Source organism: Pseudomonas sp. B21-036, from assembly GCF_024748925.1.
Classification (GTDB): Bacteria; Pseudomonadota; Gammaproteobacteria; order Pseudomonadales; family Pseudomonadaceae; genus Aquipseudomonas; species Aquipseudomonas palmensis.
In genome coordinates, this window is the sequence record NZ_CP087178.1 from 3,918,721 (window position 1) to 4,033,493 (window position 114,773).

Annotated in this window: 97 protein-coding genes, 8 tRNA genes and 1 pseudogene (2 of these 106 only partly in view); 26 read left to right on the forward strand and 80 right to left on the reverse strand. The window is 64.4% G+C overall.

Features of this window, described 5'->3' with window-relative positions; all coding sequences use genetic code 11:
• The 10 genes from LOY33_RS17610 to LOY33_RS17655 form a co-directional block, all read left to right on the forward strand.
• Positions 1-658, forward strand: partial view of an MFS transporter gene (locus LOY33_RS17610; protein ID WP_258659454.1) — the end only. Its footprint begins 671 nt before the window's first position; only the last 658 of its 1,329 coding nucleotides appear in the window; its start codon lies beyond the left edge, outside the window; the stop codon is at positions 656-658.
• Between the two features lie 147 nt (positions 659-805).
• Complete coding sequence (locus LOY33_RS17615; protein WP_043864622.1) at positions 806-1,765, forward strand: MoxR family ATPase; 960 nt, start codon at positions 806-808, stop codon at positions 1,763-1,765.
• A gap of 4 nt (positions 1,766-1,769) precedes the next feature.
• Positions 1,770-2,714, forward strand: coding sequence for a DUF58 domain-containing protein (locus LOY33_RS17620; protein ID WP_054916213.1), 945 nt, complete (start codon positions 1,770-1,772; stop codon positions 2,712-2,714).
• Entirely contained in the window at positions 2,711-3,205 is a 495-nt protein-coding gene (locus tag LOY33_RS17625) for a DUF4381 domain-containing protein (RefSeq protein WP_043864624.1), read from the forward strand. The genes LOY33_RS17620 and LOY33_RS17625 overlap by 4 nt, the downstream gene beginning before the upstream one ends.
• Positions 3,198-4,274, forward strand: a complete 1,077-nt coding sequence (locus tag LOY33_RS17630) for a VWA domain-containing protein (RefSeq protein ID WP_054916214.1) — start codon at positions 3,198-3,200, stop codon at positions 4,272-4,274. Before LOY33_RS17625 ends, LOY33_RS17630 begins: the two co-directional genes overlap by 8 nt.
• Complete coding sequence (locus tag LOY33_RS17635) at positions 4,271-5,989, forward strand: VWA domain-containing protein (protein WP_258659455.1); 1,719 nt, start codon at positions 4,271-4,273, stop codon at positions 5,987-5,989. Before LOY33_RS17630 ends, LOY33_RS17635 begins: the two co-directional genes overlap by 4 nt.
• Positions 5,986-7,608, forward strand: a complete 1,623-nt coding sequence (locus LOY33_RS17640; RefSeq protein ID WP_258659456.1) for a BatD family protein — start codon at positions 5,986-5,988, stop codon at positions 7,606-7,608. The genes LOY33_RS17635 and LOY33_RS17640 overlap by 4 nt, the downstream gene beginning before the upstream one ends.
• 92 nt (positions 7,609-7,700) lie before the next feature.
• Entirely contained in the window at positions 7,701-8,942 is a 1,242-nt protein-coding gene (locus tag LOY33_RS17645; protein ID WP_258659457.1) for an exonuclease SbcCD subunit D C-terminal domain-containing protein, read from the forward strand.
• Complete coding sequence (locus tag LOY33_RS17650; RefSeq protein ID WP_258659458.1) at positions 8,939-12,586, forward strand: AAA family ATPase; 3,648 nt, start codon at positions 8,939-8,941, stop codon at positions 12,584-12,586. Before LOY33_RS17645 ends, LOY33_RS17650 begins: the two co-directional genes overlap by 4 nt.
• The gene (locus tag LOY33_RS17655) at positions 12,583-13,176 is read left to right on the forward strand and encodes a glutathione S-transferase (protein WP_078479575.1); all 594 of its coding nucleotides are present in this window, start codon (positions 12,583-12,585) and stop codon (positions 13,174-13,176) included. The genes LOY33_RS17650 and LOY33_RS17655 overlap by 4 nt, the downstream gene beginning before the upstream one ends.
• Positions 13,177-13,224: 48 nt before the next feature.
• On the opposite strand, the gene LOY33_RS17660 is transcribed toward LOY33_RS17655, so the two are convergent.
• The 11 genes from LOY33_RS17660 to LOY33_RS17710 all read right to left on the reverse strand — a co-directional run bounded on the left by LOY33_RS17660 (position 13,225) and on the right by LOY33_RS17710 (position 25,177).
• Entirely contained in the window at positions 13,225-13,404 is a 180-nt protein-coding gene (locus LOY33_RS17660) for a hypothetical protein (protein WP_043864631.1), read from the reverse strand.
• A gap of 121 nt (positions 13,405-13,525) precedes the next feature.
• A complete protein-coding gene (locus tag LOY33_RS17665) occupies positions 13,526-14,644 on the reverse strand; it encodes a lactonase family protein (RefSeq protein WP_258659459.1) in 1,119 nt (372 codons plus the stop codon).
• Positions 14,610-14,900 carry a DUF5629 family protein gene (locus LOY33_RS17670; RefSeq protein ID WP_058541348.1) on the reverse strand — a complete coding sequence of 97 codons (291 nt, stop codon included), beginning with the start codon at positions 14,898-14,900 and terminating at the stop codon, positions 14,610-14,612. The genes LOY33_RS17665 and LOY33_RS17670 overlap by 35 nt, the downstream gene beginning before the upstream one ends.
• 132 nt (positions 14,901-15,032) lie before the next feature.
• A complete protein-coding gene (locus tag LOY33_RS17675) occupies positions 15,033-17,429 on the reverse strand; it encodes an RND family transporter (protein WP_043864634.1) in 2,397 nt (798 codons plus the stop codon).
• On the reverse strand, positions 17,426-18,433 hold the full coding sequence (locus LOY33_RS17680) for a YCF48-related protein (protein ID WP_229590342.1): 1,008 nt from the start codon (positions 18,431-18,433) through the stop codon (positions 17,426-17,428). Before LOY33_RS17680 ends, LOY33_RS17675 begins: the two co-directional genes overlap by 4 nt.
• 241 nt (positions 18,434-18,674) lie before the next feature.
• Positions 18,675-21,332: an aminopeptidase N gene (pepN, locus tag LOY33_RS17685; protein WP_054916680.1), complete on the reverse strand. Its 2,658-nt coding sequence runs from the start codon at positions 21,330-21,332 to the stop codon at positions 18,675-18,677.
• Between the two features lie 12 nt (positions 21,333-21,344).
• Positions 21,345-22,175 (reverse strand): DUF2797 domain-containing protein, encoded by an 831-nt coding sequence (locus LOY33_RS17690; protein WP_043864637.1) that lies wholly within the window; start codon positions 22,173-22,175, stop codon positions 21,345-21,347.
• Positions 22,172-22,432 carry a YeaC family protein gene (locus tag LOY33_RS17695; protein ID WP_054916681.1) on the reverse strand — a complete coding sequence of 87 codons (261 nt, stop codon included), beginning with the start codon at positions 22,430-22,432 and terminating at the stop codon, positions 22,172-22,174. The genes LOY33_RS17690 and LOY33_RS17695 overlap by 4 nt, the downstream gene beginning before the upstream one ends.
• Before the next feature lie 14 nt (positions 22,433-22,446).
• On the reverse strand, positions 22,447-23,319 hold the full coding sequence (locus tag LOY33_RS17700) for a rhomboid family intramembrane serine protease (protein WP_100633146.1): 873 nt from the start codon (positions 23,317-23,319) through the stop codon (positions 22,447-22,449).
• Complete coding sequence (locus LOY33_RS17705) at positions 23,316-24,290, reverse strand: metallophosphoesterase (protein WP_173925093.1); 975 nt, start codon at positions 24,288-24,290, stop codon at positions 23,316-23,318. The genes LOY33_RS17700 and LOY33_RS17705 overlap by 4 nt, the downstream gene beginning before the upstream one ends.
• A complete protein-coding gene (locus tag LOY33_RS17710; protein ID WP_043864641.1) occupies positions 24,287-25,177 on the reverse strand; it encodes an NAD(+) kinase in 891 nt (296 codons plus the stop codon). Before LOY33_RS17710 ends, LOY33_RS17705 begins: the two co-directional genes overlap by 4 nt.
• 134 nt (positions 25,178-25,311) lie before the next feature.
• On the opposite strand from LOY33_RS17710, the gene LOY33_RS17715 reads away from it, so the two are divergent.
• The 3 genes from LOY33_RS17715 (at position 25,312) to cybB (ending at position 27,921) form a co-directional block, all read left to right on the forward strand.
• Positions 25,312-26,256, forward strand: coding sequence for a DUF1853 family protein (locus LOY33_RS17715; protein WP_043864665.1), 945 nt, complete (start codon positions 25,312-25,314; stop codon positions 26,254-26,256).
• A gap of 136 nt (positions 26,257-26,392) precedes the next feature.
• Positions 26,393-27,256 carry a hypothetical protein gene (locus LOY33_RS17720; RefSeq protein ID WP_088514253.1) on the forward strand — a complete coding sequence of 288 codons (864 nt, stop codon included), beginning with the start codon at positions 26,393-26,395 and terminating at the stop codon, positions 27,254-27,256.
• Between the two features lie 113 nt (positions 27,257-27,369).
• Positions 27,370-27,921, forward strand: a complete 552-nt coding sequence (gene cybB / locus LOY33_RS17725) for a cytochrome b561 (RefSeq protein WP_058541353.1) — start codon at positions 27,370-27,372, stop codon at positions 27,919-27,921.
• On the opposite strand, the gene LOY33_RS17730 is transcribed toward cybB, so the two are convergent.
• The 9 genes from LOY33_RS17730 to LOY33_RS17770 all read right to left on the reverse strand — a co-directional run bounded on the left by LOY33_RS17730 (position 27,922) and on the right by LOY33_RS17770 (position 42,756).
• A complete protein-coding gene (locus tag LOY33_RS17730) occupies positions 27,922-28,818 on the reverse strand; it encodes a 1-aminocyclopropane-1-carboxylate deaminase/D-cysteine desulfhydrase (protein ID WP_054916685.1) in 897 nt (298 codons plus the stop codon). It abuts the gene before it with no gap.
• A gap of 57 nt (positions 28,819-28,875) precedes the next feature.
• Positions 28,876-30,912 (reverse strand): NADPH-dependent 2,4-dienoyl-CoA reductase, encoded by a 2,037-nt coding sequence (locus tag LOY33_RS17735; protein WP_258659460.1) that lies wholly within the window; start codon positions 30,910-30,912, stop codon positions 28,876-28,878.
• Between the two features lie 165 nt (positions 30,913-31,077).
• Positions 31,078-31,578 carry a DUF2199 domain-containing protein gene (locus LOY33_RS17740; RefSeq protein ID WP_116055079.1) on the reverse strand — a complete coding sequence of 167 codons (501 nt, stop codon included), beginning with the start codon at positions 31,576-31,578 and terminating at the stop codon, positions 31,078-31,080.
• Positions 31,579-31,642: 64 nt separating this feature from the next.
• Positions 31,643-32,416, reverse strand: coding sequence for an alpha/beta fold hydrolase (locus LOY33_RS17745; RefSeq protein ID WP_116055081.1), 774 nt, complete (start codon positions 32,414-32,416; stop codon positions 31,643-31,645).
• Positions 32,417-32,527: 111 nt separating this feature from the next.
• On the reverse strand, positions 32,528-32,818 hold the full coding sequence (locus LOY33_RS17750) for a hypothetical protein (protein WP_058541357.1): 291 nt from the start codon (positions 32,816-32,818) through the stop codon (positions 32,528-32,530).
• Positions 32,819-34,129: 1,311 nt separating this feature from the next.
• Positions 34,130-34,429: a hypothetical protein gene (locus LOY33_RS17755; RefSeq protein WP_146095030.1), complete on the reverse strand. Its 300-nt coding sequence runs from the start codon at positions 34,427-34,429 to the stop codon at positions 34,130-34,132.
• 7 nt (positions 34,430-34,436) lie between these two features.
• Positions 34,437-39,200, reverse strand: coding sequence for an RHS repeat-associated core domain-containing protein (locus tag LOY33_RS17760; RefSeq protein ID WP_258659461.1), 4,764 nt, complete (start codon positions 39,198-39,200; stop codon positions 34,437-34,439).
• On the reverse strand, positions 39,197-42,154 hold the full coding sequence (locus tag LOY33_RS17765; RefSeq protein WP_258659462.1) for a type VI secretion system tip protein VgrG: 2,958 nt from the start codon (positions 42,152-42,154) through the stop codon (positions 39,197-39,199). Before LOY33_RS17765 ends, LOY33_RS17760 begins: the two co-directional genes overlap by 4 nt.
• A gap of 83 nt (positions 42,155-42,237) precedes the next feature.
• Positions 42,238-42,756, reverse strand: a complete 519-nt coding sequence (locus tag LOY33_RS17770) for an Hcp family type VI secretion system effector (protein ID WP_043859617.1) — start codon at positions 42,754-42,756, stop codon at positions 42,238-42,240.
• A gap of 468 nt (positions 42,757-43,224) precedes the next feature.
• Here LOY33_RS17770 and LOY33_RS17775 point away from each other — a divergent pair, with 468 nt between their 5' ends.
• Positions 43,225-43,605 carry a RidA family protein gene (locus LOY33_RS17775; RefSeq protein WP_043862834.1) on the forward strand — a complete coding sequence of 127 codons (381 nt, stop codon included), beginning with the start codon at positions 43,225-43,227 and terminating at the stop codon, positions 43,603-43,605.
• A 25-nt stretch (positions 43,606-43,630) separates the two neighbouring features.
• Here the strand turns inward: LOY33_RS17775 and LOY33_RS17780 are convergent, their stop codons facing one another.
• Together LOY33_RS17780 and LOY33_RS17785 are read right to left on the reverse strand one after the other, a co-directional pair.
• The gene (locus tag LOY33_RS17780; protein WP_258659463.1) at positions 43,631-44,683 is read right to left on the reverse strand and encodes a hypothetical protein; all 1,053 of its coding nucleotides are present in this window, start codon (positions 44,681-44,683) and stop codon (positions 43,631-43,633) included.
• A 16-nt stretch (positions 44,684-44,699) separates the two neighbouring features.
• The gene (locus LOY33_RS17785; RefSeq protein ID WP_258659464.1) at positions 44,700-45,836 is read right to left on the reverse strand and encodes a hypothetical protein; all 1,137 of its coding nucleotides are present in this window, start codon (positions 45,834-45,836) and stop codon (positions 44,700-44,702) included.
• A 188-nt stretch (positions 45,837-46,024) separates the two neighbouring features.
• Here LOY33_RS17785 and LOY33_RS17790 point away from each other — a divergent pair, with 188 nt between their 5' ends.
• Both LOY33_RS17790 and LOY33_RS17795 read left to right on the forward strand, forming a co-directional pair.
• Positions 46,025-47,146, forward strand: coding sequence for a carbon-nitrogen hydrolase family protein (locus LOY33_RS17790; protein ID WP_078479725.1), 1,122 nt, complete (start codon positions 46,025-46,027; stop codon positions 47,144-47,146).
• A gap of 3 nt (positions 47,147-47,149) precedes the next feature.
• Complete coding sequence (locus tag LOY33_RS17795) at positions 47,150-48,190, forward strand: AraC family transcriptional regulator (protein ID WP_043862838.1); 1,041 nt, start codon at positions 47,150-47,152, stop codon at positions 48,188-48,190.
• A gap of 287 nt (positions 48,191-48,477) precedes the next feature.
• On the opposite strand, the gene LOY33_RS17800 is transcribed toward LOY33_RS17795, so the two are convergent.
• Positions 48,478-49,356, reverse strand: a complete 879-nt coding sequence (locus LOY33_RS17800; protein ID WP_258659465.1) for a DUF2242 domain-containing protein — start codon at positions 49,354-49,356, stop codon at positions 48,478-48,480.
• Positions 49,357-49,719: 363 nt separating this feature from the next.
• Here LOY33_RS17800 and LOY33_RS26130 point away from each other — a divergent pair.
• A pseudogene (locus tag LOY33_RS26130) lies at positions 49,720-50,679 on the forward strand (methyl-accepting chemotaxis protein); the annotation flags it as partial.
• A 15-nt stretch (positions 50,680-50,694) separates the two neighbouring features.
• On the forward strand, positions 50,695-51,537 hold the full coding sequence (locus tag LOY33_RS26135; RefSeq protein ID WP_408980707.1) for a methyl-accepting chemotaxis protein: 843 nt from the start codon (positions 50,695-50,697) through the stop codon (positions 51,535-51,537).
• Positions 51,538-51,695: 158 nt separating this feature from the next.
• Here LOY33_RS26135 and LOY33_RS17810 read toward each other — a convergent pair.
• The 19 genes from LOY33_RS17810 to leuC all read right to left on the reverse strand — a co-directional run bounded on the left by LOY33_RS17810 (position 51,696) and on the right by leuC (position 70,651).
• Positions 51,696-51,772: transfer RNA gene (locus tag LOY33_RS17810), tRNA-Asp, on the reverse strand.
• A gap of 95 nt (positions 51,773-51,867) precedes the next feature.
• A tRNA-Asp gene (locus tag LOY33_RS17815) sits at positions 51,868-51,944 on the reverse strand.
• Positions 51,945-52,021: 77 nt separating this feature from the next.
• Positions 52,022-52,097 (reverse strand) — tRNA-Val (locus tag LOY33_RS17820).
• Positions 52,098-52,278: 181 nt separating this feature from the next.
• Complete coding sequence (locus LOY33_RS17825; RefSeq protein ID WP_167400232.1) at positions 52,279-53,037, reverse strand: SDR family oxidoreductase; 759 nt, start codon at positions 53,035-53,037, stop codon at positions 52,279-52,281.
• Positions 53,038-53,048: 11 nt separating this feature from the next.
• Positions 53,049-54,260, reverse strand: a complete 1,212-nt coding sequence (locus LOY33_RS17830; protein ID WP_043862841.1) for an O-succinylhomoserine sulfhydrylase — start codon at positions 54,258-54,260, stop codon at positions 53,049-53,051.
• A 16-nt stretch (positions 54,261-54,276) separates the two neighbouring features.
• Complete coding sequence (gene purF / locus LOY33_RS17835) at positions 54,277-55,782, reverse strand: amidophosphoribosyltransferase (RefSeq protein ID WP_043862842.1); 1,506 nt, start codon at positions 55,780-55,782, stop codon at positions 54,277-54,279.
• A gap of 41 nt (positions 55,783-55,823) precedes the next feature.
• Complete coding sequence (locus LOY33_RS17840) at positions 55,824-56,378, reverse strand: CvpA family protein (RefSeq protein ID WP_043862843.1); 555 nt, start codon at positions 56,376-56,378, stop codon at positions 55,824-55,826.
• Between the two features lie 100 nt (positions 56,379-56,478).
• On the reverse strand, positions 56,479-57,123 hold the full coding sequence (locus LOY33_RS17845; RefSeq protein WP_043862844.1) for an SPOR domain-containing protein: 645 nt from the start codon (positions 57,121-57,123) through the stop codon (positions 56,479-56,481).
• Positions 57,107-58,414, reverse strand: coding sequence for a bifunctional tetrahydrofolate synthase/dihydrofolate synthase (gene folC / locus LOY33_RS17850; RefSeq protein WP_213606041.1), 1,308 nt, complete (start codon positions 58,412-58,414; stop codon positions 57,107-57,109). The genes LOY33_RS17845 and folC overlap by 17 nt, the downstream gene beginning before the upstream one ends.
• Positions 58,411-59,331, reverse strand: a complete 921-nt coding sequence (gene accD, locus LOY33_RS17855) for an acetyl-CoA carboxylase, carboxyltransferase subunit beta (protein ID WP_043862846.1) — start codon at positions 59,329-59,331, stop codon at positions 58,411-58,413. Before accD ends, folC begins: the two co-directional genes overlap by 4 nt.
• Before the next feature lie 283 nt (positions 59,332-59,614).
• Positions 59,615-60,235 (reverse strand): phosphoribosylanthranilate isomerase, encoded by a 621-nt coding sequence (locus LOY33_RS17860; RefSeq protein WP_054916652.1) that lies wholly within the window; start codon positions 60,233-60,235, stop codon positions 59,615-59,617.
• Positions 60,236-60,273: 38 nt separating this feature from the next.
• Positions 60,274-61,119 (reverse strand): tRNA pseudouridine(38-40) synthase TruA, encoded by an 846-nt coding sequence (gene truA / locus LOY33_RS17865; RefSeq protein ID WP_054916657.1) that lies wholly within the window; start codon positions 61,117-61,119, stop codon positions 60,274-60,276.
• 119 nt (positions 61,120-61,238) lie between these two features.
• Positions 61,239-64,115 carry a FimV/HubP family polar landmark protein gene (locus tag LOY33_RS17870; RefSeq protein WP_258659467.1) on the reverse strand — a complete coding sequence of 959 codons (2,877 nt, stop codon included), beginning with the start codon at positions 64,113-64,115 and terminating at the stop codon, positions 61,239-61,241.
• A gap of 175 nt (positions 64,116-64,290) precedes the next feature.
• Positions 64,291-65,301 (reverse strand): aspartate-semialdehyde dehydrogenase, encoded by a 1,011-nt coding sequence (locus LOY33_RS17875; RefSeq protein ID WP_043862849.1) that lies wholly within the window; start codon positions 65,299-65,301, stop codon positions 64,291-64,293.
• 148 nt (positions 65,302-65,449) lie between these two features.
• Positions 65,450-66,562 carry an aspartate-semialdehyde dehydrogenase gene (gene asd, locus LOY33_RS17880; protein WP_043862850.1) on the reverse strand — a complete coding sequence of 371 codons (1,113 nt, stop codon included), beginning with the start codon at positions 66,560-66,562 and terminating at the stop codon, positions 65,450-65,452.
• A 64-nt stretch (positions 66,563-66,626) separates the two neighbouring features.
• Positions 66,627-67,709, reverse strand: a complete 1,083-nt coding sequence (gene leuB, locus LOY33_RS17885) for a 3-isopropylmalate dehydrogenase (RefSeq protein WP_043862851.1) — start codon at positions 67,707-67,709, stop codon at positions 66,627-66,629.
• Positions 67,710-67,764: 55 nt separating this feature from the next.
• Positions 67,765-68,532 carry a class I SAM-dependent methyltransferase gene (locus LOY33_RS17890; protein ID WP_043862852.1) on the reverse strand — a complete coding sequence of 256 codons (768 nt, stop codon included), beginning with the start codon at positions 68,530-68,532 and terminating at the stop codon, positions 67,765-67,767.
• A 44-nt stretch (positions 68,533-68,576) separates the two neighbouring features.
• A complete protein-coding gene (gene leuD, locus LOY33_RS17895) occupies positions 68,577-69,221 on the reverse strand; it encodes a 3-isopropylmalate dehydratase small subunit (protein ID WP_258659468.1) in 645 nt (214 codons plus the stop codon).
• Positions 69,218-70,651: a 3-isopropylmalate dehydratase large subunit gene (gene leuC, locus LOY33_RS17900; RefSeq protein ID WP_043862854.1), complete on the reverse strand. Its 1,434-nt coding sequence runs from the start codon at positions 70,649-70,651 to the stop codon at positions 69,218-69,220. The genes leuD and leuC overlap by 4 nt, the downstream gene beginning before the upstream one ends.
• Positions 70,652-70,793: 142 nt before the next feature.
• Here leuC and LOY33_RS17905 point away from each other — a divergent pair, with 142 nt between their 5' ends.
• Together LOY33_RS17905 and LOY33_RS17910 are read left to right on the forward strand one after the other, a co-directional pair.
• Entirely contained in the window at positions 70,794-71,672 is an 879-nt protein-coding gene (locus LOY33_RS17905) for a LysR family transcriptional regulator (protein ID WP_043862855.1), read from the forward strand.
• A gap of 62 nt (positions 71,673-71,734) precedes the next feature.
• Positions 71,735-75,031, forward strand: coding sequence for a PAS domain S-box protein (locus LOY33_RS17910; protein ID WP_043862856.1), 3,297 nt, complete (start codon positions 71,735-71,737; stop codon positions 75,029-75,031).
• A 108-nt stretch (positions 75,032-75,139) separates the two neighbouring features.
• Here the strand turns inward: LOY33_RS17910 and LOY33_RS17915 are convergent, their stop codons facing one another.
• The 10 genes from LOY33_RS17915 to gltX form a co-directional block, all read right to left on the reverse strand.
• Positions 75,140-75,583 (reverse strand): Hsp20 family protein, encoded by a 444-nt coding sequence (locus LOY33_RS17915; RefSeq protein ID WP_043862857.1) that lies wholly within the window; start codon positions 75,581-75,583, stop codon positions 75,140-75,142.
• 115 nt (positions 75,584-75,698) lie between these two features.
• Positions 75,699-76,658 (reverse strand): tRNA-dihydrouridine synthase, encoded by a 960-nt coding sequence (locus tag LOY33_RS17920; RefSeq protein WP_054916655.1) that lies wholly within the window; start codon positions 76,656-76,658, stop codon positions 75,699-75,701.
• Positions 76,659-76,707: 49 nt separating this feature from the next.
• Entirely contained in the window at positions 76,708-77,145 is a 438-nt protein-coding gene (locus tag LOY33_RS17925) for a thioesterase family protein (protein ID WP_258659469.1), read from the reverse strand.
• 44 nt (positions 77,146-77,189) lie between these two features.
• Positions 77,190-78,023, reverse strand: coding sequence for an alpha/beta fold hydrolase (locus LOY33_RS17930; RefSeq protein ID WP_254996273.1), 834 nt, complete (start codon positions 78,021-78,023; stop codon positions 77,190-77,192).
• A 14-nt stretch (positions 78,024-78,037) separates the two neighbouring features.
• On the reverse strand, positions 78,038-78,577 hold the full coding sequence (locus tag LOY33_RS17935; RefSeq protein WP_078479730.1) for a TetR/AcrR family transcriptional regulator: 540 nt from the start codon (positions 78,575-78,577) through the stop codon (positions 78,038-78,040).
• A 161-nt stretch (positions 78,578-78,738) separates the two neighbouring features.
• Positions 78,739-78,814: transfer RNA gene (locus LOY33_RS17940), tRNA-Glu, on the reverse strand.
• 44 nt (positions 78,815-78,858) lie between these two features.
• A tRNA-Ala gene (locus tag LOY33_RS17945) sits at positions 78,859-78,934 on the reverse strand.
• A gap of 53 nt (positions 78,935-78,987) precedes the next feature.
• Positions 78,988-79,063 (reverse strand) — tRNA-Glu (locus tag LOY33_RS17950).
• Positions 79,064-79,141: 78 nt separating this feature from the next.
• Positions 79,142-79,217 (reverse strand) — tRNA-Ala (locus LOY33_RS17955).
• A gap of 297 nt (positions 79,218-79,514) precedes the next feature.
• The gene (gene gltX, locus LOY33_RS17960) at positions 79,515-80,996 is read right to left on the reverse strand and encodes a glutamate--tRNA ligase (RefSeq protein ID WP_043862862.1); all 1,482 of its coding nucleotides are present in this window, start codon (positions 80,994-80,996) and stop codon (positions 79,515-79,517) included.
• 143 nt (positions 80,997-81,139) lie between these two features.
• Between gltX and LOY33_RS17965 the strand changes: the two genes are divergently transcribed.
• Entirely contained in the window at positions 81,140-82,180 is a 1,041-nt protein-coding gene (locus tag LOY33_RS17965; RefSeq protein ID WP_043862863.1) for an HlyD family secretion protein, read from the forward strand.
• Between the two features lie 49 nt (positions 82,181-82,229).
• Complete coding sequence (locus LOY33_RS17970; protein WP_258662905.1) at positions 82,230-83,720, forward strand: MDR family MFS transporter; 1,491 nt, start codon at positions 82,230-82,232, stop codon at positions 83,718-83,720.
• Between the two features lie 103 nt (positions 83,721-83,823).
• On the opposite strand, the gene uvrB is transcribed toward LOY33_RS17970, so the two are convergent.
• Positions 83,824-85,839 carry an excinuclease ABC subunit UvrB gene (uvrB, locus tag LOY33_RS17975; protein WP_043862865.1) on the reverse strand — a complete coding sequence of 672 codons (2,016 nt, stop codon included), beginning with the start codon at positions 85,837-85,839 and terminating at the stop codon, positions 83,824-83,826.
• Between the two features lie 294 nt (positions 85,840-86,133).
• Between uvrB and LOY33_RS17980 the strand changes: the two genes are divergently transcribed.
• Together LOY33_RS17980 and LOY33_RS17985 are read left to right on the forward strand one after the other, a co-directional pair.
• Complete coding sequence (locus tag LOY33_RS17980) at positions 86,134-87,330, forward strand: amino acid aminotransferase (protein WP_078479732.1); 1,197 nt, start codon at positions 86,134-86,136, stop codon at positions 87,328-87,330.
• Positions 87,331-87,391: 61 nt separating this feature from the next.
• Positions 87,392-87,467: transfer RNA gene (locus LOY33_RS17985), tRNA-Asn, on the forward strand.
• 124 nt (positions 87,468-87,591) lie between these two features.
• Here the strand turns inward: LOY33_RS17985 and LOY33_RS17990 are convergent.
• From LOY33_RS17990 to LOY33_RS18065, 16 genes are all read right to left on the reverse strand, one after another.
• A complete protein-coding gene (locus LOY33_RS17990; RefSeq protein ID WP_258659470.1) occupies positions 87,592-88,152 on the reverse strand; it encodes a DUF1285 domain-containing protein in 561 nt (186 codons plus the stop codon).
• A gap of 10 nt (positions 88,153-88,162) precedes the next feature.
• Positions 88,163-88,765, reverse strand: a complete 603-nt coding sequence (locus LOY33_RS17995) for a DUF4823 domain-containing protein (RefSeq protein ID WP_043862868.1) — start codon at positions 88,763-88,765, stop codon at positions 88,163-88,165.
• 78 nt (positions 88,766-88,843) lie between these two features.
• Positions 88,844-89,812 carry a GTP 3',8-cyclase MoaA gene (locus LOY33_RS18000; RefSeq protein WP_043862869.1) on the reverse strand — a complete coding sequence of 323 codons (969 nt, stop codon included), beginning with the start codon at positions 89,810-89,812 and terminating at the stop codon, positions 88,844-88,846.
• 105 nt (positions 89,813-89,917) lie between these two features.
• The gene (locus tag LOY33_RS18005) at positions 89,918-90,556 is read right to left on the reverse strand and encodes a TetR/AcrR family transcriptional regulator (RefSeq protein WP_054915804.1); all 639 of its coding nucleotides are present in this window, start codon (positions 90,554-90,556) and stop codon (positions 89,918-89,920) included.
• Between the two features lie 435 nt (positions 90,557-90,991).
• Positions 90,992-91,780: a TatD family hydrolase gene (locus LOY33_RS18010; RefSeq protein WP_054915805.1), complete on the reverse strand. Its 789-nt coding sequence runs from the start codon at positions 91,778-91,780 to the stop codon at positions 90,992-90,994.
• 43 nt (positions 91,781-91,823) lie between these two features.
• Positions 91,824-92,810 (reverse strand): DNA polymerase III subunit delta', encoded by a 987-nt coding sequence (locus tag LOY33_RS18015; RefSeq protein ID WP_058541076.1) that lies wholly within the window; start codon positions 92,808-92,810, stop codon positions 91,824-91,826.
• Positions 92,803-93,435 carry a dTMP kinase gene (tmk, locus tag LOY33_RS18020; RefSeq protein ID WP_054915807.1) on the reverse strand — a complete coding sequence of 211 codons (633 nt, stop codon included), beginning with the start codon at positions 93,433-93,435 and terminating at the stop codon, positions 92,803-92,805. Before tmk ends, LOY33_RS18015 begins: the two co-directional genes overlap by 8 nt.
• Positions 93,436-93,454: 19 nt before the next feature.
• Positions 93,455-94,606 (reverse strand): endolytic transglycosylase MltG, encoded by a 1,152-nt coding sequence (mltG, locus tag LOY33_RS18025; protein WP_258659471.1) that lies wholly within the window; start codon positions 94,604-94,606, stop codon positions 93,455-93,457.
• Between the two features lie 3 nt (positions 94,607-94,609).
• Complete coding sequence (pabC, locus tag LOY33_RS18030) at positions 94,610-95,425, reverse strand: aminodeoxychorismate lyase (RefSeq protein ID WP_058541074.1); 816 nt, start codon at positions 95,423-95,425, stop codon at positions 94,610-94,612.
• A complete protein-coding gene (gene fabF / locus LOY33_RS18035) occupies positions 95,425-96,669 on the reverse strand; it encodes a beta-ketoacyl-ACP synthase II (protein ID WP_258659472.1) in 1,245 nt (414 codons plus the stop codon). Before fabF ends, pabC begins: the two co-directional genes overlap by 1 nt.
• 104 nt (positions 96,670-96,773) lie before the next feature.
• Entirely contained in the window at positions 96,774-97,010 is a 237-nt protein-coding gene (acpP, locus tag LOY33_RS18040; RefSeq protein ID WP_003175607.1) for an acyl carrier protein, read from the reverse strand.
• A 195-nt stretch (positions 97,011-97,205) separates the two neighbouring features.
• The gene (gene fabG, locus LOY33_RS18045; RefSeq protein WP_043862877.1) at positions 97,206-97,946 is read right to left on the reverse strand and encodes a 3-oxoacyl-ACP reductase FabG; all 741 of its coding nucleotides are present in this window, start codon (positions 97,944-97,946) and stop codon (positions 97,206-97,208) included.
• 16 nt (positions 97,947-97,962) lie between these two features.
• Entirely contained in the window at positions 97,963-98,901 is a 939-nt protein-coding gene (fabD, locus tag LOY33_RS18050; protein WP_100634427.1) for an ACP S-malonyltransferase, read from the reverse strand.
• A 126-nt stretch (positions 98,902-99,027) separates the two neighbouring features.
• Positions 99,028-100,035 (reverse strand): phosphate acyltransferase PlsX, encoded by a 1,008-nt coding sequence (gene plsX / locus LOY33_RS18055; protein ID WP_408980659.1) that lies wholly within the window; start codon positions 100,033-100,035, stop codon positions 99,028-99,030.
• Between the two features lie 3 nt (positions 100,036-100,038).
• Positions 100,039-100,221, reverse strand: coding sequence for a 50S ribosomal protein L32 (rpmF, locus tag LOY33_RS18060; protein ID WP_010223221.1), 183 nt, complete (start codon positions 100,219-100,221; stop codon positions 100,039-100,041).
• Positions 100,222-100,234: 13 nt separating this feature from the next.
• The gene (locus LOY33_RS18065; protein ID WP_054915811.1) at positions 100,235-100,762 is read right to left on the reverse strand and encodes a YceD family protein; all 528 of its coding nucleotides are present in this window, start codon (positions 100,760-100,762) and stop codon (positions 100,235-100,237) included.
• 95 nt (positions 100,763-100,857) lie between these two features.
• Here LOY33_RS18065 and LOY33_RS18070 point away from each other — a divergent pair, with 95 nt between their 5' ends.
• Positions 100,858-101,436 carry a nucleoside triphosphate pyrophosphatase gene (locus tag LOY33_RS18070; protein ID WP_043862881.1) on the forward strand — a complete coding sequence of 193 codons (579 nt, stop codon included), beginning with the start codon at positions 100,858-100,860 and terminating at the stop codon, positions 101,434-101,436.
• 63 nt (positions 101,437-101,499) lie between these two features.
• Here LOY33_RS18070 and sppA read toward each other — a convergent pair whose 3' ends face one another.
• The 3 genes from sppA to rluC are packed head-to-tail and all read right to left on the reverse strand — an operon-like array spanning position 101,500 to position 104,113.
• Positions 101,500-102,483 carry a signal peptide peptidase SppA gene (gene sppA / locus LOY33_RS18075; protein ID WP_058541100.1) on the reverse strand — a complete coding sequence of 328 codons (984 nt, stop codon included), beginning with the start codon at positions 102,481-102,483 and terminating at the stop codon, positions 101,500-101,502.
• Between the two features lie 6 nt (positions 102,484-102,489).
• Positions 102,490-103,167: an HAD-IA family hydrolase gene (locus LOY33_RS18080; RefSeq protein WP_054915813.1), complete on the reverse strand. Its 678-nt coding sequence runs from the start codon at positions 103,165-103,167 to the stop codon at positions 102,490-102,492.
• A complete protein-coding gene (gene rluC / locus LOY33_RS18085) occupies positions 103,157-104,113 on the reverse strand; it encodes a 23S rRNA pseudouridine(955/2504/2580) synthase RluC (RefSeq protein ID WP_088514322.1) in 957 nt (318 codons plus the stop codon). Before rluC ends, LOY33_RS18080 begins: the two co-directional genes overlap by 11 nt.
• Positions 104,114-104,856: 743 nt before the next feature.
• On the opposite strand from rluC, the gene rne reads away from it, so the two are divergent.
• Entirely contained in the window at positions 104,857-108,108 is a 3,252-nt protein-coding gene (rne, locus tag LOY33_RS18090) for a ribonuclease E (RefSeq protein ID WP_258659474.1), read from the forward strand.
• Between the two features lie 127 nt (positions 108,109-108,235).
• On the opposite strand, the gene murB is transcribed toward rne, so the two are convergent.
• From murB to LOY33_RS18130, 8 genes are all read right to left on the reverse strand, one after another.
• Positions 108,236-109,255: a UDP-N-acetylmuramate dehydrogenase gene (gene murB / locus LOY33_RS18095; protein WP_100634421.1), complete on the reverse strand. Its 1,020-nt coding sequence runs from the start codon at positions 109,253-109,255 to the stop codon at positions 108,236-108,238.
• Entirely contained in the window at positions 109,252-109,716 is a 465-nt protein-coding gene (locus LOY33_RS18100) for a low molecular weight protein-tyrosine-phosphatase (RefSeq protein ID WP_116055114.1), read from the reverse strand. Before LOY33_RS18100 ends, murB begins: the two co-directional genes overlap by 4 nt.
• A complete protein-coding gene (gene kdsB / locus LOY33_RS18105; RefSeq protein WP_043862888.1) occupies positions 109,716-110,480 on the reverse strand; it encodes a 3-deoxy-manno-octulosonate cytidylyltransferase in 765 nt (254 codons plus the stop codon). Before kdsB ends, LOY33_RS18100 begins: the two co-directional genes overlap by 1 nt.
• On the reverse strand, positions 110,477-110,662 hold the full coding sequence (locus tag LOY33_RS18110; protein ID WP_003247142.1) for a Trm112 family protein: 186 nt from the start codon (positions 110,660-110,662) through the stop codon (positions 110,477-110,479). The genes kdsB and LOY33_RS18110 overlap by 4 nt, the downstream gene beginning before the upstream one ends.
• A 37-nt stretch (positions 110,663-110,699) precedes the next feature.
• The gene (lpxK, locus tag LOY33_RS18115) at positions 110,700-111,710 is read right to left on the reverse strand and encodes a tetraacyldisaccharide 4'-kinase (RefSeq protein ID WP_258659475.1); all 1,011 of its coding nucleotides are present in this window, start codon (positions 111,708-111,710) and stop codon (positions 110,700-110,702) included.
• Entirely contained in the window at positions 111,710-112,141 is a 432-nt protein-coding gene (locus tag LOY33_RS18120; RefSeq protein ID WP_078479738.1) for a biopolymer transporter ExbD, read from the reverse strand. Before LOY33_RS18120 ends, lpxK begins: the two co-directional genes overlap by 1 nt.
• Complete coding sequence (locus LOY33_RS18125) at positions 112,138-112,773, reverse strand: MotA/TolQ/ExbB proton channel family protein (RefSeq protein ID WP_162484877.1); 636 nt, start codon at positions 112,771-112,773, stop codon at positions 112,138-112,140. Before LOY33_RS18125 ends, LOY33_RS18120 begins: the two co-directional genes overlap by 4 nt.
• Positions 112,774-112,835: 62 nt before the next feature.
• Positions 112,836-114,773: the 3' portion of a DNA internalization-related competence protein ComEC/Rec2 gene (locus LOY33_RS18130; protein ID WP_258659476.1), read on the reverse strand. The gene runs 285 nt beyond the window's last position; only the last 1,938 of its 2,223 coding nucleotides appear in the window; its start codon lies beyond the right edge, outside the window; its stop codon occupies positions 112,836-112,838.

Consider the following 114,773-nt stretch of genomic DNA (forward strand, 5'->3'; position numbering starts at 1 on the left):
GTTCGCCGAACTCGAGCAGGCGCCGAAAAAAGCCAAGGTGTCGCCGCTCAAGGCGCTGTTCAAGAACGACCTCAAGGGCCTGGCCGTGGTGTTCTTCGTGGCCATCGGCTACAACGCCCTGAGCTATATCTTCAAGACCTTCTCGCTGGCCTACCTGACCCAGTTCAAGGGTGTGGAGGCCCACGTGACCTCGCTGTCGGTGACCATTGCCAGCCTGGTGGCGATCGTGGCGGTGCCATGCTTCGGCTGGTTGTGCGACAAATGGAGCAGCAAGGCCGTGCTGATCATGGGCGGTCTGTTCTCGGTACTGTTCGCGTACCCGTTCATGGCCCTGCTCAACACCGCCGAGCCGCTGATGATCTACATCGCCATCGCCATTGGTACCGGCCTGCTGGCGCCGATGATGTTCGCCCCGCAGGGTTCGTTCCTCAGCCGCCAGTTCCCCACGGCCACGCGCTCTTCGGGCTTTGGCACCGGGCGCGAGATCGGCACCGCGGTGGCCGGTGGCCTGGCGCCACTGGGCGGCCTGGCACTGGTGGCCAGCTCGCCGACCCATTCGACCGACGGCGTGGTGGCGATCCTGGCGATTGCCGCAGTGTTCGTGGTGGTGTTCGCCCTGTGTGACCAGGGGCGCAAGCACTCCAGCTTCAAGAACTGACCCGCGATGGCGGCACCGATGATTTGTGATCTGCGCTCAAATTTACCCACCCACCATTAGTCGCCGCCCCCCCGGATGGATTAAAGTATCAGCCCCTGCCCGGGCGTTGTTGCCCTCCCCCCGGGCGCACGCCCAGGAACCGTCCCGATGGAACATCGTGAAGCGCTCATCGCGCTGCGCACCTTTCTCTCCACCCAGATTCTTGGCCAGGAAAAACTGGTCGAGCGCCTGCTCATCGTGCTGCTCGCCGATGGTCATATGCTGGTGGAGGGTGCGCCGGGCCTGGCCAAGACCAAGGCCATCAAGGAACTCGCCGAAGGCGTCGAGGCGCAGTTCCACCGCATCCAGTTCACCCCCGACCTGCTGCCCGCCGACATCACCGGCACCGAAATCTATCGCCCTGAAACCGGCAGCTTCGTGTTCCAGCAGGGTCCGATCTTCCACAACCTGGTGCTGGCCGACGAAATCAACCGCGCCCCGGCCAAGGTCCAGTCGGCCCTGCTCGAGGCCATGGCCGAGCGCCAGGTCAGCGTGGGGCGCAGCACCTACGAGCTGTCGCCCCTGTTCCTGGTGATGGCCACGCAGAACCCCATCGAGCAGGAAGGCACCTACCCGCTGCCCGAAGCCCAGCTCGACCGTTTCCTGATGCACGTGAAAATCGGCTTTCCCGATGCCGCCGTGGAGCGGCGCATCCTGCAGCAGGCGCGCGGCGAGGCGCTCAACGGCGAAACCAAGCCCGAACGCCGGGTCAGCCAGCAGGCGATCTTCGCCGCACGCAAGGAGATCCTCGGCCTGTACATGGCCGACGCAGTGGAGGAGTACCTGGTGCAACTGGTGATGGCCACCCGCACCGGTGCCAAGTACGACGCCGAACTCGGCGACTGGATCGCCTACGGCGCCAGCCCGCGCGGCTCCATTGCCCTGGACCGCTGCGCACGCGCCCACGCCTGGCTGGCCGGACGCGACTTCGTCAGCCCCGAAGACATCCAGGCGGTGCTGTTCGACGTGCTGCGCCACCGCATCATTCTTTCGTTCGAGGCCGAAGCGGCCGGTATCGACCAGGACCGGGTGATCCAGCGCATCCTCGACGTCGTCGCCGTGGCCTGAAGCCATGCCTCTTTCAGCGCAGGCCGAGCCCGGCATCCGCATCGGCCTTTCCGAGCTGATCGAGATGCGTCATCGCGTGCGCGAGGTGCAGCTGTTCTCCGCCCCTGGGCAACGCAGCCCGCTGGTGGGCCTGCATCACTCGCGCCTGCGCGGGCGCGGCGTGGACTTCGACCAGGTGCGCGTTTACCAGGCCGGCGACGATGTGCGCAACATCGACTGGCGAGTCACCGCCCGCACCCAGGAACCCCACACCAAGCTGTTCCACGAAGAGCGCGAGCGGCCTATCTTCATTTTGGTCGAACAGAGCCGACGCCTGTTCTTCGGCTCCGGGCTGATGTTCAAGTCGGTACTTGCCGCCCAGGCCGCCGCCCTGATCGGCTGGGCCGCGCTGGGCCACAACGACCGCATCGGCGGCCTGGTGTTCGGCGATAACGAGCACTATGAAATCAAGCCACGGCGCAGCAAGCAGAGCCTGCTGCAACTGCTCAACCGCCTGGCGCGGGTCAACCAGTCGCTGCACACCGAGGCCCAGCCCCAGGGCGACAACCTCAACATCGCCCTGCGCCGCGCCCGCGAAGTGCTGCGCCCGGGCAGCCTGGCCATCGTGATCTGCGACGAACGCGCGCTCACCCCCGGGGTGGAGCAACAGATGAGCCTGCTGGCGCGCCACTGCGACCTGCTGCTGCTGCCGGTGTCCGACCCACTCGACCACGCCCTGCCCGCCGCCGGCTTGTTGCGCTTTGCCCAGCGCGGCGCACAGCTGGAGCTCGATACCCTGGATGCCAACCTGCGCAAGAGCTATCGCCAGCAGAGCGAGGCACGCATCGAACGCTGGGAACTGCTGGCCCAGAAACTGCGCGTGGTGCTGATGCCCTTGAGCACCCAGAGCGAAATGATCGAGCAACTGCGCGAATACCTCGACCCGCAACGCTCGGGTAAAAGCCGATGAACCCACTGGACGCACTGCAACCGCTGATCGCCCCCGCCCCCATCGGCGCGTGGCCGCCCGCGCCGGGCTGGTGGGTGCTGCTGGCATTGCTGCCCGTGCTCGCCTGGGGCCTGTGGCGGCTGCGTCACTGGCGCCCGCGCAAGGCCCCGCTGCCACGCGCCGAACAACCGCTGGAACCGATCCGCATCGCCGCCCTGGCAGAGCTGGCGGCGCTGCCCAAGCCCTACGACGGCGCACCGGCCGGTGCCTGGCTGCAGCAGATCAACGCCCTGCTCAAACGCCTGTGCCGCAACCACTACCCCGACAGCCACAGTCACACCCTCAACGGGCGCAAGTGGTTGGCGTTTCTCGACAACCGCTGCCCGGCCGCCGGCCTGACCCGCTGGATGGTACTGGTGGAAGGCGCCTACAAGCCCGAGTGCCGGCTTGACGACAAGGCCATCGCCGGGCTCAACCAGGCGGTCGACACCTGGATTCGCAAACATGTTTGAACTGGCCTGGCCGTGGGTCTTCGCGCTGTTGCCGCTGCCGTGGCTGGCCCGTCTGCTGCTGCCGGCCGCCGACAGCGGCGAACCGGTGCTCAAGGTGAGCTTTCTGGACGAACTCGAAGGCCTGGCCGGGCGTCGCGCGCGGCTCAACCTGCCGACCTGGCGCCAGCAGGCGCCGTTCGTGCTGGTGTGGCTGCTGTTGCTGTGCGCCGCCGCGCGCCCGCAATGGCTGGGCGAGCCGCTGCCGGTGGCCGCCAGTGGGCGCGACCTGCTGGTGGCGGTGGATGTATCCGGCTCGATGGACTTCCCCGACATGCGCTGGGACGACGAGGACGTCAGCCGCCTGACCCTGGTCAAGCAACTGATGGGCGACTTTCTGCAAGCGCGTGAAGGCGACCGCGTGGGGCTCATCCTGTTCGGCAGCCAGGCCTACCTGCAGGCCCCGCTGACGTTCGACCGACGCACCGTGCGCAGCTTTCTCGACGAGGCGCAGATCGGTATCGCCGGCAAGAACACCGCCATTGGCGATGCCATCGGCCTGGCGGTCAAGCGCCTGCGCATGCGCCCTGCGCAAAGCCGCGTGCTGATTCTGCTGACCGATGGCGCCAACAACGGCGGGCAGATCCATCCGCTGACCGCCGCGCGCCTGGCCGCCCAGGAAAGCATCAGGATCTACACCATCGGCATCGGCGCCGACCCGGACGAAACCGGCACCGCCGGCATGCTCGGGCTCAACCCGAGCCTGGACCTGGACGAAGCCTCGCTCAGGGAGATCGCCGAGGTCACCCACGGCGCCTACTTCCGCGCCCGCGACGGCAACGAACTCAACGCCATCGGCCAGACCCTCGACCGCCTCGAGCCGGTAGCCCAGCAACCGACCCAGGCGCGTACCGCGCATGCCCTGTACAGCTGGCCGCTGGCCCTGGCGCTGGGCCTGAGCGTACTGCTGGTGGTGCGCGATCGCTGGCCCGACAATCTGCTGCAACGCCTGCTGCGCCGGCCGCACTTTCTGCAGCCGCACCCCGAATGGCGCGAGCGCCTCAAGCGCCTGCGCCTGCGGAGGCGTCGATGATCGAGCTCTGGCCCCAATGGTTGCGCCCGGCCTGGCTGTTGCTGCTGCCGCTGCTCGGCTGGCTGCTGTGGAAGCTGTGGCACCGGCAAAAGCGCGCCGGACGCTGGCAGATGATCCTGCCCGCGGCGTTCCATGCCGTGCTGCTGGGCGGCGGCAATGGCCGCGACAGCAAGCTGCCGTGGATCGCCCTCGGCCTGGCCTGGCTGCTGGCCGTGCTGGCCCTGGTCGGCCCCAGCTGGGAGCGCCTGGAAGAGACCCGCCAGCGCGCCGCCGACCCGCTGGTGGTCATGCTCGAACTGACCCCGCAGATGCTCGCCGACGACACCCCGCCCAACCGCCTGCAGCAGGCCAGGCGCAAGCTGCTCGACCTGCTCGAACACCGCCGCGACAGCCAGACCGCGATCATCGTGTATGCCGGCAGCGCACACACCCTGGTGCCGCTGTCCGACGACCTGGCCACCAGCCGCAACCTGCTCGACGCCCTGGACCCCGCCATCATGCCGCAACCTGGTCAGCGCGCCGACCTGGCGGTACGCAAGGCGCTGGCACTGCTGGCCCAGGGCGCGCTGGGCCAGGGGCGCCTGCTGCTGATCGGCTCCTCGCTCAGCCCGCAGGAACGTCAGGGCATCACCCAGGCACTGGGGCGTCATGGTCCCAAGCTGCTGATGCTGGGCGTGGGCACCCCCGAAGGCGCGCCGGTCAGGCAGACCAACGGCGAATACCTCAAGGACGCGGACGGGGCAATCCTGGTTCCGCGCCTGGACAGCGCCGAGCTCAAGGCCTTCATCAACAGTACCGGCGGGCGTTACCGCAAGGCGCGCATCGACGACCTCGACCTGCGCGGCCTGGGCCTGTTCGACAATCCCCAGGCGCTGCGCGCCGACGGCCAGACCCTGCAACTGGACAGCTGGGCCGACCAGGGCTACTGGCTGCTGATCCCGCTACTGCTGCTGGCCGCGTGCGCTGGCCGGCGTGGCTGGCTGTTCTGCCTGCCGCTGCTGCTCGGCCTGCTGCCGCAACCGAGCTACGCCTTCACCTTCAACGACCTGTGGCTGCGTCCCGACCAGCAGGGCCAGCGCCTGCTCGAACAGCAGCGTCCGGCCGAGGCCGCCCGCCACTTCGAAGACCCGCAATGGAAAGGCATGGCGCTGTACCAGGCTGGCGACTATGCTGGCGCCGCCCGTGAATTCGCACGGGCCAGCAGCGCCAGTGCCCATTACAATCGCGGCAATGCCCTGGCCCGCAGCGGCGAACTGGAGGCGGCCGTGGATGCCTGGGAGCAGGCCCTGGAGCTGGAGCCCGAGCTGGAAGCGGCCCAGGCCAACAAGGACCTGGTAGAGCAAATGCTGCGCCGCCAGCCCGAACAGCCCCAGCAACCGCCGGCCACCGAAGACCCGCCTCAGGGCCGGCCCGACCTGCCGACCGATTCGGCCAGCAACGGCCAGCAATCGAACAGCAGCGACAGCAGCCAGGGCGATGCCAAGGCCGGCGCCGGCGAAGACACCGCCACCGCGCCAGAGCACGCGCACAACGCCAGCGAGCCGCCGGACGAAGACACCACCCGGCCACCGCAGCGCCCCGTCGACAGCAGCCTGGATGCCGAGCAGCGCCAGGCCCTGGAACAATGGCTGCGCCAGATCCCGGACAACCCGTCCGAGCTGTTGCGCCGCAAGTTCTGGTACGAACAGCAACTGCATCAGGAAAGCCCCAAATGATCCGCGTCTGCGCCCTGGTTTTCAGCTTCTTGTTCGCCCTGCAGGTGCAGGCGGCGACGCTGCTCGCCAGCGTCGACCGCAGCCGCCTGATCGCGGGCGAAACCCTGGAGCTGACCCTGGAAATCGAAGACGTGACCCAGTTCGGCAAGCCCGACCTGACCCCGCTGCAGGCCGACTTCGAAGTGCGCGACACGCGCCAGGTCAACAGCCTCAAGAGCCTCGACGGCCAGACCCAGGCCAATACCCGCTGGATCATCACCCTGCGCCCGCGCCAGAGCGGCACGGTCCAGGTGCCGGTGCTGCACCTGGGCGAGGCGCAGAGCCAGCCGGTGACGTTGCAGGTACTGCCGGCCGAGGCGTCCAGCGACATCAGCCAGGCGCCGGTGAGCATCGATGCCAGCCTGGACGCAGACAGCGTGTACGTGCAGGCCCAGGCCGTACTGACCCTGCGCATCTACCACTCGGTGTCGCTTTACGATGACAGCAGCCTCAGCCCGCTGGTGATCGCCAATGCCCGGGTCGAACCGCTGGGCGAGTCGCGCACCTATGAAAAACTGATCAACGGCGTGCGCTTTGGCGTGATCGAGATGCGCTACGCGATCTTCCCCCAGCAAAGCGGCGCACTGAGCATACCCGCCCTGACCTTCAGCGCCACCAGCGCCGACGAGCCGGCCCAGGGCGACAGCGGCGCGGCACGTGGCAAGCAAGTACGGGTCAGTTCCACGCCGCTGCCCTTGCAGGTGCTGCCGATACCGGCCGAGTACCCCGCCGACCAGCCGTGGCTGCCGGCACGCAGCCTGAGCCTTGAGGAACGCTGGAGCCCGGACCCTGCGCAGACCCCGACCCAGATCGGCGACTCGCTGACGCGCAGCGTGATCCTCAGCGCCGACGGGCTGTCCAGTGCGCAACTGCCACCGCTGCCCGCCACCGAAGTCAACGGCCTGCGCCGTTACCCGGATCAGCCGCAACTGCGTGAAGAGGTCAGCGAACGCGGGCTGGTAGGCCTGCGCGAGGAACGCGAGGCGCTGGTGCCGACCCACAGTGGCGCACTGGAACTGCCGAGCCTCGAGGTGGTGTGGTGGAACACCCGCGAACAGCACGTGGAGCGCACCAGCCTGCCGGCGCGCGGGTTGAAGATCGAAGACAATCCGGCTCTCACGGCAGACACCCCGGCCAGTGTCGTCAACATCGAGAACCGACCGCTGTGGCCGTGGCAACTGAGCACGCTGCTGCTGGCCCTGACCACCCTGCTCGGCTTCGCTATGTGGTGGCGCGCGCGCTCGCAGCCGGCGGTATTGCGTGCAGCGCAGAGCGGGCCGAGCCCGCGTACCCTGCTCGACGACCTCAAGCGTGCCTGCCAGGCCAACGACCCGCAGGCCACCCGCCAGGCGCTGGATGCCTGGGCCCGCCAGCAGCCCGAGACCCTGGCCGAGATGGCGGCGCGCTTCGTGCCGCTGTCGGATGCGCTGGACGGGCTCAACGGCGCGCTGTACAGCGAGAGCGGGCAATACTGGCAGGGCGATGAACTGTGGCGGGCGATCGGCACCATTCCCGCGGCCGAACAGGCGCAGCCGAGCGCCGCCGAGAACGGCAGCCTGCCGCCGCTCTATCCCAAATAACGCGGCGCCTGCGCAGGGGTTATCGCAGCCCCCAAAACCTGCCACCCGCGTTACCATAGCCGGCTACCGGCTCGACCTTCACGGGACTTCCAATGCGTCTGTTTCACACCTCCGACTGGCACCTGGGGCAAACCCTGCATGGCCAGGAGCGCGACTTCGAACATGCCTGCTTTCTCGACTGGCTGCTCGGCCAGCTCAAGCTGCGCCAGCCTGACGCGCTGCTGATCGCCGGCGACATCTTCGACACCGTCAACCCGCCGGTCAAAGCCCAGGAGCGCCTCTACGACTTCATCGTCCAGGCCCACGAACAGCAGCCCAGGCTGAACATCGTGATGATCGCCGGCAACCACGACTCCGGCTCGCGCATCGAATTGCCCGCACCGCTGATGCGCCGTCTCAGGACCTACGCCCTGGGTCGCGTGCACTGGCTCGACGACGGCCAGCTCGACAGCGAGCGCCTGCTGGTGCCGCTGACCAACGCCAAGGGCAAGGTGACCGCCTGGTGCCTGGCCCTGCCCTTCCTGCGCCCGGCCGAAGTTACCGGTGCGCACCTGGGTGACGACTACCTGCGCGGCATCGGCCAGGTGCACGAATGGCTGATCGAGGCCGCCCTCAAGCAACGCAAGCCTGGCCAGGCGCTGATCGCCGTGAGCCACGCACACATGGCCGGCGGCTCGGTATCGGAAGACTCCGAGCGCAGCCTGATCATCGGCAATGCCGAGGCCCTGCCCGCCAGCCTGTTCAGCAGCCAGATCAGCTACGTTGCCCTGGGCCACCTGCACAAGCCGCAGAAGGTCAACCGCGAAGACCGCATCCGCTACAGCGGCTCGCCGATTCCGCTGTCGTTCTCCGAAATCGGCTATCAGCACCAGATCCTCGAAGTCGAACTCGACGGCGCCACCCTGACCAGTGTCGAACCACGCCTGATACCGCGTGCCGTGCCCCTGCAACGCCTGGGCCCGGCGCCGCTGGTGGAGATTCTCGAACAACTCGGGCAACTGCCCCAGGTCGACCTGCTCGACGACCCGCAGCGCCAGCCCTGGCTGGAGGTGCGGGTGCGCCTGGACGAACCGCAGCCCGACCTGCGCCAGCAGCTCGAAGCCTGCCTGCAAGGCAAGGCCGTGCGCCTGGTACGCATCGCCGCCGAATACGCCGGCACCGGCGCCAGCGACGGCGAGGATGACACCCGCCTGATCGAGCTGGGCCAGCTCAGCCCCCACGACCTGTTCAGCCGTGCCTGGGAACAGGCCTACGGCACCAGCGTCGACGAACAGACCCTGGCCGACTTCGCCCTGCTGTTGCAGGACGTGCAGCAGGAGGAGGAACAGCCATGAAGATTCTTGCCATTCGCCTGAAGAACCTCGCCTCCCTGGCCGGCCCGTTCGAGATCGACTTCACCTGCGAGCCGCTGGCCAGCGCCGGCCTGTTCGCCATCACCGGGCCGACCGGGGCCGGCAAGAGCACCCTGCTCGACGCCTTGTGCCTGGCGCTGTTCGGCGCGGTGCCGCGGCTGAACAACATCGGCCGCGAGACCAAGCTGCCCGAGGTCGACAGCGAAATACTCACCAGCGACCCGCGCACCCTGCTGCGCCGCGGCACCGGCAGCGGCTTTGCCGAAGTCGACTTCGTCGGCATCGACGGGCGCCATTACCGCGCCCGCTGGGAAGCCAACCGCGCCCGTGACAAACCCACCGGCAAGTTGCAGGGCAGCCGCCAGAGCCTGCACGACCTGGACAGCAACCAGTTGCTGAGCAACCAGAGCAAGCGCGAATACGAGCAGATGATCGAGGCCCGCCTGGGCCTGAACTTCGAACAGTTCACCCGCGCCGTGATGCTGGCGCAGAGCGAATTCAGCGCGTTCCTCAAAGCCGACGACAAGGAACGCAGCGAACTGCTCGAAAAGCTCACCAACACCGCCATCTACAGCCAGCTGGGCCGGCGCGCCTACAGCAAGAGCAAGGAGGCCGAAGAGGCGCACAAGGCGCTCACCGACCAGGCCCAGGGCGTGATGCCGATGGCCGAGGAGGCACGCGCCGAGCTCGACCAGCGCCTCGCCGAGGCGCAGCGCCAGCTCAAGGCCGAACAGGCCCGCCTGCGCCTGCTCGAACAGCAGCGCAGCTGGTTCGCCGAACTCAAGCAGTTGCAGGACCAGCAGGCCGCCGCCAGCGAGCAGTTGCACAGCGCGCAGCAACAGTGGACGCAGTTGCAGGGCGAACGCCTGAACCTGAGCCGCCTCGAACAACTCGCCCCGCAGCGCCATCAGTTCGCCCGCCAGCGGGAGCTGGCCAGCCAGCTCAGCCCACTGGCAGCGAGCATCCAGCAGCAACGCCAGCAGCAGGCCGCGTTGCAGCAACGCCTGCAGCAGCTTGAACAGGCGCAGCAAGCCGCCGGTGAGCACCTGGCCACGGCCCTGGCCCGGCAGACCGAGTGCGCGCCGCTGCTGCGCCAGGCCTTCGCCGAGCAGCAGACGCTGGCGCGCCTGGAGCAGGAGCTTGACCAGCGCAACGTTCAATGCCAGCACGCCGAACAAGCCAGTCGCCAAGGCCAGCAGCAGATCCAGGCGCTGATCGAGCGCCAGCAGCTCACCCACCAGCGCCTGGCCCAGGTCGACGAGCAGTTGAGCCAGAGCGCTCACCTGGCCAGCATCGGTGATGCCTGGAACGCCTACCGCGCCCAGTTGCAGCAACTGATGCTGGTCGGCAACCGCCTCAGCCAGGGCCGCGAGGAGCTGCCCGGCCTGCAGCAGCGCGCCGATGAGTGCGCACGCCAGTTGCAGGCACACCGTGAAAGCCTGGCCCTGCTCTACCACGAGGCCGGCGCCGAGCCCGAGGCGCTGGCCGAACAGATCGACCTGCTCGGCACCCTGCTGCAGGACAACCGCAAGCAGCAGCGCGCCGTCGAAGAGCTGTCCCGCCTGTGGGCCAGCCAGCAGGAGCTGACGCAACGCGCCCAGGCCCTGCGCGAGCGCCAGCAGGCGGCCCAGCAACAGCGTGAAGGCCTGATCGCCGAAGGCCTGCAGGGCAAGACCGAGCTGACCGCCGCCGAACAGGCCCTGCAGGTCACCCGCCAGGTGCTCGAACGTCAGCGCCTGGCCCGCAGCGCCAGCGTCGAGGAACTGCGCGCGCAGTTGCAGGACGACCAGCCCTGCCCGGTGTGTGGCAGCCAGGAGCACCCCTATCACCAGCCCGAAGCCCTGCTGCAAAGCCTCGGCCGGCACGACCAGACTGAAGAGGCCGGCGCCCTGCAGGCGGTGGAGGCGCTCAAGCTCAAGCTCGACGAACTGCGCAGCACCCTGGGCGGCGTGAATGGCCAGATCAAGGAGTACCTGCACCAGCAGGAACAACTGGCCCTCCAGCAGCAGGCACTGGCTCCTGGCCTGGAGGCGCACGCGCTGTATGCGCAACTCTCGGCACAGGATGTGGGCGAGCGCTCGGCCTGGCTGGAGCATCAGCTACGCCGCCTGAACGACGACATCGCCCGCGACGAGCAACGCCTCGCTACCCTGCTGACCCTGCAGAAAGACGCCGCCCGTGTGCAGCAGCAGGTGCAGGCGAGCGTCGAGGCAAACCAGCAGGCCGCGCAGCACCTGAGCCAGCAACAGCATGCGCTGCAGGCCGACGACGAACACCTGGAGCAGGCGCTGGCCGGCTTCGCCACGCTGCTGCCAGGCGACATTCTCGATGCCTTGCGCCGGGAGCCCGCCGCGACCTTCCTGCAACTGGACCAGCAACTGGCCCAGCGCCTGGAGCTGCTGGGCCGGCAAAAGGACGAGCAGCAGGAGCACGCCGAGCGTCAGCAGCAGCTTGAAAAGACCCAGGTGCAGCAACAGGCGCTCGAACTCAGCCATCAGGCCGTGCAGCAACAGGTCGATGCCCTGCGCACCCAGCAGCAACAGGCCCGCGACGCCCTGACCGCGCTGATTGGCGAGCATGCCGGTGCCGAGCATTGGCAGCAGCACCTGGAACAGCAGGTCGAGGCAGCGCGCAGCGCGCAGGCAACGACCGGCCAGCAGTTGCAGCAGGCCCAGGCCCAGGCCATCGAGCGGGCTGCCGAACTCAAGGCAGACGAACAGCGTCTGGGCGCCCTGGAGCAGGAAAGCCAGCAGCTCGACCACGCCATCGGGCAATGGCGCCAGGGTCACCCGGAACTCGACGATGCCGGGCTGGACCAGCTGCTGGCGGTGGATGACGAGCAGGTCAGTCAACTGCGCCAGCGCCTGCAACAGACAGAAAAGGCCATCGAGCAGGCCGGCGTGCTCGTCGCAGAGCGCGAACAGCGCCTGCAGCAGCATCAGGCCCAGGCCAGCGGCGAGGTACCCGCCGAGCATCTGGAGCAGGCGCTGAGCGAGCTGCAGCAACACCTGGTGATCAGCGAACAGCAGTGCGCCGAACTGCGCGCCGAGCAGGCCGACGACCAGCGCCGGCAACTGGCCAACCAGGCCCTGGCCGAGCGCATCGCCCAGGCCTATGCCCAGTGGCAGCGCTGGGCACGCCTGAACGCGCTGATCGGCTCGGCCACCGGCGACGTGTTCCGCAAGATCGCCCAGGGCTACAACCTCGATCTGTTGGTGCACCACGCCAATGCCCAGTTGCGCCAGCTGGCGCGGCGCTACCGGCTCAAGCGTGGCGGCAGCGCGCTGGGGCTGCTGGTACTGGATACCGAGATGGGCGACGAACTGCGTTCGGTGCACTCGCTGTCCGGCGGCGAGACCTTCCTGGTGTCGCTGGCACTGGCGCTGGGCCTGGCCTCGATGGCCTCGAGCACCTTGCGCATCGAGTCGCTGTTCATCGACGAAGGCTTCGGCAGCCTCGACCCGGAGTCGCTGCAACTGGCCATGGACGCGCTGGACGGCCTGCAGGCCCAGGGCCGCAAGGTGGCGGTGATCTCCCACGTGCAGGAAATGCATGAGCGGATCCCGGTGCAGATCCAGGTGCGGCGCCAGGGCAATGGGTTGAGCACGGTGGAGGTCAGCGGATGATCCTGTATTCGTTCCGCCGCTGCCCCTACGCGATGCGTGCGCGCATGGCCTTGCGCTACGCCGGTTGCCCGGTGCAGATCTGCGAAGTGAGCCTGAAGGCCAAGCCGGCCGACATGCTGGCGCTGTCGCCCAAGGGCACGGTGCCGGTGTTGAGCGTGGACGGTGAGGTGCTGGAGGAAAGCCTGCAGATCATGCACTGGGCGCTGGCCCGGCATGATCCGCAAAACTGGGCGCTGCGGGACGACCCGAACGCAGCGCAGCAGGCCACGCAACTGATCGAGCGCAATGACACGCTGTTCAAGCAGCAGCTCAATCACTACAAGTATGCCGAGCGTTACCCGGAGCAGTCGCGCGAGACGTATCGTGCGCAGGCCGAGGCGTTACTGCTGGACCTGGAACAGCGCCTCGAGCGGCAGGCCTACCTGGTGGCGGCGCACCCGAGCATTGCGGACGTGGCGTTGATGCCATTTGTTCGCCAGTTTGCCGGGGTCGAGCCTGACTGGTTTGCCACAGCGCCCTACCCGCGCTTGCGCGTGTGGTTGCAGGGGTGGCTGGAGTCGGCGCTGTTCAAGGCGATCATGGCACGCTGACCAGCGAAGGGGCCGGTACTGACGCTACAAGGCCAGCACCGGAAACGATCAGTGCTGGACCTTGTGATCCAGCGCCGCATAGAAATTCGCGCTTTGCTGCAGGTACTTCTGGGTGTAGCTCGGGGTGGAGGATTTTTTCTCGCGGATCTCGACCTGAGCGCCGGCAGGCAGCACCACGGAGGCAGAAATGGCCGAAGCCGCGATAACCGAAAAAAGATTGAAGTTCATGGCAATGCCCTCGAAAGCGTCAGGTTGAAGTGGCCGGTTGGGCCGTGGTTCAAACCTACGCCGCTGCCGGCGCACTGAAAAATTCATTGCGCCAGTAGCGAATATCAAGGCGATTGATAGTTCAGTCGACGAACTTGAGGTCCGAAGGCGATTGCAGTGCCAGCGTCTGCACCACCTCGCCCAGCAGGCCGGTCTGCGCATCGCGCCGGATCACCACGATCTGGTTGCTCTGCTGGTTGCCGACCAGCACGTAGCCCCCGGTCGGGTCCAGGGTGAACTCGCGCGGGTGATCACCCTCCACCGAACGGCGCTGCACCTGGCGCAGGCTGCCATCCTGACGGTCGATGGCGAACACGATCAGTTCGTTGCGGGTGCCGCGGTTGCTCACGTACACGAAGCGCCCGTCGGCGGACACATGCACCGCGCTGGCCGCCTTGGCCGCGGCATCGGCCTGTTCGGTCAACGGCAGGATCTGGCGCTGGCTCAGCGTGCCGTCGTGGTAGTCGAACACCACCAGCTGTGCACTCATTTCCAGGGTCAGGTAGGCATGCTTGCCGTTTGGACCGAACGCCAGGTGACGCGGCCCGCTGCCCGGCGGCAGGACGACCGGGGTTGCCGCGCCCAGTGGCCGGGTCGGGGTCTGGGGCTGGTAGCGGTAGCCGATCACCTGGTCGGCGCCAAGGTCGCTGGCAAACAGGTATCGCCCGTCCGGGGACGGCACCACCGAATGCACATGCGGCCCGGCCTGGCGCTCGGGGTTCACCCCGCTGGCCACATGGCGCATCTGCTGCACCGACGCCGACAAACGGCCATCGGCGGCAACCGGCAACACGCTGAGGCTGCCGCCCGGCTCAGGCTTGACGCCGTAGTTGGCCACGAACAGATAACGCCCATCCAGGCTCAGGCTCGAGTGGGTCGGTTCGTCACCGTCGCTGGACACCTGGCTCGACAGGCTCAGTTCACCGCTGTCATGCGCCCGGGCAAAGCTGCTGACCTGGCCCTGGCCGTCACCGTTCTCGTTCACCGCGAACACGTTGCGCCGGTCCGGCGACAGCGTCAGCCAGGACGGGTTGCTGCTTCTGAGCACTTGCAGGGGCGTGGGGTCGAGCTGGCCGCGCTGGCTGTCGAAGCGGTAGCGGTAGATCCCGTCATGGGTGCCCACCAGCAGTTCATGGCCGTGGGCGTTGAGCGTCAGCGCCATGGCACTAGCGGTCAGCAGGGACATCAGCTGGCGTTTCATCGTCGTCCTCTTCAGAAGCGCGCAAGGCACTCATGCAGACTAGTTGATGCTCGCCCGTGTCGTCGCTGAGCTGCCAGTGCTCGCCGGCAAGCGTCGCGTTGCCGATCTGCTCGGGGCTGAACTGCCATTTCTTCAACGCACGGCCGTCCATCAATTCGATGCGCAGGCCCGTATCGTCGAAGGTGAAGTCGAATGCGTGCAGGCCATCGATCAACAGCATGTCGCAGGATTCAAGGGCTTGGGCAAGGGTGGTCATGGGGGGGTATCCCTGATTAAACACGCATGATACCCCAACCTTAAAAGCATCGCGGGTCAAGCCCGCTCCCACAAGGACCGCGGTAGCCATTGTGGGAGCGGGCTTGACCCGCGATGAAAACGACGCAGTGTGTCAGTGCGCGAAAATCGACTTGCTCTGGGTGCCCGCCATCTTCTCCGGCTTGATCAGGAAGCGTGCCAGCGCCGGCAACAGCCACAGCGCGCCGAACATGTTCCACAGCAGCATGAAGGTCAGCATCAGGCCCATGTCGGCCTGGAACTTGATGGCCGAGAAGATCCAGGTGCACACCCCGATCGCCAGGCACAACCCGGTGAACAGCACCGCCTTGCCGGTGGAGCGCAGCGTCTGGTAGTAGGCCTCCTGCAACGGCAGGCCGGCGCGCAGGAAGCTCTCCAGGCGGCTGTAGATGTAGATCCCGTAGTCCACGCCGATGCCCACGCCCAGCGCCACCACCGGCAACGTCGCGACCTTGACGCCGATGCCCATGAACGCCATCAGCGCGTTGCCCAGCACCGAGGTCAGCACCAGCGGCAGCACGATGCACAGGGTGGCAGCAAACGAGCGGAAGGTGATCATGCACATCACCGCCACGCACAGGTACACCAGGATCAGGATGGTCAGCTCGGCCGACCGGATCACCTCGTTGGTGGCCGCCTCGATCCCCGCGTTGCCCGCCGCCAGCAGGAACTCCAGGCCCTCCTGGTCATGCTCGGCAGCGAACGCCTTGACCGCATCCACCACGCGGTCGAGGGTCTCGGCCTTGTGGTCGTTGAGGAACACCAGCACCGGCGCCAGCGAACAGTCGGCGTTGTACAGGCCCTCGGCACGCGACACCGAGGTGTTGAGGATGTCCGGGTTGCGCGACAGGCTCTCCCATTTCAGGTTGCCCTCGTTCATGCCCTTGATCATCTGCTTGGACACGGTCACCAGCGAGATCGCCGACTGCACCCCGGGGGTGTTCTCCATCTTCCACATCAGCTCGTCGACCGGCGCCATGGTCTTGTACACCGAGCAGCCTTCGGTCGGGGTCTTGACCATCACCACCAGCACGTCGGAGCTGGTGGAGTAGTTGTCGATGATGAAGGCGTTGTCCTTGTTGTAGCGCGAATCCGGACGCAGCTCCGGCGCACCCTGGTCGAGGTCGCCGATCTTCAGGTTCTGGCTGTACCACAGGCCGCCACCGAACATCGCCAGCGCCAGCAGCACCGACACCGGCGCCACCTTGGGGCTGGCGAAGCTGGACAGCAGGCGCCAGAACGGATGCTCGCGGGTCGCATCCTTCTTGCTGCGTTCGATGGCCTTCTTGCTGATGCCCACATAGGAGATCGCCACCGGCAGCAGGATCAGGTTGGTGAACACGATCACCGCCACGCCGATCGAGGCACCGATGGCCAGTTCACGGATGACCCCGATGTCGATGATCAGCAAGGTGATGAAGCCCACCGCATCGGCCAGGATGGCGATCATGCCCGGCAGGAACAGCTGGCGGAAGGTACGCCGCGCCGCAGTCAGCGCGTTCTCGGCCTCGCTGGACTGCAAGGCGATGCCGTTGATCTTCTGCACCCCGTGGGAGATGCCGATGGCAAAGATCAGGAACGGCACCAGCATCGAATACGGGTCGAGCCCGAAGCCCACCGCGTGCATCAGCCCCAGTTGCCACACCACCGCCACCAGGGTGGTGATGAGCACGGCAATGGTGCTGCGGATGCACCAGGTGAACCAGTACAGCAGCACCCAGGTGATCACCAGGGCGATGCCGAAGAACATCACCACCATCATCAGGCCGTCGATCAGGTCGCCGACCTTCTTGGCAAAGCCCACGATGTGGATCTTGACGTTGGGGTTCTGCGCCTCGAACTTGTTGCGGATCAGGTCTTCGAGCTGGTGCGAGAACGCCTGGTAGTCGAGCTTGATCTGGCGCCCCGGGTCGTTGGGGTCGGGGTAGGATTCGAGCAGCGGCACATCGACGATGCTCGACTTGAAGTTGTTGGCCACCAGCCGGCCGACCTGACCGGACTTGAGCACGTTGTTGCGCAGTTGCTCCAGGCTGTCGGGCGAACCGTCGTAGGTCTGCGGGATCACCTCGCCACCGGCGAAGCCCTCCTCGGTCACCTCGGTCCAGCGCACGCTGGGGCTCCACAGCGACTTGAGCGCCGAACGATCGACGCCAGGAATGTAGAACACCTCGTCGTGGATCTGGCGCAGGGTCTCCATGTACGCCTTGCTGAAGATGTCACCGTCCTTGGCCTCCACCGAGATCCGCACGGTATTGCCCAGGTTGGCCAGGTCGTTGCGGTGCTCGATCATGTTCTGGATGAACGGATGCTCCAGCGGAATCATCTTCTCGAAGCTGGTGGACGGGCGAATCAGCATGGCCTGCCAGAACAGGAACAGGCTCACCAGCACACAGATGCCGATCACCGCCGGGCGGTTGTTGAATATCAGGCGCTCGAGCAGGCTCGCCTTGTCCTGGTTGTGCTGCATGTTGAACGACTCCTGACTGCTCATGGTTGCGCCCTCGCGGCGCCGGTGGCGGTAGCCAGGCGTGCCCCGCCCTGGCCGACCAGGATCAGCTGCCCATCGGCCTGGCCGCTCACGCCCGAAAGGGCGATACGGTCGGGCCGGTTGAACACGCTGAAGCTCTGGCCGTCATCGGTGCTGCGCAACACGCTGCCGCCGTTGCCCACCAGCACCAGGCTGCCGTCTTCGAGTAGCGTAGCGCTTGCCAGGCCGAATTCGAGCGCACCGCGCTCGCCCTGGAGCGCGATGGCCTGCCAGGTGCTGCCGAAATCGCTGGAGCGGTACAGGTTGCCGCGCAGGCCGTAGACCAGCAGGGTATCGGCGCGGGCGGTACCGATGGCTCCGAACAGCGAGCCCTCGTAGGGGCCGTCGAGGTGTTCCCAGGTCTGCCCGGCATCGCGGGAGCGGAACATGCTGCCCTGCTCGCCCACGATGAACAGGCCCGCGTCCTTCACGGCAGCGATGCCATTGAGGTGGTACTGATCGGGGTTGTCGAGGCGCTCTGCGACGTCCTGCCAGTGCGCGCCGCCGTCGGTGGTTTCGAACAGGCTGCCATAGGCCCCCACGGCCAGCCCGTGCCGGGTGTCCTGGAACCAGACATCCAGCAGCGGGGATTCGCGGGACGGGTCTTCGAACTGTTTGCTCCAGGTGGCGCCGCCGTCGCTGCTGGCGAGGATCTGCGCATCATGGCCCACCGCCCAGCCGTGCTTGGCATCGGCGAAGTACACGGCAGTGAGCAGTTGGCGGCTGGGGACGCGGGCCTGGGTCCAGCTCTGGCCCTGGTCGTCGGAGAAGAGGATATGCCCGCGTTCGCCCACCGCCACCAGGCGCGGCCCGGCCTTGGCGATGTCGATCAGCAGGCTGTGGGAGGCCTTGTTCGAGGTCTGTGAATACACCGTCTGCGGTGTCGGGCCGTCATCGGCAGCCCCGGCGGTTGCGGCGAACAGCCCCAGGCCCAGGCTCAGCAAGACGCTGGCCGTGAATACATTCATAGTCCTCTCCCACATTATTGTTATTCGGTGCTACTGGCGGGGCTGGAAGCGGCAATCTAGAGCCCCGCGAATGCTGGCCTCAAGCTAGCAGGCTTTGGAAATGGATGACAACGTACAACGCGTTATGTTTTGTTAAGCGCGGCCTCTGGGTCGTGGATGTCGCGTTGTCCGCCCGCACCTTCATCATAAAAAAGGGGGCTGCCCCGAAAAGGCCAGCCCCCTGTTCAACCTGCCCTCAACCTCAGGCCAGGCTCTTGCTCACCACCTCGAACACATCGCTGGACAGCCCGCCCGAGCCGCGGATGCGCTCCAGCTCGGCCTTCATCAGCGCCTGGCGCGCGGCATCGTACTTGCGCCAGCGGGTCAGCGGCGCCAGCTGGCGCGAGGCGATCTGCGGGTTGAAGCCGTTCAGTTCGATCACCAGGTCCGCCAGGAAGCGATAACCCGAGCCATCGGCCGCATGGAAGTTGACCAGGTTCTGCCCGGCGAACGCACCGATCAACGCGCGCACCTTGTTCGGGTTCTTCAGGGTGAACGCCGGGTGCTCCATCAACGCCCGCACTCGCGCCAGGCCGCCCGGCAACGGGCTGCCCGCCTGCACGCTGAACCACTGGTCCATCACCAGCGGGTTGTCCTTGAAGTGCTCGGCAAAACTTTGCAGTGCCCTGGCGCGCTCGTCCTGGAACGGCGAATTGACCAGCACGGCCAGTGCGGTCAGGCGTTCGGTCATGTTGTCGCACGCCTCGAACTGCTCGAGCGTCGCCTCCAGCACCTGCGCCCGGCCCGTGAGCATCAGGTACGACAGCGCGATGTTCTGCAGGCTGCGCCGGGCAAAGTGCTCGGCCTCGGCCACATAGGCGGTTTCGCGCGAGACCGCACGGTTGGCCTGGTAGCGCGCCCACAGCCCGTCGAACAGTTGCTCGGCCAGTTGCTGGCGGGCAAAGTCGCGGGCCGCGTGAATCGCGTCCACATCGGCCACTTCGCTGATTTCGGTGAGGTAGGCCTCACTCGGCAGCGAGAGCATTTCGGCGACCATGGCCTGGTCGAGTGCCTCGTTGGCCAGCACGCTGCCCAGGGCAGTGACCAGGCGCTGATCGAGCACCAGGGCTTCACCGCGCTGATGCTGCGCGATCAGTTCCTGCAAGACCTGAACCGACAGTTGCTGGCCGGCTTCCCAGCGATTGAAGCCATCGCTGTCGTGCTGCATCAGGAACATGAGTTGGTCGCGGTCGTACGGGAAGCTCAGCTTGACCGGCGCACTGAAGCCGCGCAGCAGCGACGGCAACGGCCTGGCGGCCACGTCGACGAAGGTGAAGGTCTGCTCGGCCTCGGTCACCGACAGCACCCGCGTGGTCGCGCCCGCCTGCGTTTCGCCTTGCAGGCGCAGGGCAATGTCGTTGCCCTGGGCATCGAGCAGGCCCAGTTCGACCGGGATCACGAACGGCTGCTTCTCGACCTTGTCCGGGGTTGCCGGGCAGCTCTGGCTGAAGGTCAGGCTGTAGGTCTGGGCAGCGGCGTCGTAAGCCTCGCTGACGTTCAGGCGCGGCGTGCCGGCCTGGCTGTACCAGCGCTTGAACTGGGTCAGGTCGACGCCGTTGGCGTCTTCCATGGCCTTGATGAAGTCGTCGCAGGTCACGGCCTGGCCGTCATGGCGTTCGAAATACAGGTCGCTGCCCTTGCGAAAGCCTTCGGCACCCAGCAGCGTGTGCACCATGCGTACCACTTCCGAGCCCTTCTCGTACACGGTCAGGGTGTAGAAGTTGGAAATCTCGATGAAGCTGTCCGGGCGCACGGCGTGGGCCATGGGGCCGGCGTCTTCGGCGAACTGGTGGGTACGCAGGTAGGCCACGTCCTCGATGCGCTTGACCGTGCGCGAGTTCATGTCGGCGCTGAACTCGGAATCGCGGAACACCGTGAAGCCTTCCTTGAGCGACAGCTGGAACCAGTCGCGGCAGGTCACGCGGTTGCCCGACCAGTTGTGGAAGTACTCGTGGGCCACCACCGCCTCGACCCGCTGGTGCGCGGCATCGGTGGCGGTCTCGGCACGCGCCAGCACGCAGCTGGAGTTGAAGATGTTGAGGCCCTTGTTCTCCATGGCGCCCATGTTGAAGTCGTTGACCGCCACGATCATGAAGATGTCCAGGTCGTATTCGCGGCCATACACCTCTTCGTCCCAGCGCATGGACTTCTTCAGGCTGACCATGGCGTGCTGGCACTTGTCGATGTTCTCCGGCTCGACATAGATGCGCAGGGTCACGTCGCGCCCCGACTGGCGGGTGAAGGTGTCTTCGACGCACCACAGGTCGCCGGCCACCAGTGCGAACAGGTAGGCCGGTTTCTTGAACGGGTCTTCCCAGGTGGCCCAGTGCCGACCGTCCTGCTGCGGCCCGCTGCCGATGGGGTTGCCGTTGGACAGCAGGACCGGGTAGCGATGCTGCTCGGCGATCACCGTGGTGGTGAAGGTGCTCATCACGTCCGGGCGGTCGAGGTAGTAGGTGATCTTGCGAAAGCCCTCGGCCTCGCACTGGGTGCAGAACATGCCGCCAGACTTGTACAGCCCCTCGAGCGCGGTGTTGGTCTCGGGGTGGATCTTCACGCTGGTGTCCAGGGTGAAGCGCTCGGCAGTGGGCTGCAGGGTCAGGTGGCTGTCGTCGAGCTGGTAGTCGTCAGCGCCCAGCGGCTGGTCGTCCAGCGCCACGCTGAGCAGTTCCAGCTGCTGGCCGTCGAGCACCAGCGCCGGCAGGCCGGCACCGCGCGCCGGGTTGCGGCGCATGACCAGCTGCGCGTGGACCAGGCTGTGGTCCTCGAACAGTTCGAAGGTCAGGTGCGTCTCGTCGATCAGGTACTCGGGTGCCTGATAGTCCTTGAGGTAGATCACTTGCGGCTGTTCGGTACGCATGTGGCGGTCCTTTTACTGATGCACGGCCAGCTGGTAGGCCGTGTACTTGCGAATATTGATCACGCCGGTATCGAAAATCAGGTACTGGCCCTTGATCCCCAGCAGGGTGCCTTCGGCGACAGGGTTCTTGTCCAGGTTGAAGCTCACGATCTTGCTCGGGTACGCCTCTACCGGGTAGCTGATTTCAATCGGCTCGACGTCGGTCAGCGGCTGGATCGCCTGCAGGCCGAAGCGGTCCTGCAGGCCCTTGAAACCTTCACTGCAGCTGTCGAACAACTGCTCGCGCACGGCCACCAGGTCGACCGCCTCGGCGTTGCCCTTGAGCAGTGCGCGCCAGTTGGTGCGGTCGGCCACCTGGCTGCGGAACAGGTCCTCGACCAGCCCGGACTGCTGCCGGGTGGCCACCCGCACGATCGGCAGGGCCTGGCTGGCGCCCTGGTCGAGCCAGCGCGTGGGCAGCTGGGTGGCGCGGGTGATGCCGACCTTGATACCCGACGAGTTGGCCAGGTACACCACGTGGTCGGTCATGCAGAACTGCTCGCCCCAGGCCGGGTCACGGCAGGTGCCGTGCTCGTAGTGGCAGCGCTCGGGGCTCATGATGCAGGTGTCGCATTGCGCCAGCCTGGTCATGCACGGGTAGCAGTAACCCTGGCTGAAGCTGGTCTTGGTCTTGCGCCCGCAGTGGGTACAGTGGATCGCGCCCAGGTATTCGAGACGCACGGTCTTGCCCAGCAGGGGGTTGACCGGCACTTCGACGTCGCCCAGGCGAAACGCGTATTGCACGACCGGCTGCTCGAGGCGCGCCGTCATCTTGCTGATGGAACCACGGCCGAGTTCGATCAATGGATCGCGTCCGACTTGAACAGGATGTTGGGCACCGGCGCGGACTTGGAGGCGCATTCCTGCGGGCCCATGTAGCCGGTACGCTGGTCTTCGGGCAGGTTCTGCATCTCCCAGGCGATCACGGCCTGCAACGACAGCTCCTTCTGCTCGGCGGTGAGCTTGCGCCCGTCGGACCATTTGCCGATTTCCACGGCCAGTTTCAGGCTGGCGTAGATCTCCGGGGTGATGTTTTCGATCATTTGCGCAAAAGTGGACATAGCGTCTCCAAAAATCAAGCTGACAGTTTACGCCGGGCCAGTGCCCCGCCCAAGAGCCCGCTGAGGCAGCCGACCAACAGCCCACCCACGTGGGCGGCGTTGGCGATCGCGCCGAAGCCGAGCAGGGTGATCAGCCCGGACAGGCACAGCAGCAGCCATACCAGCATCATCACCAGCACGCCACGTGGCATGCGATACACCGGGTTCGGCGCCAGCCACTGATACAGCCAGATGTGCCCGAGCAGGCCGTACAGCACCCCGGACAAGCCGCCGAACAGGCTGGGCCCGCCGAACACGAACTGCGCCACGTTCGACACCAGGCTGAACAGCAGGGTCAGCGACAGCAAGGCCAGGGTGCCCTGACGCAGCTCGATGCGCCGCCCCAGCTCCCAGTACCACAGGCCGTTCATGGCCAGGTGCAGGATGCCGAAGTGCACCAGCATCGGGCTGAACAAGCGCCACCACTGGCCTGCATCGAGGCTGGTCAGCAACGGGGTGAAATACAGGTAATCGCCCTGCACGCGAAAATCCAGGAAGGTCAGCCAGCTCAAGGTGGCGAAGTTGTCACCCAGGCCGGTCAGTGCCGCCACCACCACGCACAGCAGCAACACCGCTGCAGTGGCCTTGCTGGCCTTCGCCTGCGCGGCCAGGCTCGGGCGCGGTGGGGCCGGGGGCTGCGCCAGGGGCGGCAGTTGCACATCGGCATTGCCCTCCGGATAGCGCTGGTACAGCTGGCGAACATCTTCCACCAGGTAGTCGGCGGTCCACAGTACCTGCTCCTCGCCCTCCTCCGAGACCCGGTGCGGCACCTGCAGGCGCTTGAGCAGCTCGACAAAGCCGCTGAGGTCGACGCTCAGGGGCAGGCGCATCACCATTGCCGCACTCATTGACTGGCCTCCGGCCGTTCGACATCCACCCATACGAACTTGTGCGGGTCGATGCGGGTTTCATCATCCAGCCGATAGGCCACCAGCTTCCCGTAGAGCACCGCACTGTAGTCCAGGCACGCCAGGTTGGCGCGGATGGGTGCGGGCCGGCCGCTGCGCCAGTAATGGCCGACGAACAGCAGCGGCTCGTCGTCACCGTAGCGCAGCAGCGCGTTCTTCTGGCTGCGACTGAGCGGCGCATTGGCCACTTCGGCCGGCAGCGCATCGGGCTGGAACACGATATCGCCGTAGGTCTGCGGGTCTTCCTCCCAGAACTTGGTGCGAAAGAATGCGCGAGTCAGGCCGTCGCCGCCGGTCAGGGTGAGGCCGTCGGGCAGGCGCATGTCGGTGCCGCGCAGCAGCCGGTTGCACACGGTGTGGGCAAAGCTGCCGGCCACGGCCGAGGCCTGCACGAAATGCTCGTCGATGCGCCCGTCCGGATGCTGCTGGCGCAGCGGCTCGATCAGGCGCGCGTCCCAGCAGGCATGTACCACGCGAAAGCGTCCGGCATCGATGAACAGCGGCAGCTCGTAGAACCAGCCGAGGAAGTCGTGCCAGTCGTGGGGGTGGTCGGCGAACTGGGTCAGTGTCTCTTCGATCAGACGCGCATGGCGCGGGTTGTGCTCGCGCACGAACTGCTTGCCGCTGCCCGGCAGCGCCGGCGTGGTCCAGCCCAGTGCGCTGAATTCGTGGTTGCCCATGATGCAGTGGGCCTGACCGGCTTCGACCATGTCGTGCACGATGTGCAGGGCCTCGCGAATGCGCGGGCCGCGGTCGATGATGTCGCCAAGGAAGATCGCCTGACGCTGCGCATGCCGCCACACCCCGCCCTGACGCTTGTACCCCATGGCGTCGAGCAGACGCTCCAGGGTGTGGGCACAGCCGTGGACATCGCCGATCAGGTCGTAACTGCGCGCGGGATCGAGCATCAGTCGCCTCCACCACCCAGACGGCTGCCCCAGCCGAGCTTGGTCCGGCAGACCTCGTAGTAGTTGTGGTCCAGCGGGTGGATCAGGCGCAGCTTCTGCGGCTTCTTGTTCACTGTGATGGTGTCGCCGGGGGCACAGGTGAAATGGTTCTGGCCATCGCACGAGACTTGCGGGTACAGCTGCAGGTCACGCGATACCACGATCTTCAGCTCGCTGTTGCCATCGACCACGATCGGGCGTCCCGAAAGCGTGTGCGGGTACATGGGCACGATCACGATGGCGTCGAGCTTGGGGTGCATGATCGGTCCGCCGGCCGACAGCGCGTAGGCGGTCGAGCCGGTCGGTGTGGCGACGATCAGGCCGTCTGCCTTCTGGCTGCACACGAACTGGCCGTCGATGTAGATCTCGAACTCGATCATGCGGTTGGACTTGCCAGGGTGCAGCACCACGTCGTTGAGCGCGTCGCCCTGGCCGATGGCCTCGCCGTGGCGGCGGACTTCGGCCTGCAGCAGGAAGCGGTTTTCCACCAGGTAGTGGCCGTCGAGCACTTCGGCCACCTTGACCTCGAGCTCGTCGGGGCGAATGTCGGTGAGAAACCCCAGGCTGCCGCGGTTGATGCCCAGTACCGGGATGTTGTGGCGCGCCAGTGCGCGGGCGGCGCCCAGCAGGCTGCCGTCGCCGCCGACCACGATGACCATGTCGCACACCTCGCCCAGCAGCTTGCGCGAGGAGGTCTGCAGGCCGTGGCCGGGCAGCACGTCGGCGATGGTGTCCTCGAGGATCACGTGCAGGTGCCGCTCGAGCAGGAATTTTTTCAGTCGGCGAATGGTATCGAGCACCTGCGAACTGCCAAGGCGGCCGATGATACCGATATTGCGAAATTGCTCCATGGGGCTCCTGCGGGGCACTGCGGCGTTGAATGGGCCGGTTGGCCAAAGCGTTGATTATGGGCGAAAGCGCCGGGCAGCGGCAAACGCCGCAGTTTTTTGCACAAGGCGCCGGGGCGGGCGGCTATGCTCGCAGGATGATGCCCTTTACCGACCTTTGCGACCTGCCCAACCGCCTGCGCCAGCCCCCGGTGCGGGACCTGGCGTGGGTAATCCTTGCGCCCCCCATGCTCGCAGTGACGCCCTGGCCGCAACGCCACCCGTTGGCCGGCAGCGACTGGGTGGCCGCACCGGCGCTGCTGCGCGACTGGCTGCTGGCGCTGGACCACGACAGCCGTGACCTGCAGGCCTGGCTGGCGCAGGCCGCCAGCCGGCGCCTGGGGTTGTACTACGAGCGGCTGTGGCAGTTCGCGTTGCGCCATGCTCCGGGGGTGGAGCTGCTGGCGGCCAACCTGCCGATCCGCGACGGCGGGCACACCCTGGGCGAGCTGGACATCCTGCTGCGTGACCGCGACGGGGTGCATCACCTGGAGCTGGCCATCAAGCTGTACCTGGGCCCGCAGCACGGTGATGGGCGTAACCCGGCGCAGTGGCTTGGGCCGGGCTGCCATGACCGGCTGGACCGCAAGCTGGCGCACCTGAACGACCATCAACTGCCGATTTCGGCGCGGGCCGAGGGGCGCGAGGCGCTGGCGGCGCTGCACATAGACAGCTTCACGGCTCAGCTTTGGCTGGGCGGGTATCTGCTGTATCCATGGCCGGGGACGGCGCAACCTCCAGCGGGTGCGCACCCGCAACACTTGCGCGGGCGCTGGCTGCATCAGCGCGACTGGGCCCGGTTTGCGGCGCAGGCCGACCCCGGGCGCTGGCAGCCGTTGCCGCGCCAGGCATGGCTGGCGCCGGCGCGGTACACGCAGGAACAGGCCTGGGGCACGGAACAGTTCCAGGCCTGGCTGCAAGCGCTGGACCCGATGGCCCCCGCGCAGTTGCTGGTGCGGCTGGTGCCTGGGGATAGCGGGGATTGGGTAGAGGCTCAACGCTTGTTTCTGGTGGCCGATGCCTGGCCGAACCTGGCGGGTTAGCATGCACTGGCTGGGCCGGCCCCCACATGAACGTACGCCCCCGTGGGAGCCGGCCTTGCCGGCGAAGGGGCCAGCGCTGACAACATTCTGCTAACCTCGCCCCCCCTCACCCAGCACCCGCACAAGGAACCCACCCGTGCCCGGCAATCTTCTCGCCCTGGCGCTCGCCGTCACCCTGGTCTGGCCCGCAAGTGCCAGCGCAGCGCCTGCCCCAGGTCTGGACCAGGACAACGACCTCGCCCTGCTGAGCGACAGCTTCTGGCGCCAGGCGACGCCCACCGACCTGGACACGTGGCTGGCCCCGCGCAGCCAACCCGGCGAGTATCCACCCGGTGTGGTCACCCGCAATACCACGGCCTTTCACCTCGCACTCGAAAACAACGCCTCGCTGGCCATGCTGCAACACCTGCGTGCCGCGCTACCGGCCATGGTCGGGCTCGGCGATTACCCCGAATCGCTACTGTCCACGGCCATCAAGCACAACCACCCCACTGCCACCATCGAATGGCTGCTGGCCCAGGGCGCGCCGGTGGAAGCTGGCGACTACCACAACCCACGCCCGCTGCTGCTGGCCATCGCCCAGGGCGCCGATGCCTCGCTGATCGACGCCCTGGTCAAGGCCGGCGCCGACACCTCCTACTTCACGCGCAGCGACAGCAACATGGACGCCTTCGACGCCGCAGTGCTGACCGAGCACAGCGCCACGCGCCGGGCCGTCGCCCGCCATCTGCCACTGCCCGAGGCCGGCAGCGAAACCATGGAAGCGATCCTGGTCGAGCTTTCGCGCCAGGGTCGCGACGGGCCCGACGCCCCGCACGTGAGCTACGACATCCTCAGCGTGCTGCTCGAGCGCGGCATGAGCAGCACCGGCACCTACTGCGACCCGCACAAACCCTACTGCCTGGCCGACGACAGGAGCGACCTGATGGACCTGGCCATCCGTATCGAGGACCCGCAACTCGTCGACTACCTGCTCGGCAAGGGTCTGAAGGCCCGCTAGCACACTTTTTTGCCCCAGCGCAGGTGCAGGGCACGCGCAAGCGATTAGAGTTATCCGCACAGCGCCATCAAGAGCGCGGCCATTGACCTGATTGACCGATATGAGGAACCACCATGACCCTGACCAATACGCAGGCACGCTACGGCAGCCTGTCGATCGCCCTGCACTGGCTGATGCTGATTCTGCTGGCGGTGGTATACGCCTGCATCGAACTGCGCGGCATCTTCCCCAAGGACAGCGCCGAGCGCGACCTGATGAAAAGCCTGCACTTCATGCTCGGCCTGAGCGTGTTCGTGCTGGTATGGCTGCGCCTGATCCTGAAGGTCACCCACCCCACCCCGCGCATCGAACCCAAGCCGCCGGCCTGGCAGACGGGTCTTGCGCACCTGATGCACTGGGCGCTGTACGCCCTGATGATCGGCCTGCCGCTGGCCGGCTGGGTGATCCTCAGCGCGGCTGGCAAGCCGATCCCGTTCTTCGGCCTGGAGTTGCCCGCCCTGGTAGCACCGGACACCGACCTGGCCAAGTTCGTCAAGGGCTGGCACGAGTGGTTCGGCGCACTGGGCTACTGGCTGATCGGCCTGCACGCACTGGCCGGCCTCTACCATCACTACGTGGTCCGCGATAACACCCTGCTGCGCATGCTGCCGCAAAAAGGTGACTGACTAGGCGAACCCGCGGCGGCCCTGCAAGCCGCCGGTGTGAACGAAGATCAGCCGCGTGCCGGCCACGAACGCGCCAGCCAGCACACGCTCCTGCAGGGCCAACAACGCCTTGCCGGTGTACAGCGGTTCCAGTGGCAGGCCCGATTCGGCCTCGCTGGCCTGGATGAATGCCAGCAAGGCCGGGTCGACCTTGGCAAAGCCGCCCCGGCTGGCGTCGTGCAGGCGGTAAGTGCCCGGCGCCAGCACCTCGACCTCGCCTTCCACCCCATGCCCCGGCGGCACGGCCAGCGCGCCGTGCACCGGGTGGGCGCCCGCTTCGGCCTGGGCCAGCCCCACCAGCGTGGTACCGCTGCCCACCGCCAGCCACCAGGCGTCGTAATCGGCCCAGCCCACGGCCGCCAGCTGCGCCCGCGCCTGGGTCACGATCTGTGCGCAGCCTTCGGTGCCCAGTGGCCCCGCGCCGCCTTCGGGCACGCAATGCCATGCCGGGTAGAGGGCTTGCCAGGGCTGCCAGAAATCCGCCTGATGCCGCGCCCTGTATCCGGCGTACCCCAGCCAGTGCAGGTGCATGCCCAGTGCTTGCAGGTCGTGCACGGTGGGGTTGCTGTGCGGGTGCCCACGCAACAGCCCGGCCGTGGCAAAGCCGAAGCGCTTGCCGGCCGCCGCCAGGGCATGCAGGTGGTTGGAATAGGCGCCGCCCAGGCTGATCACCCCCGGGGCACCACGGGCATGGGCAAGGCGCAGGTGCCCCTGCAGCTTGAACCATTTGTTGCCGCTGATCAGCGGGTCGATGAGGTCCAGACGCAGCACTGCCACCTCGACCCCGGCGCGCGCCAGCCAGCCTAGGGCCAGCGGTTGCAGGGGTGCCAGTGGCAGGTCATCGAAAGCGGCAGACATCGAACAGGCTCGGCAGAACGGGAGCGCGCAGTCTACCAGCGCACCCCCGCCACCGCTTTACAGCTCGGCCGCCAGGCGTGAACCCTGGTTGATCGCGCGCTTGGCGTCCAGCTCGGCGGCGACGTCCGCGCCGCCGATCAGGTGTACCGACTGCCCGGCGGCCAGCAGGCCATCCTGCAGCTCGCGCAGCGGGTCCTGGCCGGCGCAGATCACCACGTTGTCCACCGCCAGTACCTGCGGCTCGCCTTCGGCGATACGGATATGCAGGCCGGCGTCGTCGATCTTCAGGTAGTCGACGCTGTTGAGCATCTGCACCCGCTTGTTCTTCAGGCCTGTGCGGTGGATCCAGCCGGTGGTCTTGCCCAGCCCGTCGCCAACCTTGGTCTTCTTGCGCTGCAACAGGTACACCTGGCGCGCCGGAGCATGGGGCTCGGCCTGGATGCCCGCCACGCCGCCGCGCGCTTCGAGCCGGGTGTCGATGCCCCACTCCCTCCAGAACGCCTCGCGGTCCTGGCTGGTGGCAACGCCCTGGTGCACCAGGAACTCCGACACATCGAAGCCGATGCCGCCGGCACCGATCACCGCGACCTTCTGCCCCACCGGCTTGCGCGCCAGCAGCACGTCCAAGTAGCTCAGCACCTTGGCGTGATCGATACCGTCGATGGCCGGCAGGCGAGGCGCGATGCCGGTCGCAAGGATGATCTCGTCGTAGCCGCCCTCCACCAGTTGCTCGACATTGACGCGGGTGTTCAGACACAGCTCCACGCCGGTGGTCTGCAGCTTGCGCTTGAAGTAGCGCAGGGTCTCGAAGAACTCCTCCTTGCCCGGCACGCGCTTGGCCACGTTGAACTGCCCGCCGATCTCGCTGGCCGAGTCGAACAGGGTCACCTGGTGGCCACGCTCGGCGGCCACGGTAGCGGCGGCCAGGCCGGCCGGGCCGGCGCCGACCACGGCAATGCGCTTGGGCTGGGCCACCGGCAGGTAGTTGAGTTCGGTTTCATGACAGGCCCGCGGGTTGACCAGGCAACTGGTCAGCTTGCCGCCGAAGGTGTGGTCCAGGCAGGCCTGGTTGCAGCCGATGCAGGTGTTGATCTCGTCGCCGCGCCCGGCGGCGGCCTTGTTGACGAAGTCCGGGTCGGCCAGGAACGGGCGTGCCATCGACACCATGTCGGCGTCGCCTTCGGCAAGGATCTGCTCGGCGACTTCCGGGGTGTTGATGCGGTTGGTGGTGATCAGCGGGATCTGCACCGCGCCGCGCAACTTGGCGGTGACCTTGCTGAACGCGGCACGCGGCACCTTGGTGGCGATGGTCGGGATACGCGCCTCGTGCCAACCGATGCCGGTGTTGATCAGCGTGGCGCCGGCCTGCTCGATGGCCTGGGCCAGCTGCACGATCTCCTGCCAGTTGCTGCCGCCTTCCACCAGGTCGAGCATCGACAAGCGGAAGATGATGATGAAGTTCGGGCCGACCGCTTCGCGCACCCGGCGCACGATCTCCACGGCCAGGCGCATACGGTTCTCGTAGCTGCCCCCCCAGCGGTCGGTGCGATGGTTGGTGTGGGCGGCCAGGAACTGGTTGATGAAGTAGCCTTCGGACCCCATGATCTCGACGCCGTCGTACTCGGCGCTCTGGGCCAGCGTGGCGCAGGTGACGAAGTCCTGGATCTGCTTCTCGATGCCCTCTTCGTCCAGCTCGCGGGGCTTGAACGGGTTGATCGGCGCCTGGATCGCGCTGGGGGCCACCTGCTTGGGGCTGTAGGCGTAGCGCCCGGCGTGGAGGATCTGCATGCAGATCTTGCCGCCAGCCTCGTGCACCGCCTGGGTAACGATACGGTGCTTCTGCGCTTCTTCGGCCGTTGTCAGCTTGGCCGCGCCGGAGTACACCCCGCCCTCTTCGTTGGGCCCGATACCGCCGGTGACCATCAGGCCGACGCCACCACGGGCGCGCTCGGCAAAGTATGCCGCCATGCGCTCGAAACCGCCGGATTTCTCCTCCAGGCCGGTGTGCATCGAGCCCATCAGGGTGCGGTTGCGCAGGGTGGTGAAGCCCAGGTCCAGCGGGGCAAGCAGGTGCGGGTATTGAGCGGCGGTCATGGTGAACTCCACAGCGAACTGATCACGGAATGCGGGCGCCTCGCTGCGTGCAGCGGGGCCCGTCGGTTATCTGTGAGGGACAGTAATGCGCCTGGAAGTGAGGCTCAATGACCGAAAGTTACAAGTTAATGACCGTAACTGACAGTGCGTGAGGCGCTGGCCTGTTCACGGATGCAGGCAGCGTTCGGCCAGTTGCCGAGCCTGATCGTGGGTGATGCCGGTGTTTTGCTGCAGGGCGAGCGGGTGATCGCCCGCGTCCACGAACACCAGCGGGCGGTCGCCCAGGGCCTGGGTCTGCAGCGTAGCCTTGAGGTTGAGGGTCGAAACCTCATAGGGGAACTCGCTTTGCACACGTGCCGCATAAGGTGGTTCGCGCTCGCGACCTGGGGTTTCCCACAGTTCGCTGGTGCGGTAGAAATCCGCCTCGCTGACCGTCACCCAGGTCAGCCACACGAACGGCTCGGGTGAGCCGATGATCGGGATTTCCAGGCGCCCGAGCACGAAGTGGTGGGTGTCATCGATGATGCACTGATCGCTGGACAGTGGCGCACGCTGCTCGCGCTCTGCCTGCGGCAGGTCATACCAGGCGGCAGGGGCTGGCGCGCCGAAGGTGGTGGGCAGCTCGTCGTGATACTCGCCACAGGTGGCGCAATGGAAGCCTTGCATGGTGGGTACTCCTTGACACTTAAGGCCGGATCAAGCCGCGCGGCGCGCAAACGGCAGCGTCATGTTACAGGCCCAGCAGTGCCTTGAGCGCAGGCATTACCCACTGGGGGTGATCCTCGTGCGGCGAATGCCCGGTAAACGGGATGTTCAGCAGTTGCGCATTCGCCACCCGATCGGCCAGCTCGCAGGCGTTGGCCCGCGTTACCAGGCGGTCTTGATCGCCATGAATCACCAGCAAATCGGCGGTGATGCCGCACACCGTTTCATTCGGGTAGCCCTGCTCGCCTGAATCCAGCCACAGCTCGCGCAACGCCACGGCCAGGCGGTCGAAATCGGGTTCGGGGTTCAACTGCAGGTAGCGCTCGTAGCTGTGCGGGAACAGCTCACGCCAGCGCGCGCCGGTCACGCGGCTGTACATGCCGCGCACGGGATCATCCGCTTTCAGTTGCCAGTGGGCACCGATCGTCACCAGTTTGTCGATGCCAGCACTCCCGGCAGCCGCGATGCGCAGCGCTGCAATGCCGCCATCGCTGTGGCCGACGAGGCTGAAGCGCTCAAGCCCCAACTGCCGGGCAACCGCCTCCACATCCAGTTGCAAACGCTGGTAGGTCAGCGGCAGGTGCCCCAGGGTCGATTTGCCCTGGCCGCGGCTGTCGATGCCGATCAGGCGATAACGTTCGGCCAGGGCTGGCGTGATGGCATTGAAGGTTTCGATGTCGCCAAAGCCACCGTGCAGAAAAACCAGTGCCGGGCCCTGTGGGTTGCCTTGCTGTTCACAATAGAGGCGTGCCCCGGCAACTTCGACGTACTGGCCGTCCTGGTGAGTGAATGTCGTCATTTGAGGGTCCCTTGTTTGTGTCGCGGTGGCAATTGTCGGCGGCAGTTTAATGCGTTGCGCCTTCGACGCGGTACCCCCGATGCCCTCATTGCCAGGTATGAAGTCCTTTGCTTAACGCATCGTCCTGTCATTGATCGGAAAAACACAACCCTTACTCTGCCCCCAAAGGGTCAGTACGAAAATAGCGACAATCATGAGTGCCCCGCCATAGGTTGCAGTCAACATGATGAATGACAGCTTTTTATGCTCAAACTTGAAAACCATCGCCCACATTTCAAACATGCCAGAAAAAGTATTCATGTTGATGCCTTTTTTCTTGCAGCATTGGTTTGCGTAAATCACCGCAACCGCCATGAGCAGACCACAAAAAACAAACAAAAAAATGCGAAAAAACTGGATCATGCTACACATTTATAATGGCATACCCTAAACAATATATAAACTTTCAGTACGCCCAAGCTCGCCCACCAAGATAGAACATTGACCATAAAGCGAACTGCGTTACATCACCGCATGGCACTGCTGAAATATGGCCCACCCACCAAACCAGCCATCAACTACAAAGCACAGACTTAAAGCACAGTTCTTCGGCGCCAAACACGCATCAGCAAAAGCACTTGCCGAGCCAAACTTCAGCTCTTGTTTCCCCTTCCACTCACCCTAAGTGAACCACTACATCAAGCGCACACCCCTGAGATCGCGCGTAAAACACCAGAGAAGCTAGCCCGACTCCTGCGGCTGCTCCGCCGTAAACAGTTGTAAGGACCACACACGAAAGCATCTTATTTTTAAATGAAAAAGCATGCCTATAAATCTCAAAAAGCCCTGCTAAGGTATTCATATTTATGCCATTACGCTTGCAGTAAGAATTCGCATAAAAAACCGTTAAAAAAACCACCCCAAACAAAAACCAGAAAATTGTTTCTATCAATAAAGCCATCCAAAAACACACAATACACCCTCAATCCTTCAGTGGAATTATTACAGTGAGGGATAGAGGTGCGCCCCAGCAACTTCGACGTACTGGCCGTCCTGATAAGTGAATGTCGTCATCTAAGGGTCCCTTGTTAATGTCGCAGTGGCGGTTGTCGGCGGCAGTTTAACGCGTTGCGCCTTCGACGCGGTACCTTCGCCTAAACCTGATCAGGATCATGCGCCCTCGGCAACTACCTAAGCCCCTACCTACACTCCGCCTTTCATCAACTCGATTGCTTACCGCATTGATCTATAATTAAGTTTAAAGTCGCACCCATGGCTCTGCCCCCATACTGTCAACGCAAGAATAACGATACCTATAGCTGCCCCCCATAGGCCGCAGTCAGCAGGAGGATGGACAGCTTCCTGCTCTCAAACTTAAAAACCTTGCCCCACACCTCTAACATACCTGAGAACGTATTCATGTTGATGCCATTTTTTTACTGTACGAGCTTGCATACAACACAGCAGAAACCAACAAAACCCAACAAATAACAAACAAAAGAATCCGAACGAACTGTATTACGTCGCACATAACCTACTACCTAAAAAAACGTAACACCTGGACCGGCAGGAGCTTTAACTTCAGGGCCACCCCATAAACATAAAGCTCGGACTGGTTGAGGGTTGCCTAAAACACCCCTGAATCAACGCCATTCCTACTCCCACACCTACGTTGACTCCTTTGCATCAGGATCAGAAACCTCCAAACCACATGATGGCTTCCGATCCATATGTTTAACGCATTGATCTGTCATTGATTGGAAAAATGCACCCCTGGCTCTGCCCCCACAAAGTTAACACGAGAATAATGACTGCTACGCACAGCCCCCCAAAGGCGGCTGTCAGCATCAATATCGACAGTTTTTTGTTTTCAAACCTGAAGACCATGCCCCACATTTCAAAAAGGCCTGAAAAGGTATTCATATTGATACCTTTTTTCTTGCAACAATGATTGGCATAAATGACGGATGCCGCCACAAACACCCCACCGAGGACAAATAAAAAAATACGGAAGAACTGCAATACATCACACATAAACCACCTAGAACAATGGAATTGAAACAGCGGGGCTGGCAGGCGTCTTGATCTCAGGCCCCACTCCTGCCCCGAAACCTACATACAGTTCTGGCCACGTCGAGGTCTGCGTGACATCAATCTGGATGATACCTAGCGCTACCCCAACTCCCGCTGCCGCCGGCAACGACTTCGAGTCAGGATCAGAGAATTTGAAACCGCAACTAGCAGTCGCACGAGCACCTACACTCATAACGGGTATAGCCACCTGCCCCGCCGCACCGGTTTTTTCGTTTGCACTCATACCGAACGAGACGCCCGTGCCTACCGCAGCAGTAGCAGAAGCCCTACACTCCCCCGTCATAATAGGTTTGGCCGGCGGCGGCGCCATCGCCCGGGAAACCTCATCCGGTGTCGCACCATTCTGCAACATCCAACTTCCCAGTGAAGCGCGCTCCGCGACGCCTGGCATGTTCAGGTCGAACAGCCCCAACGGGTCAGCCCGCATAACAGGCTTGTTGCTCACATAGCTGTACACGTTCAACCCACCCAGCATCCCGATCGGGTCTCTCGACACATAGCGCGCCATGCGGGGTTCGTAGTAACGGAATCGGTTGTAATGCAGCCCCGTTTCAGGGTCGTGGTATTGCCCCTGAAAACGAATCGGATTGCCCACGCCATTCTGCGCGGCCCACGACGAGCGCTCTTCACGAACCTCACCCCACACCTTGTACTGCCCCGTCCAGGCAACATTGCCGTTGTGGTCGGTGATTTCCATTGGTGTGCCCAGGTGGTCGCAGTGGTACCAGGCAATGACGTCGAACGCTGGCGCAGTGGGCAGTGTCTGCCAGAGTGGGTCCTGGTCGATGTCGTATTGACGGCCCTGCCAGTCGGGTTGCCTGAGCAGGCGTATCGAGCGCTTGTGCAACGCTTGAGCCACCGGCACGAAGCGGCCCGGTTCGTAGAGGTAGTGAACGGTACGGCCTGTGTCGCCCTCGTCGAGGGGCAATGCGCTTTCCCAGGCCAGGGTTTCGCCGTCCCATCCGTACAGCGTGAAACCGCAGTGCAGCTCGCGCTGACGCTTGCTGCGCTGCATTGCATTCCAGCCGGTGCCGGCCTCGGGCTTGTCCTTGTAATGGGCGACGGCATGCTTGTGCAACCGCCGACCAAGGGCGTCATAGCTGTATTCCACACTGAGCCTGTCGTCGCTGTAGCGCACCAGGCGATTGAACAAGTCCCAGCTGAAGTGGGCAGGCACACCGTTGTGCAAGCGTTGCACAAGGTTACCGCGCTCGTCATACGTGTAGCGGCTGCCCGCGTATTCGCGCAGCACGTTGTCCATCACCTTGTGGGAGCTGGCATCGTTATCCAGCGGGCGATGCAGTTGCCGCGCCTTGTCCGTCAGGTTGCCGGCCGGGTCGAAGGCAAAGGTTTCTTCACCCAGGCGGCTGTTGGCCTGCAGCAGGCGGCCTAGCGGATCGTACTGGTAGGCCAGGTGACCACGACGGGTATCGAGGATGTCTGTCAGTTGACCGGTCGGGTCGTATTGATACTCGCGCTTGCACAGAATGGATTGGCCGTCATGACTGGTGAGCAACTGTTCTTGCGGACGCCCTAGCGCGTCCCATACCTGCGTTTGCGTCAGTTTGTTGCCCTGATGGCGGGCGACTTCGCGATGCAGATCGTCGCGCTCATAAGCCAGTATTTCGTGCTGGTCAAGTCGCATGCCCAAGAGATGGCCGCTGCCGTAAGTCAGCCAGCTGACCTTGTGGCCATCCGGGCGCGTGGTGGCGATTCGCTGGTTGAGTGCGTCGTACTCGTGCAGCCACACCGCTACCATCGGCGTACCCGTTGCCAGGTAATGCTGGTGCTCACGGGTCAGGTTGCCCGCGTCGTCATAGAACCATTGCAGTGTGCTGGAGTCGTTGATCGCCTGCAGCACCTTGCCATTGCCGTCGTAGGCAAAGCGCTCTGTTTGGCGCTGATCGCCAAGGTGCGCTGTGCGCTCGATCAACCGACCCATGCGGTCGTGCTGCAAATCGATGCGGCGCTGCCCCACCTGGCTGCTCGCCAGGCGCCCAGTGCAGGGGTCGTACCGATAACGGACGGTCACACCATCGAAGCCGGTTTCTGCCACTCGACGTCCCATGGCATCGTACTGGTAAAACGCGCACTTCTCGTTCTGGTTCTCCAGGCTGAGCAACCGCCCCAGCCTGTCCCACTGGTAGCGCAACGTGTGCTCCTTCGCATCCACCCGTTCAGCCAACAGACCGGCAGCCGTATAGGACCAGGTAGTACAGCGATCCAGCGCATCCAGGTGCGCGAGCAAGCGCCCTTCGGCGTCACGCTCGAAGCGCTCTTCGGTTTTGTCTGGATGAATCACCTTGGCCAACTGCCCCGCCTTGTATTCGTACTGCGTCTTGTCGCCCGCCGCATTGGCGGTTTCCACCAGTTGCCCGAATTCGTTGTAGTGCCACTGGCTGGTCTTGCCCGAACAGTCGGTGTATTCGAGCATCTGCCCGGCCTCGTTGTACCCGAGTTTTTTCTCGTTGCCGTGAGCATCCTTGATTGCCTTGACCTGGCCTGTGGCGGTGTAGACAAACTCGGTCTTGTTGCCCAGCGGGTCGACCGTCTCTACCAGGTTGCCGCGCTCGTCGTAGTCCCGTCGCCACAGCCCACCTTCAGCATCCCGAACCTTGATCAGCTGATCATCGTCGCTGTACGCGTAATGCACCACGCTATGGTCGGCACGAATGTGTTGCAGCCGGTTGCTTCGCTCGTCGTAGGCAAAACGATCCTGGCTGCCGTCGGCATGAAGGTGGCGAATCAGGTTCTTGCGCTGGTCGCGAAACAGCCACTCCGAGCGCCCATCCGGGTACTCGATACGATAGGTGTAGCCCTGCGCATCGTAATAGTGACGGGTCTGCTGGCCATACGCGTCAGTCACCGTTGTCAGGCGAATGTGTTCATCCCAGGTGAGACGAGTCTCGAAGCTGCTGTCGTCTGCCCATTCGTGCACGGCCCTGGCGCGAGGGCCGCTGCCGTCCCAGCGCAAGTTGAGACCACGACCGGTACGGTCGGTATAGCGCGTGATCAGGTGGTGCTGGTACGCGTACTGCCAGGCAGCGCCATGCTCGTCCTGGGCGGTTACCAGGTCGCCAAGCCGGTCGTGGTGATAAGCGCAGAGCTGGCGCAGCGGCTTGCCATCGACCACCTGCCAGAGCCCCTGGATACGGCCATGCCCGTCAAGCACGGTGCCGAGTTGCAGGTGTACCTTGGCAGGGTCATTCTCCTGGTAGGTGTTGATGTCCGAGAGTACCGGGCGCCCCTGATGACGGTGCTCGTAATGCAGCGTGGCTCCTGCGCCACTGCGCAGCACGATATGCGTGAGGAGGAAGCGCCCCCCTGCCCGCTCATAGGTTTCCTTGCGCCCCAGCCCGCGCATGAGAATCAGCTGACTGTCGGTGGTGCGCACCAGGGCGTTGTACTCCACCGGGTCATAGTGCGACATACCGATCTTGGGCAGCGGGTAGGCATGGCTGCGGCCATCCACGTCGTGGAACAGCACGCCGTCATCCAGCATATCGATGCACGTGGTGAATTCGGTGATCCAGCGTGCGCCCAGGTTGGCGCTGTCTAGGGCATCGAGGCGCGAATGATAGGTACGCGTCCACACGATCGGAAACGGCCCCGGCAGGCTGAAGTCGGTGTGCTGAAGCGTCTCGCTACCCGAGGCGAAGTTGATGCGGTTGCACGTGCTGGTGGGCGCGCCATTCTTGCACTGGTTGGCCTCCAGGCTCGCCGGGCTCTGCATCTTCTGCGTTTCGACCTTACCGTCGGCAGCCTGGTGCTGGGTCATGCTGATGGCTGCGGTCTTGACGTTGGCCACCACAACCTGGGGGTTGCGCGTGCGCCATTGCTCTACGCTGCTGGCCAGCTTCATGCGCAGGCCTTCAATGGAGCAAGGGCGGCCGGGATCGGAAAGTTCAAGGATTTCAGCACGCACCTGTGGCGCCAGTTCCCGCAGGCGCGCAATCTGCGCCAGTAGGCCAGCTTTGCCCTCGTCCCCCAGTGCAACGCTCACAGCAGCACTGGTCATGCCTTTGCCGGCCGCCTTGTAGGCATCAAAGGCTGCCCGGAGATAGTTGTCGATGCTCGCCGTCGGGTCGTGGACAAGCCGGCTTCCAGCTGGCGCCGAGACCGGGCTGGCCACATCCACAGCAGTGCCGGCAACCAAAGCACCGAGGCCTGAGGCGATGTCGAGAATGATCTGTTCGCCCAGAATTGCTGCCTGGGCCAACGCCTCCTTGAGATTGCCCTGGGACTGCTCGACGAAGTCATCCAGGCTACCGACGATGTCAGCATTCAAGTGGCCCGCCATCAGCTCTATCAGCGCATCACCCAGCGCCCGCTTGCCCTCCTGGCGCACGATGAACAGCATCGGGCGCAAGGCCATGCGTGCTGCGGTCATGCTCGCAGGGGAAGCCACCATACCAATCAGGTTGAGCCCGAAGCTCGCGCAATCAAAGGGCTCAGGTACGTTGCTGCGCGCCAGCGCGACAACATCACCCAGCGCGTCGACCAAGGCAATGATATTGCCTGCCATGGGCACACTGCCGGCGACACCGCTGATGCGCTCAAGGGTGGCAAAACTGGCACTGACCTCACGTAGCCAGGCATCGAAGACCACGGCGCCACGACCAACGTCCTCTATCTGGATTTCGCGAAGCGGGGTGATGGCTACCTGCGAGGCGCGGGAGTGGTCGTCGCAAGCGTAGGTATGTTCAGTCATGAGATCAGTTCACCTGGCAGCAAATCGGTAACAGTGTTCAGGCTGTGAGCCTTGAGTTCAGCCAGCTTGGGTACTGGCAACCTTGGCAGGCCGGCCAGGCCCGCCGCACTCAGCGCGGCCGAGGCGGCAGGCAGCGTAGAACCGACGGCACTGGAAGCGCTGACCCGCTGTGCCAGCCCACCCATGCCGCCCTGCATTGCGCCCCGCATCTGCTGCATGCCTTGGAGCGCGCTTTGGCCGGTGTTGAGCAAGTCACTGCCGGCCTTTGCTGCATGCATGCCCTTGCCGGCGAGTTGCTTGGCCTCTTCGATCAGGCTGCCGCCAACATCAGGCTTGAGCTTGTCGAGCATCGCACCGAGCATCGACGGCGTGCCCTCTTCGAGGGCCGACAGGCTCGGCCAGGGCAGGCCCTTGGTAAAACTGCCAAGGCTCCAGGTGTTGACCGTATCGAGACCAAACCTGACCCACGCCGGCCCCGGCGCAACCCCCGACACGGCATTGAACCCCTGGCCATCGAGGCTGCCCTTGAGCACCGTGCCCAGCGCATCGGTCACTTCGTAATCGCCGGCCTGGATGCCCTTGGCATTGGCGTACAGGTTGAACAGCTCCAGGTTGCCCTTGCCCGGTTTGGGCGGCTCGGGAAAGGTCCCGGCCAGGCTCTTGGGCCCCACATGGGCGAAGTTCGCCGCGTGCGCGGTGTACGGCCCGGTGGTCACGTGGGTGATGCCACTGGCGTTGTAGGTGGTGGCACTGCCGCCGCCCTGCACCACCAGTTCGGTCTTGGCTGTCAGCGTGATGCGATCGGCATTGGCAGTGATGTCGAGCTTGGCCAGCAGGTTGATGCTGTCCTTCAGGGCCCGGAAGTCGATATCTCCTGATACGGCGATCAGCCGCCAGCCCATGTTCTGCACAAACAGCCGCATGCCCTGGCTGGCACTGGCCAGCAGCCGCTTGCCGATCGACAGACTCGTATGCCCGGTGCTGCTCAACGCCAGGTGTTCACCGGTCGCGACATGCGTCGAGCGCGGGGTGGTCAGGGCGATGCCCGCCGGGCTGGCCAGCACCAGGTGCGGTTCGCTGAACTCGGGAAACTCGTTGGCGCTCTGGTTGGTCGGGCCGCTGCCGACGATGCCCTGGTGCTGGGCATGCAGGGCCTTGGCCACCTCGTCCTGATCGCCCGAATCCTGCGCCTGCACCTCGCGCGCCTGCTGGCCGAAGCCGTCCTGCTGCTCGCTGGCGGTGGCCAGGCGTTCGGCGGTTTCGGGCAGGTCCTTGTGGTGCTTGGCTTCGTGATGCCGGGGCTCGGTGGTCAGCAGCAGGCCCGCCGCCGCGCGCACGGCGCCATGCCGGTCGGTGCGCAGTTCGAAACCCTCACCGCGCGGCTGGCCGCCCGAGGGGCGCGGGTGGGTCAGGTAGCCCAGGTTGATCGCACTGGCGCCATGGTCGCTGCGCAACGCGATGCTGATCTCGCTGGTGGTGTCGTCGATGCGCAGCTCGTTGCTGCGGCTGCCCTTGTATTCCTTGCTCTTGACCGTGGCCAGGGTCTTGAAGTCGGGCAGCCGGTACGGCGGCAGGTTGGCGCCGTGGTACAGGCAACCGGTGATCAGCGGCTGGTCGGGGTCGCCTTCCAGAAAGGTGATCAGCACCTCCATGCCGATACGCGGCAGCGAGATGGCGCCGAAGCTGCTCTGGCTGGCCCAGCTGGAGGCCACGCGCATCCAGCAGGTGGTCTTGTCGTCCGATTGGCCTTCGCGGTCCCAGAAGAACTGCACCTTGACCCGGCCGTACTCGTCGCAATAGATCTCCTCGCCTTCGGGGCCGGTCACCACGGCGCGCTGGGAGCCCAGCACCCGTGGCTTGGGATGCCTCAGCGGCGGTCGATACGGCACGTCCCACGGCGTGGCGCAGAAGCGGTTGCGATAGCCCTGGTGAAAGTCGTCCTTGAGGTCGGTGACGTCGCTGCTGATCACCTCCTCGAGCACCTGCGGCTGCTTGCCTTCATGCAGCACTTCGGTGAGCAACCACAGGTCGTTCCACGCCGGGTTGGCATGCTCGGTCAGGCTCAGAAAATGCCCGCTGACCAGGCTCGGCTGGTCGCTGCGGCCCTCGGCCAGGCGGTAGTCGCTGCGGTGGCGCTCCAGCGCGCGGGTGGCCAGGCGCTTGCCGCGCGCGCGGTCGCTGAAGCGCGCCGGGTAGTCGTAGTCTTCCAGGTCCGGCGCGGCACCGCTGTCGGCGTCGCTTTCGAGCTGGATGCGCGGTTTGGTGAAGTCGTAGTCGCGCCGCGTGGTGCGGCTGGTGCGCGTGGCCAGGCGCAGGCCGAAGCGCTTGATCACCGGCACGTCGGCCACCAGTCCGGTGTCCTGCTGGTAGGCCACCGGGGCCAGCGTGGGGAATACGGTCTGGTCGTCGCCGAACACCAGCGCATGGCCCTGCGGGCTGTGCTGGAAGTGGTAGTGGATGCCCTCCTCCTCGCACAGGCGCTGGATGAAGTGCAGGTCGGACTCGTCGTACTGCACGCAGTACACCCGCTCGGGGTACACCGCGCCAAGCACGAAGCGGTGGTCGCTGGCGAGGATGCCGTGCTCTTCGAGCACCTGGGCGATGATCTGCGGCACCGTCTTGTGCTGGAAGATGCGCTGGTTGATGCGGTGTGCCAGGTACGCCAGCTGCGGGCGCAGCACCAGCCGGTAGCGCGACAGGCGCCGCCCGGCTTCACCCTGCGCGGCGCTGTAGACCAGCCCGTGAATGCCGCTGCCGCTGGGCGACAGTTGCAGGAAGGCGAGCGTGTGCAGGAGGGATTCGAGGTTCAGCGACGCCCGTTCACTGACCAGCTCCAGTTCGAATTCGAACGGCTGGCTGAGCGCTTCGCGCCCGCTGAACGACAGCACCTGAAAGTCGCTGTCGACCCCGTCCAGGGTCAGGGTGAAATGGGGCTGGTTGGCCGCTGAGAACATCCGATGTTCCTCCCGCTGCAAAAACTGGGGTGACAGGCTGCCCCGGCCATGCTGGCTAGCCGGGGCAGTGAACTAACGCAGGCTTAGCCGGCGACCGGGGTGCGCCAGTCGTCCGAGCCGGAGGTACCGGACACTTCGTGGGTCCAGGTGATCTTGCGGTAGGTGAAGTGCACGTCTTCGAGGTGGGTGAAGTGCGCGTTGGCCGGGTCCTGGCAGTTGTGCATGTAGTCCTTGATGTCGACGATGATCGCGTCTTCGAGCTTGGTGGTGAAATAGTGCTCCTGGGTGCCGGCCGCCGAGGTGCGGTACCAGTGGATGACGATTTCGGTCAGGCGCTCGCCGGAGGTCAGCGCGGCCAGCAGCAGGGGCGATGCCTTGTCGAAGACCTTGGTGATGACCACCGGCTTGTGCACGCGCTGGCCGGTCGGCTGACCGGACTGCGGGTCGCGCGGGATGATCACTTCGTGGTTGAAGCCCTGGACCATGACCTGGTCTTCGTGGCCTTCCTGGTAGGTGTTGCCGACCGAATCGGCGGTGAAGGCACCGGCGGTGATCAGGCCTTGTTTGGTGCCGGTGACGGACATGTAGGCAGGTGTTGCCATGGGGGGTTTGCTCCTTGCAAAAAGTGAAGCCGGACAGGCGAAAAATGCCGTGCGGCTGCAAGGAGACAGTTCAAGACCCGTGCCAACTTAAATTTAGTTGTTGTTAATCAGTAGCTTGTGTTTTTACTGTACGTTTTTTGAGCACTTTTACGCGAGAAAACCCGAAAAAGTGCGCAACTTCTTGCGCAGTACTGTGCAAGAAGTTGCGCAGCTGGCTGCAGACCACGTTTATTATGGCTCGCAGCAATGTATGCACAGGGTTATCCACATTTGAGTGCGCAAGAAGTTGCGCAGTTGGGGAAATCGGCCGCGAGCATTTCAAGAGGCAAAACGAGCGTCGACTGACCGATCGATCGTCGCCGACAGGCACCCACTCACTGACGACTGAATGCGCTCGCCATCGCACCTCATGCGCCATGACCCTGTAAACTGTCGGCCAACTTGCCCCCCCTCAAACGAGAGCTGCCCATGGCCAACCACGACCTCACCTTCGTTCCCGATCTCGATGCCGACTCCATCTCCTCCGACGTTGTCGGTTTCGGCGGCGTGCTGGTCTCCACCCAGATCCCGACCCGGGCAGACGGCAGCCTGGAACTGGGCGACATCACCCTGCAGAGCGAATGCACCCTGCAAGCCCTGAAGGTGGCACTGGAGCGCGCCGGCAGCTCGATGGACAGGGTCATGCACCTGACCATCTACCTCACCGACATGGCCGACCGCGCCGCCTTCAATGCAGTGTACCAGCGCTTTTTCGCCAAACCATGGCCAGTGCGGGCCGCAGTTGGCGTGGCCGCCCTTGCGGTCGAAGGCATGCGCGTGGAAGTGACGGCCATGGCGGCCAAGGGCTGAGACCAGCCGTAGGCGGTCACCTGGCTCAGGACCGCGGCAGGCAGGCCAGCATCTGACGAATACGCTGCTGGGTATAGCCGGCTCGCGCAGCCGCCTCATCGATCGACTGCCGGGTCACTGTCTGCTCGATCAACCCGCCTTTGCGGGAGAATCCGGCCTGGCCAAGCACGACGAAATCGACCGGCTCGCTGATACCGTTGTAGGCACGGATATCGCTGGCGCTGCTGGCTGCTCGCCCTCTCCGGCAGCCGTCCCCTGGTTTGTCCGGGGACGATCGAAAAGGGGGCGTCAGGCCTGACTCGACAGCGCTGCAGCGCTGCCCCACAGGGATAGGGCCGGATGCCTGTGCGGTGATTGCATTGGTGTGCAACAACTGGTGCAGCGCGATTGAGCCTTCGCCAAAAGCCGGCCCGCTTTCGCCCACAAGCGCGAACGTGCCGTGCAGGCCCTTGCCTGCGACCCAGACGATCGATCCCAGCATGCTCGCCTTGGCGGCCACCGCTATGGGCAGTGTCTCGGAGTCCAGAGGCTGCACCTGGCCATCCACCTTGTGGCGCAATGAGGTGGTGGAAACATAGCTCTGCACCGTGGCGCCGCTTACGGTGTCAAGCAGCGGCCCCTTGCGCAGCCGGCCCTTGCCATTTCCGATGAGGTAGCGCCCATTGCCGCAGGATGTTCTGGCCTCCCCTGGCGCAAAGGGCTCGACTTCCATGGCATACACGCAGAACTCGGGCGTGTGCTCGGCAAACCCTTTGAGTTCCGCCTTCAGAAAAGCGTTTCGGCAATCAAGGTCGCATCGATAGCGGACACCTTTGCGCATGATCGAAAGGCCGTTGGCGATATAGGTGAACCCATGATCGCCAACGGTGTAGGCGCCCTTTCCACCATCCGGATTCACTGCCAGCCGCGCACGCACGGCGATCGAGCCATCCTTGAACACTCGCGTCACCAACACTCGGGAATCACCCTTGCTGCTGGTCAGTGTGCCAGGCGTACCGCAATCCTCGGCGCCTGAAGCCATTGACACGGCGAGCAGAAAGCCCGCAGCAAGCCCGGACAGTACCGTTGCGCCAGACATTCTCGATCCCCCCAGCTCAAGGACCAGCCGCAGGAGCGGCGGAGATACTGATGTAGAAGTCGATGGTGACTTCGCCCTTCTGGCTATCCGTCAGATAGGCCTTCAGCGGTTTCTGGGTCTGCCTGAGCGCCTTGACCTCCACCCAGTAGCTTCTGTTTTCAGTAATCACCCTGACTTCGGCAGCGCCCTGATCGGCTGAGTCCTGGGTTGCGTAGGTGATGCGCAGGTCGCCGGAGGAGTTCAGGATCAGAAAGCGCTCCTGCCCGCCTGCCACCATGTCCAGTGTGGATCCGGATGGCAGCCCTTTGATCGAGGGCACTTGCCCCTGAAACGGGTTGCAACCGGGAGCATCACTGTCAAAGCCCGGTGCAGTGGTGTAGATGCGCGCAATCCATTCATTGGCCTCATCGGCCAGCAAGGCCGCCTGGAGCTGCTGCTGGGCATTGAAACGTCCATTGATGGAAATAGGCGCCAGGCCGGCTGACCACGCGTTCTTCGTGCCGTCCGGCGGGGGAACCGGCCGTGACCCGATCGCGTCGGAGATGATCCGGTACGTCACCTCAGGGGCAGGCTGCAATGCAGCCAGGTAGTTATTGAGCGCCGCGACGATTTCGACCAGTTTCTCCTTGTACACCCTGTCGAATGCCTTCGCCCTGGAAATCGCGCCATACAACGAGTAGGCATTGGTAATCGACACGGCTCCAGAGCCAGCCTTCAGCTGGGCGATGCGCCTTATCAGCTCGTTACCCTCCTCCAGGCTGGCCCGCTCGTATATCGACTCGACACACATCACCGCTTGCACGCCACGGTGATAAAGCTGCTCTCTGGTGGGTTTGTACTGCGCAGCGGAAAAACCATAGAGCGATGCACTGCCAGCCGCAAGCGCTGCCACCTGGTGACCGTTGCCTGCAGTGACGGCCTTGTAGCCCCCAAGACCCAGCGCACCTGCCAGCGCCAATGACGATCCCGACTGCCAGTAGGCCAATCCGTTGGTCTTGCCCTGGAGCTCCATGCGGATCTTGCTGGCCAGTTGCGAGCCAGTGGCAGTCTTTGTTTCAGGCGCGATACTCTGCACATAAGGGTTGAACAGCGCACAGGATGCGAGCAGCGCGGCCCCGCCCATGACCAGCAGTCTGACCAGCCGTATCGTCATGATGCCAATCCTTTGGAAGGCTGTAACAACGACGATAGATCCGCCATGGCAAATAGCAAGTGCGCCAGTATTTAAGACGCCTGCAGCTGTCCTATGCTTCGGCTCAGGGCCCAGTGCGAGCAGGATATGTTTCACCAACCCCCTGTTTCCAGTACCCTCGACGCAACTGCGGACATACATCTGATTCCATGCGAAAACTTCTGCTTGGCGCCCTGGCGCTTGTTCTGACTGCCATGCTCCTGGGCTATGGCCTGTGGACCGAACAACGCCCGGCCGGCCACTACCTGTCCGACCTTCGTGTTGAAGTGGCGCTGAACCAGGGCGTGCCCGCCGACAAGGGCAATCTGCTGGGCATCGAGCCACTGCTGTATCCGGGCGACTACCAGAACCTGGCCCTGCTGCACCGCAAGCTCGCCGCCTACCTTGAACACGCTCGCACCCAGGGCCTGGTCGGCCCGCGCACGATCGTGGTGCTGCCCGAGCATATCGGCACCTGGCTCTGGGCCCGCGGCGAAAAGAAAGAGCTGTACCAGGTCACCCGCCTGCAGGAGGCCTGGCAATGGCTGGAGCTGAGCAACCCGCTGCGCTACGGGCTGGCGATGTTCAACGCCGAGGGCGACGACCGCCGCGCCGATGCGCACCTGCGCATGAAGGCCACGCAGATGGCAGCCGACTACCAGCAACTGTTCGGCGGCCTGGCCAGGGAGTTCGGCGTGACCCTGGTGGCCGGTTCCATCGTGCTGCCCACGCCGTATGCAGAGCAAGGCATCCTTCACAGTGGCAGCGGCGCGCTGTACAACAACGGCGTGGTATTCGCCAGCGACGGCAAGGTGATCGGCCAGCCGCAACGCCAGCAATACCCCGACAGTGAAGTGCGCCGCTTCATCCGCAGCGGCGATGCCTATCCGCTGCAAGTATTCGATACACCCGCAGGCCGCCTCGGCGTATTGGTGGGCAGCGACAGCTGGTACCCGGCCAACTACCAGCAACTGGCCGCGCAGTCGGCACAACTGATCGCGGTACCCGCCTTCATCAGCGGCCGAGACAGCTGGACCGCCCCCTGGCGCGGCAACCGCCACCAGCCGATGGCCGTGAGCCTGCCGCTCAAGGCCGGCCAGGTCGAGGAAGGCCAGGCCTGGCAGCGCCTGATCGGCCACGGCCAAAGCGCCGATACCGCCCTGCTGAGCGTGTTCCTGCGCGGCCAGTTCTGGGAAATTGCCGGCGACGGCCTGGGCTTCACCAGCCGCGACGGGCACTACGTCAGTGCCAGCAGTCATCCCGGCGCGCGCCTGCTCAACCTCTGGCTGTAACCGATGAACCGACCACGGGTACGCCTGGGGGATCTGTCGGTGGGGTTCATCCAGAGCCTTGCGCAGGCGCTGCAGCAACTGGGGCATGATCCGGCCCCCCTTCTGCAACGCTACGGGCTTGTGCCTGCACGGCTGGCCGAAGCCGGTGCGCGCCTGTCGATTCCGCGCTACATGCACCTGGGGCATGCCGCCATTGCACTCAGCAACGAACCGGCGCTGGGCTTGCACATGGGCCGCCTGAGCCGCCTGAACCAGGCCGGCCTGGCCGGTGTAGCCGCCGCCCAGGCCCCTACCCTGGGCGAGGCCGCGCGTACGCTGGTGCGTTTCGAGCCGCTGTACGCCGCCAACTACCGTGGCCAGTCCAGCCTCCATGAGGACAATCAGGGCGCCTGGCTGCGCTTCTATTCGATCAGCCCGTACAACGACTACAACCGCTTCGTGGTCGACTCGGTACTGGCCGGCTGGCTGGCACAACTGTCGGGGCTGGTGGGGGTGGCAGTGCAGGCAGAGCGCATGGAGATCGAGTTTTGCGCGCCCGCCTATGCCGACCGTTACCAGGCCCTGTGCAGCAGCCCGGTGCAGTTCGGGGCCACACATAATCAGTTGCGCCTGGACCGCGCCAGCCTGGCGCTGCGCAACCCGGCCCATTGCCCCAGCACCTGGCAGCACCTGTTGCAGCTATGCGAGCAGGAACTGGCGGAGCGCACGCGCATGCGCAGCCTGGCTGAGCGTATCGCCCATCTGCTGGGGCCGTTGCTCAACGGCGGACGTGAACCGGACCTGGGTGAAGTGGCGGCGCAGCTGCAACTGCCCACTTGGACCTTACGGCGCAAGCTGGCCGAGGAAGGCACGCAGTTTCGGGCGATTCTGAACGACACGCGCCGCGATCTGGCTGTGACCTACATCCGCGACACGGAGCTGGCCTTTGGCGAAATAGCCTACCTGCTGGGGTTTGCGTCGGCAGAGGCCTTTCAGCGCGCATTCAAGCGCTGGAACGGCGTGACGCCGGGGGACTTTCGCCGCAGCCAGCGGCGGGGCGCATGAGCCCGATCAGAGCTCGGTAGCGTCTTCGGCCGGCTCTGGCGGGTCGAGTTCGAATGCGCGGTATTCCAGCAGCTCTTCTTGATAGTCGTCCATTGCCTGCTCCTTGGTTTTCTCGATCATGTCATTGAGTCGTGCTTCACCCTAAAGTGCCCAGGTGAAGAAAAAATGACCGTGACGTGACAGGCTGGCGCAAGGTGGCTCGCCCTTCGCTGGCAAGCCAGCGAAAATTACAAGCGCTCAGCCCATTGAGATAAACGTAGCAGGCAATCGATGATTTATCCGATGCGTCACAGCGGCGCAGGCGCGTCGGCCGTCGGGGCCGCTGGAGGCTGCGCCGGTGCGGCGGCAGGCTCGGTGGGCGGTGCAGTCTGTTCGACCGTGATCGGCGCCGCATCCTGGGGCGGCGCCACAGGCTGCGAGCTCTTGCTGTCGTCGACCAGCGGTGCAGCCGGCGCTTGCGCTGCCGGTACCGCCACCACCGGCGCTGCGACCTCGGCAGGTGCCGCAGGGGCCGGAGGCTGCACCGGCGCAGCCTCGACGGCCGGAGCGCTTGGCGCAGCAGGCGCAGGTTCGGGCACTCCCAGGTCGAGAGCCGGCTTGGAGGGTTCGGCCTTGGGCTCGACCTTTGCCTTCTTGCTCGGCTTGGGCAGGAAACTCTCGACCAACGCAAAGTAGCGCTCGTAGAACTTGGGCGAGGTCACCGTTTCGCTGGCCACTTTGACCATGGAGTCGTCCGACGAGCCGATCGGCATCGACACCGACCCCAGCACACCCACCCCGAGGCTGGCCGAAGTGTTGGATTTTTTCAGCGCATAACGGTCCTGCAGGGCATTGGCGAACATGGTCGAGCGCTGACCGGAACCGGTGTCGTTGGCACAGACCACGTTGAAGCTGATCTGCAGGTGCGAGTCGCCCGTCTGCTGGAAGCTCTTGTTGCCATTGACCTGGCCCGGTTCGCTGGTGGTGATGATGTAGCCCTGGCTGAGCAGCGCGCGCCGGGCAGCCTCGCAGGTACCTGCTTCGCTGACCGGAAAGCTGCGCGAGAAGGTGCCCGAGTCGTCGAAGTTCTCGTGTTCGTAGATGGCGGCTTTCTTCGAGGAACAGCCGGCAACGCCCGCCAGCACAAGGGCCAGCCCGAGCGCAGTGAAGACGGTTGACTTTGACATTGAAAATCCTGCGAAAAACGGTCGGCGCCTATTGTGCATCACATCCGCAGATGACTGAAACCGCAACCGGGCGATCCGGCACTAAATTTCACCTGCACAGCGGCTGGCCTGCACTACACAGCCGTCCTGAACCATTGGTCGCGATTTTTTTCGCTCACTATTTAACCAGCTTTCCCACGTCATACCGGGAAATGTCTGACTCCCCGCTACACCTTGAGCCCATCGATACTGGCCCGGCATGCGACAGAAAATGGCAATACGCCACTACGTCAGCCACTGACCATCGACCCAGGAGCATTCAAGGTGAAAAACATATCGGTGAAAGTGAAGCTGGCCCTCGGTTTCGCGAGTATCGTGCTGCTGATGGCGCTCCTCGCCGTGATCGGCATTCGCAGCCTCAACACCCTGACCACCCGTGCCGATCGGCTGGTGTCGGTCAATCACGTGCTCGACCACACCAATGACATTCGCGCCGCGCGCCTGTCGTATGAACACCACGGCGATGAAAACCTTGCGGCGCAATTGAACACCTCTTACAGCACCCTGGTGGCGCTGATCGAGGAGAACCTCCAGCGCCTGGACGACGCAGTGTCCAGGCAGCAGTTGCAACACGTGCTGGAAAACATGCAGGGCTACATGCAGCAGTTTCGCCAGCTGCAAACCGCCCAGCAGGACATAGGCCGCATCCAGGCCGATTCCGAACGCCTGGGAAGCAGCCTGCAGAACGATGTACGTACACTGACCCAGGCGCTGTACCAGGACGACGCCAGTAACGTCCGTCGCGACCTTGCCACCCTCAACGACGCCCTGAGCGACCTGCGCCAGAACAGCCTGGCCATGATGCGCGAGGGCAGCACCAAACGCCTGGACACGGTGCGTGAGGCCCACACGCGCGCCAATGACAGCGTGAAGCGCCTGGGCAGCCGTCACCCGCAACTGGGTAGATTGCCCTCCGACCTGGACCAGTACCTGCAACTGGCCGAGCGCTTTGCCCGCGATGTCGAGCAGCAGGCCCGCAGCCGTACGGTGCTGGTGAGCAATATCGAAACCAGCCTGGAAGCGATCAATACGCTGATCGCACGCCAGAATCAGCTCAGCGTCGACGAGTCCAGCCACAGCCGTGCGCTGATGCTCGGGCTGCTGGTTGGCGCCATGCTGCTGGGCGGTGCGATCGGCTGGGTGATCATCCGCCAGATCACCCAGCCGTTGCAGCAGGCCGTAGTGATCGCGCGTCGTATCGGTGCCGGCGACCTGAGGGATAACAGCAGCGAGCTGCGCCGTGACGAGTTTGGCCAGTTGCTCCAAGCCCTCTCCCAAAGCGGCGACAACCTGCGCGGTGTGCTGGGCCAGGTAGGCACCGTTACCGCTCAGTTGTCAGCGGCGGCCGAGCAGCTCTCGGCCATCACCGAACAGACCCGTGCCGGCGTCGACAGCCAGAAACTGGAGACCGACCAGGTCGCCACGGCCATGAGCGAAATGGTAGCCACGGTGCAGGAAGTGGCGCGCAATGCCGAGCAGGCCAGTACCGCCACCCGCCAGGCCAACAGCCAGGCCAGCCAGGGCAATCTGGTGGTACAGCGCGCACTGACCCAGATCGACCAGTTGGCCGACGACATCGGCACCTCCGCCGACGCCGTCGGCAGGTTGTCCGAAGAGAGCGAACGCATCGGCAGTGTGATGACGGTGATCAATGCCATCGCCGAGCAGACCAACCTGCTGGCGCTCAACGCCGCCATCGAGGCGGCACGTGCCGGCGAGGCCGGGCGTGGCTTCGCCGTGGTGGCCGATGAGGTGCGCGGGCTGGCCCAACGCACCCAGCAGTCCACCGCAGAGATCGAGACATTGATCGGGTCATTGCAGCAGGGTGCGCAGAGGGCTGCAGAACGCATGCACACCAGCCAGGGCATGGTCGGTACGACAGTCGGGCTGGCCAATGAGGCAGGCGTGGAGCTGCAGGCCATCACACACACGGTCACGCACATCCAGGCCATGAACTTGCAGATCGCGACCGCCGCCGAACAGCAGAGCGCGGTAGCCGAAGAGATCGGTCGCAGCGTGATCAGTGTGCGTGATGTGGCCGAACAGACGTCCACCGCCTCGGCGCACACTGCCACCTCGGCGGCAGAGCTGGCGCGCCTGGGCACTGAGCTGCAAGGGCTGCTTTCGCGCTTCAAGGTCTGAGGGGCATATTCTTTCGCCAGCAAGGCCGGCACCTGCAGGCAGTACGTCGCCAGCAGGTGCCAGCCTTGGCGGCCAGGCTTTTCTGCAGGCACAAAAAAAGCGACCCTAAGGTCGCTTTTTTTGTTGCTTCGAGGAGTTCAAGGGCCTCGAGGCGGATATGGCGCAGCGGACGGGACTCGAACCCGCGACCCCCGGCGTGACAGGCCGGTATTCTAACCGACTGAACTACCGCTGCGTATCGCACAGGCTTTCACCTGTTTGAAACTGGGATCTGGCCTGAAGCCTTGGCTTCGGACCTCAAACCGGTTGTTGAACCGATCTGGAGAAAAGTGGCGCAGCGGACGGGACTCGAACCCGCGACCCCCGGCGTGACAGGCCGGTATTCTAACCGACTGAACTACCGCTGCGCATAGTGGACTTGCGTCCTGTTCCTCTCTGGTAACACCGTCTTTCGAAAGTGTCGGGCCAGGAACATCTCAGGAAGTGGTGGGTGATGACGGGATCGAACCGCCGACCCTCTGCTTGTAAGGCAGATGCTCTCCCGGCTGAGCTAATCACCCGTGTGCTTCGCTGAGGTGGTGAAATTTACGCAGGTATCGAACCTAAGTCAATACCAGTGTTGAAGTTTTTTTCACTTTCGTAAAAAAACAGCTGCAGGCTTCAATCAACAAGCTGCAAGTAAAAGCAGAATCAAAAGCCGATTGCACAGGTTCTTGCAGCGTGTCGCGTGAAGCCTGCCGCTTACGTGTAAATCATCTTCTTGGTCATGCCACCGTCCACCACGAACTCCTGGCCGGTGACAAAACCCGCGTTGCGCGACAACAGCCATGCCACCATCGCCGCCACATCTTCCACGGTTCCTACCCTGCCCGCCGGGTGCTGCGCATGGTCGGCCTCGCTCAAGGGCTCGGCACGGCGCAGCGAAGGGTCCCGCGCATCGATCCAGCCAGGGCTGACAGCGTTGACGCGGATCTCCGGGCCCAGGCTCATGGCCAGTGCGTGGGTCAGGGCCAGCAGCCCGCCCTTGCTCGCAGCATAGGCCTCGGTATCGGGTTCGGACTGTGCCGCACGGGTGGACACCAGGTTGACGATGGCGCCGCAATGCGCGCGCAGGTAAGGCGCACAGTGCTTGGCCAGCAGCATCGGGCCACCCAGGTTGACCGCCAGCACGCGGTTCCAGTGGTTCAGGCTGAGGCTTTCGAGGGTGGTATTGTGCGGGTCGGCAATTGCCGCGTTGCACACCAGCGCATCCAGGCGTCCGAACTGCCCCAGCACCTCGGCCACGCCCACCGTCACCTGGGCCTCGTCGGCCACGTCCATGCCGACGAACCAGGCGTTGTCACCGAGCACCTTGGCCACCTTCGCGCCACGGGCCCGATCCAGGTCGGTGAGCACCACTTGCCAGCCCTCGCTGATCAGCCAGGCCGCGATGCCCAGGCCGATCCCGCGTGCAGCGCCGGTTACCAGCGCCACACGCCCGTTGTGGCTGCTCTCGCTCACCGACCAGTCGATCACAGCGCCGCCAGACCGCGCGCCAGGTCGGCCTGCAGGTCGCCCACGTCTTCCAGGCCCACGGCAACCCTGATCAGGCTGTCGCGAATCCCGGCGGCCTCTCGCTCCTGCGGCGCCAGACGGCCGTGGGAGGTGGTGGCCGGGTGGGTGATGGTGGTCTTGCTGTCACCCAGGTTGGCGGTGATCGAAATCAGCCGCGTGGCGTCGATAAAGCGCCATGCGCCCTCCTTGCCACCCTTGACCTCGAAGCTCACCACCGCACCGAAGCCGCGCATCTGGCGCTTGGCCAGCTCGTGCTGCGGGTGGCTTGGCAGGCCGGCGTAATGCACCTTCTCGACACCGTCCTGCTGCTCCAGCCACTCGGCCAGGGCCTGGGCATTGGCGCAGTGGGCGCGCATGCGCAGGTTCAGCGTTTCCAGGCCCTTGAGGAACACCCAGGCGTTGAACGGGCTCAGCGTCGGCCCCGCAGTACGCAGAAAGCCCACCACTTCCTTCATGTGCTCGTTGCGCCCGGCGACCACGCCGCCCATGCAGCGCCCCTGGCCGTCGATGAACTTGGTCGCCGAATGCATGACGATGTCCGCGCCCAGCTTCAATGGCTGTTGCAGGGCCGGAGTGCTGAAGCAGTTGTCCACCACCAGCAGCGCGCCCCGGGCATGGGCGATCTCGGCCAGCGCGCCGATGTCCACCAGCTCGGCCAGCGGATTGGACGGCGACTCGACGAACAGCAGCCTGGTATTGGGCTTGATCGCCTGTTCCCAGCCAGCCAGGTTGGCCAGCGGCACGTAGTCCACCTGCACGCCGAAGCGCTTGAAGTACTTCTCGAACAGGCTGATGGTCGAACCGAACACGCTCTGCGAGACCAGCACATGGTCGCCAGCGCTGCACAAGGCCATCACCAGCGACAGGATCGCGGACATGCCTGTGGAGGTGGCGACCGCCTGCTCGGCGCCTTCCAGGGCGGCGATGCGCTCCTCGAAGGCCCTTACGGTCGGGTTGGTGTAGCGCGAATAGACGTTGCCTGGAACCTCGCCGGCGAACCGCGCAGCGGCATCGGCCGCCGTACGGAACACGTAGCTGGAGGTGAAGAACAGCGGGTCGCTGTGCTCACCTTCCGGCGTGCGATGCTGGCCGGCGCGTACCGCCAGCGTATCGAAAGCGACCCCATCGAGGTCGCTGTCCAGGCGCCCGGCATCCCATTGCTGTGTCATGCCGTTGCTCCCCTTGTCAGTTGTTGTAAAGGTCGATGATCGCGCTGACCGCCTGGTTCTTGACCTTGGAGGCGTCGTTGCGCGCCTGCTCGATCTTGTCCAGGTAGGCGGCGTCGATGTCGCCAGTCACGTACTGGCCATCGAATACCGCGCAATCAAAATGCTCGATCTTGATCTTGCCACCACCTACAGCCTCGATCAGGTCCGGCAGGTCCTGGTAGACCAGCCAGTCGGCGCCGATCAGTTCGGCCACGTCCTGGGTGCTGCGGTTGTGCGCGATCAGTTCATGAGCGCTCGGCATGTCGATGCCGTAGACGTTGGGGAAACGCACCGCTGGCGCGGCGGAGCAGAAGTAGACGTTCTTCGCGCCGGCTTCGCGGGCCATCTGGATGATCTGCTTGCAGGTGGTGCCGCGCACGATCGAGTCGTCGACCAGCATCACGTTCTTGCCGCGGAACTCCAGCTCGATGGCATTGAGCTTCTGGCGTACCGACTTCTTGCGCGCGGCCTGGCCGGGCATGATGAAGGTACGGCCGATGTAGCGGTTCTTGACGAAGCCTTCACGGAACTTCACGCCCAGGTGGTTGGCCAGTTCCAGCGCCGCGGTACGGCTGGTGTCGGGAATCGGGATGACCACGTCGATGTCGTGCTCGGGACGCTCGCGCAGGATCTTCTCGGCAAGCTTCTCGCCCATGCGCAGGCGCGCCTTGTACACCGACACACCGTCGATGATCGAATCCGGGCGGGCCAGGTAAACGTGCTCGAAGATGCAGGGGGAAAGCTTGGGCGCGATGGCGCACTGGCGGGTGTGCAGCTTGCCTTCTTCGGTGATGTACACCGCTTCGCCCGGCGCCAGGTCGCGGATCAGGGTGAAGCCGAGCACGTCCAGCGAGACGCTTTCGGAGGCGATCATGTATTCGACGCCTTCGTCGGTGTGACGCTGGCCGAACACGATCGGGCGGATGCCGTTCGGATCGCGGAAGCCGACGATGCCGTAGCCGGTGATCATCGCCACCACCGCGTAGCCACCCACGCAACGGTTGTGCACGTCGGTCACGGCGGCGAACACGTCTTCCTCGGTCGGTTGCAGCTTGCCGCGCACCGCCAGCTCATGGGCGAATACGTTGAGCAGCACTTCGGAGTCGGAGTTGGTGTTGACGTGGCGCAGGTCGGACTCGTAGATCTCCTTGGCCAGTTGCTCCACGTTGGTCAGGTTGCCGTTGTGCGCCAAGGTGATGCCATACGGCGAGTTGACGTAGAACGGCTGGGCCTCGGCCGAGGTCGAGCTGCCCGCAGTCGGGTAGCGCACATGACCGATGCCCATGTGGCCCACCAGACGCTGCATGTGACGCTGCTGGAACACGTCACGTACCAGGCCGTTGTCCTTGCGCAGGAATAGTCGGCCATCATGGCTTGTAACGATACCGGCAGCATCCTGGCCGCGGTGCTGGAGCACGGTTAGCGCGTCATACAGCGCCTGATTGACGTTCGACTTACCGACGATACCGACGATGCCACACATGCGACGCAACCCCTACATTATGAAACTTGACGGATCAGCACTCAGGGCGCTTTGGGCCCAAGCAACTGTTCTTGAAACGGGAGATCAGCCGGTGCGCTGATTCCGCTGGCTAGCCACTGGCTGGTCAGCCCCAGAATGAGGTTTTTCGACCAGTCAGCCACCAATAGAAATTGTGGCAGCAGGCGAGACTCCTGCCACCACGGGTCCTGTTGTACCGGCCCCAGGCTCAGCAGCCCGACCGCCACCACGACGAGCAGGGCCCCGCGAGCGGCGCCGAACGCCATGCCCAGGAAGCGATCGGTCCCGGACAACCCGGTGACGCGAATCAGCTCGCCGATCAGAAAATTGATCATTGCCCCCACCAGCAAGGTGGCGACGAAAAGAATGGCACATCCGGCTATCACCCGCGCCGACGGCGTCTGGATGTAGCCTTCAAGGTACTGCGAGATACCGCCACCGAACATCCAGGCGACCGCACCGGCGATGATCCAGGTAAGCAGCGACAAGGCTTCCTTGACGAAACCGCGCTTGAGACTGATCAGCGAAGAAACGGCGATGATCGCGAGAATCGCCCAGTCGACCCAGGTAAATGCCACAGTGCTGCCTGCAAACGGATAAGGCGGCGCATTTTACCAGAGCGGTGGGCTATCGGTAAGCGGTGATTTGCCGTCCGGCGGCGGCCGGACGGCGGGCGGGTCAGCTACGTTCGGGCTGGAAGCGCACCACAAAACCCTTGAGGTTCTGCTGGCGGTTGATCACATCGCGCAGGCGCTCGGCTTCGGCACGCTCGATCAGCGGCCCGACGAACACCCGGTTGGTACCTTCGGCCGAGCGAATATAGGCGTTGTAGCCCTGGCTGCGCAGGGTTTTCTGCAGGTTCTCGGCATTGGCGCGGTTGGACAGGCTGGCCAGTTGCACCGACCAGCTCACCGGCAGGCCATTGCCATCGACCTTGGCAGGTGCACTGGCAACCGGCTTGGCCGGGGCCGCCGCAGGCTTGCTGACCGGCGCAGGCGTGGCCGGCTTGGCCTCCGTCACCGGCGCGGCGGGCGCTGGGGTGGGTGCAGTCACCACCGGTGCCGGGGCAATGGGCGTGCTCGGTGCGCTGGGTTCCTGGGCGGTGAGCGCCTCATCCTGGATCACCTGCGGCTCGGGCACCTCCACCGGTTCCACCTGCACCTGCGGCAAGGCCGGCACAGCCGGGGCGGCGGGCGCCTCGACATGCACCTGGCGCAGCTCGTCCTCACGGGTGAACAGCATCGGCAGGAAGATCACCGCCAGTGCCACCAGCACCAGCGCGCCCACCATCCGCTGCTTGACGACTTTATCCAGCAACGCCATTTGCCCCGTCCTCCATGGTCTGCCGGCTCAGCCACTGCAGGGCCTCGCCGACACAGAAAAATGATCCGAACAGCAGGATCTGGTCGCCTGCCGTCGCTTGCGCGCACTGCCCGTCAAGGGCGTCGGCGACGCTTGCATACGACTTCACGTCGGCGCCAAGGTTCTGCAACGCGGCCTGCAACTCGCTTGCAGGCCGGCTGCGGGCGGTATCCAGTGGCGCGACCGCCCAGTGGGCCACTTGCGCATGCAGCGGTTCGATCACCCCGGCCAGGTCCTTGTCGGCCAGCAGGCCGAACACCGCCAGGCGCCTGCCGGCCACCGGGCGCGAAGCCAGGCGCTGAGCGAGGTACTGGGCCGCATGTGGATTATGGCCGACGTCGAGCAGAATGCTCAGGTGCTTGCCCTGCCAGATGAACTGGCGACGGTCGAGGCGCCCGACGATACGGGTGTCGCGCAGTGCCTGGGCGATCTGCGCGGCACTCCAGGGCAGGCCGGTCAGCAGGTAGGTCTGCAACGCCAGCGCCGCGTTTTCCATGGGCAGATCAAGCAACGGCAGGTCGTGCAGCTCGACGGCATTGCCGTGCGCATCCACGCCCCGCCACTGCCAGTACTGGTCGGTGCTGGACAGGTCGAAGTCGCGTCCGCGCAGCAGGAACCGGCAGCCTAGTTCGCGTGCCTTGTCCAGCAGCGGCTGCGGCGGGTCGAGGTCGCCACACAGCGCCGGCTTGCCGGCACGGAAAATCCCGGCCTTCTCGAAGGCCACCGACTCACGGGTATCGCCAAGGAAATCGCAATGGTCGACACCGATACTGGTGACCACGGCAAGGTCGGCGTCCACCAGGTTGACGGTGTCGAGCCGCCCGCCCAGGCCCACTTCAAGCACCACGGCGTCCAGCGCCGACTGCTGGAACAGCCAGAACGCCGCCAGGGTACCGGCCTCGAAGTAGGTCAGGGAGGTCTCGCCACGCGCCGCTTCGACGGCGGCGAATGCCTGGCACAGCTGCGCATCGCTGGCCTGCTGGCCGTCGATCTGCACCCGCTCGTTGTAGCGCAGCAGGTGCGGCGAGCTGTAGACCCCGACCTTCAGGCCCTGGGCCTGCAGCAGGCTGGCCACGAAGGCACAGGTAGAGCCCTTGCCATTGGTGCCGGTAACGGTAATCACCCGAGGCGCGGGCTGGCCCAGCCCGAGGCGCGTTGCGACCTGCCGCGAACGCTCCAGGCCCATGTCGATTGTCGACGGGTGCAACTGCTCGAGGTAGGCGAGCCACTCGCCCAGGGTGCGCTGGGTCATACGTTGGCAGGCACCGGTGGTACCACGATCGGCTCGATCACGGGGGCGACGAACTTCGGCGTCGGCAGGCCCATCATCTGTGCCAGCAGATTGCCCAGGCGCGGGCGCAGTTCGGATCGGGCGATGATCATGTCGATGGCACCATGCTCCAGCAGGAACTCGCTGCGCTGAAAGCCTTCAGGCAGTTTTTCGCGCACGGTCTGTTCGATAACCCGTGGGCCGGCAAAGCCGATCAGCGCCTTGGGCTCGCCCACGATCACGTCGCCGAGCATTGCCAGGCTGGCCGAAACGCCGCCGTAAACAGGGTCGGTGAGAACCGAGATGAACGGAATGCCTTCTTCGCGCAGGCGCGCCAGCACGGCGGAGGTCTTGGCCATCTGCATCAGCGAGATCAGCGCTTCCTGCATGCGCGCGCCGCCCGAGGCCGAGAAGCAGACCATCGGACAACGGTTTTCCAGGGCATAGTTGGCGGCACGCACGAAACGCTCGCCGACGATGGCACCCATCGAACCGCCCATGAAGGAGAACTCGAACGCACTGACCACCACCGGCATGCCCAGCAGGGTACCGCTCATGGAAACCAGGGCGTCCTTTTCGCCGGTCTGCTTCTGCGCAGCAACCAGGCGGTCCTTGTACTTCTTGCCGTCGCGGAACTTCAGGCGGTCGACCGGCTCCAGGTCGGCACCCAGCTCATTGCGGCCTTCGGCGTCGAGGAAGATGTCGATGCGTGCACGTGCGCCGATGCGCATGTGGTGATTGCACTTGGGGCACACATCCAGGGTCTTTTCCAGCTCCGGACGATACAGCACGGCCTCGCAGGACGGGCATTTGTGCCACAACCCTTCGGGTACCGAGCTCTTCTTCACCTCGGAACGCATGATCGAAGGGATCAGTTTGTCTACCAACCAGTTGCTCATGCTTTCTTTCTCCAGTAGCGGCGACCGGCAGGCAAAAGTTGCCGGGTCACGCGTATGCCCTTGAGCTCAATTCGTGTATGACGCGATGATGAAACGTGGCCGGCGGTGCGCGTTCAGCGCGGTACCACCCTGCCCCAGCTTCATCGTCAACCTGTAAAGGCGACGCCGGTGGCGCCACCCGGTAATTTCGATCGGCCCGTGGGCGCGATCCGGCAGCAACGGGCTGCGAAAGCTATGGACGATGGCGCACCGCCAGCCGTCACATCGAGCATTCGCCCGCCCCTCACGCCTGGCGCACCGCGCGCATGAACGCCTCGATGCGGGCCGGGTCCTTGATGCCCTTGGCCTGCTCCACCCCACCACTGACGTCCACTGCGTAAGGACGCACCTGGGCGATGGCCGCCCCGACATTGTCGGCCGAGAGGCCGCCAGCCAGGATGATCGGCTTGCTCAGGTGCTCGGGTATCAGGGACCAGTCGAACGCCTCGCCGGTTCCACCCGGAACGCCGGCCACGAAAGTGTCGAGGAGGATGCCGCTGGCCTTGGCGTACTGCTGGCAGCCGGCCTCCAGGTCATCCCCGGGGCGAACCCGCAGGGCCTTGATCCAGGGACGGTGGTAGCCGTCGCAGTCGGCCGGGGTTTCGTCGCCATGAAACTGCAGCAGGTCCAGCGGCACGGCGTCGAGGATCTCGTTGAGCTCACAGCGGCTGGCGTTGACGAACAGGCCCACGGTGGTGACGAAGGGCGGCAGTGCAGCGATGATCGCCCGCGCCTGCTGCACGTTCACCGCCCGCGGACTTCTGGCGTAGAACACCAGCCCGATGGCGTCGGCGCCCGCCTCGGCCGCGGCCAGCGCATCCTCGATGCGGGTAATCCCGCAGATCTTGCTGCGAACGGCGGACATGGCCTGTGAACCTCAGCTGAACCGGAAAGCTCCGGATGTTAGCAAATGCCTTGCGGGCCGTCAGCCGTCAACGACTCGTAACCCGTAAGGAAATGTGGCCCGATGAAACGCTCGGGCAGTTCGAACTCGTCATGGTATTCCACCTGCACCAGGTACAGCCCGAACGGGTGCGCGGTCACCCCGCCGGTACGACGCACGCGGCTTTCGAGCACTTCCCTGGCCCACTCGGGCGGACGCTCGCCGGCGCCGATGGTCATCAGCACGCCGGCAATGTTGCGCACCATGTGGTGCAGGAAGGCGCTGGCACGGATATCCAGCACGATCATGCGCCCATGCCGGCTCACCCGCAGGTGATGGATCTGCTTGATCGGCGACTTGGCCTGGCACTGGCCGGCGCGGTAGGCGCTGAAGTCATGGGTGCCCACCAGGTAGGCTGCGGCTTCGGCCATGCGCCCGGCATCGAGTGGGCGGTGATTCCAGGTAACCTGGTCGCCCAGGTGCGCCGGGCGGATCTGGTCGTTGTAGATCACGTAGCGGTAGCGCCGGGCAATGGCCTTGAAGCGCGCGTGAAAGTGCGCCGGCATCTGCCTGGCCCAAGACACGCTGACGTCATGCGGCAGGTTGATGTTGGCGCCCATGGTCCAGGCCTTCATGCTGCGCACCGCCCGCGTGTCGAAATGCACCACCTGGCCGCTGGCATGCACGCCGGCATCGGTACGCCCGGCGCACTGCAGCGACACTGGCGAGTCGGCGACCTTCGACAGCGCCTCCTCGAGGGTCTGCTGCACGCTCGGCACGCCACTGGCCTGGCGTTGCCAGCCACGGTAGCGGGTGCCTTTGTATTCCACGCCCAGCGCGATTCTGAAAAAGCCTTCGGCGGCCATTTCGGCTGCGGCGTTATCGATGATTTCCAAGGGGATACAGCCTGTCGGTTTACGCAATGGCGCGGATTATAACGACAACGGCAGCCACGAGGGCTGCCGTTGGCCTTTCAGGTGGGCGTTCAGCTCATCTGCGAACGCAGTTCGATGGCTTCCTTGCGCTGGGTCTCGGTACCTTCCTTCATCACTTCATCGAGTATCTCGCGGGCGCCGTCGTTGTCGCCCATGTCGATGTAGGCACGTGCCAGATCGAGCTTGGTGGCGGCTTCGTCGGTACCGGAGAGGTAGTCGAACTCCGGCTCGTCGAGCATCAGGTCCGAGGCATCTTCGGCGGTGAAGTGCGGCGCGATGGAAGGCTGCTCGAGGTTCTGCGAGAGCTTGTCGAGCTCGGCGTTGACGTCGTCCAGCTCGGCGGCAAAGCTGGCATCCAGCGGGTCCGGCTCGTCGGCCAGGGACAGGTCGAAATCATCGGCCAGGTCCGGGAAGCTGTCGTCCAGCCCCAGTGAGTCATCGAACGCGGCCAACTGGGCCTCGATATCCAGTGGCGCTTCAGGCGTAGCGGCGGGTGCAGCTTCAGGCGCCGGTGGCGCAAGGTCGGCGCCCATGTCGAGGTCGAAGTCGGACAGGTCATCCAGGATTGGCTCAGGCTCGACCGGTGCAGGTTCGGGCATCGGCTCGGCAGGCACCTCGGCGGGTGTCTCGGCCGGCACTTCAGTCACTGCCTGCTCCTGCACGTCGGGCACGTGCGGCGCTGGCGTCTCGGCCTGGGCCTGGGCCTGGGTCTGCTCTTGCAGCAGGGTATCGAAATCGAGGTCGTCGAGCGCCGCGATATCGGCAGGCGGCGTGGCCTGCGGGGCCTGCGGATCATCGATCTGAAGGTCTGCCAGGCCCTCGAGACCTTCGAGGTCTTCAAGGCCTTCCAACCCCTCCAGGTCATCCAGGCTCAGGTCGAAGGCGCTGTCCAGGTCGTCTTCGCCCGGCAACTCGATTGCCGGCTCGGGCTGCGGGTCGTCCTGCAGCAGGTCCTGCACATACTGGGCATCCAGCTCGGCAGCCAGGGCCGCAGCGCTGACGCCCGCTGCGGCCACGCCGAGCATGGCCGGGTAACGCTGCTTGAGCGATTCGACATCGGCGTGGTTCTGACCATTGGCAACCAGTTGGCGCTCGTGGCCGACAAAGGCGTCACGGTCGCCCTGGCGGGCATAGACTTCCATCAGCTTCAGGCGCAGGTCGGCGCGCTCGGGGGCCTGCTCCACCGCAGGCTCCAGCAGCTCGGCGGCATGGTTCAGACGACCGCGGGCAATGCTCAGGTCGACTTCCGCCAGCAGGGCATCATCATTTGGCGCGGGGGCGTCCTCGGCCGGTGCCTGCATGGCAGGCGCGATGACGGCCGGTGCCACCACCGCAGCCGGGGCCGGAGACGGAACCTCTACCGGCTCGGGCGCGGGCTGGACCACGGGGACCGGCTTGGGCTCGAATTCCGGCTCCAGCTCCAGTTCGGACTCCGGGTCCAGCCTGTCATAGGCGGGTGCTACCTCGGCAGCCGCAGCCGCTGCAGCGGAGGCCGCCACCACACCCGGCGCCAGGGTCACGCTCGGCGCGGAGACCTCCAGGCCCTCGAAACTGCTTTGCGGCAGGTCCATGTCCGGCCCCAGGCCCAGGTCGCTTTCCTCGGCCAGGGCTCGCGCCATGCGCATGTGCTTTTCAGCCTCCTGCTGGGCACGACGCTTGCGCGCCAACAGCAGCAGAAGCAACAACAGCACCAACAAGGCTGAACCTGCGATCAGCGCCAGCAGCCAGCTGTTGCCCAGCAGGTCGTCGAGCATCTTGTCCGAATCGCTCGGGGTAACGGCAGCCGGCGGCGTTTCGGCCACCGGCGCGGTATCCACGGCAGCCGGCGCCGGGGACACCACCGCTTCGCTCGGTACCGCCTGCTGCAACTGGGCATCGATCGCCGGCTGCTCGGGCGCAGGCACGCTCGCCGGCGCGGCGCTCTGGGCTTCCAGGCGCGCCAGCTGGTCGTTCTTCAGTTCGATCAGGCGCTGCAGCTTGTCCAGCTGGCTCTGCAGATCCGCCACACGGCTTTTCAGCTCGGCGTTGTCACGCCGGGTGGTGTCGAGGCTCTCTTCGGCCATCGCCAGCTTGTCGGCCAGGGCCTTGCTGTCGCCAGCCGCACCTTTGCCGCCGGGTGCCACCAGCTTGAGGTTGTCCTGCTGGGCGATACGCGCCGGGGCGGCGCCGGCCGCGTCACGCCGGGTGGCGTCGAGCTGGCGCGCACGCGGGCCCAGACGGCGCCCCTCACGCCAGGCCGCATACTGCTCGGCCACTTCCTTGACGGCCTGGCCCTGGGGGATGGCGGCGATCTGCTGCTGGTCGGGCAGACGCAGTACCTGGCCAACCTTGAGCTGGTTGATGTTGCCGTTGTAGAAGGCATCGGGGTTGAGCGCCTGGATCGCCAGCATGGTCTGCTGCACCGATCCACCCTGGCGCGCCTTGGCGGCAATCTGCCACAAGGTGTCGCGACGCACGGTGGTGTGGCGGGCGGGCGCGGTCACCGCAGGGGTGACGCCCGAAGCCGCCTGGGCCGCTTCGGGAGAGAATTTGGAGGCGTCGATCAGTACGCTGTAGTCGCGCAGCAGGCGGCCCTGGGGCCACATCACCTGCACCAGGAACTTGACCATAGGGGCCGGCAGCGGCTGACTGGAGGTCACCCGCAGCACGCTCTTGCCACTGGGGTTGATCACCGGGGTGAAGGTCAGGTCGTTGAGGTACGCCTGGCGTTCGACCCCGGCCTTGCTGAACTCTTCGGCCGGCGCCAGGCTGGGCACCACTTCGGCGGGAGTGAGGTCACGCACATCGAGCAATTCGATCTCGGCATCCAGCGGCTGGTTCTGCCCCGACTTGAGGGTCAGCTCGCCCAGCCCCAGCGCATGCGCCATACCCGAGGACAGCGCCGATGCCGCGGCTATTGCTAACACCAGTTTGCGAATTCGAAGCATGACCTCATCCTTTGTATGAACCTTCCCCGGCTACCGAGAAGAAAGTGAAAAACCGCCGTGAGGCATTTGACTGGCATGACCACCGGATCATGTTGGCAAGGTGCCCCGCAAGCGCGTGACGGCCGCTCACTTCCAGTATTTCAGAAACAATGTGCAAATCGTCGCCAAGTATCTTTTACGCAAGGTGTTTTATCAACAACTCCGCCAGCTGTACGGCGTTCAACGCCGCGCCTTTGCGCACGTTGTCGGTGGTCAGCCAGAGATTGAGCTGTTCGGCTTCGTCGACACCGCCACGCACCCGCCCGACATACACCACATCCTGGGCCACCGCATCGCCGACCGGGGTCGGGTAGTCACCCGCCTCCACCAGTTCGACACTGTCGGCGTGCTCCAGCACGGCGTTCACCGCCGCCAGATCGACCGCCTTGCGACTGTGCACGGCCACAGTGTAGCTATCGCCGAAAAACACCGGGACTTGAACACAGGTCACGGAAATCTTCAGCGAAGGCAGGCCAAGCAACTCGCGCAGCTCACTCACCAGGCGACGTTCCAGCGCGCCATGGCCCTCGCTGTCGCTGGTACCCACCTGGGCCAGCAGGTTGAACGCCACCTGGCGATCGAAGAAGCGCGGCTCCAGCGGACGCGCATTGAGCAACTCGGCAGTTTGCCGGGCCAGTTCGCCCACCGCCTCGCGGCCCTGTGCCGACACCGCCATGCACGCCGTCACGTTGACCCGTTCCAGTTCCAGCAGGTGCTTGAGCGGGGCCAGCACCACCGCCAGGGCAACCGCGGCAGCGCTCGGGCTGACCAGTTGCACGGGCAGGCTCTGACTGTCGATAGCCTGTGGATTGGCCTCGGGCACCACTGCTGCCACCTGTTCGGCCGACAGCGCGCCGGACAGATCGATCACCGCACACCCGGCGGCACGCGCCTTGGCGGCGAAACTGCGGGTAACCGCAGGGCCTGCGGCGAAGAACGCCAGCTTGACCTGGCTGAAGTCGAAGGCATCGACTTCGCGCACGCGCAGGTTCTTGCCACGGTAGTTCACCGAGCTGCCCGCCGACTCGTTGCTGGCCAGCAGGTGCAGGGTGCCCAGGGGAAAATCGCGCTCCTCGAGGATTTGCACCAGGGTCTCGCCGACGGTGCCGGTGGCGCCGATCACGGCGATATCGTAGGTCTGAGTCATGGACAGTGCCTCTGGCAGAACGGGGGGAGCGGCACTTTACTCGGATTGCCGCAGCGAGACCACCCGGTGCCGGCAAAGGCATCAGGCCACCACAAAAAAGCCCCCTGCGTCGCAAGACGAGGGGGCCTGTTCTACCGCGCAGCAGCGATCAACGTTCCAGCAGGATCCGCAGCATGCGACGCAGCGGCTCGGCCGCGCCCCACAGCAGCTGGTCGCCCACGGTGAAGGCGCCCAGGTACTGCGACCCCATGTTCAGCTTGCGCAGACGCCCTACCGGGATGTTCAGCGTGCCGGTGACGTTGGTCGGGCTCAGCTCCTGCATGCTGATCTCGCGCTGGTTCGGCACCAGCTTCACCCAGGGGTTGTGCTGGCTGATCATGCCTTCGATGTCGGCGATCGGCACGTCCTTGTTCAGCTTGATGGTCAGCGCCTGGCTGTGGCAACGCATGGCGCCGATGCGCACGCAGATGCCGTCGACCGGGATCGGGTTCTTGAAACGACCCAGGATCTTGTTGGTCTCGGCCTGGGCCTTCCACTCTTCACGGCTCTGTCCGTTGGGCAGTTCCTTGTCGATCCACGGGATCAGGCTGCCGGCCAGCGGCACGCCGAAGTTCTCGGTCGGGTAGGCGTCGCTGCGCATGGCCTCGGCAACCTTGCGGTCGATGTCGAGGATGGCCGCCGCCGGGTTGGCCAGGTCATCGGCAACCGCCGCATGGGTAGCGCCCATCTGCTTGATCAGCTCGCGCATGTTCTGCGCGCCGGCGCCGGAGGCCGCCTGGTAGGTCATGGCGCTCATCCATTCGACCAGGCCGGCTTCGAACAGGCCGCCCAGGCCCATCAGCATCAGGCTGACGGTGCAGTTGCCACCGATGTAGTTCTTGGTGCCGGCGTCCAGCTGCTGGTCGATGACCTTGCGGTTGACCGGGTCCAGCACGATGACCGCGTCATCCTGCATGCGCAGGCTGGAAGCGGCATCGATCCAGTAACCCTGCCAGCCGGCTTCGCGCAGCTTGGGGAACACCTCGTTGGTGTAGTCGCCACCCTGGCAGGTCAGGATCACATCGAGGGTCTTGAGCTCTTCAATGCTGTACGCATCCTTGAGCGGAGCGATGTCCTTGCCCACGGATGGCCCCTGGCCCCCGACATTGGAGGTAGTGAAGAACACCGGCTCGATCAGATCGAAATCCTGCTCTTCGAGCATCCGCTGCATGAGCACGGAACCGACCATACCGCGCCAACCGATCAGACCTACACGTTTCATCGCAACTACACCTTCGCTAAAAGTGGGCCGCCGCCTGGAAGAAACCAGCGGCGGGCCCGAGAGATTACAGATTCCGCAGCGCTGCGACTACTGCGTCGCCCATTTCCTGCGTACCTACCTTGCTGCAGCCCGCCGACCAGATGTCGCCGGTGCGCAGGCCCTGATCCAGCACCAGGCTCACGGCCTGTTCGATGGCCTCGGCCGCCGCCTGCTGGTTGAAGCTGTAACGCAGCATCATCGATACCGACAGGATGGTCGCCAGCGGGTTGGCGATGCCTTGCCCGGCGATGTCCGGGGCCGAACCGTGGCACGGCTCGTACATGCCCTTGTTGTTGGCATCCAGTGACGCCGACGGCAGCATGCCGATGGAACCGGTGAGCATGGAAGCCTCATCCGACAGGATGTCGCCGAACATGTTGTCGGTGACCATCACGTCGAACTGCTTGGGCGCGCGCACCAGTTGCATGGCGGCGTTGTCGACGTACATGTGGCTGAGCTCGACATCCGCGTAGTCCTTGGCCACGTCCTCGACGATTTCACGCCACAGCTGGCTGGAGGCGAGCACATTGGCCTTGTCCACCGAGCACAGCTTCTTGCCGCGCACGCGGGCCATGTCGAAACCGACACGGGCGATGCGGCGTATTTCGCTCTCGCTGTACGGCAGGGTGTCGTAGGCCTGGCGCTCGCCGCCTTCCAGTTCGCGGGTGCCGCGCGGCGCACCGAAGTAGATGCCGCCGGTCAGCTCGCGCACGATCAGGATATCCAGGCCGGCGACGATTTCTGGCTTGAGCGAGGACGCATCGGCCAGCTGCGGGTAGAGAATGGCCGGACGCAGGTTGGCGAACAGGCCCAGTTGCGAACGGATTTTCAGCAGGCCGCGCTCAGGGCGGATATCACGCTCGATCTTGTCCCACTTCGGCCCGCCCACCGCGCCCAGCAGCACGGCGTCGGCCTGGCGCGCACGCTCCAGGGTCTCGTCGGCCAGCGGCACGCCGTGCTTGTCGATGGCCGCGCCACCGATCACATCGTGCGCCAGGCTGAAGCCGAGCTGGAACTTGTCGTTGGCCAGTTCCAGCACCTTGACCGCCTCGGCCATGATTTCCGGGCCGATGCCATCACCTGGGAGAATCAGAATCTGCTTGCTCATGGGTTCCTCATCATTCAATTCAAGCGGTGCGCCGCACTGGCGTACCGGGGAAAACTCAGCGTTGGGCCCAGAGCACGATCACGTCGGTGCTGAAGGAGCCATCGGCTTCTATCTGGTAATGCTGGCGAACTTCGTCGCCCATCGCCTGCTGCAACTGGCGAATCGCCGCACGCATCGGCTCGGGGGTGCGCATGCGCTCCACCCACGAGGTGTATTCCAGGCGCAGGCGCTGGCGCGTGTGGCTGCGGGTGCACAGGCCGGCTTCGCTGACCTGTTGCAGCCACTCGCCGGCAGAATAATCGCGCACGTGGCTGGTGTCGCGCAGTACTTCGACGCTTTGCAGGTAGGTGTCGAGCAGCGGGCTGCCCGGCGACATGACGTCGACGAACGCGGCCACGCCGCCGGGCTTGAGCACCCGGCGTACCTCGCGCAGGGCCAGGCCCAGGTCGCTCCAGTGGTGCGCCGAGTAGCGGCTGAAGACGAAATCGAACGAGGCGTCGGCGAACGGCAGGCGCTCGGCGGCGCCACGCTCGGTGACGATGTTGTTCAAGCCGCGCTCGATGGCGGCGGCGCCGACCACGTCGAGCATCTGCTGCGACAGATCATAGGCGACCACTTCGGCCACCAGCGGGGCGACATGGAAGCTCACGTGACCGGCACCGCAGCCCAGGTCCAGCAGGCGGGCGTCGGCGTGCCCGGCAAGCTCGGCCTGCAGCAGGGCGAATTCGCTACCCTGGGCATGCACGGCGCTGCTCAGGTAGGCAGAGGCTTGTTCGCCGAACTGGCGCTGGACGACTTCGGTGTGGGCGGTGCTGCGGGTCATCATGGATCTCCTGGGGCGGCTTGGCCGGCACATCACTGCATCATTCAGGCGTCGCGAAACAACCAGGGCTGGCTAGCACGGTGCCTGGCTTCAAACGCTGCAATCGCATCGCCATCCTGCAAGGTCAGGCCGATGTCATCCAGGCCGTTGAGCAGGCAATGCTTGCGGAACGCGTCGATCTCGAAGTGGAGCACCTTGCCGTCCGGCCGCGTCACGGTCTGCGCCTGCAGGTCGATGGTCAGCTGGTAGCCCGGGTCCACCTCAACCTGCTTGAACAGCTCGTCGACTTCCTCGTCGCCGAGGATGATCGGCAGCAAGCCGTTCTTGAAGCTGTTGTTGAAGAAGATGTCGGCGTAGCTGGGCGCAATGATGCTGCGAAAGCCGTACTCTTCCAGCGCCCAAGGCGCATGCTCGCGGCTCGAACCGCAACCGAAGTTCTCCCGCGCCAGCAACACGCTGGCCCCCTGGTAACGCGCATGGTTGAGCACGAAATCCTGGTTCAGCGGGCGCTTGCTGTTGTCCTGGTAGGGCTGACCCACGTCCAGGTAACGCCATTCGTCGAACAGGTTCGGGCCGAACCCGGTGCGCTTGATCGACTTCAAGAACTGCTTGGGGATGATCTGGTCGGTGTCGACGTTGGCACGGTCCAACGGGGCGACCAGGCCGGTGTGCTGGGTAAAGGCTTTCATGCTGCGCTCCCTTGGATCAACTCGCGTACATCGACAAAACGACCGGTTACTGCGGCAGCCGCCGCCATTGCCGGGCTCACCAGGTGGGTACGCCCACCGGCGCCCTGGCGCCCCTCGAAGTTGCGGTTGGAGGTGGAGGCGCAATGCTCGCCACTTTCGAGGCGGTCCGGGTTCATCGCCAGGCACATCGAGCAGCCCGGCTCACGCCATTCGAAACCGGCCTCGAGGAAGATCTTGTCCAGGCCTTCCTGCTCGGCCTGCGCCTTGACCAGGCCCGAGCCCGGCACCACGATGGCCTGCTTGATGGTCGAGGCCACCTTGCGACCCTTGGCGATCACGGCCGCGGCGCGCAGGTCTTCGATGCGCGAGTTGGTGCACGAACCGATGAACACGCGGTCGAGCTGAATGTCGGTGATCGCCTGGTTGGCGTTCAGGCCCATGTACTTGAGGGCGCGTTCGATGGAACCGCGCTTGACCAGGTCGGCCTCGGCCGCCGGGTCCGGCACGCGCTGGTCGACCGCCAGCACCATCTCGGGCGAGGTGCCCCAGCTGACCTGCGGCTTGATCTGCGCCGCGTCCAGCTCGACCACGGTGTCGAACACCGCGTCGCTGTCGGACACCAGGTCTTTCCAGGCTTCGACGGCCAGGTCCCACTGCTCGCCCTTGGGCGCATACGGACGACCCTTGACGTAGGCAACGGTCTTCTCGTCGGTGGCCACCAGGCCCACCCGCGCACCGGCCTCGATGGACATGTTGCAGATGGTCATGCGGCCTTCGACCGACAACTCGCGAATGGCGCTGCCGGCAAACTCGATGGCATGCCCGTTGCCGCCGGCGGTCCCGATCTTGCCGATCACGGCCAGCACGATGTCCTTGGCAGTGACGCCGAACGGCAATTGCCCTTCGACGCGCACCAGCATGTTCTTCATCTTCTTGGCCACCAGGCACTGGGTAGCGAGCACGTGCTCGACCTCGGAGGTGCCGATGCCGTGGGCCAGGGCGCCGAACGCGCCGTGGGTGGAGGTATGCGAGTCGCCGCAGACCACGGTCATGCCGGGCAAGGTGGCACCCTGCTCCGGGCCGATGACGTGGACGATGCCCTGGCGCACATCGTTCATCTTGAATTCGGTGATGCCGTATTCGTCACAGTTTTCGTCGAGGGTCTGCACCTGCAGGCGCGACACCTGGTCGGCGATGGCCTCGATGCCGCCCTTGCGCTCTGGCGTGGTGGGCACGTTGTGGTCGGGGGTGGCGATGTTGGCATCGATGCGCCAGGGTTTGCGGTTGGCCAGGCGCAGCCCCTCGAAGGCCTGCGGCGACGTCACTTCGTGAATGATGTGACGGTCGATATAGATCAGCGCCGAACCGTCGTCGCGCTGCTTGACCAAGTGCGAATCCCAGAGCTTGTCGTAGAGCGTTTTGCCAGCCATCAGACTTTCCTCATCAGTCTTTCTATGCCAATAACCCCTTGGCTTGTACGGACGATGCTATGGGGTTAGATTGAATAACTCAAATTCATATTTTTTATGCTTTGGATAACTTTCAGGAATCCAAACCCGAGGAACTCATTCCGTGGACCTGGCCAACCTTAGTGCCTTCATCGCCATCGCTGAAACCGGGAGCTTTTCCGGTGCCGGCGAGCGCCTGCACCTGACCCAGCCGGCCATCAGCAAGCGCATTGCCGGGCTGGAGCAGCAGCTGGATGTGCGCCTGTTCGACCGCCTTGGCCGCGAGGTGAGCCTGACCGAAGCCGGCCGTGCCCTGCTGCCGCGTGCCTACCAGATCCTCAACGTGCTGGACGACACCCGGCGGGCCCTGACCAACCTCACCGGCGAGGTCAGCGGTCGACTGACCCTGGCCACCAGCCATCACATCGGCCTGCACCGCCTGCCGCCGCTGTTGCGGGCGTTTACCCGTCAGTACCCGGCGGTGGCTCTGGACATCCAGTTTCTGGACTCGGAAGTGGCCTACGAGGAAATTCTGCACGGGCGCGCCGAAATCGCCGTGATCACCCTCGCCCCCGAGCCCCACAGCCTGGTGCGCGCGGTGCCGGTATGGGACGACCCGCTGGATTTCGTGGTCGCCCCCGAGCACCCGCTGGCCTGCAAGGGCGCGGTGGGCCTGGCGGACATTGCCCACCACCCGGCCGTGTTCCCCGGCGGCAACACTTTCACACACCATATTGTGCAGCGTCTGTTCGAGGCCCAGGGCCTGGTCCCCAACATCGCCATGAGCACCAACTACCTGGAAACCATCAAGATGATGGTGTCGATCGGGCTGGCCTGGAGTGTGCTGCCGCGCACAATGCTCGATGAGCAGGTTGCATCCATCGACTTGCCGGGCATACAGCTGTCGCGCCAGCTAGGCTACATTCTGCACACGGAACGAACGTTATCGAATGCGGCCAGAGCCTTCATGGCCCTGCTCGACAGTCACGCAAGCCCGGCGTAGCCCGCCCCTGCCCCGGGCGGCCCGCCACCAAGGACGTATCACCCGCCAAAGGTCTGGTACCGATGCCCAAGTCAGCCAATCGTTTTGCGCGCCTTCCCCGTATCCACGCAGCAGACCCCCAGGAGCTGGAACAGGCCTGGGAGAGTGCGCCGCAGTTGCTCGCGGCGCTCAATGGTGCGCACCTTGGCGCCTGGGTGTGGGATGTGGGCAGCGGGCGCATCAACTGGTCACGAGGCACCCAGGCACTGTTTGGCTTCGATCCGCATCAACCGCTGACCCACGACATCGACTACCTCGACCTGCTGCCGGAAGAGGACCGCGCACGCATGCGCCAGGCCTTTCATGCAGTGCTCAACGGCGAGCCGGTGGACCAGGCCCTGCGCCATCGCATCCGCTGGCCGGACGGCAGCCTGCACTGGCTGGAAGTGAACGGCAGCCTGGCCACCAACCGAGACGGGCGCCTGCAGATGATCGGGGTGGTGCGCGAGATCACCCGCCAGCGCGAACGCGAAACCGCACTGATCAACTCCGAAAAGCGCTTTGCCACGCTTTTTCACCTGAGCCCGAACGTGGTGCTGCTGACCCGGCGCGCCGACGGGCTGATCCATGAGGTCAACCAGCACTTCGAGAACATTCTTGGCTGGCCCGGCGCCCAGGTGATCGGGCGTACCACGCTGGAACTGGGCCTGTGGGCCAACCCCAGGCAGCGTGACCAGGTGCTGGAGGCCACCAGCGGCAACAACGGCCCGGTGACCCTGGAAGTGCAGTTTCGCGCCAGCAGCGGGCAGGTCCACGATGGCATCCTCAGCACCCAGGCCATCGAACTCGAAGGTGTCACCTACCTGCTCAGTACTTTCGTCGACACCAGCGAGCGCAAACGTGCCGAACAAGCCCTCAAGGACAGCCAGGAGCGCCTGGACCTGGCACTGGACTCTGCCCAGTTGGGTACCTGGGACTGGCACATCCCCAGCGGCATGCTGTACGGCTCGGCCCGCGCGGCACAACTGCATGGCCTGGCGCCGGTGCCGTTCCACGAGTCGTTCGAGGCGTTTTTCGAAGGCGTGCCCGAGCTTGAGCGCAGCGGCATGCGCCAGGCCTATCGCAGCCTGCGCGAAGGCCCGGCGGGCAACTACCAGATCACCTACCGCATCCAGCTGGAAAACGGCGCCTCACGCTACCTGGAGAGCCGCGCACGGCTGTACCGTGACGACCAGGGCAACCCGCTGCGCATGGCCGGCACCCTGCTGGACATCACCGAACAGGTTGAACGCGAACAGCGCCTGACCAGCTCGGAGGAAAAGTTCGCCAGCCTGTTCCAGGTCAGCCCCGACCCCATCTGCGTCACCCGCCAGGACACTGGCCAGTTCATCGAGATCAACCAGGCGTTCACCCAGACCTTCGGCTGGTGCGCCGACCAGGTACTGGGTCGTACCGCTGAACAACTGGGGCTGTGGGCCGAATCGGCCGCCCGCGCACGACGCATCGAGCAGGTGATTCGCGACCAGGCGTTGAACAATGTCGCGGTGGTGGTCAATCACAAGGATGGCCAGCCCCTGACCTGTGTGATTTCCAGCCGCCTGATCAAGGTCGACAACCAGCCCTGCAGCGTCACCACCCTGCGCGACATCACCCAGCAGCAACGCGGCGAAGCCGCACTCAAGGCCAGTGAGGAGAAGTTCGCCAAGGCCTTCCACTCCAGCCCCGACGCCATCACCATCACCGAGCGCGACAGTGGCTGCTACCTGGAGGTGAACGACGGCTTCTGCCGGCTCACCGGCTACAGCGCCGACGAGGTGATCGGCCAGAGCATGGCTCAGATCGGGTTGTGGGCCGACGACAAACAGCAGACTCTGCTGTTCGGTGAAATGCGTGAGCGCGGGCGGGTGCACCACCGCGAAATGCTGGGGCGCAACAAACGCGGCGAAATCCTCACCGTGGAGGTGTCGATGGAGCCGATCACCCTCAACGAGACAGACTGCCTGCTACTGACTGCCCGCGACGTCAGCCAGCTCAAGAATGCCCAGGCGCAGATCCGTCACCTGGCCTACCACGACCCGCTGACCAACCTGCCCAACCGCGCCCTGCTGATGGATCGCCTGAGCCAGCAGATCGCCCTGCTCAAACGCCAGAACCTGCGCGGCGCCCTGCTGTTCCTCGACCTCGACCACTTCAAGCACATCAACGACTCGCTGGGCCACCCGGTGGGCGATACGGTGCTCAAGATCATCACAGCCCGGCTTGAAGCCAGCGTGCGCCTGGAGGACACCGTGGCGCGCCTGGGGGGTGACGAGTTCGTGGTGCTGCTGAGCGGCCTGGAAGGCAGCCGCGAAGAGGTCACCGACAAGGTTCGCCAACTGGCCGACACCTTGCGCGAACTGCTGGCCGAGCCGATGTCGCTGGACGGCCAGCGCCTGCAGGTAACCCCCAGCATCGGCGTGGCGCTGATCCCCGACCACGGCACCACGCCGGCCGACCTGCTCAAGCGCGCCGACATTGCGCTGTACCGCGCCAAGGATTCGGGTCGCAACACCACGCAACTGTTCCACACCACCATGCAGAAGGCCGCCAGTGAACGCCTGCGCATGGAGAGCGACCTGCGCATGGCCCTGGCCAGGGGCGAACTGGCGCTGCACTTCCAGCCCCAGGTGGATGCCCGTGACAACCGCATCGTCGGGGCCGAGGTTCTGCTGCGCTGGCACCATCCGCTGTTGGGCCAGCAGCCGCCCAGCCAGTTCATCCAGGTGCTGGAGGAAAGCGGGCTGATCCTGGAGGTGGGCAGCTGGATACTCGACGAAGCCTGTGATGCCTGCTCGCGCATGCTGCAGGACGGGCTGATCGATCCGATGGATTTCAGCCTGTGCGTGAACATCAGCCCGCGCCAGTTCCGCCAGAACGATTTCGTCGAGCGGGTGCGGCGCAGCCTGGACGACTACCGCCTGCCCTACCAGATGCTCAAGCTGGAGATCACCGAGGGCATCGTGATCCAGAACCTGGAGGACACCATCAGCAAGATGCGCGAGCTGAAGGCGTTCGGGGTGAGCTTTGCGATGGATGACTTCGGCACCGGCTACTCGTCGCTCACCTACCTCAAGCGCTTGCCGGTGGATGCGCTGAAGATCGACCAATCGTTCGTGCGCGATGCACCGCTGGACCCCAATGATGCAGAGATCGTCAAGGCCATCGTGGCCATGGCCAGAAGCCTGGACCTGGCAGTGATTGCCGAAGGGGTGGAGCTGTCGGAGCAACTGGAGTTTCTGGAGCGGCTGGGGTGCCATCTGTACCAGGGGTACCTGCACAGCCGGCCATTGCCGCTGAACGAGTTCAGGGCGATGCTGCTGCAGGCACCGGCGGACTACTGACACACCGCAGCACGGCAGTTGCCAGCAAGGCTGGCTCCTGCAGTGAAGAGCCGCGGACCGGGCACAAAAAAGGGCACCCGAAGGTGCCCTCTTTCACTCAGCCCACACTCAGTTCAGCGCAGGTTTCTCGCCGTTGATCGGGATGCGCTTGGCCTTGGCTTCTTCAGGCACAACACGCAGCAGATCGACACTGAGCAGACCGTTGGCCAGGCCCGCCGACTTCACTTCGATGTGGTCAGCCAGGCGGAAGGACAACTTGAAGGCCCGCTGGGCGATGCCCTGGTGCAGGTAGGTGACGCTTTCACCACTGCTGTCACGCTTGCCGCCACTGACGGTCAGAACGCCTTTTTCCACTTGCAGGTCGAGGTCCTCTTCCTGGAAGCCAGCTGCAGCAACGACGATTCGGTAGTGGTCTTCGCCATGTTTTTCAACATTGTAGGGTGGGTAGGTGCTACCCGACTCGCTACGTGCCGCGGATTCGAACAGGTCGTTGAAACGGTCGAAGCCAACGGATTGACGGAACAGTGGAGCCAGAGAAAATGCGGTAGTCATGGTACATCTCCTGAAATATCAGCGAGTTGGTGATTGCGCGACCCGACTTCGGCATCGCGTACTCCCTAGATAAGGACCCGCCCTAACATTTCAAGCATCGACCACAAAAATTTTTTCAGGCCGCCTCGCTGACCGGAATACCCAGCAGCCGCGCCACGCGATCACAGTCGGTCTCGCGACGCAGTTCGGTAAACAGTGCCGTGGCTTCGGGGTAGGTACGGGTCAGCATCGCCACCCACTGCTTCAGTCGCCCCGGTGCCTGACGCTCGGTCATCTGTTCCCGGGCCTGCACCCAGAAGTCCTGCAGCAGCGGTTGCAGTGCCTGCCAGTCCAGCGGCACGAACTCGATGCCCTGGCGCTCGGCGGCAATCTGCCGGGCCAGGTCCGGGCGCGACACCAGGCCGCGACCGAGCATGATGTCCTCCACGCCGCTGACCTCGCGGCAGCGGCGCCAGTCTTCCAGCGTCCACACCTCGCCGTTGGCGAACACCGGCACCTTCACCACCTCTTGCACCCGCGCCACGTACTCCCAGTGCGCCGGCGGCTTGTAGCCGTCGACCTTGGTGCGTGCGTGCACCACCAACTGGTCGGCACCGCCTTCGGCCAGGGCGCGGGCGCAGTCCAGCGCACCGTCCGGGCTGTCGAAGCCCAGACGCATCTTGGCGGTGACCGGGATATGCGCAGGCACCGCCCGGCGCACTTCGCGCAGGATGGCATGCAGCAGCTCGGGCTCCTTGAGCAGCACCGCGCCGCCGCGGGACTTGTTCACAGTCTTGGCCGGGCAACCGAAATTGAGGTCGATGACGGGGGCGCCCAGCTCGCAGGCCAGCACCGCGTTATCGGCCAGGCATGCCGGGTCGGAGCCCAGCAACTGCACACGCAAAGGCACGCCGGCGGCGGTTTGCGCACCGCGGCCAAGCTCCGGGGCCAGCTTCTCGTACACATGCGCCGGCAGCAACCGGTCGCACACGCGAATGAACTCGGTGACACACCAGTCGATGCCGCCCACCTGGGTCAGTACGTCGCGAAGGATGTTGTCGACCAGCCCCTCCATGGGGGCCAGGGCAATTTGCATGGCGTGGGTCTCGCGCGAAAAAGGCCGGCAGTCTAGCAAAAACCGTGGCTTATCGGGCTCCGGCCATCGCGGCGCCGTAGCCCTCGATGAATTCTACCGGCATGCGCCTGGGCTTGCCGGTGGACAGCTCGATGCACACGAAGGTGGTCTGCGCCCGCAGCAAGGTGGTGCCATCGCTTGGTCGCACCAGCTGGAAGTGACGGGTCATCTTCAGGCGCTGGTCCCAGTCGACGATCCAGGTGGCCAACTGCAGGATGTCGTCCTCATAGGCGCTGGCCAGGTAATCGATCTCGTGACGCACCACGGCCATGGCGCGGTCCAGGCGCCGGTACTCGGCCAGGTCCAGCCCCAGGCGCTGGGAATGACGCCATGCGCAGCGCTCGAGCCAGGTGACGTACACCGCGTTGTTGGCGTGCCCTAGGCCGTCGATATCCTCGGCACCGACCTGCAGGTCGATGGTAAATGGCGTTGCCCGATCCCAGCTCATGCCCGCTCCCGATCTGTAGTGAACGGGCAGAGTGTAACGGATGCTCAGGCCGATTGGCGCACTGGCCGGGCACTGCGTTGCAGCAGCGCAAGTACGCCGTCGACCAGTTGCGGGTCGGACAGCACACGCATATGCCCGCCCTGGGGCAACAGCAGCAGCTGGCTGTCGAACCACGCCTGATGAATCAGCCGCGCCTCGCTGACGGCGACCAGCGGGTCGTCCTCGGCATGCACGATGAAACCGGGCAGTTCCAGCTGGTAGACGGCCACGTCCAGGCGCGAGATCGGCACCCCGACCTCTCGTTCCACCTGGCGAATGAAGGCTGCCCGCGCCCGCGCCGGCAACCCCAGGTGCCGCGCCATGCCGCGCAGCACCTCGAGCAGGCGCGCCGGCGCGGCGATGCTCACCGCCACCTCGGTACGCAGCCCCCACTGCAGGGCCAGCAGCGTACTGGCACCGCCCATGGAATGGCCGACCACCCCGTGCAATGGGCCCAGCTCGCCGGCCGCCTCGAGCAAGGCGTGGGCGAACGACACCACGTTGGCCTTGTTTCCACGCGAGCGGCCGTGGGCCGGCCCTTCGAGCGCCACCGCACAATAGCCGGCGGCCACCAGGGCCTCGATCAGATGGGCGAACTGGGTGGGGCGCCCCTCCCAGCCGTGCATCAGCAGCACCGTGGGGCCTTGCCCCCAGCGCAGCGCACTCAGGCCAAAGCGCAGGGTAATGCGCTCGGCACGCGCCAGCAGCGGCAGTTCCCAGTCGCGTGGCGGCAAGGTGCGCGGGCTCATGAAGGCCTGGCGCATCTGCCCGGCCACCCGATTGGGTGCCAGGCGTCCAACAGTGGCGTTGATACCACGAATCCAGCTCAGGCTGTTCATCACGTCGCTCCAGATCAGATCACCGCGGACTTGGCGGCACGCAACACACGGTCGGACAATTCGCTGGTACCCAGCGCTCGCGCCAGGGCCAGGCCGCCGACCATCAGGGCCAGGTCGGCCAGCACTTTGTCGGCGTCTTCGGGGGTGTCGGCCAGGTTGGCCATCATCAACTCGATATGCTCGGTCAGCACCGCGCGAAAGGTCGCCGGCAACTGATTGATCTCGCCCAGAGAGCTGGGCAGCGGGCAGCCGCTGTCGACGGCATCGCGGTGTTTGCGCGACAGGTAGAAGGCCGCCACCAGGGCACGACGCGCCTCCCCGTCCAGCGACGCGTCGACCTGTGCCAGCAAGGCCCGGCGCTCGCCAAGTAACTGGCAAAAGGCTTCGAGCATCAGCGCATCCTTGTTCTCGAAATGCGCATAGAACCCACCCACGGTGAGCCCCGCAGCGCCCATCACCTGCTGCACACTGGGGTCGGCCGGGCCGTTAAGGATCAGCGCACTGCGCGCCGCATCCAAAATGCGCTGGCGGGTCTGGGCTTTTTTGTCGTGCATGGCAGGCCTCCAAATATTATGGATCTAATATTATGCTCATAATATTTATTGGCAAGCACTTTCTCCTGCGGCCCAAGGGCGAAAGAGATTTTTTCGAGGGAAAAAACAAAAGGCTCATTCAATAATCGAATGAGCCTTGAAATCCCGCAGAGCGGGTAAAATGGCGTCCCCTAGGGGACTCGAACCCCTGTTACCGCCGTGAAAGGGCGGTGTCCTAGGCCACTAGACGAAGGGGACTTGTAACCTTCGTGCAGGCTCGCTTTCACGAACCCTGGCAAAATTGGTGGAGCTAAGCGGGATCGAACCGCTGACCTCCTGCATGCCATGCAGGCGCTCTCCCAGCTGAGCTATAGCCCCAGATTTCTAGCCTCGCGGCCCAGCGATGTCTTGCAACATCACTTGTGTAAAACTGGCGTCCCCTAGGGGACTCGAACCCCTGTTACCGCCGTGAAAGGGCGGTGTCCTAGGCCACTAGACGAAGGGGACGAACCTTCTTACCACACAACCCGGTTGCTGGAACCCGGTTGAACCCTGAGTTGTATGACCAACTCCGGATAGGGAATTTGGTGGAGCTAAGCGGGATCGAACCGCTGACCTCCTGCATGCCATGCAGGCGCTCTCCCAGCTGAGCTATAGCCCCACAATGTCGCTTTGAACTGAATCGCTTGGCTGGGTGCTTCGCGCTTCGTTTCGTTCATCGCTGTGGACGGGGCGCATATTAAGATCGGATTGAAGACCTGTCAAATAAATTTTCAACAAAATCCAAAAGAAATTTCCGAGATAACAAACACTTACCGGCCTGGGTCAGGAGAGCCCCCGCAAACTCGGGGGTCTCGCCCTTGCAGAAGCCGGCCTTGCCGGCGAAACAGGCGCTGCGCAATACCGGGTACCGCAGCGCTTTGTTCGCCGGCAAGGCCGGCTCCTACGGGAAAAATGCTCAGGCAATGGTGCCCAACAGCTTTTCCCATTCCTTGTTTTCTTTCTTCGACACACCACCCAGCAGGTCCAGCGCCTGGCGCAGGCGGTAGCGGGTCAGGTCCGGCCCGAGGATCTCCATGGCATCGAGCACCGACACCGAGCTGGCCTGGCCGGAAATCGCGGCGAACATCAGCGGCATCGCGTCACGCAGCTTGAGCTCCAGCGCCTCGACCACCGCCTGGATGCAGCCGGTGATGCGATCCTTCTCCCACTGGCGCAGCCCCTCGAGCTTCCACAGGATCAGCTGGATCACCTGGCGTACCTGGTCGGCCGACAGTTTCTTGTGCTCGAACAGCTTGGCGTCGAGCTTGAGCGCACCTTCGAAGAAGAACCCACCCAGCGGCGCAATCTGGCTGAAGGTCTCTACCCTGCCCTGCACGTGCGGCGCGATCTTCATCATGTAGTCGCTGTTGAACGCCCATTTCTGCACGCGCGCGGCAAACTCTGCGACAGGCAGCTCACGCAGCCACTGGCCGTTGAGCCACGACAGCTTCTCGATGTCGAAGATCGGGCCGCCCAGCGACACACGCGACAGGTCGAAGTGCTCGACCATTTCGGCCAGCGAGAACTTCTCGCGCTCGTCCGGCATCGACCAACCCATGCGGCCCAGGTAGTTGAGCATGGCTTCGGGCATGAAGCCCATGCGCTCGTAGAAGGTCACCGAGGTCGGGTTCTTGCGCTTGGACAGCTTGCTCTTGTCGGGGTTGCGCAGCAGCGGCATGTAGCACAGGGTTGGCTGCTCCCAGCCGAAGTACTCGTACAGCTTGATCAGCTTGGGCGCCGAAGGCAGCCACTCTTCGCCACGCAATACGTGGGTGATGCCCATCAGGTGGTCATCGACCACGTTGGCCAGGAAGTAGGTCGGCAGGCCATCGGTCTTCATCAGTACCTGCATGTCCATGCGGTCCCACGGAATCTCGACGTCGCCGCGCAGCATGTCCGGTACCACGCACACGCCTTCGGTCGGCACTTTCATGCGGATCACATGGGGCTCGCCGGCGGCCAGGCGACGCTGCACTTCTTCAGGCGAGAGCAGCAAGGCGCGCCCGTCATAGCGCGGGGTTTCGCCGCGGGCCATCTGCTCGGCACGCATCTGGTCCAGTTCTTCGGCAGTGCAGAAGCACGGGAAGGCATGGCCCAGATCGACCAGTTGCTGGGCGTACTGCTTGTAGATCTCGCCGCGTTCGCTCTGGCGGTACGGGCCGTGCGGGCCGCCGACATCCGGGCCTTCGCTCCATTCGATACCCAGCCAGCGCAGGGCATCGAAGATCTGCTGCTCGGACTCGCGGGTGGAGCGCAGCTGATCGGTATCTTCGATACGCAGGATGAATTCGCCACCGTGCTGCTTGGCGAAGCAGTAGTTGAACAGGGCGATGTAGGCGGTGCCGACATGGGGATCGCCAGTCGGCGAAGGCGCGATACGCGTGCGAACGGTGGTCATGAGAGTCTCGAACAAGAGGTGAAACAAAGGCTGGATGTTAACAGCACGGGGCCACCCGGCTCCAGCAATGGGCACGATCGGCGCTTGTGTTTGCCAAGGCAAACCTTGTTAAATTTGCTTACATTTTTGGAACGATCGTACCCATGCCTGCCCAACTCAAGCGTCGCCTGCTGATTTTCCTGACCCTGGTTCTGCTCATCGGCCTGGGCTTTCTGGCCCACTGGTACTTCAAGGGGCGCTTCTACGAGAGCACCGACAACGCCTACGTGCAGGGCGAGATCACCCGGGTTTCCAGCCAGTTGGGCGCGCGCATCGAGCAGGTGCTGGTCGAGGACAACCAGCATGTGGCCAAGGGCGACCTGCTGGTGCGCCTGGAAGGCAACGACTTCCAGTTTGCAGTGGAGCGCGCCCGCGCCACCCTGGCCACCCGCGAGGCCGAGCGCCTGCAAGCCGACAGCCGCCTGACGCAGCAGGCGAGCCTGATCGCCGCCGGCCAGGCACAGGTGTCGGCCAACCAGGCCACGCTTGGGCGTACCCAGCTGGACCTCAACCGTGCACAGGCGCTGCGCAAGCCAGGCTTTGTCTCGGAAGAACGGGTGACCACCCTGTCGGCCGAAAGCAACGTGGCACGCTCCCAGGTGAGCAAGGCCCAGGCCGATCTGCAGGGTCAACGCCAGCAGGTCAACGCACTGGCTGCCGAACTCAAGCGCCTGGACGCCCAGATCGCCACCGCCCGCACCGACCTGGCCCAGGCCGAGCTGAACCTGAGCCGCAGTGAAATTCGCGCGCCGATCAGCGGCATGATCGGCCAGCGCGCGGCACGCAACGGCCAGTACGTGCAGGCCGGCGCCTACCTGCTGTCGATCGTGCCCGATCAGGACATCTGGGTGCAGGCCAACTTCAAGGAAACCCAGATCGGCAAGATGCAGCCCGGCCAGCGTGCCGAGCTGGTGTTCGACAGCTACCCCGACACGCCGATCGAAGGCCGCGTCGACAGCCTGTTCGCCGCTTCCGGCGCGCAGTTCAGCCTGCTGCCACCCGACAACGCCACCGGCAACTTCACCAAGGTCGTGCAGCGCATTCCGGTCAAGCTGACCTTTGCCGCCGACAACCCGCTGCACGGCAAGATCCGCCCGGGCATGTCGGTGACCGCCACCGTCGATATCCGTACCGATGGCCGGTGATCAACTGATCCGTCCCGCCGGCGAACCCAGCCGGCGCGACTGGATCGCAGTGATGAGCGTGATGCTCGGCGCGTTCATGGCAGTGCTCGACATCCAGATCACCAACTCGTCGCTCAAGGACATCCAGGGCGCCCTGTCGGCGACCCTGGAAGAAGGCTCGTGGATCTCCACCTCCTACCTGGTGGCCGAGATCATCATGATCCCGCTGACCGCCTGGCTGGTGCAGCTGCTGTCGGCGCGGCGCCTGGCAGTGTGGGTGTCGGCGGGTTTTCTGGTGTCGTCGCTGCTGTGCTCGATGGCCTGGAACCTGGAAAGCATGATCGTGTTCCGCGCCCTGCAGGGTTTTACCGGCGGCGCGCTGATCCCGCTGGCCTTCACCCTGACCCTGATCAAGCTGCCCGAGCATCACCGCGCCAAGGGCATGGCGATGTTCGCCATGACCGCCACCTTCGCCCCGTCCATCGGCCCTACCCTGGGCGGCTGGCTGACCGAGAACTGGGGCTGGGAATACATCTTCTACATCAACATCCCGCCCGGCCTGATCATGATCGGCGGCTTGCTGTACGGCCTGGAGAAGAAGGAAGCGCACTGGGAGCTGCTCAAAAGCACCGATTACACCGGCATCCTGACGCTGGGCGTCGGGCTTGGCTGCCTGCAGGTGTTTCTTGAGGAGGGGCATCGCAAGGACTGGCTCGAGTCGGGGCTGATCGTCACCCTGGGCAGCATTGCCCTGGTCAGCCTCATTACCTTCGTGATCGTGCAGTTCTCGAAACCCAACCCGCTGATCAACCTGCGCATCCTGCAGAACCGCAATTTCGGGGTGTCGAGCATTGCCAGCCTGGGCATGGGCGTGGGGTTGTACGGTTCGATCTACCTGCTGCCGCTGTACCTGGCGCAGATCCAGAACTACAACGCCCTGCAGATCGGCGAAGTGATCATGTGGATGGGGGTGCCGCAGCTGTTCCTGATCCCGCTGGTGCCGCAACTGATGAAGGTGATTTCGCCGAAGATCCTCTGCACCATCGGCTTCGGGCTGTTCGGGCTGGCGAGTTTCAGCTCGGGGGTATTGAACCCGGACTTTGCCGGCACCCAGTTCAACCATATCCAGATCATCCGTGCGCTGGGGCAGCCGATGATCATGGTGACCATCTCGCTGATTGCCACGGCCTATATCCAGCCGCAGGACGCAGGCTCGGCGTCGAGCCTGTTCAACATCCTGCGCAACCTGGGCGGGGCCATCGGCATTGCGCTGCTGGCCACGCTGCTGGATGCGCGCACCAAGGTGTATTTCGACTACCTGCGCGAGGCGGTGGTACCGACCAATGCCGCAGTGGCCGAGCGGCTGACCTTGCTGACCGAGAAGCTGGGCAGCGAAGGGGCAGCACTGGCCAGAATGAGCGAGATCACCCATCAGCAGGCGATGATCATGGCGTACAACGATGCCTTCCATTTTGTCGGCATCGGGCTGGCAATCAGCATGGTGGCGGTGCTGTTGACGAAGAAGCTGCCGCAGGGGTTGAAGGCGGGTGAGGCGCACTAGACCGCGTTGAAGTCTTCGCTGGCAAGCCCGCTCCCGCAGGTACTCCATTGCCCTTGGCGTCAATGTGATCCTGTGGGAGCGGGCTTGACCCGCGAAAGGCCCGTCAGACCGTGAGCAGTCGCTCACGCAACTGCGCGATCTCGTCGCGCATCTGCGCTGCAGCCTCGAACTCCAGGTCCCGCGCCAGCTGGTACATCTTCTCTTCCAGCGCCTTGATGCGCTTGGCGATCTCGCCAGGCGAACGCAACTCGGCCTCGTAACGCTCGCGCTCCTCGGCGGCCTTGGCCATGCCCTTGCGCTTCTTGCTGCGCGAGCCGGGCACGTTGGCGCCTTCCATGATGTCGGTGATGTCCTTGACCACGCCCTTGGGCACGATGCCGTTGGCCTCGTTGAAGGCCATCTGCTTGTCGCGGCGACGCTCGGTTTCGCCGATCGCCCGCTCCATCGAGCCAGTCATGTTGTCGGCGTACAGGATCGCGCGGCCGTTGAGGTTGCGCGCCGCGCGCCCGATGGTCTGGATCAGCGAGCGCTCCGAACGCAGGAAGCCCTCCTTGTCCGCATCCAGAATCGCCACCAGCGAGACCTCGGGCATGTCCAGGCCCTCGCGCAGCAGGTTGATACCCACCAGCACATCGAAGGTGCCCAGGCGCAGGTCGCGGATGATCTCGACTCGCTCAACGGTATCGATGTCCGAGTGCAGGTAGCGCACCCGCACATCGTGATCGGCCAGGTAGTCGCTGAGGTCTTCGGCCATGCGCTTGGTCAGGGTAGTGACCAGCACCCGCTCTTCCACCGCCACACGCTTGCGAATCTCCGACAGCAGGTCATCCACCTGGGTCGTGGCCGGACGCACCTCCACCTGGGGGTCGACCAGGCCGGTCGGGCGCACCACCTGCTCCACCACACGGCCGGCATGCTCGGCCTCGTAGTTGCCCGGCGTGGCCGAGACGAAGATGGTCTGCGGGCTGACCGACTCCCATTCGTCAAAGCGCATGGGCCGGTTGTCCAGCGCCGAAGGCAGGCGGAAGCCGTACTCCACCAGGGTTTCCTTGCGCGAGCGGTCCCCCTTGTACATGGCCCCCACCTGCGGAACGCTGACGTGGGATTCGTCGATCACCAGCAACGCATCCGGCGGCAGGTAGTCGTACAGGGTCGGCGGCGGCGCGCCGGCCGGACGCCCGGACAGGTAGCGCGAGTAGTTTTCGATGCCGTTGCAGTAGCCCAGCTCCAGGATCATCTCCAGGTCGAACCGGGTGCGCTGCTCCAGGCGCTGGGCCTCGACCAGCTTGTTGTGCTTGTGCAGGTACTCCAGGCGTTCCTTGAGCTCCGCCTTGATCCCGTCCATGGCCTCGAGCAGGGTTTCGCGCGGGGTCACGTAGTGGCTCTTGGGGTAGAAGGTGAAGCGCGGCAGCTTGCGGATCACCTCGCCGGTCAGCGGGTCGAAGGCCGCGATGTTCTCCACCTCGTCATCGAACAGCTCGATGCGGATGGCCTCCAGGTCCGATTCGGCCGGGAAGATGTCGATCACGTCGCCGCGCACACGGAAGGTGGCGCGGGCAAAGTCCATGTCGTTGCGGGTGTACTGCAGGTCGGCCAGACGGCGCAGCAAGGCCCGCTGGTCGAGCTTGTCGCCACGGTCCACGTGCAGCACCATCTTCAGGTAGGTTTCCGGGCTGCCCAGACCATAGATGCACGACACCGTGGTGACGATGATCGCGTCACGCCGCTCCAGCAGCGCCTTGGTCGCCGACAGGCGCATCTGCTCGATATGGTCGTTGATCGAGGCGTCCTTCTCGATGAAGGTGTCGGAGGACGGCACGTAGGCTTCGGGCTGGTAGTAGTCGTAGTAGGAAACGAAATACTCCACCGCGTTGTTCGGGAAGAATGACTTGAACTCGCCATACAACTGGGCGGCCAGGGTCTTGTTCGGCGCCAGTACCAGGGTCGGGCGCTGCACCTGGGCAATCACGTTGGCGATGCTGAAGGTCTTGCCCGAACCCGTCACCCCGAGCAGGGTCTGGTGCGCCAGCCCGGCCTCGATCCCCTCGACCATCAGGCGAATGGCTTCGGGCTGATCACCCGCCGGCTGGAAACGGGTGACGAGTTGAAACTCGGACATGGTGAACCCCTGGAAATGAACGGATACAGGCAACTGTATTTATAGACAGTACTTATACCCAATTGGTGGTGCCCGGCGCCAGTTTCAAGGCAAACCACGGCCTGTTTCACAGTATTGACCGGCGCAAGCGACTGACGGTCGAAAAATATTCGCGAAAACAGCAGTAAAAGCTGCGACAGACTGTCGCCGTGACCGATGGGTATCACTATACTGACTCCCCGTTTGTGCACCGCTTCAGTGCATTCGGCTGGAGCGTGCGACCTCTATCACTCTCCATTCAGAGCCAAGGTAAAAATGAGCCTGTTTTCCGCTGTCGAGCTGGCACCCCGCGACCCTATCCTGGGCCTCAACGAAGCGTTCAATGCCGATACCCGCACCCACAAGGTGAACCTGGGCGTTGGTGTTTACTGCAACGAAGAAGGGCGTATCCCACTGCTGCGTGCAGTCATCGAAGCCGAAACCCAACGCGCCGCCCAGCACGCCTCCCGCGGCTACCTGCCGATCGACGGCATCGTGGCCTACGACCAGGCCGTGCAGAAGCTGCTCTTCGGTGCCGATTCGCCCCTGCTGGCCGCCGGCCGTGTGGTCACCACCCAGTCCGTCGGTGGTACCGGCGCCTTGAAGATCGGCGCTGACTTCCTCAAGCAGCTGTCGCCCAATGCCACTGTCGCAATCAGCGACCCGAGCTGGGAAAACCACCGCGCCCTGTTCGAAACCGCCGGTTTCCCGGTCAAGAACTACCGCTACTACGACGCCGCCACCCATGACGTCAACCGTGCCGGCATGCTCGAGGACCTCAACGCGCTGCCGGCCGGCTCGATCGTGGTACTGCACGCCTGCTGCCACAACCCGACCGGCGTCGACCTGACCCCGGCCGACTGGAACAACGTGCTCGAGGTGGTCAAGGCCAAGGGTCACATCCCGTTCCTGGACATGGCCTACCAGGGCTTTGGCCAGGGCATCGCCGAAGACGCCGCTGCCGTGCGCCTGTTCGCCGAATCGGGCCTGGACTTCTTCGTCTCCAGCTCGTTCTCCAAGTCGTTTTCGCTGTACGGCGAGCGCGTCGGCGCCCTGTCGATCGTCACCGAGTCCAAGGAAGAGGCCACTCGCGTGCTGTCGCAGGTCAAGCGCGTGATCCGCACCAACTACTCCAACCCGCCGACCCACGGCGCCACCATTGTCGCCACCGTGCTCAACAGCCCCGAGCTGCGCGCAATGTGGGAAGCGGAACTGGCCGAGATGCGCCAGCGCATCCACGGCATGCGCAAGCAGATGGTCGAGCTGCTGGCCCAGTACGGCGCACAGCAGGACTTCAGCTTCGTCGGGCGCCAGTGCGGCATGTTCTCCTACTCGGGCCTGACCGTCGAGCAGGTGGCACGCCTGAAGGACGAGCATGCGATCTATGCTCTGGATACCGGTCGTATCTGCGTCGCCTCGTTGAACCAGAACAACATTCACGTGGTGACCAAGGCGATCGTCGAGGTCCTGTAACACCTGATTGCTCAGGGGGAGCTTGACTTCCCCTTAGCAATCAGTAAGATACGCCCCAGATTCCGCGATAGCTCAGTCGGTAGAGCAAATGACTGTTAATCATTGGGTCCCAGGTTCGAGTCCTGGTCGCGGAGCCAAACATCATTTCAGAGCGTGCTTGCACAGCCTCTGAAATACTCGAAAAACCCGCCTTTTGGCGGGTTTTTTCGTTTTGGTCTTCAGCCCGGGCCAGGGCTGCCTGGCGATACAGGCTGCGACAGGCTATTGCTGCCCGATTGGAAAGAACTGCCCCGCACTCCATACGCCCAGCCATGGCTGCCCATCGATGTCACGTGTTACAGCCAGCTCTACCAGCTGGTAAAACACGCTGCGATGGATCAGCGCCTCGAGGTTGCTGCGCATGTGCACGTAAGGCGAAGGCTCCTGTGTCAGCGGGTCGATCACGAAACGCAGCGAGTGCTCGGGCCCGGCCTCGACCACATCCTCCACATTACTGGTGAAGCGCAGCACCTGCTGCTCACCACTGCCCTGCACGTCCATGAGCACCGCCACGAACGGCGCATCATCGACCTGGATTCCGACCTTTTCCACAGGCGTGACCAGAAAGTAGTCATCCCCGTCGCGACGGATGATGGTGGAGAACAGACGCACCATCGGCTTGCGACCAATCGGGGTGCCCAGGTAGTACCAGGTACCGTCGCGGGCGATTCGCATGTCGATGTCGCCGCAGAAGTCCGGATTCCACAGGTGGACCGGCGCCGGGCCTTTGCCGACCTTCGGGAGTTGCGCCAACAGGTCATTGGCCTTGCCGGTATCCACCATCATCTGCTCCTCAGCGGCTCATGCCCAACAAACTGCGAGCGTAATCCTCAAGCGGTGCCGCAATCAAATCCTGCGGCTGATTGTCGTGGAACGTCAGCAAACCGCCACGGCTGCGGATGCTCACGGTATCGATCAGATAGCGGGTACTGGTTTCGATCAACATCAGCTGAATTCTTCCGGTGTCGACACCCAGGCGGTCCACCGCCTGCTCGTCGTACCACTCGTCACCATTGCCGATACGGTTGTCGGCCTTGGCAAAACGCGCATACAGCAGGTAATGCGCGCCCACGTCGCGCGCCTGGGACAAGGCATCCTCCAGCCCCAGCGGACCCTCGGCACGTCGCACCAGCGGGAAGTACTCGACAAAGGCCTTGAAGGCTTCCTCGGCCACCACGTTGGGCCGCGGATAGGCATTGCCCGGCGGCACGAACACGCCCTGACCGATGAAGACGAACGAGTCGGGCTGCAGGCGCACCGACAACGAACGGCGGGTTTCGCTATGGTCGAGCAGGCCGGCGTCGCTCATGTGGTAGCGCACACCTTCGCCCATATCGCTCACATTCATGCAGCCACCCAGCGCCATCAGCGCCAGCAGCAGAACCAGGCTACGCATCTTTCCTCCAGAAGCCGGTGACGGAAAACCGGCGAACAGCCGCCAGATGCAGGTTTTGCGCCAGCTGGAGGGTATGGCTCAACCGCCGATGATCTTCATCACCGTGGCACCGCCTGAAAATGCCACGGCCTGCTTGTCCCCCAGGGCCTTCATCAACATGCCCTGCAAGGCCGGCAACGCCTGGTGGCGCGGCTTGTCGAGCAGATCACCGATGAAATGCCTGTTGCTCGACGACAGGCAGCCATGCAGCCACCCGGTAGAAGACAGACGCAGGCGCGAGCAGGTTCGGCAGAACGGCACGCTTTCGTTGGCGATCACGCCGAAGTGGCCTTGCCCCGGCACCCGGTAGCGCAATGCAGTGGCGTCCACTGGCGCATCGGCCTGGGCGTACTCGTGATGCTCGCCGATCAGTTGCAGCAACTGCTCCAGGCTCACGAACTGCTGCAGGAAAGCGTTGTGGTCGCTGGCCAGGTGCCCCATGCGCATCAGTTCGATAAAGCGCAGTTCATAGCCACGGGCCAGGCAGTAGTCGAGCAGCGGCAGCACCTGATCGAGGTTGCGCCCGCGCAGTGGCACCATGTTCACCTTGATCTTCATGCCGGCGTCGCTGGCCTTGTGCATGCCATCGAGCACGCTGGCCAGATCCCCGCCACGGGAGATCCCGCGGAAGGCATCGGCGTCGAGGGTATCAAGGGAGACGTTCAGGCGCCGGATGCCGGCATCCAGCAGCAATGGCAGCTTGCGCGCGAGCAACTGGCCATTGGTGGTCAGGGCGATGTCATCGAGGCCGAGCACCGACACGCCAGCCAGGAAGGCTTCGAGCTTGGGACTGACCAGGGGTTCGCCACCGGTGATACGCAGGCGCTCGATACCGGCAGCTTCGATCAGCCAGGCCACCCCACGCACCATGGCCTGGGCCGAGAGCTCATCCTGCGCTGCGACCAGACGCTTGCCGTCCGGCACGCAATAGGTGCAGGCATAGTTGCACGCCGCGGTGAGGCTGACGCGCAGGTTGCGAAAACGTCTGCCTTGACGGTCGACGATCATGGAGCACTCCGGCAAGTGTGAATCGGGCCTGCAAAACCTGACTCAGAAATCAGTTTTTTGCAAGCCTCTTACCTGAGTATATGCCTGCACGGCGCCAGCGAGCATTCAGCTGCCAGATGGCTCCGGGTCGCGCTTGCGCTTGTTGCCCATGCGCACGCCAATGTCCATGAGGAACTGGAAGAAGCCTTCCTGGTCCTCCAGCACATTGCTCCAGAACGGCGAGTGATACAGTGCCACCGCGCCATGCACCAGGGCCCAGGCTGCGCAGTAGTGGAAATACGGCGGCACGTCCTCGAGCTTGCCCTCGGTGATGCGCCCCTTGATCAGCAGGGTCAGGCGCTCGAAGTTTGAGGCACGGATCTTGTGCAGCTCCTCGACCATTTCCGGCACCTGGTTGCCTTTGACCACCTTCTCTTCGAGGCGGTCGAACAGGCGGTAGCGCTGCGGGTCGCGCATGCGGAATTCGAAGTAGGCACGCGACAGGGCCTCCTTGTCGCGATCCACATCGGCAGAGTGCAGCAGTTCGTTCAAATCGCGCTCGTAGTCGAGCATCAGGCGCAGGTAGATCTCCGCCTTGGACTTGAAGTGCTTGTAGATCGTGCCTTTGCCGATACCCACGGCGTCAGCGATCATCTCGACGGTGACACTGTCTTCACCCTGTTCGAGAAACAGCTTGAGCGCGGTATCGAGAATCTCTTGCTCTCGGCGACGAAACTCACGGACCTTACGAGGTTCTTTCTGCATAAGAAGGACTGGATCAAAATCGAAGCCCGTTATTATGCCTAACTTGCGCAAAAATGCACGGATCATCCGCGCATGCCTATGTTTCTTGATGAGTTTGAACAGGCCGGCGACCCGGTTGCCCGAAGCGGACCTCCCCTTCCCCCTGCCCCAGACGTGCAATCCAGGCGGTCAGGCGCACGGCAGAGCAATGCGTGCTCAGCAGGGCCGCACGTATTCCAAATCTGTTTAAAAAACGATCAACCCTTGGTGGAATCGCGGCGAACCTGACCAATACTTGAGGTGTTGGCGCGACGCATCCCCCCAAGTGACGCGCCGATAAGGGTGAACACGGACCGCTCGCCTTTGTTTTACTCCTAATGGTCTTAACCCGGATTCCCCCCCAGAACCCGGGTTTTTTTTTGCCCGCGCGACCGCCACGGCGCCCGCGCAGCGGGGTCAGGCCACCCGCACCCGTGCCAGGGGGAACAGACGCCTGAAGTTCTCGGTGGTCTGTTGCGCCAGCTGCTCGTAACGCTCCCCCCGCACCAACGCGATGAACTCCGCCACGTCACGCACATACTCCGGCAAGTTCGGCTTGCCGCGGTGCGGAATCGGCGCCAGGTACGGTGAGTCGGTCTCTACCAGCAAACGATCTGCCGGCACCTGCCGCGCCACATCACGCAACGCGTCGGCATTGCGGAACGTGACAATCCCCGACAACGAAATGTAATACCCCAGGTCCAGCGCTGCCTTGGCCATCTCCCAGTCTTCGGTGAAGCAGTGCAGCACGCCTGCCTGCGGCAATGCCGCCTCGCGCAGCAGGGTCAGGGTATCGGCGCGCGCCGCACGGGTGTGGATGACCACCGGCTTGCCGGTGAGCCTGGCCGCCTCCAGGTGCAGGCGAAACGACGCCTGTTGCAACTGTGCAGCCTCGGGCTCGTAGTGATAGTCCAGCCCGGTCTCACCAATGGCCACCACCTCGGGGTGGTTCAGTTCGCCGAGCAGCCAGTCCAGCGCCGGCGCTTCGCCTGGCGCCAGGTCCAGCGGGTGAATGCCGACCGAGCAGTCCACATCAGGGTAGCGCGCTGCCAGCGCCCTGACCTGGGCCGCATTGTCGGCACTTACGCCGATGCACAGGAAATGCCCGACACCCCGTGCCCGCGCGGCATCCAGCGCGGCATCCAGGGAGCCACCATGGGCGGCGAGGTCGAGACGGTCGAGGTGGCAATGGGAATCTACAAGCATGGGCGTAATGACAACACTGAAAATGGAGGATCGAAAGGCCAGCTCAACGCTGACCCGGCAACAGGGCCCAGGAGGCCAGCAACGCTTCGAGCAACAGCACGCGGTTGAGGTTGGCCTTGTTCAACACCTTCTGGCGCTGCACAAGAATCCAGTCCTGGATATCCAGCACCTTGCCCTGCGGGCTTTTCTGGGCAAGGTACTGCACGACCTTGCGCATGTCGGCCAGCCCCAGGCCCTCTTCGTCCTGGGTCAGCTGATAGCGCAGGATCAGGTTGGACCAGTCGCAGAACCAGTCGAACAGCAACAACAGCGGGATGCTGTTCCAGCCTTCGGCCAACTGGGTCGCGGACTGCTGCTGCTTGAGCAGCTTCTTGACCCCCTCGACCACCTGCGCGCGCTGCTCGCGCACACCTTGGGCCTGCAGGCTGACAGCCAGCAGTGGCGAACCTGCTGCAAGGCTCAGCAGTTCGTGGCGCTCGGCCTCGTCACTGTCGGGTAACGCGGCTGCCAGCCACGCCTCGCTCTGCGCCTGACTTGGCAACGGGCAGGCCTGTTGCTGGCAACGGCTCCTGATGGTCGGCAGCAACCGGCTGGGCTGGTGACTGACCAGCAACAGCACGGTATCGCCCGAAGGCTCTTCGAGGCTCTTGAGCAAGGCGTTGGCAGCGTTGATGTTCATTGCCTCGACCGGCTCGATGAGAATCACCTTGCGTCCACCCATCTGCGCGGTCTGCACCACGAAGCTGACCAGGTCGCGCACCTGGTCGACCTTGATCGGCTTGTCGGCCTCTTCAGGCTCCAGGATGTAGTTGTCCGGGTGACTGCCCGCCTTCAGTAACTGGCACGACTTGCAGTGCCCGCACGCCTCAAGCCCCTCGGGCTGGCGGCACAGCAGAAACGCCATCAGGCGCTCGGCCAGCGCCCGCTTGCCGATGCCTTGCGGGCCGTGCAACAGGTACGCATGGGCATGCTGTGTGCGCCCGGCCAGTTGCTGCCAGAGCGTCGCCTGCCACGGGTAGGCCTCAGCCACGGCAACGCTCCAGGATCTGCGGCAGCAACGCATCCAGGGCGAGTTGAACCCGGGCCAGCGGTTGCGCGGCATCGACCAGGTGATAGCGCGCCGGGTCGGCGGCTGCGCGGGCCAGGTAGGCCTGGCGAACAGCCTGGAAAAACGCCTGGCCTTCCTGCTCGAAGCGATCCAGCCGCCCGCGCGCCGCTGCGCGCGAAAGGCCGACCTCCACCGGCAGGTCGAACACCAGGGTCAGGTCGGGGCGCAGGTCGCCCTGGACGAAGGTTTCAAGGGTGGCAATGCGCTCGACCGACAGCCCGCGGCCACCGCCCTGGTAGGCATAGGTGGCATCGGTGAAACGGTCGCACAGGACGATGGCGCCCCGCGCAAGCGCCGGGCGGATCACCTGGGCCAGGTGCTGGGCGCGCGCGGCGAACACCAGCAACAGCTCGGTGTCGGCATCCATCGTCTCATCGCTGGGGGCCAGCAACAGTTCGCGGATGCGCTCGGCCAGCGGGGTGCCGCCCGGCTCGCGGGTCAGCACCACATCCAGCCCGTGGGCGCGCAGGTGCTCGGCCAGGTACTCGCGATTGGTGCTCTTGCCCGCGCCTTCGGGACCTTCCAGGGTGATAAACAAGCCGCTCACAGGCAGTCCTTAATCAGGGTCATTGCGGGGTAGGTTCGCTGGCCGGGGGAACATCCGGCTGCACCGAGGGCTCGGCAGGCCGCGGTGCAGCCTGGGGCGCCTCGGATGCAGGAACCTCGTTCGGGGTGTCGCCGGCGCTTGGCGCCGGGCTTGAACGGTAGTCGGCACGCCGCTTGATCTGGTACTCGCGCACGGCAGAATTGTGCGCCCCCAGGTCGTCGGAGAACACATGGCTGCCATCGCCCCGCGCGACGAAGTACAGGCTGCTGCCCGGCTCCGGGTTCAAGGCCGCGTGAATGGCTTCACGCCCGACCATGGCAATCGGCGTCGGCGGCAAGCCGGCGATCACGTAGGTGTTGTAGGGCGTGGGCTCACGCAGGTCGGCGCGGGTGATCTTGCCGTTGTAGCGTTCGCCCATGCCATAGATCACGGTAGGGTCGGTCTGCAGCAGCATGCCGATCTGCAGGCGACGCACGAAGACGCCGGCGATCTGACCACGCTCCTGTGGCACGCCGGTTTCCTTCTCGACCAGCGAGGCCATGATCAGCGCCTGGTAAGGGTCGCGATAGGGCGCAGCCGGGGAGCGCTCGTTCCACTCCTTGGCCAGCACCTCCTCCAGGCGCGCGTACGCCTGCTGCAGGAACTCGACATCGCTCATGCCGCGCACGAACCGATAGGTATCAGGGAAGAAGCGCCCCTCGGGGAACACGCCCGGGTGCCCGAGCTTGTCCATGACCTCGCTGTCGCTCAGGCCATCCAGGGTCTGGCGGATCTTTTCATGTCTGGCCAGTGCCGAGCGCACCTGGCGGAAATTCCAGCCCTCGACCAGGGTCAGGCTGTACTGCACCACGTCACCACGCCGCCACGCCTCGAACAGGTCGCGCACGTTCATGCCGGGGGTCATGCGGTACTCGCCGGTATGCAAAGCCACGCTCGGCATGTTGAAGCGCCAGTAAAGGCGCAGCCAGAAGGCGTCGCGAATCACGCCGTCCTGCTGCATGCGGTAGAACATGCGGTTGGGCGTGGTGCCGGTAGGAACATCGAGCAACCGCTCGCCGGTCAGGTGCAGCGGCTGCTCCAGCGCCGAGTGCACCTTCCAGGCCGAGAAGCCCAATAGCAGGCCAGCCAGGATCAACCCGGTCTCCAGCAGCACCAACAATTTACGTCTCACGAATCAGGCATCCAGTAGCGTACGGGCAATGGCCTGCAGTTTACGGGTGAGCGGCCCCGGCGACCAGTTCAGCGATGCAAATGCACGCACCGGCCATACGCCATACACGCTGTTGCACAGCAACACTTCGTCGGCCTGCTCGAGATCGGCCAGCGCCAGGTCGACCACACGGGCCGTGATACCGTGGCGCGGCGCCTCGTCCAGCAAGGCAGCGCGCATTACCCCGGCCACGCCGCAACGCGCCAGGTCGGCGGTGTACAGCACGCCATCGCGCACCACGAACAGGTTGCTGTAGACACCTTCGATCACGCGCCCGGATACATCACGCATCAAACCTTCAGCGTACTCGGCGCCCTGCCACTCGGCCCGTGCCAGTACCTGCTCCAGGCGATTGAGGTGCTTGAGCCCGGCAAGCAAGGGTTGCTCGGCCAGGCGGGTCTGGCAGGCAAACAGCCTTACCCCCTGCTCGGCGTTCTGCGGCGGGTAGCTGGCGGCGGGGCTGGCCTGAAGAATGCGACGCGGCGGTGCACCGGCAGCCGGGGCATAGCCGCGCTGACTGTCGCCACGGGTGAGAATGAGCTTGAGCACGCCATCACCCAGCAAGCCGGCATAACGGCATACCTCGTCGCGGATGAGTGGGTGATCGGCGTCGATCGCCAGGCGCTGGCAACCCAGCGCCAGGCGGTCGAGGTGATACGTCAGCAGCGAGGGCTGCCCGGCCCGCACGGCGATGGTCTCGAACAGACCATCGCCATAGGCCAGCCCGCGGCTGCCCAACGTCAGGGCGTCAGCCGGCAGGCCATCGACCCAGCTGTGCATCACTCGGCGAACCGGCGGAACACCAGCGAGCCATTGGTACCGCCAAAACCGAAGGAGTTCGACAGCACGACCTCGATCGGCATGTTGCGCGGCTGGTGCGGCACCAAGTCCAGGTCGCAGCCTTCATCCGGCTCATCGAGGTTGATGGTCGGCGGCGCCACTTGCCCATTGATGGACAGCACGCTGAAAATCGCCTCTACCGCGCCGGCAGCCCCCAGCAGGTGACCGGTCATCGACTTGGTCGAGCTCACGGCCAGCTTGTAGGCGTGCTCGCCGAACACCGACTTGATCGCTGCCACTTCGGCCAGGTCGCCGGCAGGCGTCGAGGTACCGTGGGCGTTGATGTAGCCGACTTCGCTGGGGTTCACGCCCGCATCGCGCAAGGCGTTGGCCATGCAGCGGGCCGCACCGGCACCGTTGTCGGGTGGCGAAGTCATGTGGTAGGCGTCGCCGCTCATGCCAAAACCAACCAGTTCGACATAGATGGTCGCACCGCGCGCCTTGGCGTGCTCGAGCTCTTCGAGCACCAGCGCACCGGCACCGTCGGACAGCACGAAACCGTCACGGCCCTTGTCCCACGGCCGGCTGGCACGGGTTGGCTCGTCGTTGCGCGTCGACAGCGCACGCGAAGCGCCAAAACCGCCCATACCCAGGCCACAGGCCGCCATCTCTGCGCCACCGGCGATCATCACGTCGGCTTCGCCGTAGGCGATATTGCGCGCCGCCATGCCGATGCAGTGCGTGCCCGTGGTGCAGGCAGTGGCAATGGCGTAGTTGGGCCCCTGTACACCCAGGTGGATCGACAGGAAACCGGAAATCATGTTGATGATCGAGCCTGGCACGAAGAACGGCGAAATGCGCCGCGGGCCTTGCTCGTGCAAGGTCCGGCTGGTTTCTTCGATATTGGTCAGGCCGCCGATGCCCGAACCCATGGCCACGCCGATACGCTCACGGTTGGCATCGGTGACTTCCAGCCCGGCATTGCGCACCGCCTGGAACCCGGCCGCCAGGCCGTATTGAATGAACAGATCGAGCTTGCGGGCTTCCTTGACCGACAGGTACTGCTCGACTTCAAAGCCCTTTACCGAGCCGCCAAAACGGGTGGAGTAGGCAGACAGGTCAGTATGCTCGATCAGACCTATGCCACTGCGGCCAGCCAGAATGCCTTGCCAACTGCTTGGCACATCCGTGCCCAGTGGCGACAGCATACCCATACCGGTGACCACGACGCGTCTACGCGACACAGCACTCTCCTTATTCTATGGTCTACATCTCATGCAAAGAAAAAACCGCACGCCAGTAACGGCAGTGCGGTTTTTCCATGACAAGAAGCGACGACTACAAAGTCTTAAGCCTGGTGGCTGGTGACGTAGTCGATGGCTGCTTGAACAGTAGTGATCTTCTCGGCTTCTTCGTCAGGGATTTCGGTCTCGAATTCCTCTTCCAGAGCCATCACCAGCTCAACGGTGTCAAGGGAATCGGCACCCAGATCTTCTACGAAGGAAGCGGTGTTGACCACTTCTTCTTCTTTAACGCCCAGTTGCTCGGCGACGATTTTCTTGACGCGTTCTTCGATGGTGCTCATACCTAGTTTTCACTCCTAATGGATATATGTCAGGCAGCTGGCCGGTGTGTAAGTTTATAGAAAGACGCCCGCTTTTCAAGCGTAATGCATCCCTCGAACTTCACACCCACCTGCCGCCTAGAATTTGGTTGCAGCTTTATAACGGATTTTAGACAGCTCGTATGACATTTTTTTGAAGCAATCCGTCACATTTAACTACATGTACATCCCGCCGTTGACCGGGACAGTCGCACCGGTCACGTAAGCTGCGCCGTCAGAGGCCAGGAACGCAACCACTTTCGCGATTTCGTCGACCTGGCCCAGACGACCCAGCGGAATCTGGTTTTGCAGCGCTTCACGCTGTGCCTCTGGCAGTTCGCGGGTCATGTCGGTATCGATGAAACCCGGCGCTACCGAGTTCACGGTGATCGCACGGGAGCCGACTTCACGCGCCAGGGCGCGGCTGAAGCCTTCCAGGCCGGCCTTGGCGGCGGCGTAGTTGACCTGGCCGACGTTACCCATGGCCCCAACGACCGAACCGATGCTGATGATACGACCCCAGCGCGCCTTGGTCATGCCGCGCAGCACGCCCTTGGACAGACGGTAGAGGCTGTTGAGGTTGGTATCGATGACGTCGAACCACTCGTCGTCTTTCATGCGCAGCATCAGGTTGTCGCGGGTGATGCCGGCGTTGTTGACCAGGATGGTCGGCGCACCGAACTGCACCTGGATAGATGCCAGGGTAGCGGTGACCGACTCGTCGCTGGTCACGTTCAGCTCCAGCCCGGTACCGGCGATGCCGTGCTCCTTGAGGGTCGCGGCAATACGCTCGGCGCCGGAGGCGGACGTGGCGGTACCGATGACGGTGGCGCCCAGACGCCCCAGTTCCAGGGCGATCGCCTGGCCAATGCCACGGCTGGCGCCGGTGACCAGTGCAACTTTACCTTGCAGGCTCATGCAAGTTTCTCCTAAATCAGGCCAGCGCCGCACGGGTGGCGGCGAAAGCATCCGGGGTATTGAGGTTGAAGGTGTTCACGCCGTCGGCGCAGCGCTTGTTCAAGCCGGCCAGCACTTTGCCGGGGCCGCACTCGACCAGTTGCACCGCGCCATTGGCAGCCAGGGTCTGCACGCATTCGACCCAGCGTACCGGCTTGTACAGCTGCTCCAGCAGGTCGCGTTTGAGGGTATCGAGATCGCCAGCCACGCCCGCACTGACGTTCTGCACCAGCGGGATCTGCGGGGCCTGCCAGTCGATGGCGTTCACCGATTCGGCAAACCGCTCGGCGGCCGGGCGCATCAGCTCGCAGTGCGACGGCACGCTGACCGGCAGCGGCAGCGCACGTTTGGCGCCGGCGGCCTTGCAGGCTTCCATGGCGCGCTCTACAGCAGCCTTGGCACCGGCAATGACAACCTGGCCCGGGGAGTTGAAGTTGACCGCACTGACCACCTCACCCTGCGCGGCCTGAGCACACAGGTCCACGACCACGGCGTCATCCAGGCCCAGAATCGCAGCCATGGCGCCCTGCCCGGCCGGCACGGCCTCCTGCATGAGCTCGCCGCGACGCTTGACCAGCTTGACCGCGTCACCCAGGCTCAGGCTGCCGGCAGCCACCAGCGCACTGTATTCACCCAGGCTGTGCCCGGAAACGAATGCAGGGCGCGCGCCACCTTCGGCCAGCCACAGGCGCCACAGGGCGATCGAGGCGGTCAGGATGGCCGGCTGGGTTTTGTCCGTCTGGTTGAGTTGTTCTTCCGGGCCCTGCTGGGTCAGTGCCCACAGGTCGTAACCGAGAGCCTCGGAGGCCTCACGGAAGGTATCGATGACCAGCGGGTACTGGGCGCCCAGCTCGGCAAGCATGCCGAGCGACTGCGAACCTTGGCCAGGAAAGACGAATGCGAGGGATGCAGACATTGAACAAGCCCCTAATGATCTTGTCGTCGAAAATAGCGCCCAGCCGGGGCTGAGCGCGAGAAAACTGACAATTGGATGGTAACGAGAACCAAGCGGTCACATTTATGCACGTCGTTGTGCCGATGCCTAAGGCAGCAGATCCTCCAGACGGCCGTGCAAGCGCTGCGGCAGGTTCTCCTGGATCTCGATCAGCGCCCGCTGTATCGCGCTCTGGAAACCCTGCACACCCGCCGAGCCATGACTCTTGATAACGATGCCCTGCAGGCCGAGAAAACTCGCGCCATTGTGGCGCGCCGGCGCAAGGTCGGCCTTCAGGCGACTGAGCAGCGGCATCGCCAGGGCACCTACCGCCCGCGCCATCAGGCCACGCTTGAACAGCGCCTCGATGCGCCCACCGATCATGGTGGCCAAGCCTTCGCTGGACTTGAGCAGGATATTGCCGACAAAGCCGTCGCACACCACCACATCCGCTTCGCCACGGTACAGGCCATCGCCTTCGACAAAGCCGATGTAGTTGAGGCCGCGGGCATTTTGCAGCAGCGTCGCAGCCAGCTTGACCTGCTGGTTGCCCTTGATGTCTTCGGTACCGATGTTGAGCAACGCCACGCGCGGCCGGGAAATGCCCAGCGCTTGCGCCACCACCGAGCCCATCACGGCGAACTGGAACAGGTGCTCGGCGCTGCAGTCGACGTTGGCCCCCAGATCAAGCAGCTGGCAATAGCCGGTCTGGGTCGGTATGGCCGCCACCATCGCCGGCCGATCGATGCCGGGCAGGGTCTTGAGCACATAGCGCGACAACGCCATCAGCGCGCCGGTGTTGCCGGCGCTCACGCAGGCCTGCACCTTGCCATCACGCAATAGTTCGAGGGCCACGCGCATCGACGAGTCGGGCTTGCCACGCAGCGCCTGGGACGGCCGCTCGTCCATGCCGATCACTTCGCTGGCCGGCACAATATGCAGGCGCGCGCGATCCGCTGCCGACTGGCCAGCGATCAGATCTTCAAGGAGGGAGGGTTGACCGACGAGGGTCAGGTGCAGCGAGGGAGTAGCCGACAGGCAAGCAATGCTGGCCTGAACAATGCTGCGGGGACCGAAGTCCCCGCCCATTGCGTCAATCGCGATCTGAGCGGACAAGGATTACTCGTCAGCGCCCTTGTCGATCACTTTGCGACCACGGTATACGCCTTCTGGCGATACGTGGTGACGCAGGTGCACTTCACCAGTGGTTTTCTCTACGGACAGAGCGTTTTCCGAGAGAGCGTCGTGCGAACGGCGCATGTCACGGGCAGAGCGGGATTTTTTGTTCTGCTGAACAGCCATAATTGATTAACTCCTAAACGTTTGGGTCACGCTTTAACTGCGCCAATACACTGAACGGGTTGGACCGCGTTACCTCGTCCTTGCTCGGTTCGGGCTCATCGGCGCCCGCCGGCTGCTGGCATTCTTCCGGATGATGAGCAGGCACGATGGGCAAGGCGAGCAGAAGCTCTTCCTCGACCAATGCTTGCAGATCCAAAGGATCTTCGCCCAGTTCCAGCACGTCATAACCTTTCGGTAACGACTGGGTATTCGCACCCTCTTTCACCACAGCATATGTAGATTCGCTGTGGATCGGCAGGGTGACCAGCTCAAGACAACGCTGGCAAACCATCTTGACCTCGACGGTCAGAGCACTGTGGATAACCACGGTTTTCTGTTCGTCTCGCTCAAAATCGAATTTAGCCTGCACCGTACCGACATCGTCGGAAAGCGGGTCGCAGAGTCTCTCCAAATCGGCGAGTAGCAGCGTTCCTTCGAGAGAAACACCACGATCGGCCAATTTGCGCGGGTCAACGTGAGGTGGAATCGGGTCATTCAACATAGGCGCAGCATTCTAGGGATGCCCCCCGCCCCTGTCAAAGGAAATTCGGCCCCGTTCAACATGTTAGAATCGGCGCACCTGCTCAGGAGTTCATCATGCTGCCCTTGTTACTGGCTTCCAGCTCACCCTACCGGCGCGAATTGCTGGCGCGACTGCAACTGCCCTTTGCCTGGGCAGCGCCCGATATCGACGAACAGCGCATCGGCGAAGAGCCCGCCCCAGAGCTGGTCAAGCGCCTGGCCAGGCACAAGGCCGAGGCATTGGCTGCCAGCCATCCGGGGCATCTTATCATCGGCTCCGACCAGGTTGCCGTGCTGGGCGAACAGATTCTGGGCAAGCCACACACCTTCGAAAAGGCCTGCGAGCAATTGCTGGCTGCGAGCGGCAATCACGTCACCTTCCTGACCGGCGTGGCGCTGCTCAATACCCAGAGCGGCCATTGCGAGGTCGATTGCGTTCCATTTACCGTGCACATGCGCGAACTGGACCTGCCACGCATCGAACGCTACCTGCACGCTGAGCAACCCTATGACTGCGCCGGCAGCTTCAAGTGCGAAGGGCTGGGGGTGAGCCTGTTCCAAAGCACCCACGGCTGCGATGCCACCAGCCTGGTGGGACTGCCGCTGATCCGACTGGTCGACATGCTGCTCAAGGAAGGGGTGAGCATACCGTGAGGGCAAGCCAATACCAGCAATAAAAAACCGGCCATCTGGCCGGTTTTTCATTAATCAGCACTCTCAGCGCAGTGCCGGCCCCTGAAAGCCCATCCACATAGCCAGGTGCTCGGCGACGCTGGCACCCAGGCGCTTGGAGAAGCGATCAAACGGCGACTCTTCGACGGTGAAATCAACCAGGGTCTTCTCCCCCACCACCTCACGCGCCACATAATCGGCATTACCCAGGGCGTCCACCAGCCCCAGCTGCACGGCCTGCTCACCCGACCAGATCAGCCCGCTGAACAGCTCGGGATGCTCCTTGTCCTTGAGCCGCTCGCCGCGCCCCTGCTTCACACTGGCAATGAACTGCTTGTGGGTGGTGTCCAGCACACCCTGCCAGAAGGCCGTTTCGTCCGGTTTCTGCGGCTGGAATGGATCAAGGAAGGCCTTGTGCTCACCCGCCGTATAGGTACGACGCTCGACACCCAGCTTCTCCATGGTGCCGACAAAGCCGTAGCCAGCTGCCGTCACACCAATCGAGCCCACCAGGCTGGCCTTGTCGGCATAGATCTGGTCAGCCGCACTGGCGATATAGTAGGCACCCGACGCACCCAGGTCGCTGATGACCGCGTACACCTTGACCGACGGCTTGGCGGCCTGCAGACGACGAATCTCGTCATAGATGTAGCCAGACTGCACCGGGCTGCCGCCCGGGCTGTTGATACGCAGCACTACCGCCTTGGTCTTGGCGTCGTCGAAGGCCGCACGCAGGCTGGCTATCACGTTGTCGGCGCTGGCCGGCTCCTTGTCCGCAATGATCCCGCGCACCTCGATCAGCGCCGTATGGCTCGCGCCACGGGCGGCGGTCTTGTCGATATCCATCAGCGGCGAAAACAGGGCCAGGATGCCGAACAGGTACACGAACGTCAGCAGCTTGAAAAAAATACCCCAGCGCCGGGCCCGACGCTGCTCCTGCACGCCCGCCAGCAAGGTCTTCTCGAGCAGCTTCCAGCTGGTGCGCTCTTCGTTCTTTTCGGCGTCAGGCGCCTTCCACTCGTCAGTCATGCTCACCTACCCTGGAAATTCGATTGCAGCGGTTCGGCCTAGCCACGCCTGCAATTGTGAAAAGTGCTGTATGGACAACTGCGGCTCGTAAACGCTCAATGCCTCGAGCGAGAGCGCACCATGCCCCACCGCCACCGAATGCATGCCGGCATTGCGCGCCATCAGCAGGTCGAATGACGAATCGCCCACCATCAACGCACGGCTCGCCGGCACCTGGCAATGGGCCAGGATCTCCTCGAGCATGCGCGGGTGCGGCTTGCCCATGGTTTCGTCGGCAGCCCGGGTAATGTCGAAGAACGTTTCCCAGCCATTGGCCACCAGCACCCGGTCCAGGCCGCGACGCGCCTTGCCGGTAGCGACTGCCAGGCGATAGCCATCGGCCCTGAACGACTCGAGGGCCTCGACCACGCCGGGGTACAGCGGCGACGGCTGGGTATCCAGGGCCATATAGATGTCGGCGTAATGCTGACGAAACGCCATGACTTCAGGCTGATCCAGATGCGGATAAAGCGTGCTGATCGCCTCGGGCAGCGCCAGGCCGATGATGCCCTTGACCGCCTCGTCCGAGCACAGCGCATAGCCGGCACGCTCGGCCGAGCGATGCATCGCTTCGACGATGCGCCCGATCGAATCGGCCAGCGTGCCGTCCCAATCGAAGATCAGCAGGTCGTAATCACGGCGCACTCAAACGCTCCACGGTCTTGGCCCACATGTCGTCCACCGGCGCCTCCAGCTTCAGCTCGCCGCCATCGGGCAACGGCACGGTCAGCGCATAGGCGTGCAGGAACAGGCGCTTGCCGCCCAGCTCGCGGATCTCGCGAGTGAAATCCTCGTCGCCATACTTGCTGTCGCCGGCGATGCAATGCCCGGCATGCAGGGCATGCACGCGAATCTGGTGGGTACGGCCAGTAATCGGGCGTGCCTCGACCATGGTCGCGAAATCGCCGAAACGGCGCAGCACGCGAAACAGGGTGAGCGCCTCCTTGCCTTCGTCGTTGATTTCCACCATCCGCTCGCCGGAACGCAGGTTGCTCTTGAGCAGCGGCGCATTGACCTGCTTCTTGGCCGTGGCCCAGTGACCACGCACCAGCGCCATGTAGCGCTTGTCGACGCCGTCACCGCGCAACGCGGCATGCAGATGGCGCAACATGCTGCGCTTCTTGGCGATCATCAGCAGACCGGAGGTATCGCGATCGAGCCGATGCACCAGCTCCAGCTCCTTGGTATCCGGGCGCAACTGACGAAAGGCTTCGATCACACCGTAGTTCAGCCCGCTGCCGCCGTGCACGGCGATGCCAGCAGGCTTGTTGAGCACGATCAGGGCCTTGTCTTCGTACACGATGGCCGCTTCGAGTCGCTGAAGCAGGCCCTGTGCCAGCGGCACCGGCTCGTCACGCTCAGGCAGACGAACGGGCGGCACGCGCACGATATCGCCGGCCTGCAATTTGTACTCTGGCTTGATCCGTCCCTTGTTCACCCGCACTTCGCCTTTGCGCAAAATGCGATAAATCAAGGTCTTGGGAACGCCCTTGAGTGCAGTGATCAGGAAGTTGTCGATCCGTTGGCCGGCAAGTTCCGGCGCGACCTCGATCAGCTGGACGCCGGAGGTCGGAGGGGTAGTAGTCGTCATTTGCGAATCATAACAATTTTTTATGGATTTGAAGCACTTAATGATTGCTGCTATAGTCGCGAACGCCGCCAAAAGCGGCTGGCCAGCGGACCAATGGCTTTGAGCCGGCCCTGACCTACGCAATTCTCGAGGACGCGAGGCCGTCCGACGGGGCTTTCGCCAGTTTACAGAAGTGCCTGGAATCGCTACCAGCGCCGATGAGAGAAGACCGATAAAAAACAACAAGAGCGGTGTTTGACCCTCCTGCACGTTTTTTTCGATGCCCACTCCTTCAGTGCAGTCGCTTTCACGCAGTCACGGCGAATGCTTCGGAAATACCAGCCTTAGCCATAGAAAGCGCGGGCTCCCGTATGGAGCTGGCGATAACTGCAACCCGTTGCGGATTCAGCGCGCGGCAGCACCCGAATTATCAGGGATACGTGTAGGGTGGAGATGCACAACCGTCGGACCGTGTAGCACTGCGTCCAGTCCACAGGCCCTCTGGCCCGCGACCGGACCCGGTCTTGATCAAGATGCCCCAGGGTGTCCACGGCCGAAGGCTGATTCCTCCTCCTGACTGAGTGCATTTGACACCACAGCTAGCAGGACGCGTCGTCGCGACTTCGGCAGCACTGGGCGACCAGTCCGACCGCAAGCCGCTGGACACGGGATGGTCCGCCACCCCTGACGCACCCTGACACCGACCGTGAGAAGTCGTGTGTGCCGAACGCCGTTTCCGGCAGCCCGGAAACCGACGGTACTACATGAAAAGAATGCTGATTAACGCGACTCAACCCGAAGAGTTGCGTGTTGCTCTGGTAGACGGCCAGCGCCTCTACGATCTGGACATCGAGTCCGGTGCACGCGAGCAGAAAAAAGCCAACATCTACAAGGGCAAGATCACCCGCATCGAGCCCAGCCTTGAAGCCGCCTTCGTCGATTTCGGCTCCGAGCGCCACGGCTTTCTGCCCCTCAAGGAAATCTCCCGCGAATACTTCAAGAAGTCGCCCGAAGGCCGGGTGAACATCAAGGAAGTGCTGAGCGAAGGCCAGGAAGTCATCGTCCAGGTCGAGAAGGAAGAGCGCGGCAACAAGGGCGCCGCCCTGACCACCTTCATCAGCCTGGCCGGTCGTTACCTGGTCCTGATGCCTAACAACCCGCGTGCCGGCGGCATCTCCCGTCGCATCGAAGGCGAAGAGCGCAACGAACTGCGCGAAGCGCTCAACGGCCTGGTTGCCCCTGCCGACATGGGCCTGATCGTTCGCACTGCCGGCCTGGGCCGCAGCAGCGAAGAGATGCAGTGGGACCTGGACTACCTGCTGCAACTGTGGACCGCCATCAAGGAAGCGTCCCTCGACCGCGCAGCGCCGTTCCTGATCTACCAGGAAAGCAACGTCATCATCCGCGCCATCCGCGACTACCTGCGCCAGGACATCGGCGAAGTGCTGATCGACAGCGTCGACGCCCAGGAAGAAGCCCTGACCTTCATCCGCCAGGTGATGCCGCAGTACGCCAGCAAGATCAAGCTGTACGAAGACAGCGTGCCGCTGTTCAACCGCTTCCAGATCGAAAGCCAGATTGAGACCGCCTTCCAGCGCGTCGTCGACCTGCCATCGGGCGGCTCGATCGTGATCGACCCGACCGAAGCACTGGTGTCCATCGACATCAACTCGGCGCGCGCCACCAAAGGCAGCGACATCGAGGAAACCGCCCTGCAGACCAACCTGGAAGCGGCCGAGGAAATCGCCCGCCAACTGCGTCTGCGTGACATCGGTGGCCTGATCGTCATCGACTTCATCGACATGACCCCGGCCAAGAATCAGCGCGCCGTCGAAGAAAAGGTGCGCGAGTGCCTGGAAGCCGACCGTGCCCGCGTACAGGTCGGCCGCATTTCGCGCTTCGGCCTGCTGGAAATGTCCCGCCAGCGCCTGCGCCCTTCCCTGGGCGAAAGCAGCGGCATCGTCTGCCCGCGCTGCAGCGGCACCGGCATCATCCGTGACGTCGAATCGCTGTCGCTGGCAATCCTGCGCCTGATCGAGGAAGAAGCCCTGAAGGATCGCACTGCCGAGGTGCGTGCCCAGGTGCCGATCCCGGTCGCCGCGTTCCTGCTCAACGAAAAACGCAACTCGATCACCAAGATCGAACTGCGCACCCGGGCGCGTATCGTCATTCTGCCGAACGACCACCTTGAAACCCCGCATTTCGAAGTGCAGCGCCTGCGCGACGACAGCCCGGAAGCCCTGAACAACCAGTCCAGCTACGAAATCGCTGCGACCGAAACCGAAGAAGTGCAACCGGCTGCCGCCACCCGCACCCTGGTTCGCCAGGAAGCCGCGGTCAAGACTGCACCGGCCCGCGCCAATGCTCCGGTACCGGCTCCGGAAGCCCCTGCTGCCCCAGCCGCCCCGGTACACGCCCTGCCAGAGCCAAGCCTGTTCAAGGGCCTGGTCAAGTCGCTGGTCAGCCTGTTCGCCGGCAAGGAAGAACCTGTGGCCGCCGCACCGGTGGTAACCGAGAAGCCTGCCACCGAGCGTCCTCAGCGCAACGAGGAGCGTCGCAACGGTCGCCAGCAGAGCCGCAACCGCAACGGTCGTCGCGATGAAGAGCGCAAGCCACGCGAAGAGCGTGCCGAGCGCGCGCCACGTGAGCCGCGTGAAGAACGCCAGCCTCGCGAAGCCCGTGAAGAGACCTCGACCCGCGAAGAACGCGCACCACGCGCCCCGCGTGAAGAACGTCAGCCTCGTGCCCCACGCGAAGACCGTCGCCCACGCGAAGATCGCCCGGTACGCGAACTGCGTGAGCCTCTGGATGCCACCCCGGCCCCGGCCGTTCGCGAAGAACGTCCTGAGCGCGCCCCGCGCGAAGAGCGTCAGCCACGTGAAGAGCGTGCACCGCGAGAAGAGCGCGCACCACGTGAAGAGCGTGCACCGCGAGAAGAGCGCGCACCACGTGAAGAACGTGCCCCTCGCGAGGAGCGCGCACCGCGTCCGCCACGCGAAGAGCGTCAGCCACGCCCGGCCGAGCCGGTCGAGGATGCGGCCGAAGAGCAACTGCCAAACGAAGAGCTGCTGCAGGATGACAACCAGGAAGGCGCCGAAGGCGATCGTCCACGTCGTCGCTCGCGCGGTCAGCGTCGTCGCAGCAACCGTCGTGAGCGTCAGCGTGATGCCAACGGCAATGTGGTCGAAGGCAGCGAAGACGGCACCGAAGAAGGCGCCGAACAAGCTGGCGAACAACCTGCTGCTGCGGAAAAACGCAGCGAAGGCAATGCGCAGCCTTCGGGCGTGGAACTGGCTGCCGGCCTGGCCGTGACTGCCGCCGTTGCCACCAGCAACATCAGTGCCGACGCCGAGGCCCAGGCCAACGCTCAGGCCGAGCGTGCAACTGCTGCTGTCGATGACACCCCAGCCGTCGTGGCCGAAACGCCTTTCGAGGCCGGCACCGTCGAGCCAGTGGTTGTCGAAACCAGCACCGAGTCGAACGAAACAGCTCGACAGCCTGCTGCCGAAGAAGCTGTTGCTGAACAAGCGGCCATCGCCCCTGTGATCGAACAACCGTTCGAAGCACCGGCGCAGGCAGTCGAGTCGAGCATCGAGCCTGTCGTCGAAGTTGCTCCGCAACCAGTCGAGGCCCAGATCGAGACCGAGGCCAAGGTAGAGGCCCTGGTGGAAGCACCGGCTCAAGCCCCTGAGCAGGCGCCAGCTGTCGAAGCGCCCGTCGAGGCACCTGTAGCTGCCGAGCCGGTCATCGCTCTGCCGAGCGAGCCTGAAGCGCCGGCTGCAGTCGAAGCCGAGCCGGTCATTGCCGCTGAGCCAGCACCGGTCGCCGAGGCACAGGCACCGATCGCCGAGCCTGCCGAGGTTGAGGCACCGGTCGTCACGCTGGCCAACGGCCGTGCACCGAACGACCCGCGTGAAGTGCGTCGCCGCAAGCGCGAAGCTGAAGCCGCAGCGGCCGCTGCTGCTGCTGCCGAGCAGTCGCAGGAAGCTGCAGAAGAGCATAAACCTCTCGTCTGACGGCCATTAAAAAGCCCCGCCAGTGCAAACTGGCGGGGCTTTTTATTGCCTGCTGCCTGGTGGTGGATGTGTCACCGACAACGCCGAATCCGCAGGAATCGGCCTTGCCAGCAAACAAGCCGCCCAGTCAATACAAGTTGGGTTCCATCTCCAGCGCGACGCCGAAGCGCGCCAGCACATCAGCCTGAATCCGCTGCGCCAGCGCATGCAACTGCTTGCCACTGGCCTGCCCGTAGTTCACCAGCACCAGCGACTGCAAACGGTGCACCCCGGCATCGCCCTCGCGAAACCCCTTCCAGCCCGCCTGCTCGATCAACCACCCCGCCGCCAGCTTCACCTGACCATCGGCCTGTGGATAACCTACCGCATCCGGATACGCCTCGCGCACGCGCTGCGCCAGCTCGGCGCTCACCACCGGGTTCTTGAAGAAGCTTCCGGCATTGCCCAGCTCGGCCGGGTCTGGCAGTTTTTCGCGACGAATGCTGCAGATGGCATCGCTGACATTCTGTGCGGTCGGCTGACCGATGCCCTGCTCACTCAGCCGCTGGCGTACCGGGCCATAGTCCAGGTGCAGGTGCTCGGCGCGATTGAGCACGAAGCGAACCCGCAGGATCAGCCAGCGCCCGGGATTACGCTTGAACACACTGTCACGGTAGGCAAAATCACACTGTTCCAGCGCGAACTCGTGCAACTGGCCGGTTTCCCGATCCAGTGCCGTAAGCCCGGCAAACACGTCCTTGATCTCCACGCCATAGGCGCCGATGTTCTGCATCGGCGCCGCCCCGACGGTACCGGGGATCAGGCTGAGGTTTTCCAGCCCCGACAGTCCCTGGGCCAGGGTCCACTGCACGAAGGGATGCCAGGGCTCACCCGCCTCTGCCTCGACCACCACGCGTTGGCCATCATCCGACAGTATCCGCACACCGACACTGGCCATGCGCAGCACCAGCGCGTGGATATCGGCAGTCAGCAGCAGGTTGCTGCCGCCACCGATCACCAGCACCGGCAGGTGCTGTTCGGCTGCGTGCGCCAGCAGCTGGCGCACTTCGTCATCGTTGTGTGCCTGGGCGAAATACTGCGCCTTCACCTCGATTCCGAAGGTGTTGTAAGGCTTGAGTGAAACCTGCGATTGCACCTGCACGCTCATAGCCGGCCCTTCAGCTCGACCACCAGCTTGCTACAAGCCAGCTCAATGAGATCAAGCACCTGTTCGAAGCCCTCTTCGCCGCCGTAGTAAGGGTCGGGCACTTCATCCAGCTCACCCTCGTAGCGGCGCAGGAACAGGTCCAGTTCGGCGGTACCGGCAGACGGTTGCAGCGCCTTGAGGTGGCCGAGATTGCTGGTGTCCATAGCCAGGATCAGGTCGTACCGGCTGAAGTCCTGCGCGCTCACCTGCTGTGCACGCTGTGCGGACAGGTCGTAGCCGCGCGCCAGCGCAGTGCGGCGGGTTCGGCTGTCGGGCGGCTTGCCCACATGCCAGTCTCCCGTACCCGCCGAGGCCACTTCGACCTGATCCTCGAGGCCTGCCAGCTTCAACTGATGGCGCAACACGCCCTCGGCCGTCGGCGAGCGGCAGATGTTGCCCAGGCATACGAACAGGACGCGCATCAGGCCTCCAGCAAGCGCCGAACGCGCTCCAGGTCTTCAGGTGTGTCGACGCCCACAGGCGGCGCCTGCAAGGCATCGGCCACGTGGATGCGCACGCCATTCCACAGCGCACGCAACTGCTCCAGCGACTCGGTCTGCTCCAGGCCGCACGGGCCCCAGGCGACGAAGTCCTGCAACAGGCCTGCGCGATAGGCGTACATGCCGATATGCCGGCGATAAGGCACACCCGCCGGCAATTGCTCGCGGCTCTGGGCAAACGCATCACGCGCCCACGGCAAGGGCGCACGGCTGAAGGTCAGGGCCAGGCCGTTGCGGTCGGTGCTCACCTTGACCGCATTGGGGTTGAACAGCACTTCGACGTCTTCGATCGGCTCGGCCAGCGTGGCAATGCCCGCTTCAGGATGCGCCGCCAGGTTGGCCGCCACCTGGTCGATGATCGCCGGGGGAATCAACGGCTCGTCACCCTGCACATTGACCACGATCGCATCTGCCGACAGGCCCAGCTGGGTGGCGACTTCGGCCAGGCGGTCGGTGCCCGACTGGTGGTCCTCACGGGTCAGCAGCACCTCGGCGCCAAACCCCTGGCATGCAGCGACGATGCTCGGGTCATCGGTGGCAATCACCACGCGGGTGGCGCTGCTTCTGCGCGCCTGCTCCCAGACGTGCTGCACCATCGGCTTGCCGGCAATCGACAGCAATGGCTTGCCCGGCAGACGGGTGGAGCGCAGGCGTGCTGGAATCACAACGGTGAAATCCAGGCTCATTTGTCCAGGCGCTCGTCATCGGTCAGGGTTCGGGCTTCGCTCTCGAGCATCACCGGGATACCGTCACGAATCGGGTACGCCAGGCCGGCCCCCTTGCTGATCAGCTCGGTCTTGTCGGCGCTGAGCTTGAGCGGGCCTTTGGTGATCGGGCAAGCAAGGATGTCGAGCAATTTGGTGTCCATGGATATTCCTCAGGCCTGTGGCCGGAAAAAGAAAATGTCAGGGCTGGCGAGGCCCGGGCAGCAGACGCGACAGCTGCGCGTCGAGCCAGGCCACGAAGGCCGGCGAAGGCAGTGCGTCGACCGCAAGATACCACCAGTCATCGGCGGCGAAAGCACGGCATTTCACCGCATCCTTCTCAGTCATGACCAGCGGCAATGACGGGGTGAAGCTCAGGGCCTGGGCGTTGTACGCCGCATGGTCGGCAAACGCATGCGGCACAGGCTGCCAGCCCAGCCCCTGCAGGGTGTTGAAAAATCGCTGAGGGTTGCCGATGCCGGCCACCGCGTGCAATGCCTGTCCCGGCGCAAAATGCTCCAGGCCTCGTCGCTCGCCGCTGCGCAGGTTGACCAGTGCCGTAGGGGCCAGGGTGAAGGCAAAACCATCGTCACGGTCGCTGAGGGCGCCGTTGTAGAGCACGGCGTCCACTTCATCCAGGCGCTCCACCGGCTCACGCAACGGCCCGGCAGGCAGGCAGCGGCGATTGCCGAGGCCTCGGGCCGCGTCGATCAGCACCAGCTCGAGATCACGCGCCAGGCGGTAGTGCTGCATGCCGTCGTCGCACAGGATCAGGTCCAGCGGCTCGGCGTCGAGCAAGGCGCGCACGGCCTGGCTGCGATCGGGGTCGATCATCAGCGGCACGCCGGTGCGCTGCACGATCAGCAAGGGTTCGTCACCGGCCTGTTCGGCCGGTTGATCGGCACGCACGCGCCACGGCAGTTGCGGCGCAGTGGCCCCATAGCCTCGGCTGACCACCCCCACGCGCAGGCCGCGCTGGCGACAGTGCTCGATCAGAAACAGGATAAGCGGGGTCTTGCCGGTGCCACCCACGGTGATGTTGCCCACCACCAGCACCGGCACCGGTGCGCGATAGATGTCGCCCTGCCCGGCCAGAAAACGCTCGCGCTTGCCCCGCACCACCCGGCGGTACAGGGCCTCGAGCGGGCGCAACAATACCAATGCCGGGTGGCCGGCATACCAGGCATGCAACAGGCGATCGGCAAGCGCCATCAAGGTGTCCCCTGGGCGGCCTCGACCGTGGTCATGCGCAACTGGCTGAAGCCGAGCTTGCCAGCGGCATCCATGGCGGTGACCACGGCCTGGTGCGGAGTCTTGCCGTCAGCGCTGATCGACAGCGGCATCTTGGTGTCGCCCTGTGATTCCTTCTGCAGGGCCTCGGTCAGGGTGCCCAGGTCGCTCTTGGGCAACAGGTGGTTGTTGACCGAGTACACGCCTTCGGCGCTGATGGTGATCTCCAGCTGCTTGGCCTCGGTGTCGGGCGCCGGAGCGCCGCTGACCGCCTCGGGCAGTTCGACACGCAACTGGGTTTCACGGGTGAAGGTGGTGGTCACCACGAAAAACAGCAGCAGGATGAACACCACGTCGATCAGCGAAGCGAGGTTGATGTCCACGGTCTCCCGTGGCTTGCGCCGGAATTTCACGCCTTGCCCTCGCTCAGGTCGACATCACGGTCCCCCTGGACCACTTCCACCAGCTTGATGGCCTCCTGCTCCATGCCCACCACCAGCTCATCGATGCGCCGTTGCAGGAAACGATGGAAGAATACCGCCGGGATACCCACCATCAGGCCGGCTGCCGTGGTGATCAATGCCTTGGAGATCCCCCCCGCCAATACCGAGGCATTGGTGGTCATGCCGGACCCGGTAAAGGCACTGAAGATATCGATCATGCCCAGCACGGTGCCCAGCAGGCCCAGCAGCGGCGCCATGGCGGCGATGGTGCCCAGTGCGTTGATGTAGCGCTCCAGCTCGTGGATGACACGGGCGGCGGCTTCCTCGATGCACTCCTTCATGATTTCGCGACCATGGCGGGAGTTGGCCAGGCCCGCGGCCAGGATCTCGCCCAGCGGCGAGTCGGCGCGCAGGGTCTTGAGCTTCTCGCTGGTGAGCTGCTTGTCCTTGATCCAGCGCCACACCTGGCCGAGCAGGTGCGGCGGGGTGACACGACTGGCGCGCAGGGTCCACAGGCGTTCGGCGACGATAGCCATGGCAGCGATGGAACTCAGAATGATCGGCAGCATCATCCAGCCACCGGACTTGACCAATTCCCACACAGTAGCGACCCCCTCGAAAAAGTCCGCCACTTTACCATAGGGGGCCACGGGGCCGAACAGCGTCATGTCGGCTCCCGCCAGAAGCGCCGCTGGCTGCGTTGCCCGACCGCCTGGCCAAAGCTGCCCAGCACCAGGCGCACCGCCCCGTGCAGGGCGCTGTCGTGCACGGTGATACCCAGCGCCTGGTAACGCGCCATCACCTGTGCGTGCGGATGCCCGAATGCATTGTGGCGCCCTCGCGAAATCAGCACGCCCCGTGGCCGGGTTCGCTCGAGAAAGGCCTGGCTCGACGAGGTGCGGCTGCCATGATGGGGCGCCTGCAACCAGTCGACCGGGCCGGCTGTCGACTCGCGCAGCCAGGCGCGCTCGGCCTGGGCATCGATGTCACCGGTCAGCAGCAGGGTTTCCCCGCCGGCATCCACGTGCAACACACAGGAGCGCTGATTGCTGTCGCCGGCCTGCTGCCAGCGCCACAGGCTGAAGAGCACGCCATCCCACTGCCATTGCTCGCCACTGGCGCAGGCCTGGGCCTGCAGTTGCCCGGGCAGCTCATCCGGGTCGCCGCCCACCACGCGCACCAGCGGCACGCTGCGCTGCACCGCCAGGGCGCCGCCGGCATGGTCGGCATGGGCATGGCTGATCAGCGCCAGGTCCAGCTCGCGCACCCCCAGCTTGCGCAGAGTCGGCACGACCACCCGCTCACCCAGGTCGCTGCCACGGGTGGCCGGGCCTGCGTCATACAGCATCGCATGGTGACGGGTACGCAGCACAAACGCCTGGCCCTGGCCGACATCCAGCTGCCACACCTCCAGTTGCCCATGGGCGATCTCGTTGCGAGGCGCACAGCCGGCCAGCAGCAGCAAGGGCCAGCCCAGCACCCGCATCGGCAGCCCGCCCGGCAACAGCAGCAGTACCGCGCCACCGCCCACCATCAACCATGCCCATATCGGCAAGGCGACCGGTGTCCAGGCCGGTTGCCAATGTGCCACCTGTGCCAGTGTCCAGAACAAGGCTGCCAGCGATCCTCCAGCCAGCCACAACAGGGCCTCCCCCAGCAACGGGAGCCCCTGCAGCAGTGTGCCGGCCAGCGCCAGGGGCAACACCGCGATACTGACCCAGGGCACCGCAACCAGATTGGCCAGCGGTGCCGAGAGACTGATCAGCAGCCCCAGCGCCAGCAGCACCGGCAACAGGCCGATCGCGATCAGCCATTGGCCCCGGCACCATGCCAGCCAGGGGTTCCAGCCCCCCAGCCGGCCGCCGAACACATACACCAGCACCGCCACCGCTGCGAACGACAGCCAGAACCCCGGCTGCAGGCTGGCCAATGGCTCCACCAGCAATACACCGTTGAGGGCAAGCAGCAAGGGAATCCAGGCCCCAAGGTGGCGAAAACGCAGGCGCCACAACAGCACCACCGCCAGCATGATGCAGGCGCGTCGTACCGGTACCTGAAAGCCCGCCATCAAGCCGTACGCCAGGGCCGCCGCAAACGCCAGGCCGCACGCCCAGGGTAGCCAGGGCAGCGCCCTGGGCCATGCCCCCACACGTGCCAACCCGGCCACCAGGCCGTACACCAGACCGGCCAGCAAGCCGATGTGCTGACCGGAAATCACCAGCAGGTGCACCGTGCCGGTTGCCTGGAGCACCTGCCAGTCCTCCTGTGCCAGCGCCCCGCCGTCACCCAGCACCAGCGCCGCCAGCGCACCTTCGCGCCCATGGGCCTGAGCCCCGAGCAGGCGCTGGCGCACCGAATCACGCCACGCATGGCTGGCCGGGGCCAGTCGTTCACCTGCCCTTACACGGCCGGTGGCACCGATTCGCCGGGCCAGCATGGCGGCTTCCTGGTCAGGCCCATGGGGGTTGAGCAGGCCGGAGGGGCGCTGCAGCTGTACCGCCAGGCGCCAACGCTCGCCACTGTTGACCGGCGGCCCGCCAAACCAGCTCAGGCTCAGCCGCTGCGGCAACTGGGCGCGGCGCGAGGAGGCTTCGGCCAGCTC

What these genes read in the sequence shown, in the direction of transcription:
- LOY33_RS17625 (WP_043864624.1), top strand. Translation starts at nt 2,711, where the DNA reads ATGAACCCACTGGACGCACTGCAACCGCTGATCGCCCCCGCCCCCATC.
- leuB (WP_043862851.1), bottom strand. Translation starts at nt 67,709, where the DNA reads ATGAGCAAGCAGATTCTGATTCTCCCAGGTGATGGCATCGGCCCGGAA.
- LOY33_RS17990 (WP_258659470.1), bottom strand. Translation starts at nt 88,152, where the DNA reads ATGGTGGATACCGGCAAGGCCAATGACCTGTTGGCGCAACTCCCGAAG.
- LOY33_RS17980 (WP_078479732.1), top strand. Translation starts at nt 86,134, where the DNA reads ATGAGCCTGTTTTCCGCTGTCGAGCTGGCACCCCGCGACCCTATCCTG.
- LOY33_RS17870 (WP_258659467.1), bottom strand. Translation starts at nt 64,115, where the DNA reads ATGCTTCGAATTCGCAAACTGGTGTTAGCAATAGCCGCGGCATCGGCG.
- LOY33_RS17965 (WP_043862863.1), top strand. Translation starts at nt 81,140, where the DNA reads ATGCCTGCCCAACTCAAGCGTCGCCTGCTGATTTTCCTGACCCTGGTT.
- LOY33_RS17800 (WP_258659465.1), bottom strand. Translation starts at nt 49,356, where the DNA reads ATGTCAAAGTCAACCGTCTTCACTGCGCTCGGGCTGGCCCTTGTGCTG.
- acpP (WP_003175607.1), bottom strand. Translation starts at nt 97,010, where the DNA reads ATGAGCACCATCGAAGAACGCGTCAAGAAAATCGTCGCCGAGCAACTG.
- LOY33_RS17660 (WP_043864631.1), bottom strand. Translation starts at nt 13,404, where the DNA reads ATGAACTTCAATCTTTTTTCGGTTATCGCGGCTTCGGCCATTTCTGCC.
- LOY33_RS17765 (WP_258659462.1), bottom strand. Translation starts at nt 42,154, where the DNA reads ATGTTCTCAGCGGCCAACCAGCCCCATTTCACCCTGACCCTGGACGGG.
- LOY33_RS17875 (WP_043862849.1), bottom strand. Translation starts at nt 65,301, where the DNA reads ATGACTCAGACCTACGATATCGCCGTGATCGGCGCCACCGGCACCGTC.
- LOY33_RS17680 (WP_229590342.1), bottom strand. Translation starts at nt 18,433, where the DNA reads ATGAATGTATTCACGGCCAGCGTCTTGCTGAGCCTGGGCCTGGGGCTG.
- kdsB (WP_043862888.1), bottom strand. Translation starts at nt 110,480, where the DNA reads ATGAGCCTGGATTTCACCGTTGTGATTCCAGCACGCCTGCGCTCCACC.
- LOY33_RS17775 (WP_043862834.1), top strand. Translation starts at nt 43,225, where the DNA reads ATGGCCAACCACGACCTCACCTTCGTTCCCGATCTCGATGCCGACTCC.
- LOY33_RS17915 (WP_043862857.1), bottom strand. Translation starts at nt 75,583, where the DNA reads ATGACTACCGCATTTTCTCTGGCTCCACTGTTCCGTCAATCCGTTGGC.
- uvrB (WP_043862865.1), bottom strand. Translation starts at nt 85,839, where the DNA reads ATGTCCGAGTTTCAACTCGTCACCCGTTTCCAGCCGGCGGGTGATCAG.
- LOY33_RS17665 (WP_258659459.1), bottom strand. Translation starts at nt 14,644, where the DNA reads ATGAAACGCCAGCTGATGTCCCTGCTGACCGCTAGTGCCATGGCGCTG.
- LOY33_RS17630 (WP_054916214.1), top strand. Translation starts at nt 3,198, where the DNA reads ATGTTTGAACTGGCCTGGCCGTGGGTCTTCGCGCTGTTGCCGCTGCCG.
- LOY33_RS17935 (WP_078479730.1), bottom strand. Translation starts at nt 78,577, where the DNA reads ATGCACGACAAAAAAGCCCAGACCCGCCAGCGCATTTTGGATGCGGCG.
- truA (WP_054916657.1), bottom strand. Translation starts at nt 61,119, where the DNA reads ATGGCCGCCGAAGGCTTTTTCAGAATCGCGCTGGGCGTGGAATACAAA.
- LOY33_RS17730 (WP_054916685.1), bottom strand. Translation starts at nt 28,818, where the DNA reads ATGTCTGCCGCTTTCGATGACCTGCCACTGGCACCCCTGCAACCGCTG.
- LOY33_RS17650 (WP_258659458.1), top strand. Translation starts at nt 8,939, where the DNA reads ATGAAGATTCTTGCCATTCGCCTGAAGAACCTCGCCTCCCTGGCCGGC.
- sppA (WP_058541100.1), bottom strand. Translation starts at nt 102,483, where the DNA reads ATGACTGACGAGTGGAAGGCGCCTGACGCCGAAAAGAACGAAGAGCGC.
- LOY33_RS17615 (WP_043864622.1), top strand. Translation starts at nt 806, where the DNA reads ATGGAACATCGTGAAGCGCTCATCGCGCTGCGCACCTTTCTCTCCACC.
- LOY33_RS17755 (WP_146095030.1), bottom strand. Translation starts at nt 34,429, where the DNA reads ATGTGTGATGTATTGCAGTTCTTCCGTATTTTTTTATTTGTCCTCGGT.
- LOY33_RS18110 (WP_003247142.1), bottom strand. Translation starts at nt 110,662, where the DNA reads ATGGACACCAAATTGCTCGACATCCTTGCTTGCCCGATCACCAAAGGC.
- rluC (WP_088514322.1), bottom strand. Translation starts at nt 104,113, where the DNA reads ATGACGACTACTACCCCTCCGACCTCCGGCGTCCAGCTGATCGAGGTC.
- LOY33_RS17790 (WP_078479725.1), top strand. Translation starts at nt 46,025, where the DNA reads ATGCGAAAACTTCTGCTTGGCGCCCTGGCGCTTGTTCTGACTGCCATG.
- LOY33_RS17740 (WP_116055079.1), bottom strand. Translation starts at nt 31,578, where the DNA reads ATGCAAGGCTTCCATTGCGCCACCTGTGGCGAGTATCACGACGAGCTG.
- LOY33_RS17860 (WP_054916652.1), bottom strand. Translation starts at nt 60,235, where the DNA reads ATGTCCGCCGTTCGCAGCAAGATCTGCGGGATTACCCGCATCGAGGAT.
- LOY33_RS17920 (WP_054916655.1), bottom strand. Translation starts at nt 76,658, where the DNA reads ATGCAAATTGCCCTGGCCCCCATGGAGGGGCTGGTCGACAACATCCTT.
- LOY33_RS18005 (WP_054915804.1), bottom strand. Translation starts at nt 90,556, where the DNA reads ATGCAGAAAGAACCTCGTAAGGTCCGTGAGTTTCGTCGCCGAGAGCAA.
- LOY33_RS17830 (WP_043862841.1), bottom strand. Translation starts at nt 54,260, where the DNA reads ATGACACAGCAATGGGATGCCGGGCGCCTGGACAGCGACCTCGATGGG.
- LOY33_RS17715 (WP_043864665.1), top strand. Translation starts at nt 25,312, where the DNA reads ATGATGCCCTTTACCGACCTTTGCGACCTGCCCAACCGCCTGCGCCAG.
- asd (WP_043862850.1), bottom strand. Translation starts at nt 66,562, where the DNA reads ATGAAACGTGTAGGTCTGATCGGTTGGCGCGGTATGGTCGGTTCCGTG.
- folC (WP_213606041.1), bottom strand. Translation starts at nt 58,414, where the DNA reads ATGACCCAGCGCACCCTGGGCGAGTGGCTCGCCTACCTCGAGCAGTTG.
- rpmF (WP_010223221.1), bottom strand. Translation starts at nt 100,221, where the DNA reads ATGGCTGTTCAGCAGAACAAAAAATCCCGCTCTGCCCGTGACATGCGC.
- pabC (WP_058541074.1), bottom strand. Translation starts at nt 95,425, where the DNA reads ATGCACAGCTGGGTCGATGGCCTGCCGGCTGACGCCCTGACGTTGGGC.
- cybB (WP_058541353.1), top strand. Translation starts at nt 27,370, where the DNA reads ATGACCCTGACCAATACGCAGGCACGCTACGGCAGCCTGTCGATCGCC.
- LOY33_RS17645 (WP_258659457.1), top strand. Translation starts at nt 7,701, where the DNA reads ATGCGTCTGTTTCACACCTCCGACTGGCACCTGGGGCAAACCCTGCAT.
- LOY33_RS17670 (WP_058541348.1), bottom strand. Translation starts at nt 14,900, where the DNA reads ATGACCACCCTTGCCCAAGCCCTTGAATCCTGCGACATGCTGTTGATC.
- LOY33_RS17780 (WP_258659463.1), bottom strand. Translation starts at nt 44,683, where the DNA reads ATGTCTGGCGCAACGGTACTGTCCGGGCTTGCTGCGGGCTTTCTGCTC.
- LOY33_RS17785 (WP_258659464.1), bottom strand. Translation starts at nt 45,836, where the DNA reads ATGACGATACGGCTGGTCAGACTGCTGGTCATGGGCGGGGCCGCGCTG.
- LOY33_RS17795 (WP_043862838.1), top strand. Translation starts at nt 47,150, where the DNA reads ATGAACCGACCACGGGTACGCCTGGGGGATCTGTCGGTGGGGTTCATC.
- fabG (WP_043862877.1), bottom strand. Translation starts at nt 97,946, where the DNA reads ATGAGCCTGCAAGGTAAAGTTGCACTGGTCACCGGCGCCAGCCGTGGC.
- LOY33_RS17735 (WP_258659460.1), bottom strand. Translation starts at nt 30,912, where the DNA reads ATGACCGCCGCTCAATACCCGCACCTGCTTGCCCCGCTGGACCTGGGC.
- LOY33_RS17910 (WP_043862856.1), top strand. Translation starts at nt 71,735, where the DNA reads ATGCCCAAGTCAGCCAATCGTTTTGCGCGCCTTCCCCGTATCCACGCA.
- gltX (WP_043862862.1), bottom strand. Translation starts at nt 80,996, where the DNA reads ATGACCACCGTTCGCACGCGTATCGCGCCTTCGCCGACTGGCGATCCC.
- LOY33_RS17620 (WP_054916213.1), top strand. Translation starts at nt 1,770, where the DNA reads ATGCCTCTTTCAGCGCAGGCCGAGCCCGGCATCCGCATCGGCCTTTCC.
- purF (WP_043862842.1), bottom strand. Translation starts at nt 55,782, where the DNA reads ATGTGTGGCATCGTCGGTATCGTCGGTAAGTCGAACGTCAATCAGGCG.
- LOY33_RS17675 (WP_043864634.1), bottom strand. Translation starts at nt 17,429, where the DNA reads ATGAGCAGTCAGGAGTCGTTCAACATGCAGCACAACCAGGACAAGGCG.
- LOY33_RS18010 (WP_054915805.1), bottom strand. Translation starts at nt 91,780, where the DNA reads ATGCTTGTAGATTCCCATTGCCACCTCGACCGTCTCGACCTCGCCGCC.
- LOY33_RS17750 (WP_058541357.1), bottom strand. Translation starts at nt 32,818, where the DNA reads ATGATCCAGTTTTTTCGCATTTTTTTGTTTGTTTTTTGTGGTCTGCTC.
- LOY33_RS17655 (WP_078479575.1), top strand. Translation starts at nt 12,583, where the DNA reads ATGATCCTGTATTCGTTCCGCCGCTGCCCCTACGCGATGCGTGCGCGC.
- LOY33_RS17700 (WP_100633146.1), bottom strand. Translation starts at nt 23,319, where the DNA reads ATGAGTGCGGCAATGGTGATGCGCCTGCCCCTGAGCGTCGACCTCAGC.
- LOY33_RS17845 (WP_043862844.1), bottom strand. Translation starts at nt 57,123, where the DNA reads ATGGCGTTGCTGGATAAAGTCGTCAAGCAGCGGATGGTGGGCGCGCTG.
- rne (WP_258659474.1), top strand. Translation starts at nt 104,857, where the DNA reads ATGAAAAGAATGCTGATTAACGCGACTCAACCCGAAGAGTTGCGTGTT.
- LOY33_RS18065 (WP_054915811.1), bottom strand. Translation starts at nt 100,762, where the DNA reads ATGTTGAATGACCCGATTCCACCTCACGTTGACCCGCGCAAATTGGCC.
- LOY33_RS18070 (WP_043862881.1), top strand. Translation starts at nt 100,858, where the DNA reads ATGCTGCCCTTGTTACTGGCTTCCAGCTCACCCTACCGGCGCGAATTG.
- murB (WP_100634421.1), bottom strand. Translation starts at nt 109,255, where the DNA reads ATGAGCGTGCAGGTGCAATCGCAGGTTTCACTCAAGCCTTACAACACC.
- LOY33_RS17635 (WP_258659455.1), top strand. Translation starts at nt 4,271, where the DNA reads ATGATCGAGCTCTGGCCCCAATGGTTGCGCCCGGCCTGGCTGTTGCTG.
- LOY33_RS17890 (WP_043862852.1), bottom strand. Translation starts at nt 68,532, where the DNA reads ATGACCCGCAGCACCGCCCACACCGAAGTCGTCCAGCGCCAGTTCGGC.
- LOY33_RS17930 (WP_254996273.1), bottom strand. Translation starts at nt 78,023, where the DNA reads ATGAACAGCCTGAGCTGGATTCGTGGTATCAACGCCACTGTTGGACGC.
- leuD (WP_258659468.1), bottom strand. Translation starts at nt 69,221, where the DNA reads ATGAAAGCCTTTACCCAGCACACCGGCCTGGTCGCCCCGTTGGACCGT.
- LOY33_RS18100 (WP_116055114.1), bottom strand. Translation starts at nt 109,716, where the DNA reads ATGCGCGTCCTGTTCGTATGCCTGGGCAACATCTGCCGCTCGCCGACG.
- accD (WP_043862846.1), bottom strand. Translation starts at nt 59,331, where the DNA reads ATGAGCAACTGGTTGGTAGACAAACTGATCCCTTCGATCATGCGTTCC.
- LOY33_RS17695 (WP_054916681.1), bottom strand. Translation starts at nt 22,432, where the DNA reads ATGTCCACTTTTGCGCAAATGATCGAAAACATCACCCCGGAGATCTAC.
- lpxK (WP_258659475.1), bottom strand. Translation starts at nt 111,710, where the DNA reads ATGGCGCTTGCCGATCGCCTGTTGCATGCCTGGTATGCCGGCCACCCG.
- leuC (WP_043862854.1), bottom strand. Translation starts at nt 70,651, where the DNA reads ATGGCTGGCAAAACGCTCTACGACAAGCTCTGGGATTCGCACTTGGTC.
- LOY33_RS17710 (WP_043864641.1), bottom strand. Translation starts at nt 25,177, where the DNA reads ATGGAGCAATTTCGCAATATCGGTATCATCGGCCGCCTTGGCAGTTCG.
- LOY33_RS17770 (WP_043859617.1), bottom strand. Translation starts at nt 42,756, where the DNA reads ATGGCAACACCTGCCTACATGTCCGTCACCGGCACCAAACAAGGCCTG.
- LOY33_RS17995 (WP_043862868.1), bottom strand. Translation starts at nt 88,765, where the DNA reads ATGCGTAGCCTGGTTCTGCTGCTGGCGCTGATGGCGCTGGGTGGCTGC.
- LOY33_RS17925 (WP_258659469.1), bottom strand. Translation starts at nt 77,145, where the DNA reads ATGAGCTGGGATCGGGCAACGCCATTTACCATCGACCTGCAGGTCGGT.
- LOY33_RS17760 (WP_258659461.1), bottom strand. Translation starts at nt 39,200, where the DNA reads ATGACTGAACATACCTACGCTTGCGACGACCACTCCCGCGCCTCGCAG.
- fabD (WP_100634427.1), bottom strand. Translation starts at nt 98,901, where the DNA reads ATGTCTGCATCCCTCGCATTCGTCTTTCCTGGCCAAGGTTCGCAGTCG.
- pepN (WP_054916680.1), bottom strand. Translation starts at nt 21,332, where the DNA reads ATGCGTACCGAACAGCCGCAAGTGATCTACCTCAAGGACTATCAGGCA.
- LOY33_RS18000 (WP_043862869.1), bottom strand. Translation starts at nt 89,812, where the DNA reads ATGATCGTCGACCGTCAAGGCAGACGTTTTCGCAACCTGCGCGTCAGC.
- LOY33_RS17745 (WP_116055081.1), bottom strand. Translation starts at nt 32,416, where the DNA reads ATGACGACATTCACTCACCAGGACGGCCAGTACGTCGAAGTTGCCGGG.
- LOY33_RS17640 (WP_258659456.1), top strand. Translation starts at nt 5,986, where the DNA reads ATGATCCGCGTCTGCGCCCTGGTTTTCAGCTTCTTGTTCGCCCTGCAG.